This is a genomic window from Actinoplanes sp. NBC_00393 (assembly GCF_036053395.1).
GTDB lineage: Bacteria > Actinomycetota > Actinomycetes > Mycobacteriales > Micromonosporaceae > Actinoplanes.
This window is the reverse complement of the sequence record NZ_CP107942.1, coordinates 8544185-8658171: the sequence shown is the minus strand read 5'-3', so window position 1 is coordinate 8658171 and position 113987 is coordinate 8544185. Positions and strand designations below refer to the sequence as shown.

102 protein-coding genes and 4 tRNA genes (2 of these 106 running past the window's edge) are annotated in these 113987 nt (G+C 69.5%); 46 read left to right on the top strand and 60 right to left on the bottom strand.

Annotated elements, in window-relative coordinates:
- The 3 genes in view from OHA21_RS40070 to OHA21_RS40060 are tightly spaced (at most 36 nt apart) and all read left to right on the top strand, a layout consistent with a single transcriptional unit that may run on beyond the window.
- On the top strand, window positions 1-416 hold the final stretch of the coding sequence (locus OHA21_RS40070) for an LOG family protein (RefSeq protein ID WP_328464204.1). 772 nt of this gene lie to the left of the window's left edge; the window shows 416 of its 1188 coding nt (coding positions 773-1188); its start codon lies beyond the left edge, outside the window; the stop codon is at window positions 414-416.
- A 10-nt stretch (window positions 417-426) separates the two neighbouring features.
- Entirely contained in the window at window positions 427-822 is a 396-nt protein-coding gene (locus OHA21_RS40065; protein WP_328464202.1) for a hypothetical protein, read from the top strand.
- Between the two features lie 36 nt (window positions 823-858).
- Window positions 859-1065, top strand: a complete 207-nt coding sequence (locus OHA21_RS40060) for a hypothetical protein (protein WP_328464200.1) — start codon at window positions 859-861, stop codon at window positions 1063-1065.
- 158 nt (window positions 1066-1223) lie between these two features.
- Here OHA21_RS40060 and OHA21_RS40055 read toward each other — a convergent pair whose 3' ends face one another.
- Window positions 1224-1778, bottom strand: coding sequence for a hypothetical protein (locus OHA21_RS40055; protein ID WP_328464198.1), 555 nt, complete (start codon window positions 1776-1778; stop codon window positions 1224-1226).
- A 70-nt stretch (window positions 1779-1848) separates the two neighbouring features.
- On the bottom strand, window positions 1849-2874 hold the full coding sequence (fbaA, locus tag OHA21_RS40050; protein ID WP_328464196.1) for a class II fructose-bisphosphate aldolase: 1026 nt from the start codon (window positions 2872-2874) through the stop codon (window positions 1849-1851).
- A 317-nt stretch (window positions 2875-3191) separates the two neighbouring features.
- On the opposite strand from fbaA, the gene OHA21_RS40045 reads away from it, so the two are divergent.
- The gene (locus OHA21_RS40045) at window positions 3192-3377 is read left to right on the top strand and encodes a hypothetical protein (protein WP_328464194.1); all 186 of its coding nucleotides are present in this window, start codon (window positions 3192-3194) and stop codon (window positions 3375-3377) included.
- A gap of 8 nt (window positions 3378-3385) precedes the next feature.
- Here OHA21_RS40045 and OHA21_RS40040 read toward each other — a convergent pair whose 3' ends face one another.
- Window positions 3386-4396: an LCP family protein gene (locus OHA21_RS40040; RefSeq protein WP_328464192.1), complete on the bottom strand. Its 1011-nt coding sequence runs from the start codon at window positions 4394-4396 to the stop codon at window positions 3386-3388.
- Window positions 4393-4875, bottom strand: coding sequence for a SigE family RNA polymerase sigma factor (locus OHA21_RS40035; protein ID WP_328464190.1), 483 nt, complete (start codon window positions 4873-4875; stop codon window positions 4393-4395). Before OHA21_RS40035 ends, OHA21_RS40040 begins: the two co-directional genes overlap by 4 nt.
- 98 nt (window positions 4876-4973) lie before the next feature.
- Here OHA21_RS40035 and OHA21_RS40030 point away from each other — a divergent pair, with 98 nt between their 5' ends.
- The 3 genes from OHA21_RS40030 (at window position 4974) to OHA21_RS40020 (ending at window position 9971) form a co-directional block, all read left to right on the top strand.
- Window positions 4974-6329 carry a 3' terminal RNA ribose 2'-O-methyltransferase Hen1 gene (locus OHA21_RS40030; RefSeq protein WP_328478835.1) on the top strand — a complete coding sequence of 452 codons (1356 nt, stop codon included), beginning with the start codon at window positions 4974-4976 and terminating at the stop codon, window positions 6327-6329.
- Window positions 6326-8821 (top strand): polynucleotide kinase-phosphatase, encoded by a 2496-nt coding sequence (locus tag OHA21_RS40025; RefSeq protein WP_328464188.1) that lies wholly within the window; start codon window positions 6326-6328, stop codon window positions 8819-8821. The genes OHA21_RS40030 and OHA21_RS40025 overlap by 4 nt, the downstream gene beginning before the upstream one ends.
- A gap of 76 nt (window positions 8822-8897) precedes the next feature.
- Complete coding sequence (locus OHA21_RS40020; RefSeq protein ID WP_442874976.1) at window positions 8898-9971, top strand: VTT domain-containing protein; 1074 nt, start codon at window positions 8898-8900, stop codon at window positions 9969-9971.
- A gap of 262 nt (window positions 9972-10233) precedes the next feature.
- Here the strand turns inward: OHA21_RS40020 and OHA21_RS40015 are convergent, their stop codons facing one another.
- The 5 genes from OHA21_RS40015 to OHA21_RS39995 all read right to left on the bottom strand — a co-directional run bounded on the left by OHA21_RS40015 (window position 10234) and on the right by OHA21_RS39995 (window position 15323).
- Window positions 10234-10911: a class II aldolase/adducin family protein gene (locus OHA21_RS40015; RefSeq protein ID WP_328464186.1), complete on the bottom strand. Its 678-nt coding sequence runs from the start codon at window positions 10909-10911 to the stop codon at window positions 10234-10236.
- A gap of 85 nt (window positions 10912-10996) precedes the next feature.
- Window positions 10997-11374 (bottom strand): ArsR/SmtB family transcription factor, encoded by a 378-nt coding sequence (locus OHA21_RS40010; RefSeq protein ID WP_014440216.1) that lies wholly within the window; start codon window positions 11372-11374, stop codon window positions 10997-10999.
- 57 nt (window positions 11375-11431) lie between these two features.
- Window positions 11432-11836, bottom strand: a complete 405-nt coding sequence (locus OHA21_RS40005) for a hypothetical protein (protein ID WP_328464184.1) — start codon at window positions 11834-11836, stop codon at window positions 11432-11434.
- A gap of 393 nt (window positions 11837-12229) precedes the next feature.
- On the bottom strand, window positions 12230-13678 hold the full coding sequence (locus tag OHA21_RS40000) for a hypothetical protein (RefSeq protein WP_328464182.1): 1449 nt from the start codon (window positions 13676-13678) through the stop codon (window positions 12230-12232).
- A 259-nt stretch (window positions 13679-13937) separates the two neighbouring features.
- Complete coding sequence (locus OHA21_RS39995) at window positions 13938-15323, bottom strand: hypothetical protein (RefSeq protein WP_328464180.1); 1386 nt, start codon at window positions 15321-15323, stop codon at window positions 13938-13940.
- 345 nt (window positions 15324-15668) lie between these two features.
- Here OHA21_RS39995 and OHA21_RS39990 point away from each other — a divergent pair, with 345 nt between their 5' ends.
- The gene (locus OHA21_RS39990) at window positions 15669-15854 is read left to right on the top strand and encodes a hypothetical protein (RefSeq protein ID WP_328479085.1); all 186 of its coding nucleotides are present in this window, start codon (window positions 15669-15671) and stop codon (window positions 15852-15854) included.
- Window positions 15855-15899: 45 nt separating this feature from the next.
- Here the strand turns inward: OHA21_RS39990 and clpB are convergent, their stop codons facing one another.
- Window positions 15900-18485, bottom strand: coding sequence for an ATP-dependent chaperone ClpB (clpB, locus tag OHA21_RS39985; RefSeq protein WP_328464177.1), 2586 nt, complete (start codon window positions 18483-18485; stop codon window positions 15900-15902).
- Window positions 18486-18608: 123 nt separating this feature from the next.
- Here clpB and OHA21_RS39980 point away from each other — a divergent pair, with 123 nt between their 5' ends.
- From OHA21_RS39980 to OHA21_RS39965, 4 genes are all read left to right on the top strand, one after another.
- On the top strand, window positions 18609-19811 hold the full coding sequence (locus tag OHA21_RS39980; RefSeq protein WP_328464175.1) for a sugar efflux transporter: 1203 nt from the start codon (window positions 18609-18611) through the stop codon (window positions 19809-19811).
- A 49-nt stretch (window positions 19812-19860) separates the two neighbouring features.
- Window positions 19861-20358, top strand: coding sequence for a cation:proton antiporter regulatory subunit (locus OHA21_RS39975; RefSeq protein WP_328464173.1), 498 nt, complete (start codon window positions 19861-19863; stop codon window positions 20356-20358).
- Window positions 20359-20423: 65 nt separating this feature from the next.
- Window positions 20424-21575 (top strand): cation:proton antiporter, encoded by a 1152-nt coding sequence (locus OHA21_RS39970; protein ID WP_442875201.1) that lies wholly within the window; start codon window positions 20424-20426, stop codon window positions 21573-21575.
- A gap of 186 nt (window positions 21576-21761) precedes the next feature.
- Window positions 21762-22208 carry a hypothetical protein gene (locus OHA21_RS39965; protein WP_328464169.1) on the top strand — a complete coding sequence of 149 codons (447 nt, stop codon included), beginning with the start codon at window positions 21762-21764 and terminating at the stop codon, window positions 22206-22208.
- A 77-nt stretch (window positions 22209-22285) separates the two neighbouring features.
- Here the strand turns inward: OHA21_RS39965 and OHA21_RS39960 are convergent, their stop codons facing one another.
- The 4 genes from OHA21_RS39960 to dnaK form a co-directional block, all read right to left on the bottom strand.
- Window positions 22286-22729 carry a heat shock protein transcriptional repressor HspR gene (locus tag OHA21_RS39960; RefSeq protein WP_328464167.1) on the bottom strand — a complete coding sequence of 148 codons (444 nt, stop codon included), beginning with the start codon at window positions 22727-22729 and terminating at the stop codon, window positions 22286-22288.
- Window positions 22730-22750: 21 nt separating this feature from the next.
- Window positions 22751-23947, bottom strand: a complete 1197-nt coding sequence (dnaJ, locus tag OHA21_RS39955) for a molecular chaperone DnaJ (RefSeq protein ID WP_328464165.1) — start codon at window positions 23945-23947, stop codon at window positions 22751-22753.
- Between the two features lie 76 nt (window positions 23948-24023).
- The gene (gene grpE, locus OHA21_RS39950; protein WP_328464163.1) at window positions 24024-24635 is read right to left on the bottom strand and encodes a nucleotide exchange factor GrpE; all 612 of its coding nucleotides are present in this window, start codon (window positions 24633-24635) and stop codon (window positions 24024-24026) included.
- Window positions 24632-26497 carry a molecular chaperone DnaK gene (gene dnaK / locus OHA21_RS39945; protein WP_328464161.1) on the bottom strand — a complete coding sequence of 622 codons (1866 nt, stop codon included), beginning with the start codon at window positions 26495-26497 and terminating at the stop codon, window positions 24632-24634. The genes grpE and dnaK overlap by 4 nt, the downstream gene beginning before the upstream one ends.
- A gap of 360 nt (window positions 26498-26857) precedes the next feature.
- On the opposite strand from dnaK, the gene OHA21_RS39940 reads away from it, so the two are divergent.
- The 3 genes from OHA21_RS39940 to OHA21_RS39930 are packed head-to-tail and all read left to right on the top strand — an operon-like array spanning window position 26858 to window position 31524.
- Window positions 26858-28627: an ABC transporter gene (locus tag OHA21_RS39940; protein WP_328464159.1), complete on the top strand. Its 1770-nt coding sequence runs from the start codon at window positions 26858-26860 to the stop codon at window positions 28625-28627.
- Window positions 28624-30303, top strand: coding sequence for a GTPase family protein (locus OHA21_RS39935; protein WP_328464157.1), 1680 nt, complete (start codon window positions 28624-28626; stop codon window positions 30301-30303). Before OHA21_RS39940 ends, OHA21_RS39935 begins: the two co-directional genes overlap by 4 nt.
- 33 nt (window positions 30304-30336) lie before the next feature.
- Window positions 30337-31524, top strand: a complete 1188-nt coding sequence (locus OHA21_RS39930; RefSeq protein WP_328464155.1) for a hypothetical protein — start codon at window positions 30337-30339, stop codon at window positions 31522-31524.
- A gap of 60 nt (window positions 31525-31584) precedes the next feature.
- Here OHA21_RS39930 and OHA21_RS39925 read toward each other — a convergent pair whose 3' ends face one another.
- A complete protein-coding gene (locus OHA21_RS39925) occupies window positions 31585-32622 on the bottom strand; it encodes a hypothetical protein (protein ID WP_328464153.1) in 1038 nt (345 codons plus the stop codon).
- 395 nt (window positions 32623-33017) lie between these two features.
- On the opposite strand from OHA21_RS39925, the gene pdhA reads away from it, so the two are divergent.
- The 8 genes from pdhA to OHA21_RS39885 all read left to right on the top strand — a co-directional run bounded on the left by pdhA (window position 33018) and on the right by OHA21_RS39885 (window position 44890).
- Window positions 33018-34157 carry a pyruvate dehydrogenase (acetyl-transferring) E1 component subunit alpha gene (pdhA, locus tag OHA21_RS39920; RefSeq protein ID WP_328464151.1) on the top strand — a complete coding sequence of 380 codons (1140 nt, stop codon included), beginning with the start codon at window positions 33018-33020 and terminating at the stop codon, window positions 34155-34157.
- The gene (locus tag OHA21_RS39915) at window positions 34157-35146 is read left to right on the top strand and encodes an alpha-ketoacid dehydrogenase subunit beta (protein ID WP_328464149.1); all 990 of its coding nucleotides are present in this window, start codon (window positions 34157-34159) and stop codon (window positions 35144-35146) included. The genes pdhA and OHA21_RS39915 overlap by 1 nt, the downstream gene beginning before the upstream one ends.
- 5 nt (window positions 35147-35151) lie before the next feature.
- On the top strand, window positions 35152-36558 hold the full coding sequence (locus OHA21_RS39910; RefSeq protein WP_328464147.1) for a dihydrolipoamide acetyltransferase family protein: 1407 nt from the start codon (window positions 35152-35154) through the stop codon (window positions 36556-36558).
- Window positions 36559-36758: 200 nt separating this feature from the next.
- Complete coding sequence (locus OHA21_RS39905) at window positions 36759-36896, top strand: hypothetical protein (protein ID WP_328464145.1); 138 nt, start codon at window positions 36759-36761, stop codon at window positions 36894-36896.
- Between the two features lie 341 nt (window positions 36897-37237).
- The gene (locus tag OHA21_RS39900) at window positions 37238-41500 is read left to right on the top strand and encodes a hypothetical protein (RefSeq protein WP_328464143.1); all 4263 of its coding nucleotides are present in this window, start codon (window positions 37238-37240) and stop codon (window positions 41498-41500) included.
- A 97-nt stretch (window positions 41501-41597) separates the two neighbouring features.
- Window positions 41598-43385, top strand: coding sequence for an NHL domain-containing thioredoxin family protein (locus OHA21_RS39895; protein ID WP_328464141.1), 1788 nt, complete (start codon window positions 41598-41600; stop codon window positions 43383-43385).
- A 61-nt stretch (window positions 43386-43446) separates the two neighbouring features.
- Entirely contained in the window at window positions 43447-43998 is a 552-nt protein-coding gene (locus tag OHA21_RS39890; protein ID WP_328464139.1) for an RNA polymerase sigma factor, read from the top strand.
- The gene (locus OHA21_RS39885; protein ID WP_328464137.1) at window positions 43991-44890 is read left to right on the top strand and encodes a CU044_5270 family protein; all 900 of its coding nucleotides are present in this window, start codon (window positions 43991-43993) and stop codon (window positions 44888-44890) included. Before OHA21_RS39890 ends, OHA21_RS39885 begins: the two co-directional genes overlap by 8 nt.
- Here the strand turns inward: OHA21_RS39885 and OHA21_RS39880 are convergent.
- From OHA21_RS39880 to OHA21_RS39870, 3 genes are read right to left on the bottom strand one after another with little or no spacing between them, the layout of a single operon-like run.
- Window positions 44878-45639 carry a LamB/YcsF family protein gene (locus OHA21_RS39880; RefSeq protein ID WP_328478833.1) on the bottom strand — a complete coding sequence of 254 codons (762 nt, stop codon included), beginning with the start codon at window positions 45637-45639 and terminating at the stop codon, window positions 44878-44880. The genes OHA21_RS39885 and OHA21_RS39880 overlap by 13 nt on opposite strands.
- A complete protein-coding gene (locus tag OHA21_RS39875; RefSeq protein ID WP_328464135.1) occupies window positions 45635-46465 on the bottom strand; it encodes a biotin-dependent carboxyltransferase family protein in 831 nt (276 codons plus the stop codon). Before OHA21_RS39875 ends, OHA21_RS39880 begins: the two co-directional genes overlap by 5 nt.
- On the bottom strand, window positions 46462-47067 hold the full coding sequence (locus tag OHA21_RS39870; RefSeq protein WP_328464133.1) for a 5-oxoprolinase subunit B family protein: 606 nt from the start codon (window positions 47065-47067) through the stop codon (window positions 46462-46464). The genes OHA21_RS39875 and OHA21_RS39870 overlap by 4 nt, the downstream gene beginning before the upstream one ends.
- A gap of 78 nt (window positions 47068-47145) precedes the next feature.
- Here OHA21_RS39870 and trhA point away from each other — a divergent pair, with 78 nt between their 5' ends.
- Complete coding sequence (trhA, locus tag OHA21_RS39865) at window positions 47146-47820, top strand: PAQR family membrane homeostasis protein TrhA (RefSeq protein ID WP_328464131.1); 675 nt, start codon at window positions 47146-47148, stop codon at window positions 47818-47820.
- Window positions 47821-47878: 58 nt separating this feature from the next.
- On the opposite strand, the gene OHA21_RS39860 is transcribed toward trhA, so the two are convergent.
- Complete coding sequence (locus OHA21_RS39860; RefSeq protein ID WP_328464129.1) at window positions 47879-48154, bottom strand: DUF6458 family protein; 276 nt, start codon at window positions 48152-48154, stop codon at window positions 47879-47881.
- 207 nt (window positions 48155-48361) lie between these two features.
- On the opposite strand from OHA21_RS39860, the gene OHA21_RS39855 reads away from it, so the two are divergent.
- Window positions 48362-48880, top strand: coding sequence for a SixA phosphatase family protein (locus OHA21_RS39855; protein ID WP_328464127.1), 519 nt, complete (start codon window positions 48362-48364; stop codon window positions 48878-48880).
- A 6-nt stretch (window positions 48881-48886) separates the two neighbouring features.
- Here OHA21_RS39855 and OHA21_RS39850 read toward each other — a convergent pair whose 3' ends face one another.
- Both OHA21_RS39850 and OHA21_RS39845 read right to left on the bottom strand, forming a co-directional pair.
- On the bottom strand, window positions 48887-51076 hold the full coding sequence (locus tag OHA21_RS39850) for an Ig-like domain-containing protein (protein ID WP_328464126.1): 2190 nt from the start codon (window positions 51074-51076) through the stop codon (window positions 48887-48889).
- Window positions 51077-51238: 162 nt separating this feature from the next.
- Complete coding sequence (locus OHA21_RS39845) at window positions 51239-53095, bottom strand: acyl-CoA dehydrogenase (protein ID WP_328464125.1); 1857 nt, start codon at window positions 53093-53095, stop codon at window positions 51239-51241.
- A 265-nt stretch (window positions 53096-53360) separates the two neighbouring features.
- Between OHA21_RS39845 and OHA21_RS39840 the strand changes: the two genes are divergently transcribed.
- The gene (locus tag OHA21_RS39840; RefSeq protein WP_328464124.1) at window positions 53361-53531 is read left to right on the top strand and encodes a hypothetical protein; all 171 of its coding nucleotides are present in this window, start codon (window positions 53361-53363) and stop codon (window positions 53529-53531) included.
- Here OHA21_RS39840 and OHA21_RS39835 read toward each other — a convergent pair whose 3' ends face one another.
- Window positions 53532-54659: a PP2C family protein-serine/threonine phosphatase gene (locus OHA21_RS39835; protein ID WP_328464123.1), complete on the bottom strand. Its 1128-nt coding sequence runs from the start codon at window positions 54657-54659 to the stop codon at window positions 53532-53534.
- A 124-nt stretch (window positions 54660-54783) separates the two neighbouring features.
- Here OHA21_RS39835 and OHA21_RS39830 point away from each other — a divergent pair, with 124 nt between their 5' ends.
- A complete protein-coding gene (locus OHA21_RS39830; RefSeq protein WP_328464121.1) occupies window positions 54784-55326 on the top strand; it encodes a phosphoribosyltransferase in 543 nt (180 codons plus the stop codon).
- A gap of 9 nt (window positions 55327-55335) precedes the next feature.
- Window positions 55336-56256: a phosphotransferase gene (locus OHA21_RS39825; RefSeq protein ID WP_328464119.1), complete on the top strand. Its 921-nt coding sequence runs from the start codon at window positions 55336-55338 to the stop codon at window positions 56254-56256.
- A 288-nt stretch (window positions 56257-56544) separates the two neighbouring features.
- Here OHA21_RS39825 and OHA21_RS39820 read toward each other — a convergent pair whose 3' ends face one another.
- Window positions 56545-56829: a YciI family protein gene (locus OHA21_RS39820; RefSeq protein ID WP_328478831.1), complete on the bottom strand. Its 285-nt coding sequence runs from the start codon at window positions 56827-56829 to the stop codon at window positions 56545-56547.
- A 344-nt stretch (window positions 56830-57173) separates the two neighbouring features.
- Between OHA21_RS39820 and OHA21_RS39815 the strand changes: the two genes are divergently transcribed.
- On the top strand, window positions 57174-57635 hold the full coding sequence (locus OHA21_RS39815) for a YcxB family protein (RefSeq protein WP_328464117.1): 462 nt from the start codon (window positions 57174-57176) through the stop codon (window positions 57633-57635).
- Between the two features lie 12 nt (window positions 57636-57647).
- On the opposite strand, the gene dcd is transcribed toward OHA21_RS39815, so the two are convergent.
- Window positions 57648-58226 (bottom strand): dCTP deaminase, encoded by a 579-nt coding sequence (dcd, locus tag OHA21_RS39810; protein ID WP_328464115.1) that lies wholly within the window; start codon window positions 58224-58226, stop codon window positions 57648-57650.
- Window positions 58227-58301: 75 nt separating this feature from the next.
- Between dcd and OHA21_RS39805 the strand changes: the two genes are divergently transcribed.
- On the top strand, window positions 58302-58808 hold the full coding sequence (locus tag OHA21_RS39805) for a pyridoxamine 5'-phosphate oxidase family protein (protein WP_328464113.1): 507 nt from the start codon (window positions 58302-58304) through the stop codon (window positions 58806-58808).
- 53 nt (window positions 58809-58861) lie between these two features.
- A tRNA-Gly gene (locus tag OHA21_RS39800) sits at window positions 58862-58932 on the top strand.
- Between the two features lie 682 nt (window positions 58933-59614).
- Here the strand turns inward: OHA21_RS39800 and OHA21_RS39795 are convergent.
- Genes OHA21_RS39795 through OHA21_RS39785 form a run of 3 tightly spaced genes read right to left on the bottom strand, consistent with a single transcriptional unit; the run spans window position 59615 to window position 62968 of the window.
- The gene (locus tag OHA21_RS39795) at window positions 59615-60574 is read right to left on the bottom strand and encodes a LamG-like jellyroll fold domain-containing protein (protein ID WP_328464111.1); all 960 of its coding nucleotides are present in this window, start codon (window positions 60572-60574) and stop codon (window positions 59615-59617) included.
- A gap of 23 nt (window positions 60575-60597) precedes the next feature.
- Window positions 60598-61641, bottom strand: a complete 1044-nt coding sequence (locus OHA21_RS39790) for a hemolysin family protein (RefSeq protein WP_328464109.1) — start codon at window positions 61639-61641, stop codon at window positions 60598-60600.
- Window positions 61634-62968 carry a hemolysin family protein gene (locus OHA21_RS39785; protein WP_328464107.1) on the bottom strand — a complete coding sequence of 445 codons (1335 nt, stop codon included), beginning with the start codon at window positions 62966-62968 and terminating at the stop codon, window positions 61634-61636. Before OHA21_RS39785 ends, OHA21_RS39790 begins: the two co-directional genes overlap by 8 nt.
- A gap of 86 nt (window positions 62969-63054) precedes the next feature.
- Here OHA21_RS39785 and OHA21_RS39780 point away from each other — a divergent pair, with 86 nt between their 5' ends.
- Complete coding sequence (locus OHA21_RS39780; RefSeq protein ID WP_328464105.1) at window positions 63055-63759, top strand: GOLPH3/VPS74 family protein; 705 nt, start codon at window positions 63055-63057, stop codon at window positions 63757-63759.
- 51 nt (window positions 63760-63810) lie between these two features.
- Here OHA21_RS39780 and OHA21_RS39775 read toward each other — a convergent pair whose 3' ends face one another.
- Together OHA21_RS39775 and OHA21_RS39770 are read right to left on the bottom strand one after the other, a co-directional pair.
- Window positions 63811-65952 (bottom strand): (Fe-S)-binding protein, encoded by a 2142-nt coding sequence (locus OHA21_RS39775; protein WP_328464103.1) that lies wholly within the window; start codon window positions 65950-65952, stop codon window positions 63811-63813.
- 177 nt (window positions 65953-66129) lie between these two features.
- The gene (locus tag OHA21_RS39770) at window positions 66130-66396 is read right to left on the bottom strand and encodes a cell division protein CrgA (RefSeq protein ID WP_328464101.1); all 267 of its coding nucleotides are present in this window, start codon (window positions 66394-66396) and stop codon (window positions 66130-66132) included.
- Window positions 66397-66593: 197 nt separating this feature from the next.
- Here OHA21_RS39770 and OHA21_RS39765 point away from each other — a divergent pair, with 197 nt between their 5' ends.
- From OHA21_RS39765 to OHA21_RS39750, 4 genes are all read left to right on the top strand, one after another.
- The gene (locus OHA21_RS39765; RefSeq protein WP_328464099.1) at window positions 66594-67400 is read left to right on the top strand and encodes a DUF881 domain-containing protein; all 807 of its coding nucleotides are present in this window, start codon (window positions 66594-66596) and stop codon (window positions 67398-67400) included.
- 2378 nt (window positions 67401-69778) lie between these two features.
- Window positions 69779-70708 (top strand): class E sortase, encoded by a 930-nt coding sequence (locus OHA21_RS39760; protein WP_328464097.1) that lies wholly within the window; start codon window positions 69779-69781, stop codon window positions 70706-70708.
- Between the two features lie 3 nt (window positions 70709-70711).
- Window positions 70712-70993, top strand: a complete 282-nt coding sequence (locus OHA21_RS39755) for a hypothetical protein (RefSeq protein WP_328464096.1) — start codon at window positions 70712-70714, stop codon at window positions 70991-70993.
- A 4-nt stretch (window positions 70994-70997) separates the two neighbouring features.
- Window positions 70998-71648, top strand: coding sequence for an aminodeoxychorismate/anthranilate synthase component II (locus OHA21_RS39750; protein ID WP_328464094.1), 651 nt, complete (start codon window positions 70998-71000; stop codon window positions 71646-71648).
- 62 nt (window positions 71649-71710) lie between these two features.
- On the opposite strand, the gene pknB is transcribed toward OHA21_RS39750, so the two are convergent.
- The 7 genes from pknB to OHA21_RS39715 form a co-directional block, all read right to left on the bottom strand.
- On the bottom strand, window positions 71711-73483 hold the full coding sequence (gene pknB, locus OHA21_RS39745; protein ID WP_328464092.1) for a Stk1 family PASTA domain-containing Ser/Thr kinase: 1773 nt from the start codon (window positions 73481-73483) through the stop codon (window positions 71711-71713).
- Window positions 73480-74853, bottom strand: a complete 1374-nt coding sequence (locus OHA21_RS39740; RefSeq protein WP_328464089.1) for a serine/threonine-protein kinase — start codon at window positions 74851-74853, stop codon at window positions 73480-73482. The genes pknB and OHA21_RS39740 overlap by 4 nt, the downstream gene beginning before the upstream one ends.
- 1 nt (window position 74854) lies before the next feature.
- Window positions 74855-76357: a peptidoglycan D,D-transpeptidase FtsI family protein gene (locus tag OHA21_RS39735; RefSeq protein ID WP_328464087.1), complete on the bottom strand. Its 1503-nt coding sequence runs from the start codon at window positions 76355-76357 to the stop codon at window positions 74855-74857.
- Window positions 76354-77808 (bottom strand): FtsW/RodA/SpoVE family cell cycle protein, encoded by a 1455-nt coding sequence (locus OHA21_RS39730; RefSeq protein ID WP_328464085.1) that lies wholly within the window; start codon window positions 77806-77808, stop codon window positions 76354-76356. Before OHA21_RS39730 ends, OHA21_RS39735 begins: the two co-directional genes overlap by 4 nt.
- A gap of 76 nt (window positions 77809-77884) precedes the next feature.
- Window positions 77885-79243, bottom strand: coding sequence for a PP2C family protein-serine/threonine phosphatase (locus OHA21_RS39725; RefSeq protein ID WP_328464083.1), 1359 nt, complete (start codon window positions 79241-79243; stop codon window positions 77885-77887).
- Window positions 79240-79722: an FHA domain-containing protein FhaB/FipA gene (locus OHA21_RS39720; RefSeq protein WP_328464081.1), complete on the bottom strand. Its 483-nt coding sequence runs from the start codon at window positions 79720-79722 to the stop codon at window positions 79240-79242. Before OHA21_RS39720 ends, OHA21_RS39725 begins: the two co-directional genes overlap by 4 nt.
- 5 nt (window positions 79723-79727) lie before the next feature.
- Window positions 79728-80519, bottom strand: coding sequence for a DUF3662 and FHA domain-containing protein (locus OHA21_RS39715; protein WP_328464079.1), 792 nt, complete (start codon window positions 80517-80519; stop codon window positions 79728-79730).
- A 244-nt stretch (window positions 80520-80763) separates the two neighbouring features.
- On the opposite strand from OHA21_RS39715, the gene OHA21_RS39710 reads away from it, so the two are divergent.
- The 3 genes from OHA21_RS39710 (at window position 80764) to OHA21_RS39700 (ending at window position 82652) form a co-directional block, all read left to right on the top strand.
- A tRNA-Leu gene (locus OHA21_RS39710) sits at window positions 80764-80846 on the top strand.
- A gap of 244 nt (window positions 80847-81090) precedes the next feature.
- Window positions 81091-81915, top strand: a complete 825-nt coding sequence (locus OHA21_RS39705; RefSeq protein ID WP_328464077.1) for a WecB/TagA/CpsF family glycosyltransferase — start codon at window positions 81091-81093, stop codon at window positions 81913-81915.
- Between the two features lie 131 nt (window positions 81916-82046).
- Entirely contained in the window at window positions 82047-82652 is a 606-nt protein-coding gene (locus OHA21_RS39700; RefSeq protein WP_328464075.1) for a hypothetical protein, read from the top strand.
- 6 nt (window positions 82653-82658) lie between these two features.
- Here the strand turns inward: OHA21_RS39700 and OHA21_RS39695 are convergent, their stop codons facing one another.
- Together OHA21_RS39695 and OHA21_RS39690 are read right to left on the bottom strand one after the other, a co-directional pair.
- Window positions 82659-83111: a hypothetical protein gene (locus tag OHA21_RS39695; protein ID WP_328464073.1), complete on the bottom strand. Its 453-nt coding sequence runs from the start codon at window positions 83109-83111 to the stop codon at window positions 82659-82661.
- Between the two features lie 130 nt (window positions 83112-83241).
- Complete coding sequence (locus OHA21_RS39690) at window positions 83242-83460, bottom strand: DUF397 domain-containing protein (protein ID WP_328478829.1); 219 nt, start codon at window positions 83458-83460, stop codon at window positions 83242-83244.
- Between the two features lie 668 nt (window positions 83461-84128).
- Between OHA21_RS39690 and OHA21_RS39685 the strand changes: the two genes are divergently transcribed.
- Window positions 84129-84431 (top strand): hypothetical protein, encoded by a 303-nt coding sequence (locus OHA21_RS39685; RefSeq protein WP_328464071.1) that lies wholly within the window; start codon window positions 84129-84131, stop codon window positions 84429-84431.
- Window positions 84432-84448: 17 nt separating this feature from the next.
- On the opposite strand, the gene OHA21_RS39680 is transcribed toward OHA21_RS39685, so the two are convergent.
- Window positions 84449-85162: a Stk1 family PASTA domain-containing Ser/Thr kinase gene (locus OHA21_RS39680; protein ID WP_328464069.1), complete on the bottom strand. Its 714-nt coding sequence runs from the start codon at window positions 85160-85162 to the stop codon at window positions 84449-84451.
- Between the two features lie 153 nt (window positions 85163-85315).
- On the opposite strand from OHA21_RS39680, the gene OHA21_RS39675 reads away from it, so the two are divergent.
- Complete coding sequence (locus tag OHA21_RS39675; protein WP_328464067.1) at window positions 85316-86650, top strand: Hansenula MRAKII killer toxin-resistant protein 1; 1335 nt, start codon at window positions 85316-85318, stop codon at window positions 86648-86650.
- On the opposite strand, the gene OHA21_RS39670 is transcribed toward OHA21_RS39675, so the two are convergent.
- A complete protein-coding gene (locus tag OHA21_RS39670; RefSeq protein ID WP_328464065.1) occupies window positions 86651-88129 on the bottom strand; it encodes a glutamate-cysteine ligase family protein in 1479 nt (492 codons plus the stop codon).
- Between the two features lie 167 nt (window positions 88130-88296).
- Window positions 88297-88872: a YceI family protein gene (locus tag OHA21_RS39665; protein WP_328464063.1), complete on the bottom strand. Its 576-nt coding sequence runs from the start codon at window positions 88870-88872 to the stop codon at window positions 88297-88299.
- 105 nt (window positions 88873-88977) lie between these two features.
- On the opposite strand from OHA21_RS39665, the gene OHA21_RS39660 reads away from it, so the two are divergent.
- The gene (locus OHA21_RS39660) at window positions 88978-89466 is read left to right on the top strand and encodes a MarR family winged helix-turn-helix transcriptional regulator (protein ID WP_328464061.1); all 489 of its coding nucleotides are present in this window, start codon (window positions 88978-88980) and stop codon (window positions 89464-89466) included.
- A gap of 1 nt (window position 89467) precedes the next feature.
- Here the strand turns inward: OHA21_RS39660 and OHA21_RS39655 are convergent, their stop codons facing one another.
- The 11 genes from OHA21_RS39655 to OHA21_RS39605 all read right to left on the bottom strand — a co-directional run bounded on the left by OHA21_RS39655 (window position 89468) and on the right by OHA21_RS39605 (window position 104628).
- On the bottom strand, window positions 89468-90625 hold the full coding sequence (locus OHA21_RS39655) for an acyl-CoA dehydrogenase family protein (RefSeq protein WP_328464059.1): 1158 nt from the start codon (window positions 90623-90625) through the stop codon (window positions 89468-89470).
- 34 nt (window positions 90626-90659) lie between these two features.
- Window positions 90660-92183 carry an acyl-CoA carboxylase subunit beta gene (locus tag OHA21_RS39650; RefSeq protein WP_328464057.1) on the bottom strand — a complete coding sequence of 508 codons (1524 nt, stop codon included), beginning with the start codon at window positions 92181-92183 and terminating at the stop codon, window positions 90660-90662.
- A 222-nt stretch (window positions 92184-92405) separates the two neighbouring features.
- A complete protein-coding gene (locus OHA21_RS39645; RefSeq protein WP_328464055.1) occupies window positions 92406-93641 on the bottom strand; it encodes a chaplin family protein in 1236 nt (411 codons plus the stop codon).
- A 309-nt stretch (window positions 93642-93950) separates the two neighbouring features.
- Window positions 93951-95036, bottom strand: coding sequence for a hypothetical protein (locus OHA21_RS39640; RefSeq protein WP_328464053.1), 1086 nt, complete (start codon window positions 95034-95036; stop codon window positions 93951-93953).
- Between the two features lie 165 nt (window positions 95037-95201).
- Entirely contained in the window at window positions 95202-96080 is an 879-nt protein-coding gene (locus tag OHA21_RS39635) for a hydroxymethylglutaryl-CoA lyase (RefSeq protein WP_328464051.1), read from the bottom strand.
- A gap of 4 nt (window positions 96081-96084) precedes the next feature.
- Window positions 96085-97419: an acetyl-CoA carboxylase biotin carboxylase subunit gene (locus OHA21_RS39630; RefSeq protein WP_328464049.1), complete on the bottom strand. Its 1335-nt coding sequence runs from the start codon at window positions 97417-97419 to the stop codon at window positions 96085-96087.
- 314 nt (window positions 97420-97733) lie between these two features.
- Window positions 97734-98339: a TetR/AcrR family transcriptional regulator gene (locus OHA21_RS39625; protein ID WP_328464047.1), complete on the bottom strand. Its 606-nt coding sequence runs from the start codon at window positions 98337-98339 to the stop codon at window positions 97734-97736.
- 32 nt (window positions 98340-98371) lie between these two features.
- Window positions 98372-101152 carry a tetratricopeptide repeat protein gene (locus tag OHA21_RS39620; protein ID WP_328464045.1) on the bottom strand — a complete coding sequence of 927 codons (2781 nt, stop codon included), beginning with the start codon at window positions 101150-101152 and terminating at the stop codon, window positions 98372-98374.
- The gene (locus tag OHA21_RS39615; protein ID WP_328464043.1) at window positions 101152-102888 is read right to left on the bottom strand and encodes an HSP90 family protein; all 1737 of its coding nucleotides are present in this window, start codon (window positions 102886-102888) and stop codon (window positions 101152-101154) included. Before OHA21_RS39615 ends, OHA21_RS39620 begins: the two co-directional genes overlap by 1 nt.
- Before the next feature lie 51 nt (window positions 102889-102939).
- Window positions 102940-103839, bottom strand: a complete 900-nt coding sequence (locus tag OHA21_RS39610; protein WP_328464041.1) for a sulfurtransferase — start codon at window positions 103837-103839, stop codon at window positions 102940-102942.
- 18 nt (window positions 103840-103857) lie between these two features.
- Window positions 103858-104628, bottom strand: coding sequence for an SGNH/GDSL hydrolase family protein (locus tag OHA21_RS39605; protein ID WP_328464039.1), 771 nt, complete (start codon window positions 104626-104628; stop codon window positions 103858-103860).
- Between the two features lie 134 nt (window positions 104629-104762).
- On the opposite strand from OHA21_RS39605, the gene OHA21_RS39600 reads away from it, so the two are divergent.
- From OHA21_RS39600 to OHA21_RS39585, 4 genes are all read left to right on the top strand, one after another.
- Window positions 104763-106496, top strand: a complete 1734-nt coding sequence (locus OHA21_RS39600; RefSeq protein ID WP_328464037.1) for a proline--tRNA ligase — start codon at window positions 104763-104765, stop codon at window positions 106494-106496.
- 32 nt (window positions 106497-106528) lie between these two features.
- On the top strand, window positions 106529-106918 hold the full coding sequence (locus OHA21_RS39595; protein ID WP_328464035.1) for a CBS domain-containing protein: 390 nt from the start codon (window positions 106529-106531) through the stop codon (window positions 106916-106918).
- 733 nt (window positions 106919-107651) lie between these two features.
- On the top strand, window positions 107652-108089 hold the full coding sequence (locus OHA21_RS39590) for a SufE family protein (protein WP_328464033.1): 438 nt from the start codon (window positions 107652-107654) through the stop codon (window positions 108087-108089).
- Window positions 108090-108091: 2 nt separating this feature from the next.
- Window positions 108092-108733, top strand: a complete 642-nt coding sequence (locus OHA21_RS39585) for a DsbA family oxidoreductase (protein ID WP_328464031.1) — start codon at window positions 108092-108094, stop codon at window positions 108731-108733.
- Between the two features lie 35 nt (window positions 108734-108768).
- Here the strand turns inward: OHA21_RS39585 and OHA21_RS39580 are convergent, their stop codons facing one another.
- The 8 genes from OHA21_RS39580 to gyrA all read right to left on the bottom strand — a co-directional run.
- The gene (locus OHA21_RS39580; protein ID WP_328478827.1) at window positions 108769-109320 is read right to left on the bottom strand and encodes a YbaK/EbsC family protein; all 552 of its coding nucleotides are present in this window, start codon (window positions 109318-109320) and stop codon (window positions 108769-108771) included.
- A gap of 447 nt (window positions 109321-109767) precedes the next feature.
- A complete protein-coding gene (locus OHA21_RS39575; RefSeq protein WP_328464029.1) occupies window positions 109768-110277 on the bottom strand; it encodes an NUDIX hydrolase in 510 nt (169 codons plus the stop codon).
- Between the two features lie 93 nt (window positions 110278-110370).
- Window positions 110371-111057, bottom strand: a complete 687-nt coding sequence (locus OHA21_RS39570; RefSeq protein WP_328464027.1) for a DUF6461 domain-containing protein — start codon at window positions 111055-111057, stop codon at window positions 110371-110373.
- Between the two features lie 105 nt (window positions 111058-111162).
- A tRNA-Ala gene (locus tag OHA21_RS39565) sits at window positions 111163-111235 on the bottom strand.
- A gap of 6 nt (window positions 111236-111241) precedes the next feature.
- Entirely contained in the window at window positions 111242-111370 is a 129-nt protein-coding gene (locus tag OHA21_RS39560) for a DLW-39 family protein (protein WP_328478825.1), read from the bottom strand.
- A gap of 114 nt (window positions 111371-111484) precedes the next feature.
- Window positions 111485-111558, bottom strand: a tRNA-Ile gene (locus OHA21_RS39555).
- Between the two features lie 75 nt (window positions 111559-111633).
- On the bottom strand, window positions 111634-112506 hold the full coding sequence (locus OHA21_RS39550; RefSeq protein WP_328464025.1) for a DUF3566 domain-containing protein: 873 nt from the start codon (window positions 112504-112506) through the stop codon (window positions 111634-111636).
- A 3-nt stretch (window positions 112507-112509) separates the two neighbouring features.
- On the bottom strand, window positions 112510-113987 hold the 3' portion of the coding sequence (gyrA, locus tag OHA21_RS39545) for a DNA gyrase subunit A (RefSeq protein WP_442874971.1). It continues 1036 nt past the right edge of the window; the window shows 1478 of its 2514 coding nt (coding positions 1037-2514); its start codon lies off the right edge, out of view — the gene reads right to left on this strand; its stop codon occupies window positions 112510-112512.

The window sequence follows — 113987 nt, the reverse complement described above, 5'->3', positions numbered from 1 at the left end:
CGGCCTATCCGCTCCCGGAGAGCGACGTGGCGGGCCGGCTCAAGCACGGCGGGCTGGCACTGCCCACCTGGCTGTACGGACACGAGCCGGCCAACCTCTTCGCCGGGCAGATCGGCAAGTACTTCTCCAACGCGGTACGCGAGGACTCGATCCTGCGCCTCTCCCGAGGTGGCATCGTCTTCGCCCCCGGCTGGGCCGGCACGGTCCAGGAGATCTTCCAGGCGGCGACGAAGACGTTCTACCGGACCGACGGGCCGTCCGGGGCGTTCGTGTTCCTCGGCGTCGAACACTGGTCGGCGCTGCCGGTGGCGGAGTTGCTGGGTCCGCTGCTGGCCCGTTCGCCGCACGGCGACCAGTCCGATCTGATCGTGGTCACCGATTCGCTGGAGGAGGCGATGTCGGCCCTGCTCAGGTGAGGTGGCGAGGATGCCGCACACTGCGCTCATGGTGACCTTCGTCGTACTCCTGGGAGCGCTGATGGTGCTGGCATTCTTCGCGATCGCCCTGATCGCCGCCTTGATCATCTTCCGCAACGCGAAGCGGGGGCGGAACGACTACGGGGCGCCCCGGCCGCACATCCAGCGCAGCAGCGGCGGACCGTTCTACTACACGTCGCACGACGGCGGCTCGTCGTGGGATGACCACGGCTCGTCCTCGGGCGACAGCGGCTCGTCCTGGGATGACCGAGGCGGTTCCTCCTGGGGTGACAGCGGAGGCTCGTCCTGGGGTGACAGCGGCGGCTCGTCCTGGAGTGACAGCGGCGGCTCCTCCGGAGGCGACAGCGGCGGTGGGGGCGGCGGTGGCGGTGGCGGCGGTGACTGACAGCCGTGGCTGGCGCGCGTGGCTCACACTGCAGCCATGCTGACGATGATGCTGTTTCTGGCGGGTCTGGTGATCGCCGTGGCGGTCGCGATCCGCGTGTCCCGTCGGGCCACCATCGGGGCCGGCCCGCACGACCACCGGGTCGGCGGCTACCAGCCCGGCGTGACGCATTACGGCGGCGGCGACGGCTGGTCCAGCGGGGGTGGCGGCTCCTGCGACTCCGGCGGAGGCGGCAGCTGCTGAGCAGAGGCGGGTGGCCAGCAGGCGATCAGCTGGCGCTTTCCGCGCGGCGTCCGCCTACCAGCTGCCCCGCAAGGCAAGGCAAGGCAGAGCCGGGCCGGGGAAGGCAAGGCCGAGCCGAGCACGGGTCCGGTCAGCGGCGGGCAAGGGCCGGCCGGCGGTCAGGCTACGTGGACGCGTCGCCAGTGGACCCGAGGAAGGTCCGCTTCCGGTACGTCGGTGAGCCCGTTCTCGTCCATCGCGTTGTAGACGGCAAGGCGGGCCCCGTCGAAGAGGAACTCGACGGCATGCAGGACCCGGGGCCGCCAGTCCGCCGAGGTGGTCCGTTCGATGATGTTGACCGCGCGGAGCGGCCGGCCGCGGGCCTTGCGCAGCGCGGCGTGCGGGTCGGCGCGCCAGTCGAAATGTTCGTACCAGTCGATTGGCACCGACATGTCGATCTGGTCCCAGGTGATCGCGCACTCGTCGAACTTACGGTGAGTGACCTCGACGCGACTCAAACCGAAGTCGAGGATGATCGGGCCGTCGGCGAACCAGCCCCGCTGGGCCACGTCCCACATCAGCCAGCTTGATCGCAGCCTACGGCCGATGAGCCGTACAAACATGTGTCGATGAGTGGCGGCGAGGGCCTCGGCATCGTGATGCCACTCGGGTTTCCAGCCCTCGATACCGAGCACGACCACCGTCCCTTGATCAAGACGACCGATCGTACCCATGTCGCTGCGTAACCACGCAAGACAACAGCGGCCGGTCCCCGCGTTCGGGGACCGGCCGCTGCCGTTCGGATTACTTCGACAGAGTGGTCCCGGTCGAGCGGAGGTGCTCGCAGGCCTCGACGACGCGCTTCGCCAGACCGTTCTCGGCGAGCTTGCCCCAGGCGCGCGGGTCGTACGCCTTCTTGTTGCCGACCTCGCCGTCCACCTTGAGCACACCGTCGTAGTTGCGGAAGAAGTGATCCGCGACCGGGCGGGAGAACGCGTACTGCGTGTCGGTGTCGATGTTCATCTTCACCACACCGAAGTCCAGCGCGCCGTGGATCTCGGAGAGCAGCGAGCCCGAGCCGCCGTGGAAGACCAGGTCGAGCGGCTTCTCCTTGCCGTACTTCGCGCCGATCGCGTCCTGGATCTCCTTGAGGATCTCCGGGCGGAGCTTGACGTTGCCCGGCTTGTAGACGCCGTGCACGTTTCCGAAGGTGAGGGCGGTCAGGTAGCGGCCCTTCTCACCCAGGCCCAGGGCGGCGGCGGTGGCCAGGCCGTCCTCGACGGTCGAGTACAGCTTGTCGTCGATCGCAGCGGAGACGCCGTCCTCCTCGCCACCGACGACGCCGACCTCGATCTCCAGGATGATCTTGGCGGCCGCGGTCTTGGCCAGCAGGTCCTCGGCGATCTGCAGGTTCTCGTCCAGCGGCACGGCCGAGCCGTCCCACATGTGCGACTGGAACAGCGGGTTCTCACCGCGGGCCACGCGCTCGGCGGAGATGTCGATGAGCGGCCGGACGAACCCGTCGAGGTGGTTCTTCGGGCAGTGGTCGGTGTGCAGCGCGATGTTGACCGGGTAGTGCTTCGCGACGTGGTGGGCGAACTCGGCCAGCGCCACCGCGCCGGTGACCTTGTTCTTGATGGTCGGACCCGAGACGTACTCCGCGCCACCGGTGGAGATCTGGATGATGCCGTCGCTGCCGGCCTCGGCGAAGCCCTGCAGGGCCGCGTTGAGGGTCTGCGAGGACGTCACGTTGATCGCCGGGTAGGCGAACGCGCCGGCCTTGGCGCGATCGATCATTTCGGCGTAGACCTCGGGAGAGGCGATAGGCATCGGTGCGCTCCTTGCTCTTTGGAACGGGCAGCAGAGGGCAGGACCGCGCTGTCCTCCAGCAGGCAGTATTCCGCAGTCGCGTTGCGTAGCGGAAATCGCCCCGAATTTCGCACTGCGATCCCGGCAGATGCCTCGCCGGGGACAGCCGACCTCGGGGCATGTCCACACTTCTGGGGCGGATTGCAGCCGGTGGTGCCGCTGTTCTGTTCGCTCTCCGTGGTGACACTCCGCCGATTGTTGGCACATGCCGGTTTGTGCGGCATCGGAACCGGGGAACGCGCACCATGGATGGGACCCGGCAACGGAGGGAAGCCGAGATGACGCGCCCGATGGACGAAGTCGACGTGGAGACGCCCGAGGTCGACGCCGCGGAGCAGGCTAGGACCGCTGTCCCGAGCTGGCAGGATGACGAGGCCGAAGTGGTCCCGGCGATCACCGAGGCCAACGAGTGGGACGCCCAGGAACAGGGGCGGATCGTCGAGTTCGACGACGATTACCGCTGAGAGCGGGCTCATCCGTCCACGTATCCGGGGTTGGCTGCGGCCCACTCGGCCAGCCGGTCGTCGCGGATCGCCGCGAACAGGCTCGGACCGACCTCGGGGTAGATCTCCTCGCTCATCTGCCGTTTGTCGATCGTGCTGAACGTCGGTGCCCCGATGCCGATCACCTCGGGTTTGTCGAGCGCGGCGGCCACTCGCAGCAGTGCGAGCGTGTCCCCGTCGATGTCGACGCCATCTTTCGCCGCGCCGAGCAGCGCCTGCAGCCGGCTCAGCTCCGATCCCTGTGAGATCACCTTTTCCGCGAGGGCGCGCAGGAAGGCGCGGTTGTTCCGATCTCGGTCGTAGGGGCCGCTCTTCAGCCGGTAGCGACCCTGCAGCAGGGGACCGACGTCGTCGGCGCCGATGTCCTGACAGCCCGGCTTGATCTCCTTGCGACCGCCCTGCGCGGGGATGCCCTGCCGGACGCAGACCGGCACACCGCCGACCGCCTCGGTGACCGCCCGCAGAGCCCGGAAGTCGACGGTCACGGTCGCGTCCACCTCGACGCCGGACAGATCCTCCACCACCTCGCGGGTCAACTCGGGCCCGCCGAGGTGCAAGGTGTGACTGAGTTTGGCCCCTGGGTGCCCGTCGACCTGCACCGCGCCGTCGCGGGGCAGGCTCACCATGAAGGCCTTTCTTCGGTCGGCTGACAGGTGCAGCAGCATCAAGGTGTCGGCACGCCGGTTGTCCGCCGCGCGGCCGCTCCGGTGATCGCTGCCGAGCAGCAGGACGTCGAGAGACCCGCTCATCGCCGCCGGCGCGACGGCTGCCCGATCGCCGTGCCTACCGGCCTGCACCGCGGGCACGGCGGCGCCGGCGAACAGCACCGCGGCCGCTGCACCGGCAGCCCGGCGCCACGTGCGGCGGCGTTTCGCCCGGCCCCAGGCAAAGTCGATCTCAGCCCGCACCGGGGCGGTGGCCGGGGTCAGGGTCTCGTGTCGCTCGAACGCGGCACGCAGCTCCTCTTCGATCGTGGTCATCGGGCCTCCACCAACTCCGCGCGAAGCGCGTCGAGCCCTCGCGAGATGGACGAACGGACCGTCCCGACGGCGCAGCCGAGGATGTCGGCGATCTCCTGATCGGGCAGGTCCTCGTAGAAACGCAGGACGAGTGCCGCTCGCTGGCGGCGTGGCAGGCGGGCGAGCAGACCCCAGATCCGGTCGCGCTCGGCACTCTGGTCGGCATGGTCGGAGGGGGACGCGACGGCCGGGTCCGGATCGGCTCGCAGCAGCACGCGCCGCCACCAGGAGCCGCGGCGCAGGTCGATGAACTGGTTGGTGAGCATCCTCCGGACGTAGCCGTCTGGGGAGTCGCTGCGCGCCACGCGCCGCCAATTCAGCTGGACCCGGACCATGGTTTCCTGCACCAGATCCTGAGCGGTGGTCGGGTCACCGGTCAGCATCACGGCATAGCGCAGCAGCGCGCTGAGCCGGCTGTCGACGAACTCCTCGTAGGTCACGGGCACCTCCGCTTCTACGACGGGACCGGCCCACGGAATCATTGCGGCCGATGGCAAATCGATCGCCGGATCGGCCCGGCGCTGACACCATCGACCGCGTGCTGCTCACCGTGACGACCACACACCGGCCCGCGACGGATCTTGGATACCTGCTGGTCAAACATCCAGACCGGGTCCATACGTTCGACGTCCCCACCGGTACGGCGTACGTCATGTACCCGGAGGCGACCGACGACCGGTGCACCGCGGCCCTGCTGCTGGACGTCGACCCCCGGCGCCTACGCGCGCAGAAGGACGCGTTCGAGCTGAGTCAGTACGTCAACGACCGCCCGTACGCCGCCTCCAGCCTGCTGGCGAGCGCCCTCGCCAAGGTCTTCCGCAGCGCCCTGCGCGGCGCCTCCAAGGATCGGCCGAAGCTGGCCGCCGCCCCGATCCCCTTGCAGATCCGGGTGCCCGTGCTGCGCGGCACCACCGACCTGGTCACCCGCCTGTTCACCCCGCTCGGCTGGGCCGTCGACACGGCCCCGATCCCGCTCGAGCCCGAGATCGGCGGAAGCAGCCGCTACGTCGAGCTGTCCCTGACCGGTGAGCTGCGGCTCGCCGACGCCCTCAACCACCTTTACGTGCTGCTTCCGGTCCTGGACGACGCCAAGCACTACTGGGTCGCCCCGGATGAGATCGAGAAGCTGCTGCGCTCCGGTGAGGGCTGGCTGGCCGGCCACCCGGAGAAGGTGTTGATCGCCCGTCGCTACCTCGCCCACCGCAGGGCGCTGACGACTACCGCGTTGCAGCTGCTCGAGGCCGATCAGGAGCCGGCCACCGAGGAGGAGGCCGAGTTGCCGGTGGCGCGTAAGGCGCCGCTCGCCGAGCAGCGGCGGGACGCGGTGATCGCCGCGCTGACCGAGGTGAACGCGGCGCGCGTACTCGATCTGGGTTGTGGTGGTGGCGCCCTGCTCACCGCGCTGGTGAAGAACCGGCAGTTCACCGAGATCGTCGGCGCCGACGTGTCCAGCCGCGCGCTGGAGATGGCGGCCCGCCGGCTGCGGCTGGACCGCCTGCCGGAACGGCAGCGGGACCGGATCAGGCTGATCCAGACCGCGCTCACCTACCGTGACGACCGGCTGCGCGATTTCGACGCCGCGGTGCTGATGGAGGTGATCGAGCACGTCGATCTGCCCCGCCTGCCCGCTCTCGAAGCCGCCGTCTTCGGTCACGCCCGGCCCGGCACGGTCGTCGTGACCACGCCGAACGTGGAGTACAACGTGCACTACGAAGGGCTGGCCGGGATGCGGCACTCGGATCATCGCTTCGAGTGGACCCGCGCCGAGTTCGCGGCGTGGGCCGAGAGTATTTCGAAAACCTACGGCTACGCCGTCACGATCCGTGGTGTCGGCGACCCCGACGAGACGACCGGCTCCCCCACCCAACTAGCACTGTTCCAGGTGACCGCATGATCCTCGACGTTCCCGAGCTCTCCCTCGTCGCCCTGGTCGGCATCTCCGGTTCCGGCAAGTCGACCTTCGCCCGCGCCCACTTCAAGCCCACCCAGGTGCTCTCCTCGGACTTCTTCCGGGGCCTCGTCGCCGACGACGAGAACGACCAGTCGGCGTCGGGTGACGCCTTCGAGGTGCTGCACTACGTGGCCGGGAAGCGGCTGGCGGCCGGGCGACTCACCGTGGTCGACGCCACCAACCTGCAGGCGCATGCCCGGGCCGGCCTGGTCAAGGTGGCCCGCGAGCATGACGTGCTGCCGGTGGCGATCGTGCTGGACGTGCCCGAGCCGCTGGCCTGGGAGCGGACGCAGGCGCGCGAGGACCGTACGTTCGGCCGTCCGGTGCTCGCCCGGATGCACCGTGACCTGCGGCGATCCCTCAACCAGCTGGCCCGGGAAGGCTTCCGCAAGATCCATGTGTTGCGCGGGGTGGACGAGATCGCCGCCGCCGAGATCCGCTACGAGAAGCTGTTCAACGATCTGCGCGCCGAGCACGGGCCGTTCGACATCGTCGGCGACGTACACGGCTGCCGAGCCGAGTTGGAGGTGCTGCTCGGCAAGCTGGGCTGGGAGCTGGTCCGGGACGAGCAGGGCCGGCCTGTCGACGCGGTGCATCCGGACGGGCGCAAGGCCGTCTTCGTCGGCGACCTGGTCGACCGCGGTCCGGACTCGCCGGGGGTGTTGCGCCTGGTCATGGGCATGGTCAAGGCGGGGCACGCGCTGTGCGTACCGGGAAACCACGAGCAGAAGCTGGCCCGCAAGCTGAACGGCCGCAACGTCCAGCTCACCCACGGCCTGCCGGAGACCCTGGAGCAGCTCGCCGCCGAGAGCGACGAGTTCGTCGCCGAGGTCCGCGCCTTCATCGACGGGCTGATCAGCCACTATGTGCTCGACGACGGCAAGTTGGTGGTCGCGCACGCCGGGCTCAAGGAGGCGTACCACGGGCGGGCGTCCGGGCGGGTTCGCAGCTTCGCGCTCTACGGGGAGACCACCGGCGAGACCGACGAGTACGGTCTGCCGGTCCGTTATCCCTGGGCGAACGACTACCGCGGTTCGGCGGCGGTCGTCTACGGCCACGTGCCCACTCCGCAGGCGGAGTGGATCAACAACACGATCTGCCTGGACACCGGCTGTGTCTTCGGCGGCGCGCTGACCGCGCTGCGCTGGCCGGAGCGCGAGGTGGTCCCGGTGCCGGCGGCCAAGGAGTACTACGCGCCGGTGCGACCGCTGGTCACGGTCGCGACCAAACCCGAGCAGGGTCTGGACATTGCGGACGTGACCGGTCGCAGGCACATCGATTACGGGTACGGGCGAACGACCGTCCCCGCCGAGAATGCCGCCGCCGCTCTGGAGGTGATGGGCCGGTTCTCGGTCGACCCGGAGACGCTGATCTGGCTTCCGCCCACGATGGCGCCCTGCTCCAGCTCGACAGTGGACGGCTACCTCGAGCACCCGTCGTCCGCCTTCGCCGACCTGCGGGCCGCCGGTGTGGACCGGGTGGTCTGCGAGGAGAAACACATGGGCTCGCGGGCCGTGGTGCGCGTCTCCGCCTCCGGAGCGGGGGACGCGATCTGGACGCGTACCGGCCGCCCGTTCTTCGGACCGGAGCTGGACGAGCCACTGCTCGCCCGGGTCCGGGCAGCGGCCGAGCCGATCTTCACCGAGTTGGGCAGCGACTGGCTCCTGCTCGACGCCGAGCTGCTGCCCTGGTCGGCGAAGGCCGGTTCGCTGATCCGCGATCACTACGCCGGAGTCGGCGCCGCCGGACGGGCCGCTCTGCCGGCCGCGCTGGCGCTGCTCGACCAGGCCTCGGCTCGCGGACTCGACGTCGCTGCGCTGCGGGATCGACTGGAGCTACGGTCGGCGGAGATCGACGGCTACTCGGCGGCGTACCGGTCCTACGTGAAACCGACCGACGGTCTCACCGGCGTCACGCTCGCTCCCTTCGCGGTGCTCGCCGGCGCCGGTAACTCGTACGCGAAAAAGGACCACAACTGGCACCTGGCGCTCGCGGACCGCCTGGTCGCGGCAGACGCGGAGCTGTTCACGCCGACTCGGCGAATGATCGTGGATCTCGCCGATCCGGCCGCCGAAGCGGCCGCCACCGACTGGTGGCTGACGCTGACCGCGGCCGGCGGCGAGGGCATGGTGGTCAAACCGTGGGCCGGGCTCGCCGCGACGGACAGCAACGGCCGGCTGGTGCAGCCGGGAGTGAAGTGCCGCGGCCGGGAGTACCTGCGGATCATCTACGGCCCCGAGTACACCCGGCCGGAACAGCTGGACCGGCTCCGGCAGCGCAACCTGGGCCGTAAGCGCGCGCTCGCGCTGCGTGAGCACGGGCTGGGTCTGGCGGCGCTGGACCGGCTGTCCGAGGGCTCTCCGCCGTGGCGGGTGCACGAGCTGGTTTTCGCCATCCTGGCCGCCGAGTCGGAGCCGGTCGACCCACGGCTCTGAGCCGTCCGGCCAGTTCTCGGCATCTACCGCACTCATCGGGGTACCGGCCTGCGCAGGGCCGGTACCCTGGCTCCCCGTGGACATCCAAGCGCTCACCGAGCCGCTCGCGCTGAACCCCATGGACCCGAAGGAGCTGCTGCAGGCCTTCGGGTTGCCGGGCGTGCTGGCGATCCTCTTCGCGGAAACCGGCCTGCTGGTCGGTTTCTTCTTCCCCGGCGACTCGCTGCTGTTCCTGGCAGGTGTAGCGGCCTCCTCGGTAGCCGACTCGATCTTCGGCGAGGGCGCCAAGCTGTCGATCGCCGGCCTGCTGATCGGCGCGCCGATCTGCGCGATCGCCGGCGCGCAGTTCGGGCACTGGCTGGGCGCCAAGTACGGGCGCCGGATGTTCGACAAGCCGGATTCGAAGCTCTTCAAGAAGGAGTACGTCGAGAAGGCGGAGTACTACTTCGAGAAGTTCGGCCCGGCCAAGGCCGTGGTGCTCGCCCGGTTCATCCCGATCGTCCGGACCTTCCTCAACCCGGTCGCCGGCACGCTGGGCATGCCCGCCAAGCAGTTCTTCATCTGGAACGTGGTCGGCGCCGTCCTCTGGACCGACGGCATCATCCTCATCGGTTACCTGCTGGCCGAGCAGATCTACGCCGCCATCGGTGACCAGATCGACCACTACATCCTGCCGGTGGTCGCCCTGATCATCCTGATCTCGGTGCTGCCCATCCTCATCGAGATCCTGCGCGAACGCCGGGCCAAGAAGCACGGCCTCAAGATCGCTGAGCCGGCCACCGCCATCGGCGTGGTCGCGGCGGCCACGGTGGCGGGCCTCGCGGACGCCGCGCACGACGAGTTCGAGAAGCACCACCACCACCACGACAGCCAGGACCAGCAGCCCGGTTACGGTCAGCCGGCCGGCTACGGCCAGCAGCCGGGGACCTACGGGCAGCCGCAGGCCTACGGCCAGCAGTCCGCTTATGGTCAGCCGGCTTACGGGCAGCCTTACGGCGGCCAGCAGCCCACCTACGGTCAGCCCACCCATTCGGGGTACGAGCAACAGCCGCAGTACGGTCAGGAACAGTACGGTCAGCAGTACCCGCCGCAGCAACAGAGCTATGGGCAGCCGCCGGCTCACGACGATCAGCAGTGGCCGCGTAACTGACGAGCGCACCGTCCACAGCAACGGCCGGCCGGAATCACCGGGCCGGCCGTTCGCGTTGTGTGGTGAACCCGACCCTCGGTTCGGAGTGGTGGGGTGATCGTCAGCTTTCCCCGGACGCATCTGCTTAAGCCCGGCGGCCGCGCTGCGGCCTGGAGCGGGCAGGTGATCGCGTGGTAGTTCGGGGACGGTGTGGATTTCCGGGGACGGGCTAGGCGTACCGAGGAAAATCCGTAACCGGAAAGCCCGCCTGGACCCTGGGAGCTCAGACCGTGACGGGCCCGCTCGTGCCCTGAAGGCGCTCGACGAACTCCTCCGGGCAGTCGCGCAGATTCTCCAGCCGGCCGGCGGTCAGCGCTCGATAGGTGAGCGCGGCGGCCTCTTCCAGGTTGCGGGCCCGCTTGTGAGCGAGCTCGACGGAGTCGCCCATCACGACGCAACCGTGCTGGCTGAGCACCAGGCAGTCGGTGCCGTCCGCGGCCATGGCCGCGGTCAGTGCTGCCAGTTCCGTGCTGCCGGGCAGCCGGAACGGGACGATCGACACGCGCCTCAAGTAGTACGCATGATCGGTGGTGACGATCCGGATGTGCTCGCCCAGTGCGTCCAGCAGCAGGGCCGTCTGCGGGTGCAGATGGACCACTGCGTTGACGTCGGGGCGAGCGCGGTAGAGCGCCAGGTGCAGTGCGAGCTCACTGGTGGGCTCGATCCGCGGGGGCGGCATGGTGCCGACCATCGCGGGTTCGCCGTCCGATATCCGAACCGGCGCAAAAGTGTTCCGGCTGAGCCGGTCGAGCCACGAGCCGCTCGCGGTGACCCAGATGGCGTCCTCATCAGGGATCCGGGCGGACAGGTTGCCGCCCGATCCACACACAAGGCCGGCCTGGACCACGTCGTAACCCACGTGCGCGAGTTGATCACGCAGGTCGCCGGGAACGTAGTTCACCGTTCCTCCTCGATCCGCTTCGACGAAGGTCCTCGGCCTGGCGTCACGACCCCCATGCTCGGTGACGCCAGGCGTAGTCCAACCCTCAGCGCGCCTTCTTTGTGGCCCGCTTACGAGGCGGCGTCAGCAGGTCGGCAATGGTGGCGATTGCGGTCGGCACCAGCCGGTAGTACGCCCACACACCACGCTTCTCCCGCTCGAGCAGACCAGCCTCCGTAAGGATCCGCAGGTGGTGGCTCACAGTCGGCTGCGAGAGGCCCAGGGGAGCCGTCAGGTCGCAGACACACGCCTCACCGTCCGTAGCGGACTGGATAAGGCTCAGCAGCCGCAGCCGGGCCGGGTCGGCGAGCGCCTTCAGCACTCCCGCCAGGCGCTCGGCGTCAGCGCGTTCAATCGGCTCGCCGGCAAGCGGCGAGATCTGAGGCATCGTCATTTCCGCCAACGCAGTTCCCACGATCTCCATCCTTCCACCAACTGCATCGATTCTCCTGCATGTGCGCAGGAACGAACCGGCTAACTTTCAGGCCGTAAGGCCGACTTCGATCGCCGGGTCGGCCGATCGGCGCAGCGAGTCGGCCGTCTGTGCCAACACACTCATCCGATCAACCTTTACCGCGACACCGACTTCGGTCTCTGCCTCCTGCAACGCCTCAGCCGCCATCTGGTCGCTACCCATCCGTGTCGAGCTCTCGATCCCCGTCTCCGGAGTGAGGCGGACCACATTGTCAATTCGTCGATTGTTTCGCGTCACCGACCCCTGACGATGACCCGGCACAGAACGCATCGACACCATCACGCGGCACTGCGCGATCATTTGGCCGCCACTCTCCGGACCCAACAGCTCACGACCCGATGAAAGCACGACGCCACGCTGCGCGACGGCCAATTCAGTGATGAATTTACGCAGGTCGTGCCGTGCTTCCATGACATCGAGCGTACTGGCTGGAAGGAAACCGGAATCTTTCGCCCCGGCGGGGCGGAACGGAACTATTGACCCACGGCTTTGCCAGCTTCTGTAAACAAGGTTTACAGATCGTACAAGGGATCTCGACCTTTCCAGTGACCATAGATGCAGCTCAAAGCAGGTAACGACCGTACGGTACCCGCGCAGCCCCCAGGATCACCTGGTGACTGGGCTGTGAAGGTCCTGTGAGAACCCGAAAACACCTCTGTCCGTCCAGGCGAAAATAACCACCGTCTGGCCGATCTAGATCTATCCGGACAGCCGATCGGGTGACGGCGTCGGAAACGGACCGTACCCGTTCGAGTGACCCACTGTCGTCGATACGGGACCGGTCTACTGAGGTTACTGGAGAGTTCAGTCCCGGAGTTGTGACCGGTTCTCGTCTTCCGGGTTCTCGGCGGGTCCCGAAGACGAAGTCTGATCGGGTTCGGCCGGGGTGTCTCCAGTTTGTTCGGACGATCTGGTCGTTTGTTCGGATTGCGGGTGGGGTTTGGGGGCGTAATGTGCTGCAGCCCACTCTGGCGCGGGGGTCGGCCAGGTGTCGGTTACGGAGGGTTGGTGAGCGGCATCGATTGAGGGCGATGTGTCCGATTGGGGCGTCGGCGTGGGGTGCGATGTGGGGTCGGTGGGCGATTTGGTTTGGGGTTGGGCCGCATTGGAGCGGTGGGCCGTGGGCTCACTGGCGGCGCGTTGGCCGGCTCCTGCATCGGCGGGGGGCTGACTGGCATCGGCAGGCTGGCCGGCTCCCGCGGCGGCAGGCTGGCCGGCTCCCGCGGCGGCGGGCTGGCCGACGGCAGGCTCGTCGGTGGCAGGTGACTGGGCGGTGCCCGGCTGGTGGGTCGTGGGCCGCATGTAAGCCGCGTCGTCGGGTGGGCCTTGGGTGGGGTAGCCCCAGCCGGCGGGAGGACCGTAGGCGGGCTGGGAGGCGGGCGGGTAGGCGCCTGAACCGGGATAGGCCGGAGCCGGTCCACAACCTGGCGCGCCGGCGCCGGAGGACGGGATAGGGCCGTAACCGGGAGCAGCGTTGGGCTGGGGGTAAGCCGAGCCATAGCCGGGCTGGGAGTGGGCCGGGTTGTAGCCGGGCTGGGCGTAGGTCGGGCCGTAGCCGGGCTGCGGGTAAGCCGGGCCGGGCTGAGGGTGAACCGAGCCGTGGCCGGGCTGCGGGTAGGCAGGGCTGTGGCCGGGCTGAGGGTGGACCGAGCTGTGGCCGGGCTGCGGGTAGGCAGGGGTGGGGCCGGGCTGAGAGTTGAAGCCGGGCTGGGGGTAAGCCGGGCCGTGACCCGGCTGGGGGTAGGCGAGGCCGTAGGCGGGCTGACCGTAGCCGGGGAACGCGCCGACGTTGCCCGCCTGGTCGGTCACCGTGCAGTGGCCGAAGTACTGCCGCGGGGCCAGCAGCACAAGCGCGGCCACCGCGACGTACGCAAGCACCTGAGCGCTCGCCACAGCGACGTTCAGGTTGATCCAGCCGTCCGGGTACGCCGCACCCAGCGCCGCGCCCACCGAGCCCGGCAACGCGTCACCGGATCGCTGCAGGGCGATCGTCAGGAGGGAACCACAACCGGCCAGGACGCCGAGGCCGCACACGCCCAGGGTGACACCACGGGCGACTCGGCTGCCGCGCCGCAGGCCCACCCCGAGGACAGCGAAGAGGGCGATCGCCAGGACGGCCACCACGGCGGCGACTGCGGCATCGATCCAGATCACCGCGATGAACGACTCGACCTGGTCGGTGCCGCTGGTCGCGGCCCGGAAACGATCAACGGTGGCGGGGGCGATTGCGACCATGCCGATCGCGTACGCCAAGCCGGCCACCGCCATGGTCCAGAGCAGAACGACGGCTGTCGTCACAGCCGGTGGCCGCGAACCGGAAGCCGGCCCTGGAGCGCTCGCCGGCCCCGACCCGGTCGGCGGCTCGGAGCCGGTGGGCGGCGCGGCGACGGGTGGCTGAGCGGCGTAGGACATCGATGGGCTCCCGCAGGGTCGGCTGGCAAAAACCTACCGCCTGCGGGGCCTTCCCGTGGCCGGACCGGACCTCCCGGTGGGCGGTCCGGTCCGGTTCCGATCAGGCTGGGTCGGTCGGCGGCCGGTGCTGCCGGTCGTCTGACGCCGGCGGCTGGTCGTTGCCGGGTGGCGGCGCAGCCCACGGATCGCTGGCCGGCGCCCCGCTCGACGTCGGCTGGTCGGGTGAGGACGCCCCGGACGCCGGCGGACCCCAGGCCGGGGCACCGGGCGCGGGAGCGCCCCAAGCGGGAGCACCCGAGGCCGGAGCGTCCGGCGCACCCCAGGCAGGTGCACCCGAGGCGGGGGCACCAGGCGCAGGGGGGCTCGAGGCCGGAGCATCAGGTGTGGGAGCGCCCCAGGCAGGAGTGCCAGGAGCACCCCACGCAGGGGAACCGGAAGCGGGAGCGCCAGAAGCAGGAGTGCCAGGCTGGCCCGGGTAGGGCGGCAGGCCCGGCGCCGGCTGTCCCGGCTGTCCGTACTGTTCAGGCGAGCCGAGGTGGCCGGACTGACCAGGCGCTCCATGCCCACCCGGATATGGCGGCTGGCCCGGCGCGCCCGGATACTGCGGCTGGCCGGGCGGCTGACCCGGCGCACCCGGGTACGGCGGCTGCCCAGGAGGCGGGCCGGCGGGCGATCCAGGCTGCCCCGGGTATGCCCCCGGCTGCCCGTAGGGACTGGCCGACGATCCAGGCGGCCCGTACTGCCCAGGCGCCGTGCCGGGTGGACCGTAAGAACCTGGCGGACCATAAGAACCGGGAGGCCCGTACTGCCCAGGCGGCGCCGACCCAGGCTGCCCCGGATACGGCTGCCCGTAAGCCGGATATCCAGGCTGCCCGTAACCCCCCGGATACCCCGGATAAGGCGCCGCCGGATTCCAGGCGACCTTCTTGCGGAAGAAGGCGTTCGACTGCGGCAACGCCAGCAGAATGATCACCGCGATCAGCCCGGCCACAGTCAGCACGGTGAGCAGCACCGTGGCCGGCTGGTACCAACCGGGCAGCGTGGCCGCCAGGTCGGCTTCGAACTGCTGCTCGGAGGGCCCGCCCTCGGTCGTCGAGCTGGTCACCGCGCCGGGCACCGAGTCGAACAGCGACAGGCCGTTGCAGCACAGCCCGAGGCCGGCGAAGACCCAGGTGACGATCCGGGACGGGTTCTTCCCCATCCCGTTGAAGATCGACAGCACGACGAGCCCGGCCGCGATGATTATGTAGATCACCGCGACGACGACCATCGTGCCGGCGACGACGCCGGTCAGCTCCTCGTCGAACTCGGTGTTGCCGAACGAGTTCCGGTACGCCTCCTGCACGTCGCCGAGGGTGGCGAGCGCGAGGACGGCGACCAGCACCTGCGCGGCCGCGATCCCGTAAAGCAGGAGCGACGAGATCGTCACGGTGGCCGGCCGCGCGGGTGGCGCCGGATTTGGTGATGAATATGTGGGAACGCTCACGCTGCCCTCCTCTAGATCCATTTACGGTATCGGTCTGGTGCCATATCCCGCGACCGGGCCTCACTGTCGGCGACGGTGTGGAAACATCGGGCGACGATGGCCCCAAACAACCGCAAAACGTCGCTCGTTCGGGGGGCGACGTGGATGGATGCAGCCCCTTAAACTTCGATTCCGTGGCGTCCTGCCGACCTCAGCAACGACCTGTCGTCGATGCGGCACGCCTTGCCAGCACGAGTCGCCCGCCCCGCACACATGTCGCCGGGGCCGAGGCAGACCGGCTCATGGCACCTTTCCCAATAGGCAGGCCGCGTGACCACACCGCGGCCGCCCCAGACTCGAGGACCGGTGACTTCCATGCCCCACGCCGACACCCTGACGATCGTTCACCATGACGACACCCGGACACGGTTCAAAGACGTGCGGTACCAGTTGCACCGCGACGGGATACGGATCTGGTCCGCCGAGGGCGAGCACGCCATCACGGACGTACTGATGACCCAGGCCTACCGGCAACGGGCAGCAGGACAGTAGGAAAAAGGGCCCCGGGAGATCCCGGGGCCCTTTTCGCGTACCCAATCAGCCTCTTCGGACCGTAAGGCCGTCCTTGGCCTCGCCCAGCTCGACCACCACGGTGTCGCCGTCGCGGATCTCGCCGGCCAGCAGTTCCTTGGCCAGTTTGTCGCCGATCGCCGACTGGATCAGGCGGCGCAGCGGCCGGGCGCCGTAGATCGGGTCATACCCGTGCTCACCCAGCCACTCCACGGCCGACGGAGCGACTTCCAGCGCGAGCCGCCGGTCGGCGAGGCGCCCACGCAGCCGGCCGATCTGGATGTCGACGATGTCGGTCAGGTCGGCCTTGGTGAGGGCGTGGAAGACCACGATGTCGTCGAGCCGGTTCAGGAATTCCGGCTTGAAGTGGGCCCGGACCGCGGCCAGCACCTCGTCGTGCCGCTCCTCGTCGCTCATCGTGAAGTCGGAGTTGGCCGAGCCGAGGTTCGAGGTCAGCACCAGGATGGCGTTGCGGAAGTCGACCGTACGCCCCTGGCCGTCGGTGAGCCGGCCGTCGTCGAGCACCTGGAGCAGCAGGTCGAAGACGTCCGGGTGGGCCTTCTCCACCTCGTCGAGCAGCACCACGCTGTACGGCCGGCGCCGCACCGCCTCGGTTAGCTGGCCACCCTCCTCGTACCCCACGTAGCCGGGCGGGGCGCCGACCAGTCGCGCCACCGAGTGCTTTTCGCCGTACTCGCTCATGTCGATGCGGACCATCGCCCGCTCGTCGTCGAAGAGGAAGCCGGCTAGCGCCTTGACCAGCTCGGTCTTACCGACGCCGGTGGGGCCGAGGAAGAGGAAGCTGCCGGTGGGCCGGTCCGGGTCGGCGATTCCGGCGCGTGCTCGGCGTACCGCTCCGGCGACCGCGGCGACGGCCTCGCGCTGGCCGATCACCTTGGCCGACAGCGACTCCTCCATGCGCAGCAGCTTGGCGGTCTCGCCCTCCATCATCCGGCCGGCCGGGATGCCGGTCCACGAGGAGACGACCTCGGCGATGTCGTCGGCGCCGACCTCCTCCTTGACCATGGGCGGCTCGGTGTCCTCGACCTCCGAGTCGGCGGCGACCCGGATCTCCTTCTCCAGGGCCGGGATCACCTCGTAGAGCAGGCGGGACGCTTCGAGCAGCTCGCCGTCCCGCTGTGCCCGCTCTTGAGCGGCCTTGGCCTCGTCGAGCTGCTTCTTCAGCTCACCGACCCGGTTCAGCCCGCCGCGCTCGCGCTCCCACCGGGCGTTCAGCGCGGTGAGCTCCTCCTCGCGGTCGGCGAGGTCGGCGACCAGGCGTTCCAGCCGGGCCACCGAGGCCGGGTCGGTCTCCTTCTCCAGCGCGAGTTTCTCGACCCGCATCCGGTCCACCTGGCGCTGCAGCTGGTCCAGCTCGACCGGCCGGGAGTCGATCTCCATGCGCAGCCGGGAGGCGGCCTCGTCGATCAGGTCGATCGCCTTGTCCGGCAGGAACCGGTCGCTGATGTAGCGGTCCGACAGGCTGGCGGCAGCCACCAGGGCGGCATCAGTGATCTGTACGCGGTGATGCGCCTCATACCGACCCTTGAGCCCGCGCAGGATGCCGATCGTGTCCTCGACGGTCGGCTCACCGACCACGACCGGCTGGAAGCGGCGCTCCAGGGCCGGGTCCTTCTCGATGTGCTCCCGATACTCGTCCAGCGTGGTGGCACCGACCATCCGCAGCTCACCCCGGGCCAGCATGGGCTTGAGCATGTTGCCGGCGTCCATCGAGCCCTCGCCCTTGCCCGCGCCGACGACCGTGTGCAGCTCGTCGAGGAAGGTGACGACCTGCCCGTTGGAGTTGCGGATCTCCTCGAGGACGCTCTTCAGCCGCTCCTCGAACTGACCGCGGTACTGCGCGCCGGCGACCATCGCGCCGAGGTCGAGCGAGACCAGCTTCTTGTCGCGCAGCGTCTCCGGCACGTCGCCGGCCACGATCCGCTGGGCCAGGCCCTCGACGATGGCGGTCTTGCCGACGCCAGGCTCGCCGATCAGCACGGGGTTGTTCTTGGTCCGCCGCGACAGGACCTGCACCACCCGGCGGATCTCGGTGTCCCGCCCGATCACCGGGTCGATCTTGCCGTCCCGGGCCAGGGCGGTCAGGTCGACGCTGTACTTCTCCAGCGCCTGGTAGGTCTGCTCGGGATCGGCCGTGGTGACCCGTCGCTCCCCGCCCCGGACCTGCGGGAACGCGGCGACCAGGGCGTCCTCGGTGGCGCCGGCGTCCTTGAGCAGCTGGCTCACCGCGCCGCCGACCCGGGCCAGGCCGGCCAGCAGGTGTTCGGTAGACACATACTCATCGCCGAGCGGCTTGGCGATCAGGTCGGCCGAGCCGATGGCGTTGACGAACTCACGGGACAGGCTGGGCTCGACGGTGCTGGCGCCTCGCGCGGAGGGCAGTTGCTCGATCGCGCGGGCGGCGGCACGGCGAATGTCCGCCGGGTTGGCTCCGACCGCCCTCAGCAGCGCCGTCGCGGTGGATCCACCCGTGTCCAGCAGCGACAACAGCATGTGCCACGGCTCCACCGTGGCATGTCCGCGCCGACCCGCGTCGGCGACCGCCGCGGTGATCACTTCGCGGCTCTTGGTGGTCAGACGTTCGGTGTTCATCAGCTCCCCAAGACTTGAGCGCGTTCCGCTCAACTTTACCGCGCCACCGCCAGCTCCGCGCCACGGTGACGGTCACCACCAGAAAGAGCAGGTAACCGGCAAGAACCCGTACCGTCAGGAGTCGTGTCTCTGTCGCGGCGGTTGCTTCCCCTCGCCCTGATGTTCCTCACCACCGGCATCGCGACGGCGGTGGTGGGACCGTTTCTCGGCCTGTTCCTCAGCACCGCGGTCGAGGCCAGTCCGGTCCAGGTGACCTTCTTCCTGGTGACCGCCTCGCTCTCCGGCGTGGCGATGTCCTGGGCGATCGGCCGCATCTCGGACCGCCGGCCGATGCGGCGCACCCTGCTGATCATCGCCGCCCTCGCCGGCTGCGCCGGCACCGGTCTCACCGCATTCATCAGGGATTACTGGGTGCTGCTCGCGCTCACCGCGACGGCCACGGCCATCGCCGGGTCACTCTTCCCCCAATCTTTCGCGTACGCGCGACAGGTGCTCCAACGTGACGATCCCAGCAAAGCCGCGATGGGCATCAGCACGCTCCGCACCGTGTTCTCGATCGCCTGGGTCGGCGGCCCGACCCTGGCCGCGTTCCTCCTGGAGGCCGGCGACTTCCGGTACGTCTACGGCGCCGCATCCGTCATGTACCTGATCGCGGCGCTCGTGGCGGTGCGCTGGCTGCCCGAGATCGAGGCGCCGGCACCGCCCCGGCACGGCGAGAAGGCCCCCGCCCGTGCCCCGTGGGTGGTCTACCCGATCCTGCTGGGTTTCGCCCTGATGCAGACCTCGATGGTGCTCAGCGTCCAGGCCATGCCGCTGTTCGTCACCACCGAGCTGGGCGGCTCGGTCGGCGACACCGGTCTGCTCCTGGGCCTCTGCGCCGCACTGGAGATCCCGCTGATGCTGGGCTTCGGCTGGCTCTCCACCCGGATGCCGCTGCGCCGGATCATCCTGGCCGGCGCCGTCTGCGGCGTCCTGTACCAGGCTCTGGCTTCGTCGGCCACGTCCGTGTGGATGCTGGCGGCGGCCCAGGTGCCCAACGCGATCCTGATCGCCGCGGTCTCCGGCCTGGGCATCTCCTACTTCCAGGACATGATGCCGCACTATCCGGGCCGGGCCACGACAATGTTCACCAACACCTTCCCGATCGGGCAGATCCTGGCGGCTCCGCTGTTCGGGCTGGCGCAGGAGTTCGGCTTCCGTCTGGCGTACGGACTGAATCTGACGCTGAGCGTGCTCGGCCTGCTCCTGCTGGTCGCCTTCCGGCCGCCCGCCGTCACCGTGGAACCGGCTGAATCTGATCACAAGTCCGCAGCGGGCCAGGGGTAATCCGACCTCGTGGCACGAAACGGCTGATCTGCGGGTTAACGTTGGCGTCGTGCGCGTACGGGTGGAACAGACTCCGCTGCCGGGAATCGGCGTCCGCCATGACCTGGTGACCTCTTCCGGGCGGACGGTCGGGGTGGTCTCGCACCGCAACGGCCGCCGCGACCTGGTCCTGTACGACGTGGACGATCCCGACGCGAGTCTGGCCTCGATCCCGCTCACCGACGACGAGGCCGAAGCCTTGGCGGACGTCCTCGGCGCGTCCCTGATGCTCGGTCAGCTCGCCGGCCTCCGGCAGCAGGCGGCCGGTCTGCTCACCGAGCAGATCGCCCTGCCCGCCGGTTCCCCGTTCGTGGGCCGCAAGCTGGGCGACACCCGGACGCGCAGCCGGACGGGCGCCTCCATCGTGGCCGTGCTGCGCGATCGGGAGGTGATCGCGTCACCGGGTCCCGCCTTCAAGTTCGAGGCGAACGACGTGGTGGTGGCGGTCGGCACCCGCAAGGGCCTGGACGGCGTCACCGCCATCCTGGCCGGCGACGACGACGGCTGAGCGCCGTGCAGCACCACACGACGATCCTGCTCATCGAGATCGGCGCGCTCCTGTTCGGCCTCGGCATGCTCGGTCGCCTGGGCCGCCGCGTCGGTCTGTCCCCGATCCCGCTCTATCTGCTGGCCGGCCTGGCATTCGGGCACGGTGGGTTGATCCCGCTCTCGGCGAGCGAGGAGTTCATCGCCATCGGCGCCCAGATCGGTGTGATCCTGCTGCTGGTCATGCTGGGCCTGGAGTACTCCGCCGACGAACTGGTCGGCAACCTGCGCTCGGCCGCACCGGCCGGGCTGATCGACATGCTGCTGAACGCGATACCCGGCGCCGCGTTCGCGTTACTGCTCGGCTGGGACTGGAAGGCCGCCCTGGTCCTGGCCGGCATCACCTGGGTCTCCTCCTCCGGCGTGATCGCCAAGGTGCTGGGCGACCTGGGCCGGGTGGGTAACCGGGAAACCCCGGTCATCCTGTCCGTGCTGGTCATCGAGGACCTGGCGATGGCCTTCTACCTGCCGATCGCCACCGCGGTGCTGGCCGGTTCCGGGCTGATCCCGGGCCTCAGCACGCTGGGGGTCGCGGTGGTCACGGTGATCGCGGTCCTGGTCGTGGCGATCCGGTACGGCGGTGAGATCAGCCGGTTCATGTCGGTGAAGGACCCCGAGGCCCTCCTGCTCAGCGTCCTGGGCCTGACCATCTTCATCGCCGGCGTGGCCGGCGAGCTCAAGGTCTCCGAGGCGGTCGGCGCCTTCCTCGTCGGCATCGCCCTGTCCGGCCCGGTGGCACACCACGCCACACAGATGCTCTCTCCGCTGCGGGACCTGTTCGCCGCGGTGTTCTTCGTCTTCTTCGGTCTGTCCACCGATCCGGCCGCCATGCCCCCGGTGCTGTTGCCCGCCCTCGGCCTGGCCGTACTGACCATGCTCACCAAGGTGGTGACCGGCTATCTGGCCGCTCGCCGGGTGGGCATCGCCCTGCCCGGTCGGCTGCGTGCCGGTCTGGCTCTGATGCCCCGGGGCGAGTTCTCGGTGGTGATCGCCGGCCTGGCGGTCGTCTACGGGGTGGATCCCCGACTGGCCCCGCTCGCCACGGCGTACGTGTTGATCACCGTGGTGACCGGTCCGATGCTGGCACGACTGCCCGACTACCGATGGTTCAAGGAACTCGTGCGACGCCGGATGGCAGCCCAGCAGGCAGCCGCGAAACCGCTGCCTACCACGGAGTGACCTGCGTCTCCATAGAAGAAGCCTAAAGTTACTGTCCAGTATCTGAATGTGAGGCCTTGACGCTTCCCTACGAACACTCAGCGCGCTACCGTTGCGCGGCGACGACTCAGAGTATTGGGATGTTCGACACTGCGACCGGCGTTAGGAGCCGGGCGCAAGCTGTGAACGGTGGAGTGAGGCGGCTGCGTGAGCGTGCGAGAAGCGACATTCCTCGGATTCGGCAATCCCGTGGATCCCCGGCCGGATGAGCTGCAGTCCTGGGCATACAACCCCGAATCGGTCCCCCTGCACACGATGCCGAAGAACTGGGACCTGTTGATCGCCGGCGATGTCCTGGGCCCGACGCTGTTCGAGCTGGCCATGGACCGGCAGTGCCCGGCGCGGCGTTTCGCGCAGCACTGCATGTACATCTACGCCGCCGACGGCGTGCGCCAGAACGCGAGCAGCCAGCGCAAGCGCCGGCTCAAGAAGTTCGTGGAGCGCGCCGAGGAGGTCGGCGACGAGCCGATGCAGATCTGGGCGCACAACTGCCGGGTCCTCCTGACCCGGCCGGAACTTTACGATCACCACGACTGGATGGAGGGCGGCCTGGTCCGCCACCCGCGGCGGCTCGGTCTCTTCAACCGACGCTGACCACGCTGGGTGTCCAGACGGTCACTACGAGTTGTAACGGCGGCCCTTCCCGAGAGAGGGCCGCCGTTACTTTTTGTCTACTTGTCCGGAGAGCGGCGCGGCCGCCAGACGACCAATGCCGTCGAGTGGGTCTCCTGGCGCACCAGGTCGCGTCCGGCGTACGGATTGCGCATCGCTTCCATCTGGGCCATCCGTGAGTACGCCTCGTCGAGCTGATGCTCCAGCTCGGCCACCCGCTGCTGCAGGTCGCCGACCAGCTGCTCCAGGCCGATGATGCGCTTGATGCCGGCCAGGTTGACGCCGTCCTCCTGGCTGAGCCGCTGCACCTCCCGGAGCAGCGCGACGTCGCGCTCGCTGTACCGCCGGCCGCCACCACCGGCCCGGCCCGGCTGCACCAGTCCGAGCCGGTCGTACTGCCGGAGAGTCTGCGGGTGCATCCCGGCCAACCGGGCTGCCACCGAGATGATCAGGACCTTCGCGTCGGAGGCCTGTTCCACCGAGATGCTGATCTCTTCATACATGTGCCACCTCCCCAGATGGTCCTAACCAGCGGCTTTGCGCACCCGCGCCTCGAGCCGGTCCCGCGCCGGCGGCGGGGTGAGCTTCGCGAACTTCTCCAACGCGTCCCGGGCCTCGCCGGTCACGCCGGCCGGGATCTGTACCTCGACGGTGACGATCAGGTCACCCGCCTGCCCCTCCTTGCGGACCACACCCTTGCCCCGGGCCCGCAGTTTGCGGCCGCTCGGCGTACCCGGTGGGACCCGCAGCGTGACCGGGCTGTCCAGGGTGGGCACCCGCAGGTCGGCGCCGAGCACCGCCTCGGCCATGCTGATCGGCACGGTCAGCGTGAGGTCGTCGCCGCTGCGCCCGAAGAGGTCGTCGGGCCGCACCTTGACCTGCACGTACAGGTCGCCGGCCGGTCCGCCGCGGTCGCCCGGCTCGCCCCGGCCGCTGAGCCGGATCCGCTGGCCGTCGGCCACCCCGGCCGGGAAACGCACGTTGATCGTCCGGGTCTTGGTGACCCCGCCGGTGCCCCGGCACTCCGGGCACTTCTCGTCCACGATGCTGCCGGAGCCCTGGCAGTCCCGGCACGGCTCGGAGAAGCTGAACGAGCCCTGGTTGCTGGAGATCAGGCCGGTGCCCTGGCATTTCGCGCAGGCCCGCGGGGTGGTTCCCGGCTTGGCGCCGGAACCCCGGCAGGTGTCACAGGCACCGGGGGTCCGCAGGGTGAGCGGCAGGGTGGTGCCGCGTACCGCCTGGGCGAAGTCCAGCGTCACCTCGGTCTCGACGTCGCGGCCGCGCTGCGGTCCGCGTCGCGTCGCCGGCCCGGCTCCCCCGCCACCACCGGAGAAGATCGAGCTGAAGATGTCGGAGAAGCCGCTGCCGCCGAACCGGCGGTCGGCGCCCGCGGCGCCGCCCGCCCCGGAGAACCCGCCGAACAGGTCCGACGGGTCGAACTGGGCGCCCCCACCGGTACGCGCGCCACGACGGAACGCGCCCGAGCCGAAGAGCGAGCGCATCTCGTCGTACTCTTTGCGCTTCTTGTCGTCGGCGAGCACGTCGTAGGCCTCGGACGCCGCCTTGAACTTCTCCTCCGCCTCCTTGTTGCCAGGGTTGCGGTCGGGATGCAGGTCCCGGGCGAGCTTCCGGTACGCCTTCTTGATCTCGTCGGGTGAGGCGGACTTGGTCACGCCCAGCACGGCGTAGAAGTCCTTCTCGAGCCAGTCCTTCGAGCTCATTCAGTCCACCTCCTCCTCGACTGTGGGTACTGTCCCGCCCGCCGGCGAACCGGCGGGCGGGACATGATCACCAGATTCACTCCGGATCGGCGACCGCGACCATCGCCGGGCGCAGCAGCCGCTCGCCCAGCGTGTAGCCGCGACGCATCACCTCGACGCAGGTCGGCTCGGTGACGTCCGCGGACGTCTGGTGCGCGACCGCCTCATGCCGATTCGGGTCGAAGGGGTCGCCCTTCTCGCCGAACGCGACCAGCCCCAGCTTCCCGGTCACCGCGGTGAGCTGTTCCGCGACCGAGGCGAACGGGCCGACCAGGTCGCCGTGCTCGCGCGCCCGGTCGATGTCGTCGAGCACCGGCAGCAGTGCGGTGAGCACCGCGCCGGTGGTCTGCTCGGCCGCCGCACCCCGGTCGCGATCCACCCGCTTGCGGTAGTTCGCATACTCCGCGGTCACCCGCTGCAGGTCGTGGGTCCGCTCGTCGAGCTCGCTCCGCAGCGCGGTGAGCTCGGCACCGAGGCCGGACTTCCCCTCGCTCACCGGGGCCTCTTCCTCCTCGTCGGGGGCGCGGTGTGCGCCGACCGGCTTCACCGGCTCCTCCTCGGAAGTCTCCTCGGACATCGAATCGATCTCTCCCTGGATGACTTCCCGCTCGGTCACCGGACCGTCGTTCTCGTCGTCCCGGGCACTCACTTCTTGTCGTCCTCCACGATCTCGGCGTCGACGACGTCGTCCCCGCCGGCGGCCGGACCAGCGCCAGGAGCGCCACCGGGCGCGCCGCCCGGCTCACCGGCGCCCGGGCCGGCCTGCGGAGCCTCGCCGCCCTGCGCGTAGAGCAGCGAACCGGCCTCCTGGGAGACCTGGGACAGCCGCTCGTGCGCCGACTTGATCTTCTCGATGTCCGTGCCGCCGAGCGCGCCACGCAGCTCGCCGAGCGCCTCGCCGATCTTGTTCTTGCTGTCCTCGGGGAGCTTGTCGCCGCTCTCCGCCAGGAACTTCTCGGTCTGCCACTGCAGCTGCTCGGCCAGGTTGCGGGTCTCCGCGTCCTCGCGGCGCTTCTTGTCCTCGTCCGCGTGGTCCTGCGCGTCGCGCATCATCCGCTCGATGTCGTCCTTCGGCAGCGCCGAGCCGCCGGTGATCGTCATCTTCTGCTCCTTGCCCGTGCCCAGGTCCTTGGCGGACACGTGCACGATGCCGTTCGCGTCGATGTCGAAGGAGACCTCGATCTGCGGCACGCCGCGCGGGGCCGGCGCGATACCGCTGAGCTCGAAGGTGCCGAGCTTCTTGTTGTACGCCGCCATCTCGCGCTCACCCTGGTAGACCTGGATCAGCACGGAGGGCTGGTTGTCGTCCGCCGTGGTGTAGACCTCGGAGCGGTGCGCCGGGATGGTGGTGTTGCGCTCCACCAGCTTGTGCATGATGCCGCCCTTGGTCTCGATGCCCAGCGACAGCGGGGTGACATCGAGCAGCAGGACGTCCTTGACCTCGCCCTTGAGCACACCGGCCTGCAGCGCGGCGCCGACGGCGACGACCTCGTCCGGGTTGACGCCCTTGTTCGGCTCGCGGCCGATCAGGTTGTTGACCAGCTCGGTGACCGCGGGCATCCGCGTCGAGCCGCCGACCAGGATGACGTGGTCGATGTCGGAGAGCTTGACGTCGGCGTCCTTGATCGCGGACTCGAACGGGCCCTTGCAGCGGTCGAGCAGGTCCTGCGTCATGCGCTGGAACTCGGCCCGGCTCAGCGAGGTGTCCAGGTGCAGCGGACCGTTCGCGCCGGCCGTGATGTACGGCAGGTTGATGCTGGTGGTGGTGGCGGCGGAGAGCTCGATCTTCGCCTTCTCCGCGGCCTCACGCAGACGCTGCAGGGCCATCTTGTCCTGGGACAGGTCGATGCCGTGCTCGCCACGGAAGGTCTTGACCAGGTGGTCGATGATCCGCTGGTCCCAGTCGTCGCCGCCCAGGTGGTTGTCACCGGAGGTCGACTTCACCTCGATGACGCCGTCACCGAGCTCGAGCAGGGAGACGTCGAAGGTGCCGCCGCCGAGGTCGAAGACCAGGACGGTCTGCTCCTTGGAGCCCTTGTCCAGCCCGTACGCCAGGGCGGCGGCGGTGGGCTCGTTCACGATCCGCAGGACGTTCAGACCCGCGATCTCGCCCGCCTCCTTGGTGGCGGTGCGCTGCGCGTCGTTGAAGTACGCCGGGACGGTGATGACCGCGTCGGTGATCTGCTCACCCAGGTAGGCCTCGGCGTCGCGCTTGAGCTTCATCAGCACCCGCGCGGAGATCTCCTGCGGGGTGTACTTCTTACCGTCGATGTCCATCGACCAGTTGGTGCCGATCTCCCGCTTCACCGAGCGAATGGTCCGGTCGGGGTTCGTCACCGCCTGACGCTTGGCGACCTCACCGACGAGCACCTCGCCGTTGCGGGCGAAGGCGACGATCGACGGTGTCGTCCGTGAGCCCTCCGCGTTGGCGATGACGGTGGGCTCGCCTCCTTCCAGAACGCTGACGCAGGAGTTCGTGGTGCCGAGGTCGATGCCGACCGCACGTGCCATGGTGTTCCTCGCTTCACTTACTACAGGGTTGAGTGGAACGGACTCAATGATGCCACGGGCGCGCACATCGTCAAATCGAAGTTGAGTCAGAGGGACGCAAGTCGGCGCCTGAGGCAGCTGGTGCCAAAATCACCTACATACCTGTCCGGTCACGGCATACCGGGACCCGTTGTCCTGGATGCATAGATCGTGCACGCTTTACGCGTGACTGGGCCAACCCCGCCGCGGAAAACCGAAGCAAAATCCGTGATGACGCACGGAGACGCGGTCGGACCGTCGGCCCTATCCGCCGTCCCCGCCGTATCGGATGAGAAAGACCAGGTCAACGTGGCCGAAAGTGGCCCATCAGAGCGTACGGGGATGGGACGGACCCGTCCGGTGAACGAGCAGAACAGTCCCCGGCCAGTGGAGCCCCCACCCGCTGTCAGCCGGCTCGCAACCGCCCTCAGCCGGCTGCGCGCCGCGCTCGGTGCTGTCTCGTATCCGTTGGTGCTGCCCTCCGCGGAGGAGGCCCGAAAGGTCGGCGCGGCCCTGCACGCCCAGGTCGACGACTACCTGCTACCCCGCCTCGCCCGGCTCGACGCCCCCCTGCTCGTAGTGGTCGGCGGCTCCACCGGGGCAGGGAAGTCGACCCTGGTCAACAGCCTGGTTCAGGCGCCGGTGAGCAGCGCCGGCGTGCTCCGCCCGACCACCCGCTCCCCGGTGCTGGTGACCCACCCGGACGACGTGGGCTGGTTCGGGCGCGGCGGCCTGCTGCCCGGCCTCACCCGGACCGGCGAGCCGAGCACCGATCCGAACGCGCTCCAGGTCGTGCCCGCCCCGACCATCGGTCCCGGTCTGGCCCTGCTCGACGCACCGGACGTCGACTCGGTGGTGGACCACAACCGCAAGCTCGCGGCGCAACTGCTGGCCGCTGCGGACCTGTGGCTCTTCGTCACCACCGCGGCGCGGTACGCGGACGCCGTCCCCTGGGAACTGCTCAAGACGGCCCGGCTCCGCGGCACCGTGATCGCGCTCGTGCTGGACCGGGTGCCGGTCGACGCGGCCGCCGAGGTCTCCGCGCATCTCGGCGAGATGCTCACCGCGCACGACCTCGGCGCCGCGCCGCTCTTCGTGCTGCCGGAGACCGAGCTGGACGATCGTGGGCTGCTGCCGGACGCGGCGATCGGGCCGATGCGGCTGTGGTTCGCCAAGCTCGCGGTGGACGCGAACGCCCGCTCGGCGGTGGTCCGGCAGACGCTGGACGGTGCGCTCGGCGCGCTCGCGCCCGCACTGAACGGGCTGGCCGACGCCGCCGACGAGCAGATCCGCACGGCACAGCACCTGGACGAGCGGGTCGAGGCGGCGTACCGGAACGCTCGGCGGACCACCGAGGAGGGCTTGCAGGACGGCCGGCTGCTCCGCGGTGAGGTGCTGGCCCGCTGGCAGGAGTTCATCGGCACCGGCGAGTTCCTGCGCAGCCTGGAGTCGCGGGTGGGGCACCTGCGGGACCGGTTGGTGGCCGCGCTCATCGGCCGGCCGGCTCCGGGTCGCAACCTTCAGATCGCGATGGAGTCCCAGCTGGTCACACTGCTGCGCGGGGTCGCGGCGGACGCGGCCGAGCAGGCGTACTCGGCTTGGCACGCGCACCCGGCCGGCGCCGGTCTGCTGCTCCCCGACCTGCAGCATGCCTCCGCCGACCTGCCGCAACGCGCCGACCGGCTGGTCCGCGACTGGCAGCAGTGGGTGCTCGACCTGGTCCGGCGGGAAGCCGCGGACAAGCGGACCGTCGCACGCGGCGCGGCGTACGCGGTGAACGGCGCCGGGCTCGCGGTCATGATCGCCGTGTTCACCACCACCGCGTTCATCCCGACCGGCCTGGAGGTCGCGGCCGGCGCCGGTAGCGCGGTCGCCGCGCAGAAGGTGCTCGAGGCGGTCTTCGGGGACCAGGCGATCCGGACCCTCGCCGCGCGGGCCCGGACCGAGTTGCTCGCCCGGGTGGACGAGCTGCTCGAGACCGAGGCCGCCCGGTTCACCGAGCGGACCAGCACGGTACGCCTTGAGGTGGAGCCGGGTGGTCTGCTGCGCCAGGCCGCCGGTGAGGTCGAGACAGCTCGGAAGGAACTTGCGTTGACCGGATCGGGGTCATGAGTCTGGTGGAGAAGGCCTTGTCCGCTGTCGGAGACCAGGACCGGGTGGACGCCGGCGACCTGACGCGACGGCTCGAAGCACTGTCCCGTTTCCTGCGTGCGGTCGGGCCGTACCTGCCGGACAGCGAGCTGGTCGCCGCGCACACCCTGGTGGAGCGGGCCGGCAACCGGCTGTCGCTGTCCCTGGAGCACACCGTGGTGGCGCTCGCCGGCAGTACCGGCAGTGGCAAGTCGAGCCTGTTCAACGCGCTCGCGCGGTTCAAGCTCTCCCAGGTGGGGGTGCGGCGGCCCACGACGGGCACCGCGCACGCCTGCGTGTGGGGTCCGCTGGAACCGGCAAACCGGCTGCTGGACTGGGTCGGGGTGCTGCCGCGGCAGCGGTTCGTCCGGGAGAGCGCGCTGGACGGCGACGACGAGGCGGCGCTGCGCGGGCTGGTTCTGCTCGACCTGCCGGACTTCGACTCGGTGGAACGCACGCACCGGCTCGAGGTGGACCGGCTGCTCGGCCTGGTCGACCAGATCGTCTGGGTGGTCGACCCGCAGAAGTACGGCGACCGGATCCTGCACCAGGCGTACCTGTCGCAGTTCAGCGCGCACGCCGGGGTGACCATCGTGGTGCTGAACCAGGCCGACCGGCTCAGCCCCGGCGACACCGAGGTGGTCCTCAACGACCTGACCCGGCTGCTCGACGAGGACGGCCTGTCCGGCACGCCGGTGCTGGCCACCTCGGCGAAACAGCCGGGGATGCTCAGCGACCTGCGGGACTCGCTGGAGAAGACGGTCGCCGACCGGCAGGCCGCGCTGCGCCGGCTCGCCGCCGATCTGGACTCGGTCAGTGAGGAGCTGGCCGCCATGATCGGGCCGCCGGCCGCCGAGGACGAGGTTGACCGTACGACGGTCCGGCAGCTCGCCGACTCGCTCGCAGCCTCGGCCGGGGTGCCCGCGGTCGCCGATGCCACGGCGGGGGCGTACCGGCACCGGGCCGCGGCGGCGACCGGGTGGCCGCTGGTGCGGGGACTGCGCCGGCTGCGGCCCGACCCGTTGCGCCGCCTGCACCTGGGCGAGAAGACGGAGACCGATGCGGTGTCCACGGACATCGTTCCGCGTACGTCGGTGCCGGCTGCCGATGCCGCGCAGAAGTCGGCGGTGGGCCTGTCGGTCCGTGCGGTCGCCACCCGGGCCGCGGCGCCGCTGCCGGAGATCTGGACACCGGCGATCAACACGGCCGCCCGGTCGCGGTCCGACGACCTGCCGGACGCGCTGGACCGGGCGGTCGCCAAGACCGATCTCGGGATGGATCGCCGACCACTCTGGTGGCGGGCGGTCGGTCTGCTGCAATGGCTTTTCGTCGCCGCGGCGGGGGCCGGTCTGGCCGCGTTGATCGTGGGGTACGCGCTGCGCGCCCTCGGCCTGCCCGAGATCGATTACCCCGAGGTCGGCGCGGTTTCGCTGCCCACTCTGCTGCTCCTCGGCGGGCTCCTGGCCGGCCTGTTGCTCTGGCTGCTGCTGAAACCGCTCGTCGAGGCGGGTGCCCGGCGGGCCCGGCGGCGGGCCGAGCAACGGCTGCGGGCGGCGATCACCGAGGTGGGCCGTGGGTATGTGGTCTCGCCGGTCCGTGACGTGCTGAACGCGTACGCCCAGGCGAGGGAAGCCCTCGGCGTGGTGCGTTCGGAGTAGGTCGAGGCGGTGCCGCGGGCGTACGCTCGCGGCATGCCGGCATCCCCGACCGCGTACGAGGCAGTGCTGCACGCGGCCCGCGACGTCACCAAGCTGGGCTGTGCCCTCGACGCCGAGATGCTGGGCGCCGCGCTGCTCGGCAGTGTGTACTCGGTCGCGTCCGAGGACCGCGCCGAGGCCGTCCGTGACTTCGTCGGCCGCTTCCTGACCGCAACCGACCGGCCCGGCACGCCCGAGGCGGCCACCATCCGGGAGGTCTTCGCCGCGCTGGTCCCGGATGCCGACGGCGCGTCCGAGGTGGGCCACGACCCGCAGTCGCCGTCCTGGGTCAGCCAGTTGGGGCGGGTCCGGCCGACCGGCTGCTTCGCCTACGGCGACGTGTACGGCGACCAGACCTCCTACCTCGTCACGTTCGCCTACGACGACACAGTGGACGGCGGCCCGGAGCACGCGGTGGTGGCCCTGGTCGACCACAACATCGGCATCACCAAGGACGTCTTCGTCGCCGCCTCCGCCGGTGTCCTGCTGAAGCAGGTCCGCGCGATCTGTGCCGGCGACGAGCTGATCTGGTTCCGCACCGAGGACCCCGGCCGGCTGCGCGACGAGGTGGGCCGGCACCTGGAGGTCACCGACGAGCTCGGGGATCTGCCCGCGGACGGGTCGCTGGCCACCGATCGGGCGCTCGCCGCCGCCCGCCTGGCGCTGCTGCCGGCGGTCACCACCCCGCCGCTGACCGAGCCGGCCGGACCGGACGCCGCGGATCTGACCCGCGACTTCCTGGCCGCGCCGGAGGCGACCCGGTTCGGGCTGGCCGGGGAGGACGACGCCTCGCTCAGCTTCTGCCTCAGCCTGATCATGGATCACGCGGCCACCCTGCCGGGCGCCGATCTGCTGCGCTGGAGCCCGACGGTCGCCGGGCTGTTCCTGCTGGACTGGGTGCATCGGCGGGCGGTGCTGGACATGGACGACGCCGCCATGCTGCCACGGGTGGTGCGGGCCTGGTCGGCGTACGCGACACGTCGTCGTGGCCTACCGGAGGCCGCCGTCGCCGAGACCGAGGCCGCGGTGGAGGAGCTGATCCCGGAGTTCGCCCGGCTGTACACGACCGGCGAGCGGCGCAGCGCGGCCACGGCCGCCGTCGCCCAGTTGATCGCCGAGGGCGTCGACCCCAACGACAACGCCGCGATCGACGCCTGGCTGGAAGCCAACCGCGACGACTGACCGGGCCGCGGCTCAGACGCCTGGCTGGAAGCCGACCGCGACGACTGACCGGGCCGCGGCTCAGCGGGGGTCGGCGTGGTGCCGGCCGACGCGGGAGCTGCGGTTTCCCTCGTCGTTCTCGGCCCGGTGCTGACCGCGATAGGGCCGGTTGGTGGTGCGGTGCTCCTCGGAGCGCGGCTCGGACATCGAGCGGCGGATGTTGCCGCCACCGGACGCGTAGCTCTGCTCGAGGATGCGGGCGGCTCGGATGTTGTGCGGGCGTTCGGTCACTGCTGACCTCCGGCTGTGTGGTTTGTGGAGGGCGCCGTCGAGCGTGGTGACGGCCGCCCGTCGGCGGGACCAGGGCTCCGAGACCGCGACGTCCTCGCAGGGGCGGCGCCGTCCGGGATGCGGATCGTCGGGTTCGTCGGGTTCATCCGGCTCACCGTGCCGGCCGGACGGATGGTCGTCCTCATCGGACGGCACTTCCGGCAGGTCAGGGATCGTCGGCAGGTCGGCGGGCGGCTTCGGCCGTGACACATCGACGTCCTCCGGCACGACCGGCAGACCCGGTACGACCGGCAGACCCGGCACTTTCTGCCGATCTGGCACGGTCGGCCGATCTGGCACTACCGGCCGACGCGGCGACTTCGCCGGCTCGGAGCGACCACCCGTGGAACGCGTCTTGATCTTTTTACCATTAGTCGAGTTTGCCCGTTTTTTCGGCACTGAAACCGAACGCGGGCGCCACCTTTTCGGCTCGGACAACTTCGGTGCGCCATCCGCGTACCCCTCTGAATGATCTTTATCTGTCGCGTCGGGCCGGCCGGAGGGTGACGGAGAAACCGAGGGTGAGGGCCGGATCGGGCCGATGACCGGCGGCGGAAGAAACGGTGCGTCCATCGCGCCGGGCCCCTCCCGGCCGTTGATCTCGTTGGAGCCGGCGGTGATCACGGCGAGGGTGGGCACCGAGGCCAGACCCACCAGCAGCGCGACCATGAGCACGTAACGGCGGGTCGGCCCGGAGAAGCCCAGATCTTCGCGGTACACCCCGTTCAGGCGCTTGCGAAGCACCTTCAGAGGCGGCACGAGACCGTCGTCATCGGGCGGGTACGGCACGCGGGACTCCCCAAAGAAAGGTCAACTCGGATCCGTCTCGGTCGAAGAGGTGAACGACGCATTGGCGGATCGGCAGCGGCGCAGCCGGACCGTTCGCGCCCTCGTGTGTGCATAAAACAGCTAAATCGGACAAATACCCTTAACGATGCGTCGACAGAAATCTGTTTTCGTGATCCACGCAGTCTGTAATCACGGTCACTCCCTCTGTCAGGATGGGTTCGACGGCACCGCCGCCGTCGCCTTCCGCCAACCAGCGGGGCACGGCGGGCCGTCCCGGCGAGAGCCGGTGTAAACCGCGCGGCAACCCCACCCGGGCCAGGCGCGGCAACCCCGCGGTTCAGCCGCGCGGCCGGGAGACACCCGCCGCGGGCGAAGAGACGAATCAGGAGACACGGATGGCGAAAGGCGAAAGCGGTGCCGGGAGTGACGTTCCGGCCGGCGGCTTCGTCCAACTGCTGACCCCCGACGGAGACCACGTCGACAGCGTCACCACCGCTGACGGCACGACGTACTCGGTCGACTTCACGGACGAGGAATACCGGGGTCTGTACCGGGACATGGTGACCGTCCGGCGTCTGGACGCCGAGGCCACCGCGTTGCAGCGGCAGGGCGAGCTCGGCATCTGGGCCAGCCTGCTGGGCCAGGAGGCGGCGCAGGTCGGCTCCGGCCGCGCGCTGCGGACACAGGACATGGCCTTCCCGACCTACCGGGAGCACGGCGTCCTCTACTGCCGCGGCATCGACCCGATCATGCCGTTCGGCCTGTTCCGCGGCGTCGACCAGGGCGCCTGGGATCCGAACGAATTCAAGGTCAACATGTACACGATCGTGATCGGGGCGCAGACCCTGCACGCGACCGGGTACGCGATGGGCGTCAACATGGACGGCAGGACCGGCTCCGACGACGGCGAGGCAGTGATCGCCTACTTCGGTGACGGCGCGTCCTCGCAGGGCGACGTGAACGAGGCCTTCATCTGGTCCGCCGTCTTCAACGCCCCGCTCGTGTTCTTCTGCCAGAACAACCAGTACGCGATCTCCGAGCCACTGGAGCGGCAGACCCGGATCCCGCTCTACCAGCGGGCGGCCGGCTTCGGCTTCCCCGGCGTCCGGGTGGACGGCAACGACGTCCTCGCGTCGTACGCGGTGACCCGCCACGCGCTGGACCGCGCCCGCAACGGCGAGGGACCGACCCTGGTCGAGGCCTACACCTACCGGATGGGCGCGCACACCACGACCGACGACCCCACGCGGTACCGGATCGCCAGCGAGGTCGAGTCGTGGAAGGCCAAGGACCCGATCGCCCGGCTCCGCGCGTTCCTCGGCAAGCAGACCATCGCCGACGAGTCGTTCTTCGCCGAGGTCGACGCCCAGGCCAACGAGGTGGCCCTCAACCTGCGCGAGCGGGTGCTCGAGATGCCCGACCCGAAACCGCTGAGCCTCTTCGACAACGTCTATCCCAACGGCTCCCCCCATCTGGAGGCGCAACGCGACGGCATGGCGAAGTACCTGGACTCGTTCGAGGGGAGCGCACACTGATGGCCACCGAGACCCTGACCATGGGCAAGGCGCTCAACCGCGGCCTGCGCCGCGCCCTCGAGGACGACGCGAAGGTCGTCATCATGGGCGAGGACGTCGGCAAGCTGGGCGGCGTCTTCCGGATCACCGACGGCCTGCAGAAGGACTTCGGCGAGAACCGGGTGATCGACACGCCGCTCGCCGAGTCGGGCATCATCGGCACCGCGGTCGGCCTGGCCATCCGCGGATACCGGCCGGTCTGCGAGATCCAGTTCGACGGCTTCGTCTACCCCGCCTACGACCAGATCGTGTCGCAGGTCGCCAAGATGCACTACCGCTCGCAGGGCCGGCTGACGATCCCGATGGTCATCCGCATCCCGTTCGGCGGGGGCATCGGCGCGGTCGAGCACCACTCCGAGTCGCCCGAGGCCTACTTCGCGCACACCGCCGGCCTCAAGGTGGTGGCGTGCAGCTCGCCGCAGGACGCGTACACGATGATCCGGCAGGCGATCGCCTCGGACGACCCGGTCGTGTTCTTCGAACCGAAGCGGCGCTACCACGAGAAGGGCGAGGTCGAGCTGGACACGCCGCTGTCCGCGGCCGAGCCGCTGCACGCCAGCCGGGTGGTCCGGCCGGGCACGGACGCGACGATCCTGGCGTACGGGCCGATGGTCCGGACCGCCGTGGAAGCGGCTCAGGCGGCCACCGAGGACGGACGGAATCTGGAGGTCATCGACCTGCGGACGCTGTCGCCGCTGGATTTGGCGCCGGTCTTCGAGTCGGTCCGGCGTACCGGTCGGGCCGTGGTCGTGCACGAGGCGCCGGGCAACCTGGGCCTGGGCGCGGAGATCGCCGCGCGGGTGACCGAGGAGTGTTTCTACTCGCTCGAGGCGCCGGTGCTGCGGGTGACCGGTTACGACACGCCGTACCCGGCTGCCCGCGTCGAGGAGGAATACCTTCCTGATCTCGACCGGGTGCTGGACGCCGTCGACCGCGCCTTCGGCTGGTGACGCCGATGTCCCGGATCAAGGTGTTCAACCTGCCCGACCTCGCCGAGGGACTCACCGAGGGTGAGGTTCTGGCCTGGCTGGTGAAGGTCGGCGACACCGTCGAGCTGAACCAGCCCATCGTCGAGGTGGAGACCGCCAAGTCGGCGGTGGAGCTCCCGGCCAAGTGGGCCGGCGTGGTCACCCAGATCCACGCCGAGGCCGGAACCGTGGTCGAGGTCGGCAAACCGCTGTTCACGATCGACACCGACCCGGGCGCGGGCCCTCTGCCGCCCTCCGAGGACTCCCTCACGGCGGTGACGACGGCCGCCCCCGAGGAGCCGGTCGAGCCCGGCGTCATCGGCGGGCCGGCGCCCGGCGGGCGCACGGCAGTGCTGGTCGGTTACGGTCCGCGCACCACCAGCGCCAAGAGAAGACCCCGCATCGGTACGCCTACGCCTTCCGCCGCCACCGGTGCAACGGCCGAGCCCGTCACCCCGGCGCCCGAGCCCCCGGCCCCGGTCGTCGCGACGCCTTCCGCCACCGCGCCGGTCACCACCCGGTCCGGTCCGGTGCTAGCCAAGCCGCCGGTCCGCAAGCTGGCCCGGGATCTCGGGGTCGACCTGACCACGGTCACCGGCACTGGGCCGCTCGGGTCGGTGACGCGTGACGACGTACAAAATGCCGTTGCCCAGCCCGCCCCGACCCCGGCCGCCGCGACTTTCGATGCCTCGCGCGAGCAGCGCATCCCGGTCAAGGGCGTGCGGAAGCTGACCGCGGAGAACATGGTCGCGTCGGCGTTCACCGCACCGCACGTCACGGAGTTCCTGACCGTGGACGTGACCCGGTCGATGAAGGCCCTCGACAAGCTGAAGGCCCGGGCGGAGTTCGCCGAGCTGCGGGTCTCCCCGCTGCTGCTGGTGGCGAAGGCGGTGCTGCTCGCGGTGCAGCGGCACCCGATGGTCAACTCGACGTGGTCCGGAGCGACGAACGAGATCGTCGTGAAGGAGTACGTGAACCTCGGCATCGCCGCGGCGACCGAGCGCGGCCTGATCGTCCCGAACGTCAAGGACGCCGGCCGGCTCACCCTGCGGGAGCTGGCCGAGGCCCTGAACACGCTGGTCAGGACGGCGAAATCGGGGAAGACCCCGCCCGCCGACATGGCCGGCGGCACCCTGTCGATCACCAACGTGGGCGTCTTCGGGGTGGACACCGGCACGCCGATCCTGCCCCCGGGCGAGTCGGCGATCCTGGCATTCGGCGCGATCCGGCCGACGCCGTGGGTGCACAAGGGCAAGATCAAGGTTCGCCAGGTGACCACGCTGGCCCTCTCCTTCGACCACCGGATCATCGATGGCGAGCTGGGGTCCAAGTTCCTGCGTGACATCGGCGCGTTCCTGACCGACCCGGAGGCGGCAATACTGTCATGGACCTAGGGTCATTCGGCTTGATCGGCGGTTGACCTTCGATCCTTAGGCAGATGACCCAGCTCACCCCCTAATAATTTGTTCAATGCCTTAGCAGAAGCGCATACTTGGGTCATCACCAGGACGTGCGCCGAAGGCGACCGCCACAAGCGGGCCGGCGACGCTCGTCATCAGACAGACCGGTGACGAGCCGGGGGGAGAGCACTGCCATGAGCATGATCGATCGGATCCGTCGGCGTCGGATGATCAGCCGGGAGAACCGGGCCATCAGCAAGGCCTGGGAGTCGGCGCCCACGCAGGCGTTGCGAGACGAGATCGCGGTCTTCGCCCAGCGGCGACCGTACTGAGTCTTCATTCGGCCCGGCGAAAGGCCGCAGTGAGGACACCGAACAACAGACGGCCCGCCCGGATCACCCGGGCGGGCCGTTTCGTGTCGGACGCCACTCGTGAAGATCGGGCACTCGTCCCTCCGGGGCGTACACCGGGATTCCTCCTGCCGCGCGCGCCCGGTACGGTTGGGCACGGTCCCCAAACCGGCACGGCCGGTCGGGGCGGGTGACCAGGGGTTCAGCGGTTACGGCCCCAGCACGGCCTGGCCGGAAAGCTGGCACGGCCTCGACGGCGGAAGGTCGCCGGTGGGGTCGCGTCCGTGCAAAGCTGGCACGGCCGCATCGATGAGGAGGCGCGTATGACGTCCGAGGGGCACCACGCCGGGCAGCCGGCCGAGGCCACGTCGGGCGGACCCGCGTCGGGCAACTTCCCGCCCGACGCCGAGGGTCAGCGACTTTCGGGCCGGGCGTCCGCCCCGCCCCCCGCCGAGGGCTTCCCCACCTCGTACGGTCCGCCTCCGCAACAAGCTCCGAACGGCGGCTCGCCGTTTGTCGTCCCGGCCGTCTCCACCTTCGGCGCCGGGCCGGCTCCCAGCGGCACCCCCTACGGTTCGGCCCGGGCGCCGCAGCCGGAGGACGCCTCGCCGTACGGGTCGGTTGCCCCTGGTAATTCGGGGTCCGCTGCCGGTTCGTCCTACGGTTCCTCGTCCGTTTCCGGCGCCGCCTCGGTGCCCGGCTCGGCCGCCGGCTCCGCCTCTGTCTCCGGCGCGGCTTCGGTCCCCGGTTCGGCCTCGGTCCCTGGTTCAGCGTCGGTCCCTGGTTCAGCATCGGTCCCCGGTTCAGCTTCGCCCTATGGCGGCGGTTCCGCGGCTGCCTCGTTCCGCCCGTCCTCGCCGTTCGACGCCGACCCCGCTGGTGGCCAGCCTGCGCATTCTCCGTGGGCTCCGGGTGCTTCCGGATCGGCTTCTCCGGACAATTCTGGCGGCAGTAACCCGTTCGGGCCCGCGAGCTTCCCGCCGCCGGGCCGGGCCGCTTCCGTACCGGCTTCGCCGGCAGGCCAGCCGGACAATCCGTTCATCCGTTCCGAGCCGGTTCCGGCGAGCAACGGCTCGAGCGGTCTCCCGACCCGCACGCCGGGCGCCACCACGCCGGCGGACGAGTTCGGCACTCGTACGCCAGGCTTCTCCGCCTTCGGTGACCAGCCCGTTCGCGTTCCCGGCGCCAGCCTTTCCGACCTGCCCGACGCGCCGAGCCGTTCCGAGGCCGGCCCCGCGCAGAACAGCTGGCTCGAACAGAATGCCCGCGCCGGCGAAAACGGCCAGGTGCCCGACACCTTCCCGTCCCGCCGCGGCGACAGCGGCGGCTTCCCGCTGCGCGCCCCGGCCGGCCCCGGCGCCGACGCCGGCAACCCGCCGCCCGGCCTGGACCTGCCGATCCGCAGCCAGCAGCCGTTCGGCGACTCGCCGCAGCCGGCTTCCGGCCAGCCCACCTACGGCCAGCCCGCCTCCAGGCAACCTGCCTTCGGCGAACCCGCTTCCGGCCAGCCTGCTTTTGGCCAGCCCGCCTCCGGACAGCCTGCCTTCGGTGAGCCTGCTTCCGGGCAGCCCGCTTTTGGCCAGCCCGCCTCCGGGCAGCCTGCCTTCGGTGAGCCTGCCTCCGGGCAATCTACTTTTGGCCAACCCGCTTCTGCGCAGCCTGCCTTTGGCCGGCCCGCCTCCGAGCAGCCCGGTTTTGGCCAGCCTGCTTCCGGTCAGCCCGCGTTTGGCCAACCCGCCTCCGAGCAGGCTGCTTTCGGCCAGCCCGCTTCCGGGCAGCCGGCGTCTGGCCAGGCCGTCTTCGGCCAGGCCGATCGTCCCGATTCGTCCGCTTCCTTCGGCCAGTCGGTCGATCGGGCTGGTTCTTCAGATCGCTTCGGGCAGCCGGCCTTCGACCGTCCCGGAGCGGCGGGCTCGTTCGGGCAGTCCGAGCGGTTCGGCCAGCAGTCCGAGCCGGACGCACCGGCCGCTGCGCAGGGCGGCGAGTCACCAGCCGGCGGTTCCGGCTTCCCGCAGCGTGTGCCCGGCGCCGCACTAGGTACCGGTGGCAGCCTCCCGGAGCCCACCTCCGGCGGCGGCGTCCCGCAACCGCGCGACCCGGCAGAGCGTCCGGCCGTCGGCTCCGCGCGCCCGGTGACCGCCAGCGCTTCGGTCCCGGGCGTCCGCGTCACTCCTCCGGGTGACGGAGCAGAATTGCCACCGCCGGCCGCGCCCACCCCGCAGGCCCGGGTCTACGGACGGCCGAGCCCCACCGACGGAACCGACGGCGCCGAGGAGACTCTCGCCCGCTCCGGAGACGAGCAGCCCTCCGGCGGCTTCTCCACCACCCCGCAGCGCGACCCTTCAGGCGGATTCCCCGCCTCCGCGCAGCGCGACCCTTCAGGCGGATTCCCCGCCTCCGCGCAGCGCGACGCTTCCGGCGGATTCGCTGCGTCCGCACAACGCGATGCGTCTGGCGGGTTCGCTGCCTCTGCACAACGTGATGCGTCTGGCGGGTTCGCTGCACCGGAACGTGATGCTGCGGCCGGCTTCCCGGGAACCCAACGGGACGCCAGCTTCCCGGGCTCCCAGCAGGACCCCGGCAGCAATTTCCCCGGTTCCCAGCGTGACGCTGGCAGCATTCCGGGGTCGCAGCGGGATGGGTCGGACGGGTACCCGGGGGCGCAACGCGATGCCTCCGGCGGATTCCCCGCCGCGCCGCAGGATGACGAGCAGGCCGGTTTCGCGGCCGGCCGGTCGAACGACGACCGGCCCGGGCACGGTGGCCTGACCGGCATCCCGTTCCCGCCTGCCCGGCGGGAGGACGACCAGCGGCCCGGCTCGGCGTATCCGCAGGGTGAGTCCGCACAGCGCGGCAGCGACCAGCGTGCCGGCACCTACGGCTTCCCTGCTCCGCAGCGCGAGGATGAGGGCAGCCCTTACGCCTCGCGGTCGGAGACGAACAACCCCTTCGGCCCGCGTCCCGGCGGAGAAGCGAACAGCCCCTTCGGCCCGCGACCCGGCGATGAAGCCGGCTCGTTCGGCCCGCGGCCCGGCGAAGACGCGAACAGCCCCTTCGGCCCGCGGCCGGGCGAAGAAGCTAACAGCCCGTTCGGCACTCGATCTGGTGACGGGTCGGGCAATCCCTTCGGGCCCCGGCCCGGCGAGGAGCCGAGCGGCGGTTTCGGCAGCCCCTTCCCGGGTTCCCAGGGCGACCGGCCGAACTTCCCTGGCCAGCAGGGCGACGGGCCCGCGTTCCCGGCTCAGCACGGCGACCGGCCCAACTTCCCTGGCCAGCAGGGAGACGGGCCGGGATTCCCGGCTCAGCACGGCGACCGGCCCAACTTCCCTGGGCAGCAGGGTGACGGGCCGGGATTCCCGAGTCAGCAGGGCGACGGATCCGGCTTCCCAGGTCAGCACGGCGACCGGCCGAACTTCCCCGGCCAGCAGGGCGACCGGCCCAACCTTCCCGGCCAGTTCGGGAATGGGCCGGGATTCCCGGGGCAGCACGGTGACGGGTCCGGCCAGCAGGGGGACGGGCCGAACGGCACTGCGAGTTTCGGCTCCGCGCCGATTCCCGGAGACGCTCCCGGTGTCGCGCCGCAGTCGCCGGCCCGGGCTACTGCCCGCGCAACGGCCAGTGCACGAGTGACCCCGCCGGAAGCCCCGGGTGGACCGGGCAGCAACGGGCCGGGCAGCAACGCACCGGGCAGCAGCGGGCCAGGCGGCAGTGGACCGGGCAGCAGTGGGCCGTACTCGATGCCGGGTTCGCCGCAGTTCCCCGGCGCCGGTGCGACGCCGTATGGTCCGCCCGGCTCACCGGCGCAGCCTGGGCAGCCGTTCGGATCGCCCGCGCAGCCTGGGCAGCCGTTCGGATCGCCCGCGCAGCCGGGACAGCCTTTCGGCTCGCCCGCGCAGCCGGGACAGCCGTTCGGGTCGCCAGCGCAGCCGGGGCAGCCCGGCATGCCGCCCTACGCGGACTTCGCCCCGGGTGGCCTCGGGTCTGGCCCCGGTGCCGGCGCCGTGCCGGATCAGTACAACGAGCACACCACGGACGTCGCGGGGCGCGGTGGGTCGCCGTATGTGCCGGCGCCCGCACTGCCGCCGATGCCCGGTGAGCCGGACCCACGGTCGACCAGCGCCACCTATCCGAGCAGCCCGCCGGCCGGTGGCACGTACCCGAACAGCCCGGCGGCCCGTGCCACCGTCACCCCGCCCGGGCCGGAGGACACGACCAGCTGGCCCGGCCCGGATGATCAGGGCAAGTTCGACCAGTTCAAGACCAGCGAACCGCCGCCGCCGGCGAAGGTGAACGTGCGTACCGTGCCGGTCACGCTTGCCGTCGTGCTCGGTGCCACGTTGCTGCTCGGCCTGGTGTTCGGCCTGGTCTACCTGATCTCCGGGGACGACGAGTTCAAGGTCGCGCAGGGCCAGTGTGTCAAGCGCGACGGCGACACCCCGGTGGTGGCCGAGTGTTCCGAGGCGGGCACGTTCCAGGTGGTGTCGATCGTTCCGGCCAAGGAGCAGTGCGCCGACCTGACCCAGCCGTACATCGTCGTGCCGAAGGGTGACGGGACCGAGGTTCTGTGCCTGAAGCCGAACGCCTGACAGCGAACGCCTGACGGCGAACGCCTGACGGTGAACGCCTGACGGTGAACCCGGTCCCGCACCGAGCGGGACCGGGCCCTTGGAAGACAATGGGATCATGAACTCTCGCGTGCGTGCGCCCGAACTCAAGGGTCGCGGCTGGCTGAACACCGGCGGTAAGGCCCTCACCCTGGCCGACCTCCGGGGCAAGATCCTCATCCTGGACTTCTGGACGTTCTGCTGCATCAACTGCCTGCACGTCCTGGACGAGCTGCGTCCGCTGGAGGAGAAGTACGGCGACGCGCTCGTGGTGATCGGCGTGCATTCGCCGAAGTTCGAGCACGAGCGCGACCCGGTTGCGCTGGCCGCGGCCGTGGAGCGGTACGGCGTACACCACCCGGTCGTCGACGACGGCGACATGCATCTCTGGCAGCAGTACGCCGCGAAGGCCTGGCCCACCCTGGCCGTCGTCGACCCGACCGGCTACCTGGTCGCGTCGATGGCCGGCGAGGGTCACGCCGAGGGCTTGTCCCGCCTGATCGACGAGCTGATCGTCAAGCACGAGGCGGACGGCACCCTGCACCGCGGCGACGGCCCGTACGTCCCACCGCCCGCCCCGGACGGCCTGCTCCGTTTCCCCGGCAAGGCGATCGAGCTGCCGAACGGCAACCTGCTGGTCTCCGACTCGGCCCGCCACCAGATCGTCGAGCTGGCCGCCGACGGCGAGACTCTGATCCGCCGTTTCGGAGAGGATGTCCGAGGTGAGCCGTTCAGCGAGCCTCAGGGCCTGACCCTGTTGCCCGCGAAGACCGCCGAGCTGGTCGGCTACGACGTGGTCGTCGCCGACACGGTGAACCACCAGCTCCGGGCGATCAACACCGGGACCGGCGAGATCACCCTGGTGGCCGGCTCCGGCAAGCCGTGGCGTTCCACGGTGGACGGCCACCCGCACGACGCGCTCGCCGCCGACCTCTCCTCCCCGTGGGATCTGGCCTGGTACGACGACAAGGTCATCATCGCCATGGCCGGCATCCACCAGCTGTGGTGGTTCGACCCGATCAAGCGCACTGTCGGCGTCTACGCCGGCACCACGGTCGAGGCCCTGCGCGACGGCCCGCTGCCGGACGTCTGGATGGCCCAGCCGAGCGGCCTGAGCGTCGGTGGCGACCGGCTCTGGATCGCGGACAGTGAGACTTCCGCCCTGCGCTACGTCGAGGACGGCGTCCTGCACACCGCGGTCGGTCAGGGCCTGTTCGATTTCGGGCACGTGGACGGCCCGGCCGCCGAGGCCCTGTTCCAGCACCCGCTCGGCGTCGCCGCGCTGCCGGACGGTTCGGTGCTGGTCGCGGACACGTACAACGGGGCGGTCCGTCGCTTCGACCCGGCGGCGAACAGCGTCTCCACGGTGGACTCCGGTCTGGCCGAGCCGAGCGACGTCCTGGTCACCGCGAACGGCGAGGTCATCGTGGTGGAGTCGGCCGCGCACCGGCTGACCCGGCTGGCTCCCGGCGTCGTGAAGACCGTGTCCGGGGAGCGGCACAAGACCGAGCGCCCGCCGTCGCATCTGGCACCGGGCGAGGTGACCCTGGACGTCATCTTCACGCCGGCGCCGGGGCAGAAGCTGGACAGCCAGTTCGGGTCGCCGTTGCGGCTGGTCGTGTCGGCGTCGCCGGCCGAGCTGCTGCTGGAAGGCGAAGGCACCACCACCGACTTGTCGCGAAAGATCCGGCTCAACCCCGACGTACCGAAAGGTGTTCTTCAGGTTGTGGCGCAGGCCGCGACCTGCGATGTGGACGCCGAGTTCGGGGCCTGCCACCTGACCCGGCAGGACTGGGGTGTGCCGATCGTGATCGACCCGGCCGGCCCGAGCCGGTTGCCGCTGATCCTGCGAGGTATGGACGCGTGAACCTTCCCCCCGCGAGTGACGGATAACAGTTGTCACCGTCGCCTGCGGGGGAAGGAAATACATGCCGAGCAGTGAGCTGGACGACTTCGCGGCGTTGTTCGACCGACATGCTCCCTACATTCATCGCTATCTGGCCCGCCGTCTCGGCGATCAGCAGGCCGATGACCTGGTCGCCGAGACGTTCCTGACCGCGTTCCGCCGGCGTGCCACGTTCCGGCCGGAGCAACGCGACGCCCGGCCCTGGCTGTACGGCATCGCCACACATCTGGTCGCCCAGCATCGCCGGGACGAGGTACGCCGGCTGCGGCTGCACCAGGCTGTCCCACCCGAACCGGACACGACCTGCCACGCCGATCAGGTGGCGGCGCACGTCACCGCAACCGCGCTGCGGGACACCCTCACCTCGGCACTCGCCGACCTCACCGACGGCGATCGCGACGTGTTCCTGCTGATCGTCCAGGAGGAACTGACCTACGAGCAGGTCGCCGCCGCCCTCGACATCCCGATCGGGACAGTGCGTTCCCGCCTGCACCGGGCCCGGACCACCCTGCGTGCCGCGCTCGGCGGCCGCAACCCACTGACCAGCACCGATGAGGGGGTACGCCATGGATGAGATCACGTTGACCCGGGAACTGGGCGAGGAGACCGCGCTGCCCGGTGCCGACCGTCTCGCCCCGGCCCGCGCTCGTCTGCTGGCCGAGATCGCACCGCCCCGCGAGGGCAAGCGGCGGACCGGCCGGTGGCTGCTCGCCGGGACGACCGCGATCGCCGGGACGGCCGCCGCCGTCGCCGTGCTGGCGTTGCCCGGGGCACCCGCGCCGGAACCGAGCGCACCTCCGGCCACCACGGCGCCCACGCCGAAGCTGGCACCGGTGGCCGCCTTCCTGGATCAGGCTGCGATCGTCGCCGGGCAGGCCGCGGACACGATTCCGCGCGACGACCAGTACCTCTACATCCGAACCACCGACCCGGACGGCCGTCGCAGTGAAAGCTGGTTGTCGATCGACGGCGAACGCGACAGCAAGGGCCGCGACCAGAAGGGCGACTGGCGGGTCTACCCGGGGTGTGTGGACGGGCGGACCGTGGCTGACGACGGTAAGACCGAGGTCGGCTGCGAACCAGTACGGCGCTACCGGCCGGACATGCCCGCTGAACCGAAGGCGATGGCGGCCTGGCTCAAGGCATTCGTCCGTGCTGAGGCCGGCGAGGAGAATCTCGACGGCATCGGCAAGTACATCGGGGCGTTCTCCTGGGAGTTCTGGATGCGGCCCGGGCAACGTGCCGCGCTCTACCGGGCGATCGGGATGTTCGACGGCATCCGGCTCGTCGAGGACGTCCGGGACGGCCGCGGCCGCGACGGCGTCGGGGTGGCCTGGGCCAGCCCGGGCACCGACGACGAGCGGGTGCTCTGGGTCTTCGATCCGAGGACCCATCGCCTGCTCGGCACCACCGAGACGTCGATCGAGAAGATCGCCGTGGTCGACCGGATCGGTCAGACCGGCTGACCATCCGCGAACGGCCGGACCGCCAGCCGTGCCGCGAGGCCGGCGCGTACCGCGCGGGCCAGCTCGACCGCCCCGGGCGTGTCGCCGTGCACGCAGATCGACCGAACCGGGCAGGCGACCACGGTGCCGTCGACGGCGATGACCTCGCCGTCGACGGCCATTCGCACCACCCGGTTCACCACTGCGTCCGGCTCGTGGACCAGCGCGTCCGGACGGGAACGCGGAACCAGCCGCCCGTCCGGCAGATAACCCCGGTCCGCAAAGCCCTCCCCGACCACCGTCAACCCGGCCTCGACCGCGCTCACAGCCAGCACCGATCCGGGCTGGCAGAGCACCGGCAGGCCGGCGTCGTAGGCGAGGATCGCGGCGACGACGGCGGACGCTTGCCGCTCGTCGACCGCCGCGGTGTTGTAGAGGGCACCGTGCGGCTTCACATACCGGACCTTGTCCCCCGCAACGCGACAGAACGCCTCCAGCGCGCCGATCTGGTACAGAATGTCGTCGCGCAGCTCGTCCAGGTCGTAGTCGATCCGGCGCCGCCCGAATCCAGCCAGATCCTGGTAGCCGACCTGCGCCCCGATCGCGACGCCGTTGGCGACGGCCCGCCGGCACACCCGGTGCATCGTGGACGGATCGCCGGCGTGGAATCCGCATGCCACGTTTGCCGAGGTCACGACGTCGAGTAGGGCATCGTCGTCGCCGAGGCGCCAGGCGCCGAAGCCTTCGCCCAGGTCGGCGTTCAGGTCAATCGAGCTCACGGAACCTCACGGTAGTCCCTGGGCGGGCCTGCGCGAGCGGCGTCACGTCCTCGACCACGCCGATCACCGGGTACCCGCCGGTGGTGGGGTGATCGGCCAGGAAGATGATCGGCTCCCCGTTCGCCGGCACCTGCACCGCACCGAGGACCACGCCCTCGGAGGGCAGTTCGCCGGCCTTGGTGCGGGTCAGGGCGGTGCCGGCCAGCCGGGCACCGACGCGGTTGCTCATCGGGCTGATTCGGTACGGCTGAGCGAACAGTCCCGCCACTTCGAACCAGTCGTCCCGCGGCCCGAGTCGCACATCGAGCTCCAGCTCCCCGCCGTCCGGTTCCGGCTCGCCCGGGTCAGCGCGTTCCCCACCCGGCTCCGCTCCGATCGGCAGCACCATCCCGTCGGACAGCCGCTCCGGACCGAGCCCGGAGAGCGTGTCGGTGGACCGGCTCCCGAGCACCGGCTCGACCGCGATCCCGCCGGCCACCGCCAGGTAGGACCGCAGTCCCCGGGTCGCCCTTCCGATCTCCAGAACCGCCCCGGCCGGCACCTCGACCACCGGCCCAGACACTTCCACTTTGTCCACTTTGAGAGTGGCCGAGGCTCCGGTGACCGCGACCGTGGCCGCCTCCTCGAAGCGCAATCGGCAACCCATCAGAGTGGTTTCCAGCCCGGCCGCGTCCGCCGCATTTCCGATAAGTCGGTTCGCGCGGATCAGCGCGGGCTGATCCAGCGCACCGGATCGGGGCACGCCGAGATGCGCGTAGCCCGGCCGGCCCAGGTCCTGCACGGTGGTGAGCGGTCCCGCCCGCAGCACGGTGATCATGAGGCCACCAACCGGACCCGGGTGCCCGGGGAGAGCAGGGCCGGGTGCTCACGGCGTACATCAAAGAGGTTTTTGTCCGTGCGACCGACCAGCTGCCACCCGCCCGGCGAGGCCGAGGGATAGATGCCGGCGTATTCGCCGGCCAGCGCGACCGCGCCGGCCGGCACCCGGGGCCGGGGCGTTGCCAGCCGGGGCACCGCCCAGGCTTCCGGCAGGCCGCGCAGATAGGCGAAACCGGGCGCGAAACCGCAGAAAGCAACGGTCAGCGGGGTGTCGACGAGTCGTTGCACCGCCTGGTCCGGCGCCACCTGCCAGAGCTCGGCGACGGACTCCAGGTCGGCGCCGTCGAACGCGGTGGGGATCTCCACCAGCTCGCCTTCGGCACGGGCTTCGCCCGGCGCCGGCTCCCAACCCGCAAGAAGGGTCTCGGTCCCAGGGGCAATGCCGTCCAGCAGCACGGTACGCGCACCCGGCACGATCTCGACGACGTGCAGCTCGCCCGACTCCCGGCGTCGCCACAGCTCAGCGCGCCACGCCTCGACCTCGTCCCCGCCGGCGCATTCGATAAGTAGCGCCGCCGCGCCCACCCGTCGTATTTTCATGAGGAAATCATCCGGGACCGCCAACCGTATCCGGCATCACTACCTACCGGTAACCTACGGTGCCGTAACCTGGATCGCGTGACAACCTCAGCCCCGTTCCGGATGAAGCCGGCCGACCTCGGTAAGCCGCGACTGCGCGGCCGGTTGCATCAGTACGCGTTCTTCGTCGCTCTGGTGTGCGGCATCGTGCTGTGTTCGATCGCTCTGAGCCGGCCCGGCATCGCACCGTTCATCAGTTGCCTGATCTACAGCATCACGGTCTGTGGACTGTTCGGGACCAGCGCTCTCTATCACCGGCGAGTCTGGAGCGAACGCGGCTACCAGATCATGCGGCGGATGGATCACTCGATGATCTTCATCTTCATCGCCGGGACCTACACGCCGTTCTGCGTGCTCCTGCTCGACCCCGGAAAGGCCACGCTGATGCTCAGCCTGGTCTGGGGCGGCGCCCTCGGGGGCGTCGCGCTCAAGCTGATCTGGCCGCACCTGCCCCGCTGGGCCGGTGCGCCGCTGTATGTGGCCCTCGGCTGGGCGGCCGTCGCCATCCTGCCGGACGTGCTGGCCGGCGGCGTCACCTGCCTGGTGCTGCTGATCGTCGGCGGCGTGACCTACACGATCGGGGCGGTCTTCTACGCGCTGCGCCGGCCGAACCCGTGGCCGGAGATCTTCGGCCATCACGAGTTCTTCCACGCCTGCACGCTGGTGGCCGCGATCTGTCACCACATCGCGGTCTACTTCGCTCTGTACGCCTGATCAATGACCTTTGTACGCCTGATCGGATGGGCCGGGAGATCCCGGCCCATCACCACGATCAGGAGTACGCCGGCGGGGGCGGCGGCGGACCGTCGTCGCGACGGACCTCGCGGTACTCGGTGGTGTAGCCCGGAGTGGCGACCGGCCGCTCGCGCGTGACCACCGTGCGACGGCGGCTGTTCCAGAACCAGAGCGTGATGATCAGGCCGGCCAGGCCGGCGACCATCAGGATCCAGCCGATCACACCGATGTCGAGACCACTGATGTCCGCCTCCACGGCGAACGCCAGGATCGCTCCAAGAGCGAGCAGGAAAATGCTGGCGCCGATGCCCATCGGACCCTCCTTGATTGAACTTTTTTCAACGTGGCCAGGGCCTACGGCCTGGCGCTTGTGAACAATCCCGACGCCTGCGGGCCCGAGGCCAGGTTGAAAATGGTTCACCGGTGTCCGCGCGGCCGGGCGAGCTCGCTCGACCGTGGTGAATGCGTCGATCGACCGTTTACCCGCACGCGTGAAGTTCCAATCAGGCAAGCTGTTCCAATGACTCCGCGGACGCTCATCCTGCTGCGCCACGCCAAGGCGGAAACGCCCGGCGAACTCGACGACTTCGACCGCGCGCTCACCACGCGGGGTGATTCCGACGCCACCGCCGCCGGATCGTGGCTGGCCGACGAGAAGCTCCGCCCCGACCTGGTGATCTGCTCACCGGCCAAGCGCACCCGGCAGACCTGGCAGCACGCCGCCGTCGCGCTGGCGAACGGGGAGAACTCCCGGCCGATGCCCGAGGTGCACTATGAGGACGATCTCTACTGGGGCGGGCGTACCGAGGTGTTCGACCTGCTCCGCGCGGTTTCCGAGACGGTCCGCACGGTCCTCGTCGTCGGTCACAATCCGACTATGTCCGAAGTGTCCGCTCTGCTGATGCCGGACGACCAGTTCTCCGGCGCGGTCGTCGAGATGAAGACCTCCGGCCTGGCCGTGCACACGACTGATCAGCCCTGGTCCGAGACCGAGCCGGGGGCGATGCGCCTGATCCGGCAGCACACCGCCCGCGGCTGAGGCCGATTACTTCCGGTACCAGGTCCGGGTCGTCGTCCAGGTGACGTTGCCCAGCTTGTCGTACGCCCGGACCTGCACCTTCATCGTCTTCTTCTGCTTCGCGGTGTTGACGCTCAGCGCGTACCCCGCGGTGGTGTCCCGAGCGACCACCTTGCCGTTGATGATCAGCTCGACCCGCGCGATGCCGCTGGTGTCGGTCGCTTTGACCGAGACCTTGACCGTGCCCTTGACCTTGGCCTTGTTCCCCGGCGCCTTGGTGATCGACACGGTCGGCGCCTTGTTGTCCGCGATCACGGTCCGCGTGTAGGAACGGGTGTTGCCGACCTTGTCGGTCAGCTTCCAGGTCAGCGTGACCTTGCCATTGGTCCGGCCGGTCGGGACCTGCTTCGAGGTGCCCGTCCCGAGGTATCTCCCGTTCGCCCACAGTTCCGCCTTCGCGACACCGGAGACGTTGTCGGTGACCCCGGTCAGCTTCGTCGTGAATGTGCCGCGCACCTTGGCGCTCGCCGCGGGGCTCATGGAGGTGGCCGTCGGCCCCGAGTCGTCGGCGTGACCGGACCAGCTTGTGTAGTGGTTGTTGCCGGCAGCGTCGAGGGCGTGGACCGTGAAGGAGGCGCCGCGCCCCTCCGGGACCCTGATCTTCCCGCTCCACGTGCTGGTACCCGGCTGACGCGTCAGTGCGACCCCGGCCACCGTCACCTCGGTCACGTCGTCCTCAGCGCTGACGACGACCTCGACGAGGTTCCGTACCGTGGCGGCCGGCTTGGGCGAGACGATCGAGATCGCGGGCGCGGCGGTGTCGAACCGGACCACGGTCGTACCCGTGCCGATGTTGCCCGCGTCGTCGTAGGCACGGATCGTGATGGTCTTGTCCCCGCTCCAGCCGGCGGGCGCCGACAACCGCAGCGGCTCGGCCCACGGCGTGCCACGCTCGGCGATCACCTCACCGTCCACGACGACCTCGACACGTGCTACCGCGTGGTCGTCGGTGACGACCGGACGCACCTCGACCGGAGTGGCGGTGATGACCTGACCGGCGGCCAGGCCGGTCGAATTCACTTTCGGCGCCTGCCGGTCGGCCGCGCCGAACTCGCTCAGCAGCCGACCGGCATTCAGGATCGGCGCGTCCTCGGCCAGCTCGGGGCTCGGGATCGCGGTCCGCAGTATCGCCTCGCGCACCTCGGCCGCCGTGGCGCCCGGCTTCGCGGCGAAGGCCAGAGCAGCAGTGCCCGAGACGACCGCGATCGCACCGACGCCACCATCGAGGTGCTGCTCGCCGAGCACCCGAAGGTTGTCGGCGGCCGCCACGTCGGTCCAGTAACCATGGCTGGGCAGCGTGCCCGGGCCCTTCCGGCCTGCGCCGTCCACGGCGCCGACAGTCAGGCCCTCCCGGGGCCGGTTGGACAGATCCGGGGTGGCGATCGCGGGTAGGTGGGTGGAGCCCACGACAAGCACACCGTGAACCCTGGCGTAGTCGACGGCGTCATGGAGCACGTCGCTGCTGGTCCACCCGGACGCCGTCACGGTGACCACCCGAGCCCCGTTCTTCACCGCCCAGACGATGCCGGCCGCAAGGTCGGATGCCGTGCCACCGTCACGGCCGGACATGGCCCGGACCGGCAGGATCCGGCACTGGGCACAGACGCCGGTTTCCCCCGTGCCGGCGATCAGACTCGCCACCAGCGAGCCGTGTCCGTCCTCGTCGGTGGCGTCGGCATCACCGTCCACGAAGTCCTGTCCCGGAAGGATCCGGCCAGCGGGCAACAATGCCGTCGGGCTGACACCGGTGTCCACCACGCCGACGATCGTGCCCCGCCCATCGGTGGCCCACGTCTTCGCAGCAGGCATCCGCACGGTTTCCAGCGTCCCGGTCTCACCGGGCCCAGGCTCCCCACCGGGCACGAGCTTCACGTCGGACCGTAAATGGCGGACTCCGGTGCCGTAAGCCTTCCGCATGGCCTCCTCGGCGCGATCCGGCGGCACGTCGACCACCATGGCCGACATTCCCGGAACCGGGCGGCTGGCGAGGGCGAGGTCACCGAGACGCTCCAGCACCCGCGCGGGGTCCGCGGACGTGGTCAGACCGACCACGAGACGGCCTGGCAGCACCTCGAAGTCGTGCGCGGAAGCGGCGGCCGGGGCCGCCCACGAGCCGACGAGCAAAGTTGAGATCAGCAATGACGAGACAAGGCGCAACGAAGGCTCCGCACGAAGATCCACTCAGGAGATTGCCGAGGATCATACGACACGTCGATACGGTTTCGTCACGTCGGTTTTGCGCCATACGAAAACGGAGGCCGGCGGACGCCCTTGTCCGCCGGCCTTCGTCTTTTTCAGGAGAGTGGGAAAAGCTTCAGATCAGAACGCGTCCTCGGAGAGGTCCATCGCGTCCAGGTTGGTGTTCTCGATGATCCGGCGGTCGGCGCCGATCCGGGGCAGGACCTCGCGGACGAAGAAGCGGGCCGCCGCCACCTTGCCGGTGTAGAAGTTCTTGTCGGCCTCGGACACGTCACCGTTCAGCGCGTTGAGAGCCACCTCGGCCTGGCGCAGCAGCAGCCACGCGAGGACGACGTCGCCGAGCGCCAGCAGGACCCGGCGCGAGGTCAGGCCGATCTTGTAGAGCTCGCGGGCCTCGCCGCCCTGAACCGCCTGCAGCCAGCCCAGCGTGGTGCCGAGGATCTGCTGCATCTCGGCGAGCGCCTTGCCGAGGCCCAGCCGCTCGTTCTTGAGCTGACCGTTGCCGGCCTCGCTCTCGACGAAGGCCTGGATCTCGGAGGCCACCGCGGCGAGCGAGCGGCCGTTGTCCTTGACGATCTTGCGGAAGATCAGGTCGAGGCTCTGGATCGCGGTCGTGCCCTCGTACAGGGTGTCGATCTTCGCGTCCCGGACGTACTGCTCCAGCGGGTAGTCCTGCAGGAAGCCGGAACCGCCGAAGGTCTGCAGCGACTCGTGACCGAGCAGCTCGTACGCCCGCTCCGAGCCGACGCCCTTGACCAGCGGAAGCAGCAGGTCGTTGACCCGGCTCGCGGCCTTGGCGGCCTTCTCGTCGCCGGCCGCCTCGGCGATCAGAACCTTGTCCTGCCAGCTGGCCGTGTAGATCACCAGGGCGCGCAGGGCCTCGGCGTACGACTTCTGCAGGAGCAGCGAACGGCGTACGTCCGGGTGGTGGGTGATGCTGACCCGAGGCGCGGCCTTGTCGGTGTTCTGCACCAGGTCGGCGCCCTGTACGCGGTTCTTCGCGTACTCCAGCGCGTTGAGGTAACCCGTCGACAGGGTGGCGATCGCCTTGGTGCCGACCATCATCCGGGCGTACTCAATGATCATGAACATCTGGCGGATGCCCTCGTGCTTGTCGCCCAGCAGCCAGCCCTTGGCCGGGGTGCCGTGCTCGCCGAAGGTCATCTCGCAGGTGTTCGAGACCTTGATGCCCATCTTGTGCTCGACGTTCGTCGCGTAGACGCCGTTGCGCTCGCCCAACTCGCCGGTCTCCGCGTCGAAGTGGTACTTCGGCACGATGAACAGCGACAGGCCCTTGGTGCCCGGGCCGCCGACGCCCTCGACGCCCACCGGGCGGGCCAGGACGTAGTGGATGATGTTGTCGGTCAGGTCGTGCTCACCCGAGGTGATGAAGCGCTTGACGCCCTCGATGTGCCACGAGCCGTCCGGCTGCGGAATGGCGCGGGCGCGGCCGGCGCCGACGTCCGAGCCGGCGTCCGGCTCGGTCAGCACCATGGTCGAGCCCCACTGCTTCTCGACGAAGAGCTTCGCCCACTGCTTCTGCTCCTCGGTGCCCTCGGTGTACGCCACGTGGGCGAACGAGGGACCGGACGAATACATCCAGATCGGGGCGTTCGCACCGAGCACCTGCTCGGCGATGGCCCACCACAGGGTCCGCGGGGCCATCGTGCCGCCCAGCGCGGAAGGAAGGTCGAGCCGCCAGAACTCCGAGGCCATGAAGGTCTCGTAGGACTTCTTGAACGACTCGGGCAGCGGCGCGGTGTGCGTCGCCGGGTCGAAGACCGGAGGATTCCGGTCGGCCTCGGTGTAGCTGGCCGCGAGATCCTCGCGCGCCAGCCGGTTGACCTCGGCGAGCACGTCGCGCGCGGTCTCCGCGTCAATCTCGTCGAACGGCGCCTGGCCGAACGCCTTGTCAGCTCCGAAGACCTCGAACAGGTTGAACTGGAGGTCCCGAAGGTTGCTCTTGTAGTGCGTCATGGTGCTTGGCCCCGCTCTCCGGACGCGAGTTACCCGTCAGTAACCCCACTGTATTACTGATCGGTAGGCACCGACAACCCGGGCAGGACTTCCGGGTGAACCCACCAGGAAGGGGCGGTTGTCCGTCGGTTCGTGGCCCAAACGTCTCCGATCAGGTGGCATGCGATACAGCCGTTCGGCCATTTGCGGACTTCGACACTCAGACCACGTATCGCGGGCGATGAAGGTTCGTTTCACCGGATAGACAGCGAAGAACGTTTCGCCGATGACTCAGGGGGACGCCATGTTCGCCACCATCAAGAGCCTGATTCCGGAGCCGCGCCAGGCCAACCAGCCACGCAACTACGTCGGCCGGCACCGTCAGCCCGAGCCGGTACCGCCGGTGCCCGCGCCGGTCTCCCCGGCGCCGGTCGAACCGGAGGAGACCGCAGCTTAGTCAGCTGCCGGCAGCTCCGACTTCCCAGCTGGGCACGGAAACGGCAGCGCCGCCGTCCGGCCCCGAATACTCCAGCAGGACCAGGGCGATGTCGTCCTCGAGGCGGCCGTAGACCCAGTCGTGCAGGGCGGTCTCCAGCGACGCCAGCCCGTCCCCGACGGTGCCGTGGCCGAGCAGCCGCCAGGCCCGGTCGGCGGTCGGGAAGAACTCGCCCTCCCGACGGGCCTCACCGAGCCCGTCGGTGAAGAGCAGCAGCCGGTCACCCGGCTCCAGCCGCTCGACCCGCGCCTTCACCTCGGGCATGAAGCCGAGCGGCGGCGCCGGGGCCGGCGGCTCCAGCGGGATGACCTGCCCTCGCCGCAACAGCAGCGGGGCAGGATGTCCACAGTTGACGATGGTCAGCGTGCCGCCGCGCTCCTCGACCAGGGCCGCGGTCACGAAATCCTCGTCACCGACGCTGCGGGCCACCGCCCGGTCCAGATCCGCCACGATCGCCTTGATGTCCGGCTTCTCGTACGCCACGTGCCGGTAGGAACCCAGCACGATGCTCGCCAGCCGGACCGCGTCCAGGCCCTTTCCGCGGACGTCACCGATGATGATCCGAACCCCGTACGGCGTGTTCAGCGCCTCGTAGAGGTCCCCACCGATGTCCGCCGCGGCCGTCGCCGAGATGTAGCGCCCGGCGATCGCGAGCGAGCCGACCTGCGGCCCGATCGGCCGGAGCACCGCCTGCTGAGCGACCGCGGCCAGGCGCAGCAGCTCGGCGATCCGCTCGGCCTGCCGCTGGCGGATCGTCGCGCCGGCCGCCGCCACCCCGGTGGCCAGCATGATGCCCATCAGGTTCACCAGGCCGGTCATGTCATGGTCGCCGGCGGTGCCGACGAAGGTCGCCCCGACCACCGTGGCCAGCACGCCGACCCCGAGAACCATCTGCCAGCCGGCGAACAGCGCGGCGACGAACGGCACGGTCGCCAGCAGCCCCACGAAGTCGGCCGGCGGACCGTCCGCGAACTCCACGGCGGACACGACAGCGAGCAGCACAAGGGCCGCGCCGAGTCCGGCGCGGTTCTCTGGGCTCAGCGGGCGGCGGCCCGGCGCGAGATTAGGCATGGGTTCGGGGAACAGCATGCCCGATCGGCCCCACGTCGGGCATCAACTTGACCCCTAGGTTGAGACGAGTCTGTCCGCCTGTTAGTCCCGGCGTCATTCGGTCGGTCCACGAAGGGCTGCGACACGGTGACAGGATGTTCCCGTGACCCACGATCTCCGTGATCTTCTGCGCTCCGAGTTCCGCTGGACCAACCCCGCTCCGAACAGCGAATATCTGGTCAGCGACCGGTCCGGCTGGTGGCGGGAACCGAAGATCCTGGACGGTCTGGGCCCGGCGCTGGGTGAATTCTTCCGGGCCGAGCAGCCAACTGTGGTGGTCGCCCCCGAAGTGACCGGATTTCTGCTCGGTCCGCTGGTCGCGCGGGCGCTCGGCATCGGGTTCGTGGAGGCCTACCGGGCCGGCGCTCGCCGCCCCATAGCCGAACCGATGATCTGGGCCGAGGTGCCTGCAGATCATCGGGGTGATGTTCAACACCTCGGCGTACGCCAGCGGCTGATCACCGACCACGACCGGGTGCTCGTCGTCGACGACTGGGCCGCCACCGGCGCTCAGGCCCGCGGACTGCGTGATCTGTTCGGCAGTCGCTACCTGGGCACGGCGGTGATCGTCGACGAGTGCCCGCCCGCGGTCACCGCCGAGCTGCGGATCAAAAGTCTGCTGACCGGAGCCGACCTCGACCCGTAGGGTCACGCGGTGCGCACCAACGTGGACCATGCCGATCTTGCCGAACCGATCCGGTCCGCGTTCGGGGACCGGGAGCTGGTCGCCTCCGAACGGCTCAGCGGCGGGACGGCCAAGGGCGTCTACCGGCTTCGGTTCGCCGACGGGGGCAGCTGTCTGGCCTACCGGTGGCATCGTGACGAGAACTACTGGCCGGCGCAGACTGTGCTCGCGGTCGGTCCGCTCGGGGCGACCTCCAGCCGGGCGGCGTTTCTTGACCGGCGGGAACGGTTGGGCGCTTTGGGCGTACGCGTGCCGGAGCTCTTTGCTCTTGGTGGCACGGACCTGGCCCTCGTTGAGGACGTCCGGGGTGGCTCGCTGGAGGATCTGCTGGCGCGCGATGTGGCCGCAGGCCGCGAGGCGCTCGGCCGGCTGCGTGATCAGCTGCATCGCATGCATGCGGCGGCGGGTGTGCGCCCGGATGATCCGTCGCCGTGCGAGGAGATCATCGCGGAACGCGGCCGCCGCGCTTTGGCCGAGGCCGCAGCGCGCGTTCCGGTCATCGCCGCCCAAAAGGAGCGATTGGGGTACGCGTTGAGCACGCGCCTGGCCGCTGTCGAACCTCGCTCGAGATGGGGCTGGATCCACGGCGAGCTGGGACCGGACCATGTGCTGATGTCATCGGCCGGGGAACCGGTCATGATCGACATCGAGGGCGCGATGGTTTTCGATGCCGAGTGGGAGCATGCGTTCCTTGAGCTGCGCTTCCACGCCGACTATCCGCTCTTGCACACGGTCGAGCTGGACCCGGCGAGGATGGCGCTGTACCGGCTGGTGCAGTACCTGTCGCTCGTCGCCGGGCCCCTGCTGCTGCTCGACGGCGATTTTCCTGACCGGGAGCCGATGCGGCGGATCGCGGAATGGAACACCGCCCGGGTCCTCGCCGAGCTGTAATCCCGCTCCGATCTTGCCCACTCGCTTCGGCCTTGCCCACTAGCTTCGGCCTTGCCCACTCGCTTCGGCCACGGCCCCTCGCGTCAGCTGCGGCCGCTCGCGTCTGCCCGCGCTTGAGTTGCGGTCGCTCGCTCGTTTCAGCCGCGGCCGCTCGCGTCAGGTCGCGCTCGAGCTGCGGCCGTTCGCTCGTTTTAGCCGCGGCCGCTCGCGTCAGCTCGCGCTCAAGCTGCGGCCGCTCGCTCGTTTCGGCGGCGGCCGCTCGCGCTCGAGCTGCGGGCCTCGGTTTGCTCAGCTGCTGCGGGTGCGCTGGTAGCCGGCCAGCGCGCCGCGGCTGATCTGCCAGCCGGTGGCGGTGTAGGCGGCCAGGCCGCGCTGCACATAGGGGTCGTCGGCGATCAAGGCCTGAGCCTCGGCCTCGGTGTCCACGTCCAGCAGGATGATCCCGCCGAGCGGCGGATCCTGACGACCGGCCGTGACCGAAAAGCCCCGCTTCTCCAGATCAGCGACAAAGTTCAGGTGATCCTCGCGGGCGGCGTCAACCTCAGCGAGCGGCTTCAGGTACGTCGAAATCATCAGATACACGCCGCCATCGTAGATCCGCGCGACCCGGACCGACCCCGGTGCAATTTCCCACATCGGGCCTCCCCCGCTTCTGCACCTGCTTCCCGCGTCCGTTGACCGCGCTGCTTCCCTGCCATCTCGGGATCCGACTCCCTGGTTCACGAACCCGGTCAGCCACCACGGCGAGCGGCCCACCGATCAGAAGCCGGCGAGGATTTGGGCGGATTCGCCCGATCGGGTGAGGCCGCGGTCCTCCGCGAGCCGACACAAGCCGGGTTTCGGTCAGCGGCCGCCGAGGACAGGCGGACCATCCGGCTAGTGACGATTTGCCCCGGGCAAAAGCTACCTTTCACCCTGTGCAGATCCAGATCACCGCGGCCCCCGACCCGGCTCTGATCGCGGCCGCCACCCGGCACAGCCTGCGCCGGCCCGTCCTGATTGCCCGGGTCGCCGGCTGGGCCTTCCTGCTCGCCGCCCTGGTCGACGGAATCAACCCGTTCCTGCTGGTCGGCGGCGTGGCCCTCGCCGTGCTCACCCCGATGGCTTTGCTCAACCACACTGCGCGGCGCGCGATGCGCACCGGTCAGGTCACCACGTTCGAGATCAGCGAAGGCGGCGTGGCCAGCGCCGACGCGGAGAGCCGTCACTCGTACGCATGGCGTGCCTTTCGCTCGGTCGAGCAGCTCCGGGGTCAGCTTTTGTTCGGACTGGGCGGCACCCGATTCCTGCCGATCCCGACCAATGGGCTGAGTCCGGCACAGATCAACCAGGTGCTGGGCGCGGCGTCCGCGAACGGCCTGCGCGTCCAGCGCGCCTGACCGCCGGCCTGTTCAGCGGGTGGGCCAGGTCCGGAAATTGAGCGCGGATCGACTCGCCGTCGGGCCCCGCTGACCCTGGTAGCGCGAACCGTAGACAGCTGACCCGTACGGATGCTCGGCCGGGCTGGAAAGCCGGAAGATGCAGAGCTGGCCGATCTTCATGCCCGGCCAGAGCTTGATCGGCAGATTCGCCACGTTGGAGAGCTCCAGCGTCACATGGCCGGAGAAGCCGGGGTCGATGAACCCCGCGGTCGAGTGGGTGAGCAGGCCCAGGCGCCCCAGGCTGCTCTTGCCCTCGAGCCGCGCGGCCAGCCCGTGACCGAGGGTGATCACCTCAAGGGTGGACGCGAGCACGAACTCGCCCGGATGCAACACGAACGGCTGACCGTCCTCGACCTCGACCTCGGCAGTCAGATCGTCCTGCTGCTCGGCCGGGTCGATGTGGGTGTACAGGTGGTTGTTGAACACCCGGAAGAAGCGGTCCAGCCGAACGTCGATGCTGGACGGCTGCATGAGCGACGGTTCGAAGGGCTCCAGCGAGAGGTCGCCCGACTTGATCTCGGAGACCAGGTCACGGTCGGAGAGCAGCATCGCAACACCATACCGAGGTGTCCTGATCGGCGTGTTCGGTGGATGTGTCGAACGTATGTTCGATAGGATGCTCTCATGGCTTCCTGGTCCGATTTCGCCGCCGCCGAGCCCATGCTGGCCGCCGGCATCCGTGCGCTCCTCCAGCAGTACGGGCCCGGCATGGGTTACCTGGCGACCATCCGCCCCGACGGCGGCCCCCGCGTGCACCCCGTCTCGCCGGTCTTCACCGACGACGGCCTCTACTGCTTCATAGTCGACTCGCCGAAACGCCGCGACCTCGACCGCGACGGCCGATACGCCCTGCATTCCTACCCGCCGGAGGACAACGACGACGAAGCCTGCCTGACCGGCCACGCCACCCCGGTCCACGACCCACTCACCGTCACCCGCCTGGCCGGCGCCCTGCACGCCTCCCCCGACGTCGACTGGCGGCTCTACGAGCTGACCATCGAGACCGCCATGCTCCGCCACCACGGCCCAGCCGGTGCCCTCCCGCTGGCGGCGTCCCCATTCGTCCCGGCTTACGCCCAGACATGGCGCGCACCCAGCAAGTTACGCCCCACACTCGCCGTCGCCAGCTGAGTCCGGGGCGGTCCCGCCACCGACCCGGATAATCAGGTACAGTGGGGCCGCTTGCGGGTGTAGTTCAATGGCAGAACATCAGCTTCCCAAGCTGACAGTGCGGGTTCGATTCCCGTCACCCGCTCAGTCCCGGGGTCCCCCTGTCTGCGGAGTGCGCAGACCAGGGGGACTTCGCATTCCGCCTGGGGGCCGAGCCCCCAGACCCCGCGTTACGTGGGTTGCGGAGGGTGGGGAGCTTGCGGGTTGGATTGTGGCTGGGCTTTGGATTCGCTTCGCTCTCCGAAAAGCAAATGCCTTTCGGCTGACGCCCAGTGCTGCTTCCTGGCCATTGAAAAGAACGCCCAACGTCAGCCATGTCCTTCGGTAGGCGCTCAGCGCTGCCTGCCGGCCGCTGAAACAACGCCCACCGTCAGCCAAGCCCCCCAGCTGACGCTCAGCGCTGCCTCCCGGCCGCTGAAACAGCGCCCACCGTCAGCCGAGCCCCCCAGCTGACGCTCAGCGCTGCCTCCCGGCCGCTGAAACAACGCCCACCGTCAGCCGAGCCCCCCAGCTGACGCTCAGCGCTGCCTCCCGGCCGCTGAAACAACGCCCACCGTCAGCCGAGCCCCCCAGCTGACGCTCAGCGCTGCCTCCCGGCCGCTGAAACAACGCCCACCGTCAGCCGAGCCCCCCAGCTGACGCTCAGCGCTGCCTCCCGGCCGCTGAAACAACGCCCACCGTCAGCCGAGGCCCGCGGCTGACGCTCAGCGCTGCCTGCCGGCCGCTGAAAGAACCGCCAGCGTCGGCTGGGTCGGGGGTCGGCCCAGCTAGGCGGTCGGCGCGGGGTGCGTCGGCCCGGCCTTCCTGATGGTCTGCACCGTCAGCGCTGCGGGTCGGGCTGGGGCTGGGCTGGATGAGCGGCGGGTGCCGGGCGCGCAGCGGGGGGCGCAAGGGCCGGCGGCGGCCGGCTTGAGGTCGCCGATGGTGAGGAAAACGTCGTCGATTGCGCCGGCGAACTGGTCGTTGCCTCGGCCGGGGCCCTTGCCGCCGACGCGCAGCGGTTCCGCGTTCGCGATCGACAGCATCGGCGGCACCGGCACCCAGGCGCGCGGCGCGCCGTCGACGATCATGGTGAGGCGGTTCGGGGTGCGGTGGCATTCCAGGTCGTGCCAGGTGCCGTCGGCCACGTCGATCAGCGGCTCGGCCCGGTAGATCCGCGCCCGCTGCCCGGCGATCACGCAGCTCGGATGCCCCTGCCGGTGGTCGACCTGCAGCTTGAACTGGCTCACCCCGCCGACCGAATATCCCTTTTGGACGACATTGGCGCCGTCGGCCAGGTCCGCGTGGGTCATCAGGATCGACGCGCCGTAGCGCAGCGGCCGGCGACCGGGATTGAGGCCGTCGTCGCGTACACCTTCCAGGATCGCCCGCGGGCAATCCCCTTCGCGCGGCAGGGCGCATCGGTTCGGGTAGGCCACGGCCAGGCCACCCCTTTGCGGTACGAGTCGCAGCAGCCCACCGTTCTGCCCGATCGGGTGCAGGTGATGCCGTCCGGTCAGGTCGGCGATCGGACGGCCGGTGCCCTGGTCGAAGGTGTACCGGACGGTCACCGGCCGGTCGGCGACCCGGATCTGCCCGGCCGGAACGGTGGTGGGAATTTCGGTGCGGGTGTCCAGCACCCCACCGGCCGGCGGGGTGCGCCCGGCGTGGGCGTGTTGTGCGTGCAGAACGCCGGCCACAGCGAGTAGGACACCGAGCGGTAGGGCACACCGCCGTAAGCGAAACATGGGGCTATTGTCCAGATTGCCACCTAAAGAGCAAATCGCGTGACCGAATGCGCCGCCCCCGCCGGCTCACCCACTACGGCGTGCAGCACGTCGTCCAGAGTGATCACTCCGAGCGGCCGCCGCCCGTCGCTGACGAGCACGATGTGCAGCCGGTCCCGCCGCATGGTGAGCAGCAGATCGGCAAGGCTGCGGTCGGGCGGCACCACCGCCAGCGGACGGATCACGTCCGCCGGGATCGGCAGGCGCCGCTGCGTCGCCGCGTACTCGAGAACGTCCTTGACGTGCACGAAGCCCAGCACCCGCCGGGTGTCACGCTGGACCACCGGGAAGCGCGAGCGGCCACTGCGGGTCGCCACCGCCTCCAACGTCGCCGGCGACACGTCGGCAGCCACCGTCGTGACCCGCGACCAGGGCAGCAACGTGTCCGCCGCGGTACGGCTGTTGAGGCCGAGCGCAGCGTGGATCCGGGCGTACTGTTCCGATCCGAGCAGACCCTCGGTACGCGCCTGGGTGACCATGCCGGCCAGTTCCTCGGCGGTGAACACCGTCTTCACCGCGTCGGTCGTCTCGATCTTCCAGAGCTTGAGGATCAGCCGGGAGGCCCAGCGCATCGCGTTGAGCAGCGGTTTCGTCGCGGTGCAGAAGGCCAGCATGAACGGGCCGAGGAAGAGCGCGGAGCGTTCCGGTCCGGCCAGCGTGATGTTCTTCGGGACCATCTCGCCGATCACCGTGTGCAGGAACGTCACGATGACCAGCGCGATCACGAAGGCGATCGGGTGCACCAGGTTCGCCGGCAGCTCGGTGGCGGCGAACGGGCCTTCGAGCAGGTGGGCGATGGTCGGCTCGGCGAGCGCACCGAGCACCAGCGTGCAGATCGTGATGCCGAGCTGCGCCCCGGCGATCATCAGCGGGATCTGGCTCATCGCGGAGAGCGCCCAGCGCGCCGCCTGCGACGACTCGGCCAGCGGTTCCAGCACGGTACGCCGGGACGCGATCAACGCGAACTCGCCGCCCACGAAGAGGCCGTTACCGATCAGCAGAACGGCGACGAACAGCAGCTCAGTCATCGGCGGGCTCCGGCGGGGCGACCACGCGGACCTGCTCGATGCGGTGCCGGTCGACCTCCATCACGGTGAACTCCCACCCGTGCTCCTCCAGCGACTCGCCGACCACCGGGATGTGGCCGAGCCGGGCGAGCAGGAAGCCGGCCAGCGTCTCGTACGGTCCCTCGGGCAGCCGGAAGCCGGTCTGCTCGGACACCTCGTCCTCCCGGAGCAGGCCGTCGACCAGGAATGTCTTCTCCCCGCCGGGCGCCGTCAGCTCCTGGGTGCCGGTCTCCCCGAGGTCGATGTCGTACTCGTCGGCGATCTCCCCGACCAGTTCCTCGATCAGGTCCTCGACACTGACCACGCCGTCGGTGCCGCCGTACTCGTCCACCACGATCGCCAGGTCGGCATCCGCCGCCCGCAGCGCGGCCAGCACCTTGTCCAGGCTGAGGCTCTCCGGCACGTAGACCGGTTCCTTCGCGATGGTGGAGACGCGCGTCGCGGCCCGTCGTTCGAGCGGCACGCCCAGCGCCTGGTTCACGCCGACCACTCCGGTCACCACGTCGAGCGTGTTCTCGTACACCGGAAATCTGGTGTGCCCGGTCTCCCGCGCCACCGTGATCAGATCCGCAACGCTCGCGGTGGTTTTCAGGCCGACCACGTCGACGCGTGGCGTCATGGCCTTGGCCGCGCGCTTCTCGCCGAACCGGATGGTGCGGCGCAGCAGCGTCGCGGTCTCGTTGGGCAGCGCGCCGGCCCGGGCACTGATCGCCGCGAGCAGGCCCAGCTCCTCCGGGGAGCGGGCGCTGGCCAGCTCCTCCTGCGGCTCGATGCCGAGCCGGCGGACCAGCCAGTTCGCGGTGCCGTTCAGCGCGGCGATAAGCCATTTGAAGAGCGTGGAGAAGCCACGCAGCGGCGCCGCGGTCAGCAGGGCGACGCGCATCGGGCGGGCCAGGGCGGCATTTTTCGGTACGAGCTCCCCGAACAACATCGACAGAAGGGTCGCCACGACCAGCGCGCAGACGTGCGTGACGGTCTCGGTCGACGACCCGGCCAGCGGCTCGACGATCGGGGTGAAGAGCTCGGACAGCGCCGGCTCGGCCAGATAGCCGGTGAGCAGGGCGGTCAAGGTGATCCCGAGCTGCGCCCCGGAGAGCTGGAAGGAGAGGCCGTGCAGGGCGTTCCGAACGGTTCGGGCTCGGCGGTCGCCGGCGGTGGCGCGTGCGTCGATCTCTGCCCGGTCGACCGTGACCAGCCCGAACTCGGCGGCCACGAAGAACGCGTTGCCCGCCGTGAGCAGCGCGAATGCGGCCAACGGGAGCACCGCGGTCAGGAACAGGCCGTCCATGATCGCTTCACCTCGGACCTCATTGTGCCGGACCGGGACCATCCGGCACTAACCGTGTCGATGACAAGTGGTTCTACCGTCAAGGTATGAACCTCATGGAAGAGTTCACCCTCCTCGCGCACGACGACCGCGGGGCACGGATCATCGACACCACCCGGCTCGATCATGGGCTCGGCGGCGCGGTGCTGATGGAACTCGCCCTCGGCGAGCGGATCGACATCGCCGACAAAAAGGTCGTGGTGCTGGACCGGGCACCGCTCGGCGATCCGATCCTGCACCAGGCGCTGATCCGGATCGGCGACGACAGCCGGCCGCACAAGGCCGCCCACTGGGTGGGCAAATTCAGCAGCAAGGGCACCCGGCAGACGGTTCTGGACCGGCTGGTCGTCGATGAGGTTCTGCGGGCCGAGCGGAGCACCGTGCTGAAGATCTTTCCGCGGACCAGGTACCCGTCGGCGTACGGGACGGAGCCGGTGGCCCGGAGTGAGGCCCGGCAGCGGATCATCGGAGCGATCCAGCGGAACGGGGCGGTCGATCCTCGTACCGGTGCTCTCTGTGCCCTGGTGGCCGCCACCGGGATGGAGCGCAAGCTCTTCGCCGACCTGGACCGGAAGTTGGTCAAGGCCCGGCTCAAGGAGATCAGCGAGGGCGACTGGGCGGCCGACGCGGTACGCCGTGCCGTCCAGAACGTGCAGTCGGCAGTGGTCGTCGCGGTCGTCGCCGCCGGCGACAGCGGAGGAGGCGACGGCGGGGGCGGCGGCGACGGTGGTGGCGGGGGCGGCGGCTCCTGAAACGGCCGATGGCCGGTCGACTGTGCGACCGGCCATCGGGACGTCAGGAACTCAGGCCTCCTGCTTGAGCGAGCGGAGCAGGACGGTGGCCACGTCGACCACCTCGATCTCGTCCTGCTTGCCCTTGCCGGTCACCCCGTCGCCGATCATCGTGTAGCAGAACGGGCAGCCGACCGCGATCGTCTTCGCACCGGTGGCCAGGGCCTCCTCGGTGCGCTCGACGTTGATCCGCTTGCCGATCCGCTCCTCCATCCACATCCGGGCGCCGCCGGCGCCGCAGCAGAAGGACCGCTCGGAGTTACGCGGCATCTCGACGACGTCATTGGCGATCGCTGACCCGAGAACCTCGCGGGGCGCCTCGAAGACCCGGTTGTGCCGGCCCAGGTAACAGGGGTCGTGGTAGGTGACCCCGCCGTCGACCGGCTGCACCGGGGTCAGCTTCCCGGTGGCGACCAGGTGAGCGAGCAGCTGCGTGTGGTGCACCACCTCGACCTTGAGGCCGAGCTGCTCGTACTCGTTGCCCAGCGTGTTGAAGCAGTGCGGGCAGGTCGCCACGATCTTCTTGACGTTGGCTTCCTGCAGCGTCTCCACGTTCTGCTGGGCCAGCATCTGGAAGATGAACTCGTTGCCGATGCGGCGGGCCGGGTCACCGGTGCAGGTCTCGCCCTCGCCGAGGATGGCGTAGTTCACACCGGCCTCGTTGAGCAGCGTGGCCACCGCGCGGGTGGTCTTCTTGGCCCGGTCCTCGAACGCGCCGGCGCAGCCGACCCAGAACAGGTACTCGAAGTCCTCGACCTCGCCGACCCGCGGCACCTCGAAGTCCAGACCCTTGGTCCAGTCCTCCCGGGTGTTCTGCGGTGCGCCCCACGGGTTGCCCTTGTTCTCCAGGTTGCGCAGCATCACGCCGGCCTCGGAGGGGAAGCTCGACTCGATCAGCACCTGGTAGCGGCGCATGTCGACGATGTGGTCGATGTGCTCGATGTCGACCGGGCACTGCTCGACGCAGGCGCCGCAGGTGGTGCAGGACCAGAGCACGTCCGGGTCGATGACCCCGTTGTCGTCCTCGGTGCCGACCAGCGGGCGGTTGCCCTCGGCCAGCGCCAAGACGTCCATGTGGGCGAGCTGGGCCTCGGTGGCCTTCTCCTCACCCATCAGGTCTTTGCCGCCGCCGGCCAAGAGATAAGGCGCTTTTGCGTACGCGTGATCGCGCAACGACAACACGAGAAGCTTGGGTGAAAGCGGCTTCGCCGTGTTCCACGCCGGGCACTGCGACTGGCAGCGACCGCACTCGGTGCAGGTGGAGAAGTCCAGCAGACCCTTCCAGGTGAACTGCTCGACCTGGTTGACGCCGAACAGGTCCTTCTCCGGGTCGGCCTCCTCGAAGTCGAGCGGCTTGCCCTCGCTCATCATCGGCTTCAGCGCGCCGAGGCCGGAACCGGCCGGCTTTTCCGGGCTGCGCTTGAAGTAGATGTTGAAGAACGCCAGGAACCGGTGCCAGGCGACACCCATCGTCGGGTTCAGCGAGATGGTGATCAGCCAGGTCATCGAAATGATGATCTTGATGAGAGCGGCCCAGGTGGCGCCGTCCTCCCAGGCCGGCAGCACGGAACCGATCGCGTGGCTGAGCGGCGCGGCCCACACCGGGTACTCGAAGTGGTCGGTGGCGACCTTGAAGCCGCGGATCAGGAAGCCGAAGATCAGCACGCCGACGATGACGGCCTCGACGAAATACGCCTGCCACATGGTCGAGCCGAGGAACCGGCTGCGCTTCACCGCGCCCGGCTTCTGCCGCTGCCGGACGAAGACCAGGTAGAGGATGCCGATCATGCCGAGGATGCCGATCCACTCGGTGACCAGGCCGAAGACCACCCAGTGCCCGATGATCGGCAGACCCATGTTCGGGTCCACCACCTCGAAATACGCCTCGAGGACCAGGAGCGACAGGATCACGAACGAGACCATCACGAGCCAGTGGGCCGCGCCGATCGCGCTCCACTTCAGCATCCTGGTGTGACCGACGGTCTCGACCAGCATGGTCTTGGTCCGGGTCTTCGGATCGGCGAAGCGGGCCGGGTCGGGCTGACCCTGCCTGATCACCGCGGTGATGGTCAGCACGGCGCGCACCGCAAGGTAGACGGCCACCACCGTGATGGCCGCCGCTATTGCGGTGGCGACGATCTGCGCGATGTCCATCTGCGTTGTGCCTCCTCGGTCGGCGATGCGCCACCCATGTTACCCACGAGTAATAGACGGGCGCGCGCCACAGGTCAAGGAGCGCGGCCCCTCAACCGAAAGCGCACCCCACGCCGGGCGGGGGTGCGCTCGCTTTCGATGATTTTCACGTATCCGCAGTAGTCGCGGACCGCGAAGTCAGCGCCAGCGGGACAGAAGACCCAGGGAGGCGACCATGCAGCCGAAGCCGACCGCCAGGTTCCAGTAGCCCCAGCTCTCCACCGGCCACTGCTGCGAGGACAGGTAGTAGACGACGAGCCAGGCGATACCGATGACGATCAGGCTCACCGCCGTGACTGGCAACCAGAGCGGACTCGGCTTCTTGGACGCAGCCGCCTTCACCGCTGGACTGATGTCCGACGGCGGGGTGTAGACCTTCTTCTTGCGAACCTGTGACTTCGGCACGGAGATCTCCTGAGGGCAACAAGTGGTGAACAACCCACCGCTGAGCGGCTCCGGGATCCCCGAATGCTGCCCGTGGCGAATACTGTTCGACAGCTAGCGTAGTCAAGGCGAGGCAGACACAGGCACCCGCCGGGGCAGGAAAATACCTCGGCGTCGGGTCTTGAGGGGGCTCGGTGGTCTTTCGAGGAGGCGGCGACATGGATGACGGCGCCGTGGGGACCTCCTGGCGGCTCGTGCTGCGCCGTGCCGCGCGCGGCCTCCGGCCACGGCGGGATCAGCGCAGATCCATCTGGTCAGCAGGGGTTCCGCTGATCGCCTTGGCGGCGGGTCTGCTCTTCACCACCTCCGCGACAACGGCTGACGGTACGGCACTGCGCGACGACCGCCGTCCGCAATTGGCACAACTCATCACCGAGAAACGAGACCGCCTCACGGCGAACGAGGAGCGGGCCGCCGAGCTGCTGGCCGACGTGGACCAGGAGACGGCCCGCCTCGCCGAGGTCGACCAGCCGGTGAAGAGCGCCCGGGAGACCGCGGACGAGATGCGGCAGTCCGCCGGCTTCACCGGCCTGCACGGTCCCGGCCTCACGGTGACCCTGAACGATTCACCCCGGCGGGGCACCGACTTCGGCGACAACGCTCCGGACAACGACGATCTCGTCGTCCATCAGGGCGACGTCCAGGCCGTCGTGAACGCACTCTGGGCAGGTGGGGCCGAGGCTATGACGATCATGGATGTCCGGGTGATCTCCACGAGCGCGGTACGCTGTGTCGGCAACACGCTGCTCCTTCACGGCCAGGTCTTCTCACCACCCTTCAAGATCACGGCAATTGGCGAACCCACCTCCATGGGTCGCGCGTTGGACTCCGCAGAGGGAGTCAGGCAGTTCCGGGAGGCCGTCGCCGACTTCGGGCTCGGTTACACGGAAAAGGTGGAGAAGAACGTGACAGTGCGGGCGTACGACGGTTCGACCGACCTCCGATCGGCGCAGGCTGCCCAGTGAGCCTTCCCCCGGAGAACCCGGCGAGCCCGCCCGGCAGGGGCCGCCATCGCGCCCCCGACGCCGACGCCCAGACCGCGTTCATCCCCCGCGTCACCGACACCTCAGCCGACGGCGTCCCCGGCGGCCCACTGGCGCCTCCTGTCGGCCTGGGCGGCCATGCCAGTCCCCGCTCCAGCCGCACACCAGAAGCCGCCGCAGCCGCAAGCAGCACAGCCGAAACCAACGCAGCCGGAACCAACGCAGTCGGAACCAACGCAGTCGGAACCAACGCGGCCGGGACCAACGCGGCCGACGAGGCCGCAACGGCGCGGCAACGCTCCCAGGACGCCGCAAGCCGGCCCGCCGAGGCCTTCCTCTCAAGCACGGACGCTGCCGGCACGCCCAGCCGCCCGCCCGGCCCGTTCACAGCCGGACCCACCAGCGAGGCGCCCCCGAGCAGCGGCCGGGACCCCTTGGGTAGCGAGTCGTCCCACGCCAGCGGGCCGGACGCATTCGGGCCTGCAGGCCGCAGCTCAGCACCCCACCCCAGCGGGCCAGATCCGTTCCGGTCCGCCAGCCGCAGTGCAGCGCCCAACCCCAGCGGGCCAGATCCGTTCGGGCCCGCCAGCCGCAGTGCAGCGCCCAACCCCAGCGGGCCAGATCCGTTCGGGCCCGCCAGCCGCAGTGCAGCGCCCAACCCCAGCGGAGTGGATCCGTTCCGAAGCACAGGCCTCAGCGACACGGCACACGCCGGCGCCGGCGATCCGTTCAGGGACACAGGCCGCAGCGGAGCGGGCCTCGCTGGCGACCGGGATGTGTTCGGCGCGGGTGGCGACGGGCGGTCTGGCCTCCCGAGCCGAGGCGAGGCATCGACAGCGACTCCGATGAACGGAACTGGCCCATGGCCGCCGACCAGCACGACCGGTCAACCGAGTCCGGCGGCGGCCGGCGGGAACGGCTGGGAGGACGGCCCTGCCGTCAGAGACATGGACATGCCGCCTAGCCGCCTGCAGAGCAGCGCGCCTGTGCCTTCCGGTGGCAGCGGCTGGGGTAACGCCCCCGGTGGCGCAGGCGGACATGGCGCCGCCGGCGGACAGGGCGGCTGGGACACCGCGGCCGCAGCGGGCCGGAACTCCACCGCCAACACGGCCGGACCCAACGGGTTCACGCAGCCCGACACGGTCGCCGCACCCAATGGTTTCGCCGGACCCAACGGCTTCGCTGGATCCCACGGCTTTGCTGGACCCAATGGTTTCTCTGGACCCAGCGCGATTGCCGGGCCCAACGGCTTCGCCGGACCCAACTCCTTCGCCGAACCCAACGCTGTAGGCCGACCGAACACGGTTGCCGGGCCAAACGGGCTCGCCCAGCCCGACACGGTGGCCGGACCCCACGGGTTCGTCGAACCCCGCACGGTCGCTGGACCGGACGGATTCGGCCTGCCCAACACGGTGGCCGGACCCAACGGGTTTGTCGGACCCAGCACGGTTACTCGACCGAACGGACTTGGCCAGCCCGACACGGTCGCTGGATCCGGCGGATTCGTAGGTTCCCCGGCCGGTTCCCTCGACGGCGATCCGGGAACGCAGGCATGGCTACCCGCCGCCGGACAGACAAGCGGGCCGTGGTCCCCGGTTGGCGGCGTCACTGCAGGCGCTGACCGGACCGGCACATGGTCCGCAGCCGGCAGCAGCGCCAGCAGCCCCGAACGACCGGAGCTATGGCCGCCGGCCGGCAGCAACCCCGGCCGAACAGGGCCTTGGGCCCCGGCAGACAGCAGTCCCGGCAACGCAGACCGGACCGGGCGGCCGTGGTCCCCGGCAGGCAACAACCCGGACGACACCGGAACCTGGTCCTCTGCAGGCAGCAGCCCGGGTGACCCCGGCCGCACCGGACCATGGGCCCCGGCGGCAGGCAGCCCCAGCAAGACCGACCGGCGCGGGCCCTGGTCTCCGGAGGTGGGCGGCCCCGGCGACACCGACCGGAACGGACCCTGGCCCCCGGCGGTAGGCGGCCCCGGCGACACCGACCGGAACGGACCCTGGCCCCCGGCGGTAGGCGGCCCCGGCGACACCGACCGGAACGGACCTTGGCCTCCAGCGGCCGGCAGCCCGGGCACTGTCGGCCCGAACGGACCCTGGACCGCGGCGAGCAGTCCGGGCGACAGCGGCCGGACCGGGACCTGGTCGCCCGGGAGCAGCAGCAGCCCGAGCGGAATCGGCGGGACCGTGACCGGGGTCGGGGCCGGTAGCAACCCTGGCGGGGCGGACCGGAGCGGGCCGTGGAGTCCGGCCGGCGGTGAGACGACCAGTGCGGCCCGAGCGGGTGGGGCCGCGCCGGATCCGGGTGCGACGGCGCTCATCCGTACGATCGATGCTCCGACCAGCAAGCTTCCTACGGTGCCGGCTGGGGCCGGCAAGCCCGTGTCAGCAGCGCAGGCCGCCCGGGAAGCGGCCGGGCCCGATGCCGTGGTCGGCGCGGCTGCGGTGTCCGCGACCCGGCCCGGGGGTGGCCCGGATGACGCCCAGGCGGCCGAGCCGGCCGAGCCCATCAAGCCGAAACGCGGTGAGCGGGTGGTCAAGCTGAGGCCGGAGCAGACCGACGAGGGCTACAAGAGCGTCTACTCGGAGCTGACCCGCCCGACCGTCGGTTCGCGGATTCGGACCGGCATCCGCGCCACCGGCGAAGTAATGATCACTTTCGGTCTCGTCGTGCTGCTATTCGCCGGGTATCAGGTGTTCGGCAACTCGGCCGCCGTCCAGAGCGAGCAGGACGACCTGGCCGCCGAGCTCGACCAGGCGTGGGCCGATCCGACCGTCGCGCCGACCGCGGACAACAACGTGAAGGCGCCGAAAGCGCCGAAGGACGGTCTCGTCGGCCGCCTCTACATCCCGAAGTTCGACAAGAAGTGGGTGGTCGTCAACGGCGTGCAGCCGGATGACATCCGCTACGCCCCGGGCCACTACCCGGAGACCGCGCTGCCCGGCGAGGTCGGCAACTTCTCGATCGCCGGCCACCGGATCAAGAAGATCTTCTGGCGGCTGGACGAGCTGCGCACCGACGACGTGATCGGCGTCGAGACCAGGGAGAACTGGTACGTCTACCGCGTCTACGACCTGGAGATCGTCAAGCCCCACCAGGTCGAGGTGGTCGCCCCGGTGCCCGGCAAGCCGAAGGCGAAGCCCAAGGAAGCGCTGCTCACCCTGACCACCTGCAACCCGAAGTTCAACAACTACGAGCGGCTGATCGTGCACGCCAAGCTGGTGGACACGGTGCCGCGCAACCAGACGCTGCCGGACGCCGGCATGCCGGCGGAGATCAAGGCCTGACTTATGTACGCGTGGATCTGGCGAAAACTCCCCGGAGCGGTCTGGAGCAAGCTGACGCTGTCGCTGGTGCTGGTCACCGCGATCGGGGCGATGCTCTGGTATGTGGTCTTCCCCTGGGCCACCCCGCTGCTCCCGTTCGACGACGTGCAGGTCGAGGCCGGCACCGAGCAGGTGGATTCAGAAACGGTCACACCCGGTGGCAGCGCCAACCCGGACGCCGACGCCCCCGACGAGATCCCCTACAGCACCACCTCCCACCATCCCGAGCCCAGCCCCAGCAGGTGATGACGTGCGCATTCTCGTGATCGACAACTACGACTCGTTCGTTTTCAACCTGGTTCAGTACCTCGGCCAGCTCGGCGCGGAGTGCGAGGTGCGGCGCAACGACGAGATCACCGTCGCCGAGGTGGGCGGGTTCGGCGCCGCCGGGATCCTGCTGTCGCCCGGCCCGGGTGAGCCGACCCGCGCCGGGATCATGATGGATGTGATCCGGGAGTACGCCGGAAAGCTCCCGATGTTCGGCGTCTGCCTCGGACATCAGGCGATCGGGGCCGCGTTCGGCGCGACCGTGACCCGGGCCCCGGAGCTGCTGCACGGCAAGACCTCGGAGGTCCACCACAAGGGTGACGGTGTGCTGGCCGGCCTGCCGGACCCGTTCACCGCGACCCGGTACCACTCGCTCGCCGTCCTGCCGGAGACTCTGCCGGCCGAGATCGAGGTGACCGGGCAGACCGAGTCGGGGGTGGTGATGGCCATGCGGCACCGGGAGTTGCCGATCGAGGGCGTCCAGTTCCACCCGGAGTCGGTGCTGACCGAGGGCGGGCACACCATGCTGGCGAACTGGCTGGCCTCGTGCGGCCTGCCGTCAGCACTGGAGAAAGCGCCCGCGCTGGCCGCCGAGGTGGAGAACCGGCGCCGCTCGGCGTTCGTGACCGCCTGACGGCACCGAACGACAAAGGCCGGTAACCCGCGAGGGCTACCGGCCTTTTCGGCTTTCCGGGACTACTCTTCCTCGCCGCCACCGGTGCCGGGCGGCTCGCTCTCACCGTCGGAGGGCTCCGGGTTCGGATCCGTGTTCTCCCCGACGATGCCGAGGACGATCGTCGTACCCTTCTCGACCTTCTTGCCTTCCTTGACGCTCTGCGAGACCACCTCACCGGGGTTGCCCTCCGCACCGGGCACCACCTCGGTCGACCCCGTCAGGCCCTTCTCGGCGAGCAGGGCGGACGCGACCTCGGCGGACTTGCCGATGACGTTCGGCATCTCCACGAGGTTGCCGTCGGAGACCTCGACCGTGATCTGGGTGCCCGGGTCGACCTTTTCACCGGCCTTCTCGACGTCGACGACCTGGCCCTTCTGCCGGACCGACGGGACCTCGCGGATCTCCGGCTCGAGCCCGATGGCACGCAGCGCGGCCTCGGCTGCGCCCTGAGTGCCGCCGACCAGTCCCTTGGGGACCACCACCGGCTCCGGAGCGTTGCAGACCGTGTAGCTGATCACCTGGTTCGCCTCGACCTGGGTGCCCGCGTTCGGCGACTGGGCGACGATCGTACCCTCGCAGTCCTTCTCGATCTTGGGATCGGTGGGCTGGATGTTCGCCAGGCTGACCTTGGCCAACTCGGCGTTCGCCTCGTCGGGGGTCATCCCGTCCAGGTTCGGCATCGTCACGGTCGTCGGCTGGGTGGGGGTGTTGTCGTCGTCCCTGTTCTGCAGGGCCAGGGCCACGCCGAGGACGACCACCACCAGGAAGGCGAGACCCGCGAGGGCCGCCATCACCCAGTTCGACTTGTTCTCCGGCTTGCCGGGCGGCGCCACCGAGGCCGGGATCGGACGCTGCACGGCGGTGGCGCCCTGGGGCTGCCACTGGCGCGGGCCGTTGGTCATCGCCACGGTTTCCGCCTGGCTCATCACCGGCGTGGCCATCACCGGACGGCCGGAGACCGCGCGCAGGGCGTCGGCACGCATCTCCTGAGCACTCTGGTACCGGTTCAGCGGGTTCTTGGCGAGCGCCTTCAGCACGATCGCGTCGATTTCCGGCGGCAGGTCCCGGACGATCGTGCTCGGCGGCCGCGGGTCCTCCCGGACATGCTGGTACGCCACGCTGACCGGGCTGTCGCCGACGAACGGCGGGTGGCCGACGACCAGCTCGAAGAGGACACAGCCGGCCGCGTACACATCGGAGCGTGCGTCGACCGACTCGCCGCGAGCCTGCTCGGGGGAGAGGTACTGAGCCGTACCGATCACCGCGCTGGTCTGGGTCATCGTGGTGGCACCACTGGCCAGTGCCCGGGCGATGCCGAAGTCCATCACCTTGACCTGGCCGTTCTGCGTGATCATCACGTTGCCGGGTTTGATGTCCCGGTGGATGATCCCGTGCCGGTGGCTGAACTCCAGCGCGGCGCAGATGTCAGCGATCATCTCCAGCGCACGGCGTGGCTGGATCCGCTGCTCCTGGGCGAGAACCTCCTTGAGGGTCCGCCCGTTGACGAACTCCATCACGATGAACGGAAGCTTCTCGCCGGTCGCGGAGATTTCCTCGCCGGTGTCGTAGACCGCGACGATCGCCGGGTGGTTCAGCGCAGCGGAGTTCTGCGCCTCACGCCGGAACCGCTCCTGGAACGTGGCGTCGCGGGCCAGGTCGGAACGAAGCATCTTGATGGCGACGTCGCGGCCGAGGCGCAGATCGCGACCCTTGTGCACCTCTGCCATGCCGCCGTAGCCGAGCAGCTCGCCGACCTGGTACCTGCCACCGAGCAGGCGGGCCTGCGCCGTCATAACGTCTGTCGTCCTTCGTTCAGTCGGATCTGGCCGAGCTGGGCATCGGCCTTCATAAGACGGTACGACGTCACCAACACTGGGTCAGCAACCACGCCCGAGCGGAGGATAGCCGCAGAGCTGCTGTGATAGCCCAGCGTGTTGCCAGCGGCGGTGGTGCCGTTGCCATGTCGTAACAGGAAAGAGATGACCCCGGCGCAGAGCAGCACCAGCAGCGCCAGCACCACGGCCAGCACAACCAGGACCTGTCGGCCGAAAGTGCCCTCCGGCTTGGCGGTCGGCGAGGCCTGCGGCGGGTACGCATTGACCGGCGCCCCCGACTGTGGCCGGTACGGCGGCGGCATGGGACCCGGTGGTGTCGAAGCCGGAGGCGACGACGACGGCACCGACGCAGCGCCGCGTGCCCCGGAAACCGGACGCGGCACCGACGCGCGGGCCGCGGCGCCGGACTGCGGACGGGCCGGAGCCGGGCTGGTCGGCCGCGCCGCCCGGGCCGGCTGCTGATGCTGGGCCGGCTGCGGCGGATGCGCGACCGGCTGCTGCACGGCCGTGGTCAGCGAGGACGCGGCCTGCCGGGCGACCGTCGCCATCGCCGAGGCACTCGGCCAGCGGGCGGACGGGTCTTTCGACATCGCGCGTTCCACAATGGCGCGCACCGCGGGCGGGATGTCGCCGGGCAGCGGGCGGGGTGTCTCCCGCACGTGCTTCATCGCGATCTCGATCGGGGTGGCTCCGTCGAACGGGCGATGGCCGGAGAGGCACTGGTAGGCGACGACGCCGAGGGCGTACACGTCGGAGGCCGAGGTGGCGACGTCGCCGGAGGCCTGCTCCGGGGAGATGTACGACGCCGTGCCGAGCACCGCGCCCGCGACGGTGAGTTGCCCCACCAGTGCCGAGCGGGCGATACCGAAGTCCGTGAGGACCAGGGTGCCGTTCGGGCGTACCAGAAGGTTTCCGGGTTTGACGTCGCGGTGCACGATGCCGTTCGCATGTGCGGCCTGCAACGCGTCCGCTGCCTGCGCGACCAGCGCCATCGTCCGTGCCGGCGTCAGCCGGCCGACCCGGCTCAGCGTGCGGGACAGAGCGTCACCCTCGACGTACTCCATGACCAGGAAAGCGATCTGCTGATCGCTGCCGTAGTCGTAGACGTCCACCACGCCGGGGTGGTTGATGGTCGCCATGGTCCGCGCCTCGCCGCGGAACCGCTCGGCGAAACCGGGCTCGTCGAGGAGGGCGGGCAGCAGGATCTTGACCGCGACGGTACGGCCCAGCACCTCGTCGGTGCCGCGCCAGACGTCGCCCATGCCGCCGCCGGCGATCCGCTCCTCCAAGCGGTACCGCCCACCGAGCGTGACCCCCGGGCGGATCATGTCAGTCCCCTCCCTGGCCCGCCGCGGCCTTCATGATGAGCCCGGCGATCCGGGCCGCCTCGGCACTGGGGCTGCGGCTACCGGGCACGTTCTCCAGCATGACGCAGACCGCGGACACCGCCTCGCCCTTGGAGTTGAACGCGAAGCCGATGAACCAGCCGTGGTTGTCCGCGCCCTCCGCGTTCTGGGCCGTTCCGGTCTTGCCACCGACGGTCAAGTTGTCGATCTGCGCGTTCTTGCCGGTGCCGTCCTCGACGACGCTGACCATCATGTCCTTGAGGTCGTTGGCGACATTGGACGGGATCGGGTCACGCAGCTTCTTCGGCTCGGCGGTGTAAATCGTCCGCCGGTCCGGGCCGAGCAGCTTCTGCACCAGGTAGGGCCGCATCTGCTCGCCACTGTTGGCCACCGTGGCGGCGATCAGCGCGCCCTGGAGCGGGGTCATCCGTACGTCACGCTGGCCGAGCGACGACTGCGCCAGCGCGGCCGTGTCGGTGCTGCCGTCCGGGTTCGCGATGTCACCGGTGTGGCTTGCGGCGACGGTGAGCCCCGAGTCGCTCTCCAGGTTGCCGACCTTGAGCCCGTCGACCTCGAACCCGAAGGCCTTCGCGGTCTCCTTGACCTTGTCCGCCCCGAGCTGCACGCCGAGCCGCGCGAACGCGGTGTTGCAGCTGGTGGTCAGCGCCTCCTTGAGGGTGACCTGGCTGGTCGGGCAGACCTCGTCCGCCGAGTTGCGGATCGTCGCGCCGCCCTCGCGGTAGACAGCGCCGGCCTGCATCTCGGTGCCGGTGGTGTAGCCGTTCTGCAGGGCAGCCGCCGACATGATCACCTTGAAGACCGAGCCCGGCGGCTGGGTCGCGGCCACCGCGCGGTTGAGCAGCGGCTGGTCGTCGTCCTTGTTGAGCTTGTCGTACGCCGACTGGGCCGCCTTGATGTCGTGGCTGACCAGCGGGTTCGGGTCGAAGCTCGGCATCGAGACCATCGCCTGCACGGCGCCCGTACGCGGATCGATCGCAACCGCCGCGCCCTTCTTCGCCCCGCGCTCGTTGTTGGTCAACTGCTTCCAGGCCGCCTGCTGAGCCTTGGTGTTCAGCGAGAGCAGCACGTTGCCACCGCCCGACTCGTCCCCGGTGAACATGTTGCTCAACCGGTCCGCGAAGAGCTTGTCGCTGGCGCCGGAAAGGAATTCGTTCTCGCTCGCCTCGATGCCGACCGCGCCCAGGTTGACCGGCTTGTACCCGAGAATTGGCGCGTAGAGCTCCTTCTGCGGGTAGACGCGCAGGTATCTGAGCTCGTCGTCGGTCTCCTGGTTCTGCGCCAGAGCCTTGCCATCCGCCTCGATCACACCGCGCGGCGTCTCGTACTCGGCGATCATGACCCGGCCGTTGCGTGAGTCGGTGCGGTACTCGTCCGCCTTGTAGGCCTGGACCCAGTTCAGGTTGGCGAAGATCAGGCCGAACAGCACGAAGATGACCACGCCGGCGCGTCGGAGAGGGGCGTTCACGGCTTGATCACCTCCGTCATGGCGCCGTGCAACTGGGTGGGTGCTTTCTTCGGCCCGGCCCGTTCCGGGCCACTGCTGGTGGCCGGGCGGCGGGCCGCGTCCGAGATCCGTAGGAGCATCGCGATGAGCAACCAGTTCGCCATCAGTGAGGAGCCACCGGCGGACAGGAACGGGGTGGTCTGACCGGTCAGCGGGATCAGTCCGGTGATGCCGCCAAGGATGACGAAGACCTGCAACCCGAGGGTGAAGGCCAGGCCGCCGGCGACCAGCTTGCCGAACGAGTCGCGCACCGCGAGCGCCGCGCGCAGACCGCGTTGCACGATCAGCAGGTAGATCACCAGCAGCGCGGAGAGCCCGAACAGGCCGATCTCCTCACCGAGGCCGGCGAAGATGAAGTCGGTCCGGACCTCCGGCACCTTGCCGGGTGAACCCGCGCCCGGGCCAGTGCCGAACAGACCGCCGGTGCCGAGCCCGAACAGACCCTGGACGAGCTGGTAACTGCCGCCGACCCGGTCGTACTGCTCCGGGTCGAACGGGTTCAGCCAGACCTCGGCACGGTCGTAGAAGTTGGCGAACGGGCCGCCCACCGAAGCACCCAGCAGGTACGCCACGTAGACGCCGCCGAAGAACAGGACCAGACCGATGATCAGCCAACTGGCCCGCTCGGTCGCGACGTAGAGGGTGACGACGAAGAGGCCGAAGTACAGCAGCGCGGTGCCCAGGTCCTTCTCGAAGACGAGGACGAGGAGGCTGAACAGCCACACCGTGAGAACCGGGCCGAGGTCCCGTCCGCGCGGGAAGTCGATGCCCAGGAACCGGTGGCTGGCCAGCGAGAGCACCTCGCGCTTGCGGACCAGGTAGTACGCGAAGAAGGAGACCAGGGCCAGTTTGGCGAACTCGCCCGGCTGGATCGAGAACGATCCGAACTTGATCCACAGCTTGGCGCCGTTGACCTCCGAGATGCTGGCGGGCAGCACCGCCGGGATCATCATCAGGACGATGCCGGCCAGGCCGAGGGTGTACGCGTACCGAGAGACGATCTTGTGATCCCGGAGCAGCAGGAGCAGCACCGCCGCCAGGATCAGCGAGATCAGCGTCCAGGCGAGCTGACGGCCGCCGGTGCCGGCGAAGATGCCGGGCTCCGGCTCCTTGTTGGAGATCGCGCGGGCGATGTCGAGGCGGCGCAGGAACGCCACCCCGATCCCGTTGATCAACGCCACCGCCGGCAGCAGGACCGGGTCCGCGAACGGCGCCGTGAACCGGATCACCATGTGCAGACCGAAGAAGAGCAGGCTCAACAGCGCGGCCGGCACCCAGAAGTTGGGCCGGATCGCGTCGAACTGGTTCGCCTCGACCGTCGCGCCGAACACCGCCACGATGACCATGGCGAACGCCAGCAGTCCCAGCTCGGCGTTACGGCGCGTCTTCCATCCCGTCGGGATACGCGACATCTCACCCGTGGAGGCGGGCGTGGGAGCCGGTACGGAAGGCGCGGTCAAGAAAAATCCCCAGACGTATTGGCCGTGCTCAGTTGACGGTCCGGCACGCGAGCGGGTCCACGGTCGTCGGAGCACTCTCGGACGGTTGGGTATTCGGCACAGCAGGCGCCGTGGATGTGGTGACGGCCGGCGCAGCTGAGCTCGCGGCGGACGGCGTGGTGCCGGCCGGCGGGCAGACCGGCTTCAGGTTCGGGTTCGACGGCTCTTCACTGATCAGGTCGGCGAGCACGTTCTGCGCGTCGGACTGGCTGTCGGCGTGGATGCCCTGCTTCACCTGCTCCTGGGCGACCGTGGTCAGGTCGTCCAGCCGGACCGCGCTCGTCTCGCTCACGGTCGAGAGGTCCAGGCCCGCGATCTGCCCCGGAACGCCGCGGAAGATGGCGAGTTGCCCGGCGTCGGTCGCTCCGACGTAATACTGATCCTGGGTGTACTGCCAGCCGGCCCAGAGGCCGCCGCCGAGCACCGCGAGCAGCAGCAGCACCATCAGGCTGGTGCGCACCGGATGGCCGGCGGGCTCCGGCTCGTACCCGTTCGCCGGCTCGGGCTGGGCCGGGCGCGGCGGCGGTTTCAGGGCCGCGGCCCGGGCAGCCGACGTGGAGCTGTCGGCGACCGTGGTGTTGCCCCGGTCGATGGAGGCCGCACCGCCGACGATCGGCGACTGCTCGACGATGTCGTCGATCGCGTCGGCGATCACCACGGTGATGTTGTCCGGCCCGCCGCCGCGGAGCGCGAGCTGCACGAGCCGCTCGACGCACGCCTTCGGATCGGTCAGCTCCCGCATGGTCTGCGCGATGGTCTCCGCGCTGACCACCCCGGAGAGACCGTCGCTGCAGATCAGGTACCGGTCGCCCTTGAGAACCTGGCGAACCGAGTACTCCGGGTCGATGTCGCGGCCGTCCAGCGCCCGGGTGAGCAGCGAGCGCTGCGGATGGCTGCTCGCCTCCTCCGGACTGACCCGGCCCTCGTCGACCAGCATCTGTACGTACGTGTCGTCCTTGGTGATCTGCGAGAACTCACCCTTGCGCAACAGGTACGCCCGGGAGTCACCGATGTGCACCATGCCGAACTTGCTGCCCGAGAAGAGCACCGCGGTCAGCGTGGTGCCCATTCCCTCGAGCTGTGGGTTGGCGTCGACGGTGTCGCGTAGCTGCTGATTCGCAGTACCGACGGCGTGCCGCAGGGCGTCGACGAGGGCGTCCCCGGGGACGTCGTCGTCGAGTGGCGCCATGGCGGCGATGACAATGTTGGAGGCGACGTCACCGGCGGCCATGCCGCCCATACCGTCCGCGACAGCAAGAAGCCGCGGCCCGGCGTAGACGGAGTCCTGGTTGAGGTCTCGGATCAGACCGCGGTCGCTCTGAGCGGCATAGCGCAGGGTCAGGGTCATGGCCGTAACTCGAGAGAAGTGCGCCCGATCCGGATCGGAACGCCAAGGGGGACTGGAGTGGGTCCGGAGACCTTACCGCGATCAAGGTAGGTGCCGTTGGTCGAGCCGAGGTCCTCCACGAACCACTGCCCGTCCCGCGGCACCAGCCGGGCGTGCCGGGCGGACGCGAAGTCGTCGGTGATGACGAGTGTCGAGTCCTCGGCCCGTCCGATCGTGATCGGGGCTTCGCCGAGCGTGATCCGGGTGCCGGCCAGATTGCCGGCGGTCACGACCAGTTGCCGGGCCGCCTTACCGCGCTTCGCCTTCGCCGGCCGGCCCTGGAGCACCGCGCCACCCACCCCCCGAGGGCTGGCGACGATGCTCTTGGACCGGGCACCCGCGAAGAGATCCCGCCGGATGACCCCGACCACCGTGAACACGAATATCCACAGCAGGATCAGGAATCCGAAACGGGCGACGGTGAGGACGAATTCGGGCAAGGTCGCTAGCCGTCCACTCGGAAGGTGAGCGTGGTGGTGCCGAGCTGGATCATGTCGCCCGGGTTCAGCGCGACGGCGGACACCCGCTGGCCGTTGACCATGGTGCCGTTGGTCGAGCCGAGGTCGGTCAGCACGACCTGGTTGCCGTCGTAGTCGAGCCGGGCGTGCCGGCGCGAGATGCCGACGTCGGGCAGGCGCAGGTTCGCCTGGTCGCCGCGGCCGATCACGGTCGAGCCCATCTGCAACGGGTAGGTCCGCCCGTCACCGGAGACCAGACCGACGCTGCGCGGGCCACCGTGACCGCCACCGCCGTGCGGCTGGTAGCCGCCCTGCTGGTCGTAGGGCGAGTACTGCGGGCCGGCGTCGTACGCAGGCTGCTGCACCGGGGCGACCTCGCCACCGGTGTACACCTCCGCGGTGACCCGGAACATGCCTGTGTCCAGGCCGTCGCCACGCTCGATCTCGACGATCACGTCGCCGTAGACGGTCCAGGCCTGCTCACCGATGAACTCGGCCTGCGACTGCGCCAGTTCCTGTGCCAGAGCCGCCGCGTACGGCGCCAACCGGCTGTGGTCGTAGGGCGACAGATCAATCACATAGCGGTTGGGCACGAGGGTGCGGCCACCGGCGAGGATGGCCTTGTGCGCCTCGGCCTCCCGCTGCATGGCATTCAGAATCTCCACCGGGTGCACGACACCCTTGAACACCTTCGCGAAGGCCCCTTCGACCAGGCCTTCCAATCGCTTTTCGAAGCGTTGCAGCACGCTCACCGGCTCCTCCTCGGGTTCCGAGGACATGATGGTATCCGGCGGCCGCTTGCGCATCCGTAGCCCAAGAGCAGCCGGCACTTCTGACCCTCGTATGACGCCACTCGACGCCGTGCTAATGTTTCCTGCGTCGCGGGGCGATATCAACTCAGCTTGGTACCGCACTCGTAACGTGCGACAGCGTAGTCTGTCGCAGCCAGTAACAAGAAGCAGGCTCGACCAGCCTTCTTCAAGCCGAAGAAGACATGTATATGATCTTCCAGGCTAGTCACATGGGGATGTGGCGGAATGGCAGACGCGCACGGTTCAGGTCCGTGTGTCCGAAAGGACGTGGGGGTTCAACTCCCCCCATCCCCACGAGTCGCTCAGGCGCTTCCCATCCAGGATGGGGAGCGCCTCGCTCTTTCTGGGGCGTCGGTCACCCTGTGTGGCTTTCAACACCTTTCCGGGGTACGCGAGAAGCCCGCTCGGGAGAGTGGAAGATCCACCGTCACCCGGAGGGGTGGCCGTCGCCGGTTCGTGCAAGATCTTTGAAAAGTGGCCGCGCCGCGTTTGACGCTATGCTCGCCGCCTCACTGTTTCCCAAGGGTGGAGTCGTCCGTTGTCCGTCACACCTACCGGTACTGCTCGCGGTAAGCGCAACGTGCTCGGCGTACTCGTCGACGCGACCGACTACGCCACGGCGACCGCGCAGATCATCGAGGCGGCCCGGGAGCACCGGCCGTTCGCCGTCACGGCGCTCGCGGTACACGGCGTGATGACCGGGGTGCAGGATCCGGCGCACAACGCCCGGCTCAACTCCTTCGACCTGGTGACGCCGGACGGGCAGCCGGTGCGCTGGGCGCTGAACCTGCTGCACGGCGCCGGGCTGGACGACCGGGTCTACGGGCCGACCCTCACCCTCAAGGTGGTCGAGCAGGCCGCGGCCGAGGGCCTGCCGGTCTATCTGTACGGATCCACCCAGCCCACGCTCGACCGGCTCGTCCCGGCGCTGATGGAGATGTTCCCGGCTCTGAAGATCGCCGGGGTGGAGGCGTCGAAGTTCCGCAGCTCCCAGCCGGGTGAGGCGGCCGAGATCGCCGAGCGGATCAAGTCGTCCGGCGCGCGGGTCGTGCTGGTCGGCCTCGGCTGTCCGCGGCAGGAGGTCTTCACCTACGCGATGCGGCCGTTCCTCGACATGCCGTTGCTCGCCGTCGGCGCCGCCTTCGACTATCACGCCGGCCTGCTGAAGAACCCGCCCGCGTGGATGCAGAAGTACGCGCTCGAGTGGCTGTGGCGTCTCGGTCTGGAGCCGAAGCGGCTGTGGAAGCGGTACGTGCTGCTGAACCCGGCGTACCTGACCCGGCTCGCCGCGCAGAAGCTGGGCGTCTGGAAGGCGACACCGCCGGCGCCGGCCACCGAGCCGGTGCGGGATTTCGCGGTCTGACGAGTGGCCTGATCAGCGGTCTGACGAGGCGTTTCGCAGACGGTCCGACGACCCCTACGGGGACCGCCACGGGGTTCGGTCCGGGCATAACCCGGTTTCGTATCTTGCGAGATCGGTGAACGCTGTTCGATGTGAACACCGCTGTGGACGTCATCCTGATCGGCACCCTCGCCGCTGTCTGGCTCGCCGCCGGACTGCTGGTCGACGGGCTGCCCACCGCTGGTACGGCCCGTGAGCTCCGACGCCGGGCCGGGCTCCTGTCCGTGCTGGCCGTCGTGGGTTCGGCGGTGTTCGTCGCCATCCCGCTGATCACCACCGCAGTGCCGGGCATCTCCTCGGCTCCGACGGCGGCACTGCTTCCGGCCGTACCGGCTCTGATCGTGCTGACCGCCGGTCTGCGCCGGCTGAGCTGGGTCCGGCGCGGTGCGGGCGCTTTCGCGACCGCACCGCTCGCCCCCGTTCCCCCGGCGCTGCGGGCCGCCGCGGCGCATCCGCTGGTGGCCGCGCCGTTGCAGGTCACCGGCCTTGCCGCGGTGGTCGGACTGCCGATCGCCGCCGGCCTGGTCGAGCCGCCCGGCAGTGGCGCCTCAGGCGTGGCCGCTATCGCCCTCACCGCGATGGCGGTGGCCGTCCTGGTGATCGGGGTCCGTGCCGCGATGCGGCACAGCCGGCTGGCTCCGCTCGTGATGGCGCCGCTGAGCCACGGCCGCGAGCGGGTTCCGGCCGACGCCCGCTGAGCCGTCCTACGGCTTCTTTGCCTCTTGCACGTACAGCAACTCCAGAATGGAACGTGCCGCCTCGAACCAGCGGTCGAGCCAGTCCGACGTCGGCAGCGTTCCCCTGGCCGGCAGTTCCAGCAGCAGGCCACGCAGCAGCGGGTGGTCCGCCATCGACTCGTTCACCGGCGCGTCCGACCAGGAGCCGGTCGAGCCGAAGACCGGTTCGCTCAGGCCCTGCAGGTCGAGCGAGGGCAGCTTGGCCGCCCGGTCGAGCGCGCTGGTCGGCTCGATGCTGTGCGAGCGCCCGGGCGACCGGGTCGGCAGACCCGAGCTGCTGCGGGACACCAGTTCACCGTCGCTGCTCTCGCCGGTCAGTGCCGCATCCCGCCGGTTCTGCCGGTACGCGCTGACGCCACCGCTGAATCGGTCCTGCGCCGTCGACGAACCGTTGCTGAGGTTCTCGGAACCTATCGTCATCTCTCTGCCTTGCCTCGTTCGGTGATCCGTCCCGGCCGTCAGCGCGGTCCGGTCCGCGCTTAGAGCTTTCAACGAGGCGAGTCGCACACAGCGACGGCAAAATCGGGCAAATAGCTACGGCCCGGACTTCTCAGAGGTCGAACTCGCCGTCCTTGGCGCCGCCCACGAACGCGTCCCACTCGGCCGGCGTGAAAATCAGCGCAGGTCCGCCGGGCTGCTTGGAGTCGCGGACCGCGATCGCCTCGCCGACGAACGCGACCTCGACACAGTTGTCACAGTCCACGCCACTGCGGGTGCTCTTGAACCACTGCGCGCCGCTCAGGTCGAGCCGAAAGCCCTTCGTCGCGATTTCCACAACGACTCCTCTGTCCGCATTGCGATCATCTCGGGGCATCGATGGGTTGGCCCCGAAGCTGTAACGAGCGCCGCACAATGTGGACGTGCCGTCGTAGCGCCATTTTTCGATAAGCGTCACCCATCGGGATGGCCGAATGACATTGCGGACGTACGCGCTGCTCAGCGGCGGTGCGCCGGGACGGCCTTATGTGTGTAATGTCCATTATGACTGGGTCTACTGTGTCCGTTTTAAGCAATTTAAAGGAGACTTGAGGTTAATGTCAGACTGACTGCCAACACGGCACCCGATGATCACAGAGGATCACGGAAGGCTGACATGCAACTTGCATCGACAACGCTGGTGGTGCAATCTTTCCGTATAGCTTGCATCACTTAACGTTCTTGAGAGATGCGGGCAAGTCAGACGTAAAACATCGAAACGACGTCCGAACACGGGGCGCCGAAGCACCGAAGGCTTGGTCTGGACCTTCGCCCGGATGTGGGTGGTGTGATCGGCGATGGTGACGTTCCGCAATCATCCTCGATGATTGGAACCGTCTTCGATGGTTGGCACTGTCGAAGACTTGCAAAGGTGCATCAGCCGGGCAGACTGGTGCATCTGTGTCACAGGTTGTTCGCCACACAGAGTCCACCCCACACAGTCTCAGGGCAGGAGATGACGTGGTTCTTCCTCGGTCCGGTGATGTCATCCACGTGACGAGAGCGGCCAGCGTCCAGTTCGCATCACCGATGCTGTTCCGGGTCATCCGGGTTCACGATTGGCCGACCTACGAGGGCTGGGTCTGGCTCGACGGTTACGAGCTCAACGCAGCCGGCGACGCGGTCGAGCGTCGCTCCATCTTCGTGCAGGTCAACGGCCTGCGCCCAGTCGGTAAGGCGCCCGATCCGCGGGCCCGCAACGGCCGCCAGCCGGCCGCGCGCCCGGGTGTGATTCCTGCCCGGACGGCACGCGCCAACCGCTGACACCCACCGCTGAGAGCTCAGCCTCCGCTGGGCGTCGTCGTCGGAGCCGACGGCGGACTCGGCTCGGCTGTGCTCTCAGCCGCGACCACCAGGGTGATCCGGGTATCGGACGGCACCAGCCGTCCCTCCGGCGGATCGCTGTCGATCACCGTTCCCGGTTCGGCGTCACTACTCCGCCGGATCACCCGGGAGGTCAGCCCCGTACGCTCCAGCGCCGCCCGCGCGTCCGCCAGCGGCATGCCCCGCAGGGCCGGCACCAGGACCTCGGTGTCCACCGGCTCGGTCGTCGGGAGCACACTCACTGTCTCGATCACGGTCGGCGGGGGCGCTTTCGGAGCCGTTTCGCCGTCGGTCACGGTGCGCGCTGTCGGAGTGGGCGCGGGCGCTTCCGTCCCGCCGCCGGAGTTCTGCACGATCACGGCTATCCCGAACCCGAGCAGGGCCAGCAACGACAGAGCCGCGACGCCGACGGCGATCGGTGTCCACCATCGACTCTCCTGCTGGGCCGGCCCGAAATCGGCCCAATCCGCCTCGTTGTAGTCCGGATCGCCCCGCCGGGGCGGCCGCACGACAGCGCGACCGGCCCACACCGAGTCGTCGCCGTCATCCGATCGGGGGCCACCGGACGGCTGATTCCGCTGGGCCTCGGTAGCCTCCGCGGGTGGCATCGGGCGCGTCTCATCCGGGCGCGGCGCAGTGTCGTCCCGATCTTCCGGACGCTCCTCAGGCATCGCCGGTTCCTTCCGCTCCTCACATCCGCGCTCGTCGCAGCCGTCAACGTATCGAATCTTGCGGCCACATGGGGTTTTCCGGTGCCGGCAAGCGGTCCGGGCCACGTCTCGAACGTTTCGCGGACATCGGCGAAGACCAGTACAGTGCCCGGCATGGCCGAGAAGGGCTGGACAACACAGGCATCCGCCGCGGCCGGAATCGCAGCCGGCGCGGGCGCCGCGCAACTGGGTCTCGGCTACGGCCTCGGCGTGATCACCTGGCCGACGACCGCAGCCGAGGCGGAGAGTGTCTGGCTGGGCAGCCTCGGCTGGGCAACGTGGATCACCGCGAGCGCGACCGTGCTCGGCGCGGTCATCGCCGGGCGCATGCGACCGGACCGGACCGGACCGTGGCGCGCGCTCTGGCGATTCCTCCTGGCGGCGTCATCCGCGCTGGGTGCGCTGGTGTCGGTCGCGCTGGTCGCGCTTCCGGCCCGCTCAGCGGTACGCGCGGACACGCTCTCCCCCCAGCTGGTGGCCGGCGGATATGCGCTGGCCGGACTCCTCGCCGGTCTGGTCGTCGCGTTCTGGGCAGTCTCATCCGGTCCGGTGGCGGCCAACCTGATCGGCACCGCGCTCTGGCTGTGGGCTTTGGCCATCGCCGGCGTCGCCGCCGAACTCGCCACCGGCCGCGACTTCGCCACCTATCTGACCAGCTGGCAGTTCGCCGAGTCGGTCAGCCCGATCCGGTACGGCGGAATCTACTGGCCGAGCGCACTGCTGACCCTGGTCGCAGCCTTCGTCATCGGACTCGCCGCGGCCTGGCCGGCAGCCCGGAACGGTGAACTCGGCCTGGGCACGGCGATCTCCGGCGCGGTCGGACCGCTGCTGGTGGCGTTCTCGTTCCTGCTGCTCGCGCCGCAGTTGACCGCCGCGATGGGCCCGTTGCAGTCGGCCTATCTGATCGCCCCATATGCCGTGCTCGCCGGTCTGGGCGGCTCGGCGCTGACCGTGACGCTCGAACAGGGCAGGCGGGCGCGGGCCGCGCGGGCCGTGGACACCGCGGCGATTCCGACCACCGACCTCACGGCGGGCGGAAAGCCTGGACCGGGCCCGGCGATTCCGGCCACCCGTCCGGCTCCTGCAGCCGTGCCCGCTCCTACACCCGCACCAGCTTCCGCCCCTTCGAAAGCTCCTGCTGCCGTCCCCGCGAAAGGTCCTGCTGCCGTCCCTGCGAAAGCTCCCGCGAAAGCAACCGGACGGGCGGTGGCGCCGGCTGCCGAGAAGGACAAACCGCCGACCGCGCCGGCCCTCACCGATAAGCCGGGCCCGGCCGAGAAACCCGGTGGCTCGCTTCTCGGCCTGGGCGATCCCGAGGTCGCCGAGGCTGCCCGCCCTTCGCGCCCGCCGGCGAAACGCCCGTCCGCTCCAAAGCAGACGATCACGCCGCCACCGGCCGAGCCGACGATCGCCCGGATCAACCCGGACGATTCGGATAAAGGTAAGTAGTCACCCCACCGGCCAGGTGTGCACCGGCTCGTTGGTGCGCTGCAGGTCGACGTAGCGCTGGGTCATGTCCCGCACCGCCGCGTAGCGGTCCAGGCCGCGAGTCTCCTCGGCCGCGCGAACCGCCTCGGTCTGCCAGGCTGCGCCGTTGCGCCGGGACCGGCAGCGGGCCTCGACGATGCCGAGCAGCCGGTCCCGCTGGGCCGGGTGCACCCCGAACCGGTCGAGCCCGGCGTACGCCTTCGGCAGCAGCGTGTCGAGGATGAGCTCGGCCACCGGCACCTCGCCCCGTCCTGGCCAGCACACTGCCGCTTCCAGACCGTCGCGTGCGCCGGTCCGGAAGTTCTCCGCAGCGACCGGGAACTCGAGATGCTGCCAGATCGGGCAGTCCTCGTCCGCCAACTCGGCGACGGCACCGAAGTAGAAGGCTGCGTTGGCGAGCAGGTCGACGACGGTCGGGCCGGACGGCAGCACGCGGTTCTCGATGCGCAGGTGGGGGCGTCCGCCGGTGACGTCGTACACCGGGCGGTTCCAGCGGTAGACGGTGCCGTTGTGCAGGCGTAGCTCGTACAGATGAGGGATTTTGCCGTTCTCCCAGACCTCGACCGGATCCTCGTCGCTCAGCTCGGGGAGCAGCGGCGGGAAGAACCTGATGTTCTCCTCGTAAAGGTCGAAGACCGAGGTGATCCACTGCTCGCCGAACCAGACCCGCGGTCGCACACCCTGGGCCTTGAACTCGTCCGGCCGGGGATCGGTGGCCTGCTCGAAGAACGCGATCCGGGTCTCCGCCCAGAGTCGCCGGCCGTGCAGGAACGGCGAGTTGGCGCCGAGAGCGACCTGCGCAGCGGCGAGCGCCTGCGAGGCGTTCCAGAATCGGGCGAAGTCCGGCGGCGCGACCTGCAGATGGAACTGGACGCTGGTGCAGGCGGCCTCGGGCGCAATCGAGTCGCTGCTGCCCTCGAACCGTTCCAGACCGGTGATGTCGATCTGGAAGACGTCGCCGCGGGCACCGCTGATCTCGCTGTTCAGAGCTTGGTACCGCTCGCCGGCGGAGAGGTTGCCCAGCACCAGATGACCGGGGGAGAGGGTGGGCAGCATGCCGATCAGCGCCAAGCGGCTCTCGCCCTTGCGGGCGCACTCGGAGGCTCGGCGCAAACCGTCCAAAATGTCGCGTTCGTAGGCACCGAGACCGTCCCCGGCGATCGATCGGGGCGGCACGTTGAACTCGAGATTGAACTTGCCGAGCTCGGCCTGGAAGCACGGATCGGCCAGGTCGGCCAGGATCTCGGCATTCCGCATGGTGGGGCCGGCGTCCGCGTCGACCAGGTTGATCTCGATCTCCAGGCCGGTGGTCCGGTGGCCGGGCTCGAACGCCTCGGCGTCGAGCATCCGGCCCAGTACGTCCAAGCAGTCGCGGACCTTCCGCCGGAACAGAACGCGATCATGCGGCGAGAAAACAGCGTTCACCAGATCTTTGCCCATGAATCCCTCCCGGACAGCCGGGGATGAAACGGACTTTCGATCACCGCTCTGTGAACGAACGCTTGCGCTCGGTCAACCCTGCCATCCCGACGGACGGACCGCCATACGAACCGAGGCGCCGCCCGGATCCCCCGGCGGCGCCTCGATTGTGGACTTCGTGCGAGCGATCAGCCCTCCTGCTGGAGGATGGCCTCGCCCTCGATCTCGATCTTGACCTTCTTGCCGATCATGACGCCGCCGGTCTCCAGAGCCATGTTGTAGGTCAGGCCCCAGTCCTCACGGTCGATCTCGGTGTGCGCGCTGAAACCGAAGAGGTGCTGACCATACGGGCTGGTGGTGGCCCCCTCGAACTCGACGACCAGCTCGACCGGACGGGTCACGTCCTTGATGGTGAGCTCGCCCTCGAGGATGAACTCGGCGCCCGCGTGCGACTTCACACCGGTGCTGCGGTACTCCATCGTCGGGTACTTCTCGGCCTCGAAGAAGTCGCCGGTGCGCAGGTGGTTGTCCCGGTCGACCTGGCCGGTCTCGACGCTGGCGGTCGTGATGGTCGCGGTGACCGAGGACTGCAGCGGGTCCTCCCCGACGACGATCGTGGCGTCAGCCTGGGCGAACTGACCGCGAACCTTGCTGACCATGAGGTGCTTGACCACGAAGCCGACCCGCTTGTGAGCGGCGTCCAGCTTGTAGGTGCCGGCGGCCGGGATCTGCAGGCCTTCGAACTCACGGGTGCTGACAGTCATGACTGAGCCTTCTCTCGAACTTCTGCGGGGCGGGATGCTTGTGTGACACAGCAACTATATGCGCGGCAATATTCCTCTTGTCAAGTGCCTGCTAAAGTTGACCTCGTGAACAAGGACCTGGACGACCCACGCCTCACCGCGATCGGCCTGCTCGCCGAGGCGTACACGGGATTGATGAACCGGCTCACCACGCAGTTCGAGGAGCACCGCCTCTCCCCGGTGGAGTTCGAGGTGCTCATGCGCCTGGCCCGGTCGCCCGGCAACCACCTGCGGATGACCGATCTAGCCGGGCAGACCACGCTCTCCACCAGCGGCGTCACCCGGGTTGTCGACCGGATGGAGCGCAGCGGGCTGGTCCGCCGCGAGGCCTGCGCCAGTGACCGGCGCAGTTCGTACGCGGTCATCACGGATGCCGGGAAGCAGCGGCTCAGCGAGGTGCTTCCGGGTCACCTGGAGCTGGTCCAGAAGTGGTATGTGGGATTGCTCACCACCGAGCAGCTCGACCAGCTGCTGGGGTCCCTGCGCACGATCCGGGACACCGTCAACCCGTGCGCGGTGGCGGGCAGCGAGGAGACCCCGCCGCCCGCCGCGTGACTCAGAGGCCGAGGCCCCGGGCGATCAGCATGCGCTGCACCTCGGAGGTGCCCTCGCCGACCTCGAGGATCTTGGCGTCGCGGTAGAACCGGCCGACCGCGGACTCGTTCATGAAGCCGTATCCGCCGTGCACCTGCGTGGCGTACCGGCTGTTCTCCATCGCGGCGTTGCTGGCGTTCAGCTTGGCGATCGCGGCGTACCGCTTGAAGTCCTCGCCGGCGAGCATCCGGGCGGCGGCGTCGTAATAGCCGAGCCGGGCGGTGTGCGCCCGTAGGTCCATGTCGGCGATCAGGAACTGGACGGCCTGGAAGCCGCCGATCTCCCGGCCGAAGGCGGTGCGCTGCTTCGCGTACGCCAGCGACTCGTCCACACATCCCTGCGCCAGCCCGACCGACAGGGCCGCGATCGCGATCCGCCCCTCGTCGAGGATCCGCAGGAACTGCGCGAGCCCGCGGCCCCGCTCGCCGAGCAGGTTGGCGGCCGGTACGCGTACGTCGTCGAAGGCCAGCTCGTGGGTGTCCGACGCGCACCAGCCGACCTTCGAGTACTGCGGCGCGACGGTGAACCCGGGTGTGCCGGACGGCACGATGATCGTCGAGAGTTCCTTGCTGCCGTCCGGGTTCGTCCCGGTCACGGCCATCACGGTGACCAGGCAGGTGATCTCGGTGCCGGAGTTGGTGATGAACGCCTTGGTCCCGTTGATCACCCACTCGTTCGTCGACTCGTCGAGCACCGCCCGGGTCGTGGTGCCGGCGGCGTCCGAACCGGTGTCCGGCTCGGTCAGGCCGAAGGCGGCGAGCGCGTCTCCGCTGGTCAACCGAGGGAGCCACTGGTTGCGCTGCTCGGGTGTGCCGTACCGGTAGATCGGCATGGCGCCGAGCGAGACCGCGGCCTCCAGCGTGATCGCGACCGAGCTGTCCACTCTGGCCAGTTCCTCGAGGGCCAGGCAGAGCGCGAAGTAGTCGCCGCCCATCCCGCCGGACTCCTCGGGGAACGGCAACCCGAACAGGCCCATCTTGCCCATCTGGCGCACGATTTCGTACGGAAAAGTCTTGTTCTCGTAGTGCTCGGCGATGACCGGGGCGACCTGCTCGCGGGCGAACGCCTGCACGCTGGCGCGCAACTCCTCGTACTCGTCGCCGAGCCGGAAGTCGACCATGACGATCCTTTCTAGAACTGGAATGACGCCGCGTCTAAACCGGAGTGACGCCGTGCCGGCGCCGGGAGAACGCGCGGTCCTTGGTCCGCGCCGCGGCGAACCGCCGGACCAGCTCGGCCCGTAGCTCGCCCGGCTCGATCACGGCGTCCACGACGAGTTCGCTGGCCAGGCGCATGATGTCGATATCGCGCTCGTACTCGGCGCGGCGGGAGGCGACGAACGCGGCCCGTTCGTCCGGGTCCTCGATCGCCGCGATCTTGTTGGCGTAGACGGCGTTGACGGCCGCTTCGGCGCCCATTACCGCGATCTTGGCGGTGGGCAGGGCGATGGTGGCGTCCGGCTCGAACCCGGGACCTGCCATCGCGTACAGACCGGCCCCGTACGCCTTCCGGACCACCACGCAGATCTTCGGCACAGTGGCCTCGGAGATCGCGGTGATCATTTTGGCGCCGTGCCGGATGATGCCCTGCTTCTCGACGGCCGTGCCGACCATGAAGCCGGGGACGTCGGTCAGGAAGAGCAACGGCACATTGAAAGCATCACAGAGTTGGACGAACCGGGTGGCCTTGTCCGCGGAGTCGACGAACAGAACGCCGCCCTTGAACATCGAGTTGTTGCCGACGATGCCGACCACCTCGCCGTTCATCCGGGCGAAGCCGACCGTGAGCTCACGGGCCCAGAGCGCATGGATCTCGAAGAACGAGTCCTTGTCGACCAGGCCCTTCACGTACCTGCGCATGTCGAACGCCTGCCGCTCACTGGCCGGCACCAGCGCGCCGAGATCGATGTCGGCGGGTTCGGCAGCGGTGGCCGCCGGCGGGTTCGCCGTCCAGTTGGCCGGCAGGTACGACAGGTAGGAGCGGACCACTTCCAGCGCGTCCCGCTCGGTCTTGCAGAGGAAGTGGCCGACACCGGACTCGGCGCAGTGCACCCGGGCACCGCCCATCGCCTCGAGCGTCGTCTTCTCCCCGGTGACCATCTCGACCATGCGGTCCGAGCCGAGATACATACTGGCGTTGCCCTCGACCATCGCGACCACGTCGCAGAAGGCCGGAATGTACGCCCCACCGGCGGCCGACGGCCCGAACAGGGCACAGACCTGCGGGATCGACCCGGACGCCTTGACCTGGTTGTGGAAGATCTTGCCGGCGCCACGCGGGCCCGGGAAGAGATCGACCTGATCGGTGATGCGCGCCCCTGCCGAGTCGACGAGGTAGACCATCGGCACACCCTGCCGATACGCCCGCTCGATGGTTCGAATGATCTTCTCGACCGTACGGGCGCCCCACGAGCCGGCCTTGACCGTGGAGTCGTTGGCCATCAGGCAGACCTCGCGGCCGTCGATCCGGGCCGCTCCGGTGATCACGCCATCCGCGGGCAGTCCGTCCGCCAGACTGTTGGCATAGAGCCCGTCCTCGACGAAGGAACCTTCGTCGACCAGCAGAGCGATCCGCTCGCGGGCGAAGAGCTTGCCCTTGGCGGCGTTGGCGGCGTGATACCGCTCGGCACCACCGGCCAGCACACGCTTGCGCACTCCGGCCAGCGCCTCGCCGTCCATCCGGGCCTCCCAGCCTTAACGCTCGTTAACCTTTTAACGAGCGTTAGGTTAGCTCACCGGCGGGCACAGCGGCAACGACGGACGGGAGCCCCCTGAAGCGGGGACTCCCGTCCGTTTCACTGCTTACCGGCGCGGTGGAGAAGCACCGGCGGTCATCGGCACCAGGCGGCGCCGATGCGGGTCACGCCTCGGGACCGGCGCAACCCGGTCTGGTGCCGCGAATCAGCGCAGCGAGTCGAGCAGGTCCAGACCAGCGACATCGGTGCCACCGACGCCACCGAGACGGTTGGTCAGCTCGCTGACCGGGGACTTCTCGGCCGAGCGGCCGGTCATGTCGTCGCCGTACTGGGTCGGGGCCTCGTCGCCGTAGCCGTCGGGCGCGGTGTCAGCAGCGGGCTTGCCGTAGCCGTCGTTCTTGTCACCCTTGTGGCCGCCGTAGCCCTTGTCACCCCGGACGTCGCCCTTGTGGCCGCCGTAGCCGTTGTCGCCCTGGACGTCGCCGTCGTCGTCGCAGCCGTAGCTCTTGACGACGCCGTGGCCCCGGGTGCCGGCGCAGTCACCGTCACCGAGGATGTCGCCCGGCCGGACGACGCGGACGCGCTTGCGGTCGAAGCCGTCACCGACGTGGTTGGTGCAGGCGCCGAACGCCCGGGAGTTGCCGAGCAGCGCGAGCGAGTTGCCGCAGGCGTTGATCGGAACGGTGATCGGCGCCGCGATCTGGGTGCCGTTCAGGATCCCGTTGTTCCGGAAGCTGAGCTGGTCGACGTTGCCGACGCCGTCGTTGTCCCAGAAGCTCTCGGCCCGGTTCTGCTTCTTGCCCTCGAGCTTCCAGACCTTCCGGGCCCGGCTGCCGACGTGGTTGCTGCAGAGGCCGGTGGCCTGGGAGTTGCCGATCAGCGCGAGCGAGTTGCCGCACGCGTTGATCGGAACGGTGATCGGCGCCGCGATCTGGGTCCCGTTCAGGATCCCGTTGTTCCACGCCGAGACCTGGCCGACGTTGCCGACACCGCGGTCACGGTCGTTGTCGCAGCAACCGCTCTCGGTCGCCTTGGCGCTCTCGACCCAGTTGCTGGAGATGCCACCGGCACGGGAGTTCCCGAGCACCGCGAGCGAGTTGCCGGTCACGTTGATCGGGACGGTGATCGGAACGGCGATCTGGGTCCCGTTCAGGATCCCGTTGTTCCGGCCCGAGAGCTGGTCGACCTCGCCGCTCTCCTCGATGTGGTTGGCGCCCACACCGTAGCTCTGGGACTGGCCCAGCAGCACGCCGGCCGAGTTGCCGACCAGGTTCACCGGCACGTTGACCGGCACGGCGAGCTGGGTGCCGTTGACCCAGCCGCTGTTGTAGGTGGTCACCTGGTCGACGTCGGCCTGAGCGGCGGCGGCCGGGGCGAACAGCAGGGCACCGGCGGCCAGAACACCGACGCTCAGAGTCTTACGAACCCACGTCTTCTTCATGAGAAAGAGATGCCTTTCGCAAATGGTCAGCCATTGTTTTTCCGCATATTCAATTGGGTGTTCCGGTTCCTGTTTCGGGCGCAGCGGTGCCCTTGAGGCTTGTTCGCGACCTACCTTGAGTTCTTGCATCCGTCGGCCACGGAGTTACGTCTCCACCGTCGCGAACAAGTCTCACCAGCGCGTTTTCCGTGCCCTGACCCCGCATTTCGACACGCGCCCATTGGCGCTTCGAGCAACGGTGATGTGACGTTCTGGGCTGTTCCACGTTCATGTGGACCCGGACGCTTGAACGAAGCGCCGGTGCCGTCACTAGTCAGGTGAGACGGTCGGGGCCTCGGCGTCGTGCCGCCGGACCTCGACATCGGCCGCGAGTGGGCGCACCTGGTTGTGCACCGCGCCGTTCGCGACCCGGGCCGGAAGGACGGCTGCCGAGCCGACCTCCGGAGACGCTCCCGACCCACCGGCCGGGATGCCGCTGACTGCCCCGAGGTTCATCCGCATCGGCGCCGGTCCGTCATCGACGGGCCGGTCCTCGCGGATCGTCTCCGGCGTGGCCGGCCGAGCGGCCGCGACATGCCGGTGGACGTGGGACCGGGACTGTGCCTCGGTGTACCGGACCGGCGTGATGCCGGCATCGGCGCGTGAGGCCTGGGTGCTGGCGCTCGCTTCGGCGAGCGGTTTCGTCCGCACCACCGTACGGGCGCCGTCGACAACATCGGCGGCGCCGTCTTGCACGGCTGCGGTGACGGTGACCGGCTCCTCCGCTGACGCGGGTTCCGCCGGTTCGGGCTCGGTCACGGGATCCGTTGCGGTGTCCACCGACCCGGTCCACGTCCGGTCGTCCGCTTTCTCACCGCTGGCACGCGGTGGAGCGGTTGCCGTTCGCAGGACCTTGTCGACGGTCTCCACGCCGATCACGGATCCGTCGTGCACGACCTCGTCGAGCGTCTCCACCGGCCCGGACAGCACCCGTTCCGGTGCCGTGAGGATCGACGTCACGGCTGAGCTACCCCGCGGAAAACCGCTGGTAGGACGCCGGTGGGACTTCGGTGCGGACTCCAGCGGCTGAATGGCCGCCTTGAGGAGTTCGCCGACCGGGGGTTCGTTCCCGGACACCGTCGCGACACTGTCCAGCGTGGACCCCAGCACCGAGCCGAGCGGCCCGGAGTCGTGGTCGGCGGCGTGTGCGGCAGCGCCGGTGAGCAGCCAGGCCGCCCCGGCCAGGCCACCGACGACAAGTGCACGCAGAGCCCACCGGGAACCGGTGCGGCTTGCGCGGCGCTCCGGCCGCCGCTCCGCCCCATGGCTGTGGGACGGCATGAGCGTGGTTGCGCCGTGGGCGATCACGGAGCGGCACGCCGTGCGCTCGTCGCGCTCGACCTCCCAGCTCGTCATGATCCACCCCTTGTCGTCGACTTCGGCCGGTGACTGATACACCCTGTTCCGTCCGCATAAGGGAGGAACAGGCGATATTTGCCACTCGGTATTGGTAACGACGGGAGAGAGCCGGAAGTCACGCGGACAAATCGGAAAAATGATCGCAGGAAAAAGAAGCGAGAATCACACCAGACGGGTACGCGGCCCGGCTCGCAGCACTCCGGACGGCAACGATCGGCCGACGATCTCTTCGGCCAGTTCAGCCGCCTGAATAAGGCGATCAAGGTCGATTCCGGTGTCCACACCCATGTCGTGCAGCATGTGCACGACCTCCTCGGTGGCGACGTTCCCGGAGGCGCCGGGCGCGTACGGGCAGCCACCCAGACCGCCGGCGCTCGCGTCGAACTCGGTCACCCCCAACTCCAGGGCGGTGAGGATGTTCGCGAGACCCGTACCCCTGGTGTTGTGGAAATGGAGCAGGTCCGGGCGTACCGCCGAAAGCAGGTCGCGGACCCGGCGCGGAGTGCCCATGCCGGTCGTGTCGCCGAAGGCGATGCGGTCCGCGCCGTCAGCGCGGACCCGGGCCACGATGCCCGCCACCCGGTCCGGATCGATGTCGCCCTCGTAAGGGCAGCCGAAGCTGGTCGCGACGATCACCTCGAGCGTTGCGCCGGCCTCGTGCACCAGCGGGATCAGCTGCGTGATGTCGTCCAGCGACTCGTCGGTGGACCGGTTGAGATTGCGCCGGTTGTGGGTGTCGCTGGCCGACACCACCACCTCGATCTCACGGAAACCGGCAGCGATCGCCCGCTGGGCGCCCCGGGTGTTCGGGATCAGCGCCGAGTAGCGGACGTCCGGATTGCGCCACATGCCCCCCCAGACCTCGTCGGCGTCGGCCATCTGCGGAATCGCCTTGGGATGAACGAAGGAGACCGCCTCGATCCGCCGCACGCCGGTGCGGCTCAGCGCGTCGATCAGCCGGATCTTCGCGTCAGTCGGAACCGGGTCCTCGTTCTGCAGCCCGTCCCGGGGCGCAACCTCTCGAATGCTCACCGAAGTCATGGCGTCACCTCATCCGGGAGACGATGCCGGTGTCGTAGTCCCCGGAGAGGAACTCGTCGTTCTCCAGCAGCTCGGCGAAGAACGGAAGGTTGTTCTTCGGGCCGGCGATCTCGAAGCCGGCGACCGCGGCCCGCGCCCGGGCGATCGCCTCGTCCCGGTCGGCGCCGACGACGATCAGCTTCGCCATCAGGGAGTCGTAGTGCGGGGTGACCGTGGTGCCTTCGGTGTAACCGGCGTCCACGCGTACACCCTCGCCGGCCGGCTCGACCCAGGTCGCGACCTTGCCCGGGCCGGGCAGGAAGCGCTTGGGATCCTCGGCGTTGATGCGCAGCTCGATGGCGTGACCGCGGGTCGGCCCATCAAGATCCACTGTGGGCGGTAGGCCGGAGGCGATCCGCAGCTGCTCCTCGACCAGGTCGATGCCGTGGATGATCTCGGTGATCGGGTGCTCGACCTGCAGCCGGGTGTTCATCTCCAGGAAGAAGAACTCACCGGTGGCCGGGTCCAGCAGACACTCCACTGTGCCCGCATTGCGGTAGTTGACCGCTTCGCCGGCTTTGACGGCAGCCGCCAGGAAACGCGCACGCAGCTCCGGGCTCACGGCGGGAGACGGGGCCTCCTCGACCAGCTTCTGGTTGCGGCGCTGCACCGAACACTCGCGCTCGGAAAGAGCGATCACCCGGCCGTCGGCCAGGCCCAGGATCTGCACCTCGACGTGGCGCACCCGCGGGAAGTAGCGCTCGATCAGCACCGAGCCGTCACCGAACATCCGCTCGGCGAACGCGCGGACCTTCTCGTACTCCGCACGCAGGCCGGCCTCGTCGTTCGCGACCGCCATGCCCATACCGCCGCCGCCCGCCGCGGCCTTCACCATCACCGGGAAGCCGATCATCGCGGCTGCTTCCAGCGCGGCCTCGGCGGTCGCCGCCGGGTCCTGCGACCCCGGCGCGACCGGCACGCCGGCCGCAGCCATCAGATTCCGAGCATTGATCTTGTCGCCCATCGCGCTGATCGCGTCGGCGCCGGGCCCCACCCACACCAGACCGTTCGCTTCGACGGTACGCGCGAAGTCCGCATTCTCACTCAGGAAGCCGTAGCCCGGGTGAATCGCCTGGGCACCCGTCGACTTGGCGGCGGCCAGGATCGCCTCGGTGTTCCGGTAGCTAAGCGCCGGATTGGCCGGGCCGATGCAGACAGCCTGATCAGCCTCGGCGACGAAGGGCAGATCCGCGTCGGCCTCGGAATGGACCGCGACCGTCCGGATCCCCAGCCGTTTCGCGGTGCGGATGATCCGGCGGGCGATCTCCCCGCGGTTGGCGATGAGCAACGACTCGATCATTGATGCTCTTTCTGTCGGTCCGTCCGCCTTGTGGGCGCTCCCCTGCCTGCTCGGGCCGCTTGTGGCCACCCGGGCCGGCGATCTACGTGGCTGCCCGGCAGCCACGCCCTGCCTTGCTGTTCCTGCCTTGCTGTTCCTGCCTTGCTGTTTCTACCTTGCGCCGCTCACTGACCCCGCGGCCGCACTTCCGCCACTTCGCGGCCGCACTCCGGCCCGGCCGCTCACCGTGCCGCCCGGTCCTTCTTCACGGGCCCGCGGCTACTCCCGGCCCGCACCGAGCATTTGACCGGCCCAAGCCTTGGCGGGCCTCCGGCTCAGTGCCCGGTCAGCGCGTGCATCGTCGCGTCGCGCAGCAGGTCAGCCCGCCGGCGCCGCTCCACCTCGCCGCCCAGGAACGGCGTCGAGTTCATGAGGCCGAACGCGGCATGCGCCAGCACCCGGGCCTCCGGCGCATCCAGCTCGGGCCGCACCCGGGACAGCACCGCCACCCACTCCTCGACGTAGAGGCGCTGCAGGCGGCGGATCTGGCGGCGCGGCTCTTCCGGCAGCCGGTCCAGCTCGTGCAGGTGCAGAGCGATCACCGCCGGGTTGGCCAGCGCGAAGTCCACATGGAAATCGATCAGGTCGGCGAGCGCTGCCTCGGCGTCGTCGGGATGCCGGGCCACCCGCTCCTGCCCGCCCTCCAGCAGGCTCTCGCTGACCGGGATCAGCGCGGCGACCAGCATCGCCTCCTTACCGGCGAAGTGGTGATAGAGGGCTGGGCCGGTGACGCCGGCAGCGGAGCCGATGTCGTCCATCGACACACCGTGGTAGCCGCGGGACGCGAACAGTCCCACCGCGATTTCCAGGATTTCGTCGCGGCGTGACCGCCGCCGGGGCGCCGGCGGGGTGGTCCGGTGCCGCTGATCTACCGTCGTCACCCGGCAACTGTAACCCGATGTCAAGCCGATGCTTAACGGTCGTTCAGCCGATTTGCGGCTTCCTTCGCCTCGGCGTACAGATCGGCAGCCATCTCCCGGGTCGGAGCATCCGGTCGCATGTTCTCCAGCAGATCGCCGAGCAACTCGACCGCATCGTCCGGCGCACCGGACCGCAGCAACGCCTCGGCCAGCATCCCCGCCACCCGGTCGGCGTCGTCCCCAGCGCCGATCTCGCGCAACCGCTCCGGGGCCCCGCGCAGATGCGGCACCGCGTCCGCGAACCGGCCCCGGCGCATCAGCAGGTTACCGACCTCGAACGCGAAGATCGACTGCCCCCAGCGCACGCCCGGCTCGGCCGCCAACTCGGCTGGGAGCTCGGCATACCGCTGTGCGGCGAGCCGGATCACCTCCTCGGCTTCCGGCATCTCGTCGGCATAGTTGAGCGCCATCACCCGGCGGCGCAGCAACCGCAACTCGCTGACGAGATCACCGGCCTCGCGCAGCGCCTCGCCGGCCGCCCGGAAGGTCAGGGCCGCCTCGCTGTCCCGGTCCAGGTCGTAGAGGACCTGCCCGGCCTGCTCACCGATCTGTCCGCGACCGGCCGGATTGTCGGCGAGCAACTCGATCAGGTCGCGGTAGAGCCTCAGCGCACGGTCGGTGTCACCGAGATCACGGTAGAGCCCGGCCAGCAGGAACCTGGTGTCGTTCGCCGGGTCGGTGAACCCGAGGCGCTCGAAGCCGAGCAGCGCCTCCTCGGCCACCTCGACCGCTTCCGCCGGCCGCCCGGCCAACCGGTACGCCTGAGCCAGATCCTGCCGAGCAAAGACGCCACCCTCGTCCAGCCCTTGCTCGGCACAGAGCGCAATCGCCTCGACCAGATCCGGAACCGCCTCAGCCGCCCGGTCGAGCTGCATCAGCGCACGCCCCCGATGCACCCGCGCGGTCAGCTCCGGCCCGGGCAGCCCCGCAGCCAGCGTCTCGTCGAGAGCCTCGACCGTCTCCGCCGGATCATCGGCGAGTTGCCCGAGAACCGCCGCTGCATACGCACTCATCCGCGCCGGCCCATGTGTACGGAAGAACTTCCACCCGGCCCGTGCCGCCTCGAGCGCCTCGTCGTGCCGGTGTGCCGCGGCCCGGGTCTGTGCCCGCACCATCGCGTGGTGGGCCTGCCGGCGTGGCTCGCCCACCTGGTCGATCCACCGGTCCGCCCGGTCGGCCGCGTCGTTGGCCTCGTCGATCCGGTCCAGCATCAGGTAGACCCGGGAAAGCCGCAGCCAGGCCGCGGCCCGGTCCTGCGGTTCGCCGTGCTCGTCCTGGTACGCGGTGTCCGCCTCGACCGCGACGAGCCCGTCCTCGGGTGCACCGGCGAAGGCCCGCTCCAGACCGATCCGGGCCCGCAGCTTGCTCACCGCCGCGGTGTCGCCCACCTCGGCATACCGGCCGCTCGCCCGCTCCCAGGCCGCGACAGCGCCGTCGATGTCCTCGGACAGCCGCAGTCGGTGACCGCGTGCCCGCCACAGCCGGGCGGCCTGCTCGGGGTCATCCGGCTCCGGATACCGGGTGTCGAAGGCGTCCAGGACGGCCGCCAACTCCTCGTCCCGATCCTGTTCCCAGTGCTGATCCGCCAGCTCCAGCAGCTCGGCGGCGGAACCCTCGGGCACCACGACCGGCGCGGGTGGCTCCGCGGCCGGTACGGGCGCCGGGGCTCGTCGTGCCGTTGCGGACAGCGGCAGCTCCACCCCGTACGGCTCGGCGGTCAGCTTCTCCGCAACGAGCTTGCTCTGGTGGGTGGTGCCGTTGCGTGCGTCGAACTTCGCCGCCAAGTCGGTCGCAACCGTCGCGAGCTCCTCGGCCAGCTCGGCGGCGGTGACGTCGTCCCGGCCGTTGCGGCGGATCGGCGCGTCCCCGTGGCCCCGCTCGGTGACCCGGCGCAGCAGGGCCGCACCGGAGGCCGCGAAATGCATGGCCGCGGCCGGCGACGGCGCGCGATCCAGCCAGTCGATGTGCCGCTGCAGGATCTCCAGCGCACGATGCTCGTTCCCGGTACGCGTACAGAACTGGATGTGCCCCGCGATGCCCCACAGATCGGCGAGATTGTTCCGCTCGATCAGATAGGCCCGGCGATGCGCGTCGGCCGCCTCCTCCAGCCGACCGACCTGCAGATAGGCCTCCATCAGCTGGCTGAGCACACCCTGCGGCTGCTCGGTGCAGTCCAGATCCTCGGCAAGCGTCGCCACGCCCCGCTCGACCGCCTCGGCAAACCGCCCGCGGGCGTTGAGGTGCCGGATCAGCGTGGTGGGATCGCACCCCGCGCAGTCGGAGAGCGAGTCGCGGGGAGCGGCCTGCCACTTCTCGAACCAGCCGTCGGCCTCGTCGAGGTGACCGACGTGCTTGGCGACCAGATAGCGGTGCTTGTAGACCGCCTGCATGCCCGCGCCGTGCTCCCTATACCGCCGCTCCATGTCGTCGAGGACGGCACGGGTCCGCGCGAGCGGCACCTCGGGGAAGTCGGTCAGTGAGTTGACCATCGTCTTGAACAGCCACAACAGGCTGTGCATGCGCCTCTCGTGGTACTGCGAGGGGTTGCGGTCGAAGTCACCCACACACCAGGAGAAGGTCGGGAACGCCTTGACCGGCTCGCCACCGTAGACATAAGCCGTCGTGGCGAACAGCCGGGTCTGGAACGCCAGCTCCGGGTCACCGGCCGTGTCGGCGTGCCGGAGCACCTGCTCGACCAGGGCGATCTGCGCCGACCCGTACGGCAACTGGTGTGCCTGCTTCAGCACGTCCCACAACTCGTCCGCGGTCTTCATCAGGAGTCCTCCCCCGGAACGGCCCGGTCCAGCAGACCGAGGAACGACGTGGTGAGCAGCGCGGCATCGGACGGCCGGATCGGGTGGTGCCCGAGCATCAGGGCCTGGCCGTAGAGCGACTCCACCGCGAGGCCGGCCAGCTCGGCGTCGGTGAGCGAGGTGACCCGGCGGACCAGCGGATTGCGGTGGTTGAGCACGAGTTGGGGCCGGTCAGTCGGCACCGTACGCGACAGCGCGTCCAGAACCCCACCCCACAGGTCATCGGCCTGGTCGCGGCTCGCGGTGAACTCGTCCCGGAAGGCAGCGGCCCGGCTCACCAGGTAGAGCGACGGAACGGTGACCGGGTCGAAGGCTCGCACCACGACCTCGCAACCCAGCTTGTCCAGCCGCCGCTGAGCCACCGACAAAAACGGGCGCAGGCGCAGCTCGGCCTCCGCGTCCAGCGGGAGGAAACGGGTGGCCAGATCGCCCGGGTCCAGCCGCTCGGCCCGGATCTCCGGGTCGGTGGCGGCGAGCCGCTCGATCAGGTCGGCGTCGTAGACGAAGCCGCCGTTGATGACGCCCACGTCCTGGGCCGCGGCGACGGCTGCGAGCTGCCGGAACTCGTCATCGGTGGCGGCGTAACGCAACACCCCGTACCGCTCGCGGAACTCGGCGAGGGTGACCTCGCCCATGTTGGTCTGCATCGGATACCACTGCTCGACCAGGCGCAGCATCTCGTCGTCGTGCAGGGCCAGCGCTTTCACACCGAGGTAGTGCACCCGCAGGAAGTCGGCGAGGCGGCGCGGATCGGTCGCCGACAGCCGCACCAGCCAGCCGCGGATCTGGTCGGCGATGGCCTCCCGGGTCTCGGCGAGCTGGCCGTCGTCGTAGAGCGACTCCCGGCTCGCGGTCGGGCGCAACTCGGAGCTGTCCACCACGCACCGGGCGAAGAACGCCCACTCCGGAAGCAGACCCTCGACGCTCTCGGCGAGCAGCATCCGCTTCAGGTAGACGCGGTGTCCGCCGCGGCTCGCCGGGTTGACCGGGGTGGGCAGCACGAACGCGGCGCCGCTGAGGCCGGCCGCCGGAACGTTCAGCTCGATCATGTCGAACGGGCGGAAGCCGAGGATCTCCTCCGCATATGTCGCGCGGGACTGCGGCGGCAGGTCCCAGGGCAACCCGCCACCGGTGATCAGACGGCCGTCAACCGTCACCTCGACGGGGAGCAGCGAGCCGTACAGCGTGGCGAGCTCGGTCACCGTCGTACCGATCAAGAAATGCTCGGAGCCGCGGCGCGGCAGCAGGGTGACCGTCGTGCCGGGCTCGCGCTCAGGGCCGGGGCCCACGTCGTAGCGCCCGTCGGAGTAACCGGTCCAGAGCACTGCCGGAGCGCCCTCGCGGCGGGTGTGCACCCGGATCTCGTCGGCCACCATGAAGCAGGAGAGCAGCCCGATGCCGAACTGGCCGAGGAACTCGTGGCGGGCGAAACCCAGCTCGTCCCGTTTCGAACTGCGGCCGATCGTGGCCAGCAGCTCGTGCACCTGCGCCTCGGTGAGCCCGATGCCGTTGTCACTGATCCGCAGGGTGTCGCCGGTGACGATCTCCACCTGGCCGGCGTGCTCCGGGCCGACCGCCGTGATCGCATCGACGGCGTTCTGCAGGAGCTCGCGGATGTAGACGCGTGGGCTCGCGTAGAGGTGGTGACTGAGCAGATCGACGATGCCCCGGAGATCGACCTGGAACGTGTTGCTCACGGGCGAGAAAGTACCGGGAACCCCCGACAGTTTCTCGCCCGTTTCGCTAGATCAACTCAATCCGCCGGGTTCGGTGCCGCGAACGATCGGCGCCCGGACCAGGTTTCCCCACTCGGTCCAGGAGCCGTCGTAGTTGCGCACCTGCGGATATCCGAGCAGGTGGTGCAGCACGAACCAGGTGTGCGACGACCGCTCGCCGATCCGGCAGTAGGCGATGATGTCGTCCGCCGACTCCAGGCCGAGCTCGTCCCGGTAGATCTTGGTCAGCTCGTCCTGCGACTTGAAGCTGCCGTCCTCGTTCGCCGCCGACTTCCACGGCTTGCTGACCGCGCCCGGGATGTGGCCGCCACGCAGCGCGCCCTCCTGCGGGTACGCCGCCATGTGCGTCAGCTCACCGGTGTACTCCTGCGGCGACCGCACGTCGACCAGCGGCCGCCCGCTGGCGATGTGCCCCATGACCTGATCCCGGAACGCCCGGATCTCGGCGTCGTTGCGGACCGGCACCGGGTACTCCGCGGTCGGCCGGACCGTCTTCTCCCGGGTCAGCTCCCGTCCCTCGGCCGCCCACTTCTGCCGGCCGCCATCCAGCAGCCGCACGTCACGGTGACCGAAGAGACTGAAGACCCAGAGCGCGTACGCCGCCCACCAGTTGAAGTTGTCGCCGTAGAACACGATCGTGTCGTCGCGGCCGATGCCCTTCGCCTCGCACATCGCGGCGAACGCGGCCGGGTCCAGGTAGTCGCGGGTGAGCTGGTCGTTGAGCTCGAGGTGCCAGTCCACCTTGACCGCGCCCGGGATGTGACCGGTGTCGTAGAGCAGCACGTCCTCGTCCGATTCGACGATGACCAGGCCTGGTGTGTCCAGATTCGCGGCGAGCCACTCGGTGGTGACCAGTTTGTCGGGATGCGCGTACGCCTGCAGCGCCTGCGCCGGATCATTCGGAACGGACATGCCTGTCACGCTAGCCTCCTACTCACTGATCGGGGCCAGCACGGGACGCTTGGCCGTGATGAAGTCGCCCGAGGACTGACCGCGAAGGTGCCGGCCGACCCACGGCGCGAGATGCTCGCGCGCCCACTTCAGGTCGGCGCTGCGGGCCAGCCGCCACGGCGTCGGCTGCGGTGCCGGTGGGACCAGCATCCAGTCCTCGTCGACACCGACTCCCAGCGAGTTCAGCACGTGACCGGCCACCCGGCGGTGCCCCAGCTCGGACAGGTGCAGCCGATCCGCACTCCACATGCTGCGGTGCAGGAACGCGGCGTCGGCGAAGAGGTCGATCAGGTGGGCGCCGTGCCGCTCGGCGATGTCCCGGATGCCGTCGTTGAGCAGCGCCGCCCGTGGAGCGATCATCCGTTGCCCGCCCGGGATGTGTGCCGCCACATCGGCGAACCGGAAGACCACCACGTCGGCGCCGGCCGCCCGGATCTGCTCGATGGCCCGCTCGGCGCGGCGGAGCAGCCCGGCGACGTCCGCCCGGGGCCGCAGGATGTCGTTGCCGCCGGCCGCGAAACTCACGAGGTCGGGCCGCATGGCCAGGGTCGGCTCGAGCTGCTCGGTGAGCACCTGGTCCAGAAGCCGGCCGCGGATCGCGAGATTCGCATAGCCGAAGTCGGGTCCGGAGTCGACGGCGAGCCGGGTGGCGACCAGATCGGCCCAGCCCCGGAAGGTGCCGTCCGGATACTCGTCGCACATGCCCTCGGTGAAGCTGTCACCCATCGCCACGAAGCTGCGCCAGGCCATGCCGCCCCCTAACGTCTGTTCAGCTTGGTTGCCTGGTCAGTTTTCCACCGGACGCGGAGCGAACGTAACGTGATGCTGGCGACACGGGTTTATGCGGATGCTTTCGTCGTACCCGGTGCCTAGGCTCGGGGACCATGCTGCTACGGATGTCCAGCCTGCTGCTCAAGACTCTGCGCGAGGAGCCGGCGGACGCGGAGGTGCCGAGCCACCGGCTCCTGCTGCGCGCCGGTTTCGTCCGCCGCTCGGCGCCGGGCAGCTACACCTGGCTCCCACTCGGCAAGCTGGTGCTGGACCGGATCACCCACGTGGTCCGGGAGGAGATGGCGGCCGCCGGCGGGCAGGAGGTCCTGTTTCCCGCGCTGCTGCCACGTGAGCCCTACGAGACCACCGGCCGCTGGACGGAGTACGGCGACGACATCTTCACCCTGACGGACCGGCGCGGCGCCGACTATCTGCTCGCGCCCACCCACGAGGAGATGTTCACCCTGCTCGTGCAGGACATCACCGGGTCCTATCGGGACTTTCCGCTGCTGCTCTTCCAGATTCAGACCAAGTTCCGGGACGAGGCCCGGCCCCGCGGCGGCCTGCTGCGCGGCCGCGAGTTCCTGATGAAGGACGCCTATTCGTTCGACCTCTCCGAGGCCGGGCTGACTGAGGCGTACGGGCGGATGCGCGCCGCCTACCAGCGCATCTTCGAACGGCTGGGGCTGGCGCACACGATCGTCTCCGCTGTGTCGGGGGCGATGGGCGGCTCGGCCTCCGAGGAGTTCCTGGCGACGGCCGAGGTCGGCGAGGACACGTTCGTCGGGTGCACAGCCTGCGACTACGCGGCCAACACCGAGGCGGTCGTCACACCGGTGCCGGCTGCGCAGCCCGTGGCCGCGCCTCCCCTGGAGGTGCATGACACCCCGGGCACGCCCACGATCGCGTCGCTGGTGGAGTTCGCCAATACCCAGGCGCTGGCTGGGCGTACTGACTGGACCGCGGCGGACACCCTGAAGAACGTCGTGGTGACCGTGCATCGCCCCGGCACCGAGGACGAGCTGCTCGCCATCGGTGTGCCCGGCGACCGCGAGGTGGACCTCAAGCGGCTCAACGCCGTTCTGGCGCCGGCCACCGCCACCCTCTTCGACGACTTCGCGTCGCGGCCTGACCTGGTGAAGGGCTACATCGGCCCGCAGAACATCAAGATCCGGTACCGGGCCGACCCCCGCGTCGCTCCTGGCACGGCCTGGCTGACCGGCGCCAACGAGCCCGGCCGGCACGCCACCAACGTGGTCGCCGGCCGCGACTTCACACCGGACGGTCCGATCGAGGCCGCCGACGTACGCGCCGGCGAGCCCTGCCCGGCCTGCGGCACCGGTGCGCTCACCATCCGCCGGGGTATCGAAATCGGACACATCTTCCAGCTCGGCCGCCGCTACACGGACGCCTTCGCTGTCGACGTGCTGGGTGCGGACGGTAAACCGGTGCGGCCCACCATGGGCTGCTACGGCATCGGCGTCTCCCGGGCGGTGGCCGCGATCGCCGAACAACATCACGACGACCGTGGACTGATCTGGCCGGCCACGATCGCCCCGGCCGATGTGCACATCGTGGCCGCCGGCCGCGACGGCCAGGTCGAAGCCGCCCTCCAACTCGGCGCCACCCTGTCCCGGGCCGGCGTCCGCGTCCTGGTCGACGACCGGCCCAACGTGTCGGCCGGCGTGAAGTTCACCGACGCCGAACTCATCGGCATCCCCCGCTCGGTCGTTGTCGGCCGCCGACTCGCTGACGGCTACGCCGAGTTACGCGATCGACGTACCGGAACACGACAAGAAGTGCCCCTTGTGGACATCGCGGGTGTAATCACTACGGAGGTCGGGTAACCGTGTCACAACGCCGATGGAGGGTCAGGGGCATGGTCAGACTGGTCGCGGACGCGATGACCCGACAGGTGGTCTACCTGCCGGAAGACACTTCGCTCGACGAGGCCGCGCAGGCCATGCGCGACCAGGGCATCGGCGACGTGGTGGTCACCCGCGGCCCCACGATGGCCGGCATCGTGACCGACCGCGACATCGTCGTCCGAGCCGTGGCCGAAGGCCTGCCCACCCGCACCACCACACTGGGCGCCATCGCCAGCCGCGAGCTGATCATGATCGAGCAGAGCGCCACCGTGGAGGAATCGGTCCAGGCGATGCGTGACCGCGGCGTCCGCCGCCTGCTGGTCTGCGACGCAGACCGCAAGGTCGTAGGCATCATCAGCCTCAGCGACGTCGCGCTCCTGCCCACCTCGGCCGCCGCATAACCCCTTTCCGGTACGACCTACGCGTCCCCAACCACAGCTACACCGCCCCGAACTACACCGCGACGCACCAGCCGGGTCGCGGCCGCCAACGCGCCCGCCGGGCTCACCCACGGGTCAAGCCACACCCCATGCCCGCCCTCGATAGCCCACGCAGCCGCCACCCAAGCAGCCACAGCACACCCATTACCTGCCTGGTTGACGGCCCGCCTCACCCAGCCGTCGCTCACGCAGGTAACAGCACCCTCATTCCCGGCCTGACCAACGGCCCGCCCCACCCAGCCGCCGCCCACGCAGGCAACAGCACACCCATTACCTGCCTGACCGACGGCCCGCCTCACCAGCCGTCGCTCACGCAGGGAACAGCACGCTCATTCGGGGCCTGACTGACGGCGACGAGTGGAACTGGCCGGGGGCGGAAGGAAGCGATCACTCGGCATAGCCTGCGCTAGGCCACGGCTGCGATCCGGGAAACTGGCGACGGGCGCGGGCCCGGGAAGTCAGCGACAGCTGGAGTCCCAGAAGCCAGCGACGGCTGGAGTTCGGGAGCCAGCGACGGCTGGGTCCGGGAAGTTGCGGCTCGGCGGAACGGGCGTCGCGGGACCACCTGCATGGGCCCGGCGGCCGCGCTGGGGCCGCGAGTAGGCTGCCGGCCGCGTGGTAGCCGAAGCGCCCCGTAGCTGTGGTTGAAGACACGTAGCCCGTACCCATCAAGGTTCGCGCGTAGGGTCGAACCGTGAGTGACATGCCGCCGAAGCTGGCTGAGATCGTCGATGAGTTCGCCTCCGCGCCCCGGGACGTGGTGCTGGAGATGCTGCTGGAGTTTTCCGACGCCGTGCCGCCGCTGCCTGCCGAGCTGGCCGGGCACGACGGCATGGAGCAGGTTCCGGAGTGTCAGACGGCGTTCTTCCTCAAGGCGCTCGTGCAGCCGGACGGCACGGTGGTGACCCATTTCGATTGTCCGCCGGAAGCACCGACCACGCGGGCGTTCGCCGGCATCCTCGCCGAGGGTCTGGCAGGGGCGTCCGCGGCGGAGGTGGCGGCCGTGCCGGATGATCTCTATGCCCGGATGGGGCTGGCCCAGGCGATCAGTCCGCTGCGGGTCCGTGGTGGTACGGCGATCCTGGCCCGGTTGAAGCGCCAGGTGGCCGAGCAGTCGAGCGAGACGGAGTGAAGTTGGATATTCAGGTCTGGTCCGACGTGGTGTGCCCGTGGTGCTACATCGGCAAGCGGCGGCTGGAGAAGGCGCTGGCCGAGTTCGACGGGACGGCCACCATCACCTACCGGGCGTATCAGTTGAATCCCGCACCGGTGCCCGAGCCTCTGCCGATCAAGCAGGTGATGGCCGACAAGTTCGGTGGCCCGGCCCGCGCCGAGCAGATGTTCGCCCAGGTGACCGAGGTCGCCAAGGCCGACGATCTGACGTTGGACTTCGATCGCGCCATCGCGGCGAACACGTTCGCGGCGCACCGGCTGATCGCCTGGGCGGCGACGCTGGAGCGGCAGGCGGACATGCTGGACGCGCTGCAGCGGGCGCACTTCACCGACGGGGTCGACATCGGTTCGCTTCCGGCCCTCGCCGGCGTCGCCGCGTCGATCGGGCTCGACGAGGCCGAAGCTCTGGCCTACCTCGAGTCCGAGGCCGGCACGAGCGCCGTCCAGACCGATCTGAACGAGGCCCGGGAACTCGGCATCACCAGCGTCCCGACCTTCATCATCGACGGGAAGTACGCGGTGCAGGGCGCCCAGGAACCGGCCACCCTCCTCGCCGCCTTCGAAGAGATCGCCCGCCGGACTGCCGTCGACATCGGTCGATGACGTTTCACGTGGAACGACATCGACGAGCGTCGCCGTCAGGCAATCTCGCGGGCAAGACCGTCGATCACCTCGGCACCGGGTAGCGCACCCAGCGCGGGTCCGGCAATGGCAATCTTGCTGTTCCGGACCCCCGAGCCGATGATCACGTGCGGGGTCGCCACCACCCGGGCGTCGACCAGCACCGGCCAGGACGCCGGGAGGCCGATCGGGGTGATCCCGCCGTACTCCATCCCGGTCAGCGCCACCGCCTCCTCCATCGGAGCGAAGCTGGCCTTGCGGACGTCGAGGTGCCGGCGGACCACCCCGTTCACATCGGCACGGGTGGTGGCCAGGATGATGCAGGCGGCGTACTTGGTGATCTCGCCACGGCGGCCGGCGACGATCACGCAGTTCGCGGACTCGGCCAGGCTCACCCCGTACGCCTCGCAGAACGCAGCCGTGTCAGCCAGCCCCGGATCGATCGGCGCCACCATCACCTGATCCGCGTCGATCGGCGCCTCGACCGGCCAGACCGCAAGGGCCTTGGCCACCGGCGGGGCGAGCAGGTCGAGGCGGGACTGGGCGGATTCGGTCTGCAGGCTTCCCATCATGTCCGCCATAATCGCCCAGCGGATGGATCTCGACACATCCGGGCACCGATACCACGTGCCGGCCGCCGACTCCTCAGTTTTCGCCGGATCTTGCCGACCGTCAGGGTTTGTGGAGGACCGCCGGAAAGCACGAGTCGGGACCGTCAGTGGCCTCGCCCTTCTGACGGGGGCCACCGCATTGGTGGCGGTGGCGGGCGGACACCGTTCGTTCTTCTCCACCCTCCTGCTCGGGCTGCTCGCGGCCGGCATGTCGCACGCTCTCATCGTCGAGATCCAGCGTCAGGCCCGCCGCCGGTCGACGGGCGGCTGGGGACGGCACGACACCGTGAACACCGCGCTGCTGGGGTGCTGGTCGGTGTGCGCCACCGCCCTGCTGCCGGCCACGTCACTACCGGTGCGAGCCCTCGGGCTCTTCCTGACCGTCGGTTACGCCGCCTGCTGCGCCTACTTCGTCGTGGAACGCCGCCGCTCGGTCGCTGTGCCCGTCCTGCCGGCTCCCGCAGCCGAGCCCTCGACCACGTCCGCCGCGACCGATTCAGCGCCCTCAGCGTGACCCGCCAGGGTCGGCAGCACCACCATCAGTGGTGGCACCGGCACCCCGTGGGTCTCTATCGGCAGCTCGGGCACCGGTAGCCAGTCAACGCCGAGCGGTTCGGGCCCGAATCCGTCGTCCTGGCCGGCTCGTGGCTCGCCGTCCGCGACGGTCACCGCGAAGACCGATGTCATGCCCGACGGGTACGGCATCTCGAGCACGTACTGCGCGTCGCTGACCACCAGCCCGGTCTCCTCGAAGACCTCGCGGCGCAGTGCTTCCTCGGCTGTCTCGCCGGGGCGTAGCCCACCGCCCGGCAGAGTCCACCACTCGCCGCCACCGGATCGCCGGCTGCGCTCGTGCACCATCAGCACACGGCCGTCCCGCACGATCACGGCGGCGGCCCGTCTTCGTTCGCTCACGCAACGCAGGCTAACTGCCGAAACTGTGCCGCGCAGTTCTCCGTCATTCCTCTGTGGATAACTTCGGCACATGAAGAACGGGCAAATGCGGATCTACGTCTTCGGAACGGTGACCAGCAGATACGTCCGTTCGGTGAGCTGAGCCCGGGTCAGCGGGACTCCGGTCTGCTCAGCAAGGAATTCCAGGGCCGGCACCGTGGGCTCGGTCACTGCTGAAGTCACTGTCGCATCCCCGACGAGACCGACCGCCCTCAGCGCGGGCTGGAACTCTGCCAACCCGGTGCCGGTGGTCGTTCCCGGAGCGCCGGAGTCGTAGTCCAGAGCGAGTTCCTCGTCCCGCAGCGCCAGCAGCCGTCCACGGCCCGCGGCGTCGCTGCGGTACACCAGGACCGTCCGGCCGGCAGAAAGCGGGCTGATGACCTTCTGAGCGACCCCTAACGCCCCGTTGTCCTCGACGATCAACGACCAGTCGCCGATCCGGGCCACCCCGATGAAGTACCGATCGGTGCCGGCCTGTTCCCCGTCACCACCACTGACCAGCCGGACCCACTCGACCCGCTCCAGCTCGGTCCCGCCCAGCCGCTCGGCCACCTCGACCGGGGTCAGCCCCTGCACCAGCGTGAAGCAGAACCCGCTGGCGAGCGCCGGGTCGCGCTCCACCCAGCCGAAATCCGGAGCAACACTGCTGGACGGGCTGGCCGCGGACACGGCCACGCCGGGCGCGGAACACCCGGCCAGCCCGGCCAGGGCTACGAGAAGGAGGGTGGAGCGGCGATTCACCGAGCCAGTAGATCAAAGAAACGAGGCCGGGCGCCGCCCGCAAACCATGATCACCAACACAAAAGGCGCCCTACCCGCAAAGCGGGCGGAGCGCCGGAAAGTTTGTGGAGCCCAGGGGACTTGAACCCCTAACCCCCGCCTTGCAAAGGCGGTGCTCTGCCAGTTGAGCTAGGGCCCCGAAATCTCAGCGAAGATCGGGAGCCGTGGTCGCCTCGTGCCACAGGGCACGCTCGTCACTGGAGGCCTTGACCTTCTTCACGATCAGAAAGGCCGCGCCAGCAACACCAGCAATGATCAGGAGCTTCTTCAGCATTAAAGATTCCTCCCTCACTGCGCCGGCGATCGGCACGCCGAGCGCCACCACCGCAACGTGGGGTTACGAGCGATCCCGGTCCGCGTGACCCGCGGACACAGGACCCATCGCTCGTGGGGCTAGATGGAATCGAACCATCGACCTCAGAGTTATCAGCTCTGCGCTCTAACCGACTGAGCTATAGCCCCTCAGCTGCGAAGGGAACGTTACCGCATCGGGTTGCGAGCCTCCAAAGCGGGGTGGCTCGCAACCCGATCGCGTCATCAGTCCCGTTCGGCGAGCGTGAGCTCGACACCGCCGACCAGGTCGGCGCAGACGTTGTAGATGAACGCCCCGAGGGTGGCCAGCGCGGTGAAGAGCACCACGTTGACCGCCCCGATCAGCATCGACGTGCCGATCACGCCCCACGCGGTGATCCGGAAGGTGCCGCCCGAACCGCCGCCGTCACCGCCACTGGCGGTCACCAGATCCTTGAGGCTGGTGTTGACCGAGGTCCACACGCCCATCGTGTCGAGTGCGAGGTACAGCACCGAGGTCGCCACGACGACCACGATGAAGAGCACGATCGACACCGCGAACGAGAACTTCATCACGGACCACGGGTCGATCCGCTTGAGGTTGAGCCGGGCCCGCCGAGGACCGCGAGCGGCAGCCGACGTCACCGTCGTCCGGGCCGACCGAACCGCCTCCGAGACACGGGCTGCCCCGACCGCTGCCGCACCCGCGGGCGCCCCCGAACCGGTCCGCTGTTTCGCGGCGCCGGTAGCGGCCGGTGCCGCTGCCGCCGGCTGCGAAGGCCGCGCCGTCCCCTGATTCGCCGGTGGCGCCGCGGTCCCGGGACGCGTGTTCGCCGAGCCCGGTGCGGCGCCCTTGCCCTTGGTGACGACCGGCACGGAGGCCGAGCCCTTCACCACCGGGTTGCCCGGGCGCTTCGCTTCGCCGGCGCCGTCCGGCTCACCGGGCGGCGGCGCCATCCCTGGCGCACGTGTGAACTTCGGCGGGGACGGGGCATCGGCGGGGACAGCGGCGCGCCCTGGGGTCTCACGACCGTTCGCTGCGGCGCCGTCTTTCTTGGCCGCATCGTCCGGAGTCGCTGAGCTCCCCGGGCCCCCCGACTTCGCCTGTGTCTCCGGCATCAACTAGTCCTGTTCGTCAGGCTCGTCGGCATTGCGAGCAAGCGCCACGATGGTTACACCTTCAGGGAGGTCCATCAGCTTGACCCCCATTGTGTTCCGATCCCGTGTGCGCCGTACAGGCTTCACGGGAGTCCGGATGACACCACCATTGCTGGTGATGGCAAATAGTTCATCCTCCGGGTCGATCACCAAGGCACCGACAAGTCCACCACGACGCTCGGTGATCTTGGCAGTCAGCACGCCCTTGCCGCCACGGCCCTGTACGGGATACTCCTCGATCGGCGTGCGCTTCGCATACCCACCGTCGGTGGCGACCAACACATCGAGACCCTCGCGCACCACTTCCATCGCGAGGAGCTCGTCGTTGTCGCCGAACCGCATGCCGATCACACCGGACGTGGCCCGTCCCATCGGACGAAGCGCATCGTCGGTCGCGTTGAACCGGATGGCCTGGGCTTTCTTGGACACCAGCAAGAGGTCGTCCTCCGGTGCCACCAGGGCCGCGCCCACCAATTCGTCATCCTCCCGCAGGTTGATGGCGATGATGCCACCGCTGCGGTTGGAGTCAAATTCCTCCAGGCGCGTCTTCTTCACGAGGCCATTCTTAGTGGCGAGCACAAGGTACGGCGCGACCCCGTAGTTCGAGATCTGGATGACCTGGGCGATGTGCTCGTCCGGCTGGAAGGCGAGCAGGTTGGCGACGTGCTGGCCCTTCGCCACCCGGTTCGCCTCGGGCAGCTCGTACGCCTTGGCCCGGTAGACCCGGCCCTTGTTGGTGAAGAACAGCATCCAGTCGTGGGTCGAGATCACGAAGAAGTGCGACACGATGTCGTCCTGCCGCAGCGTGGCGCCGCTGACGCCCTTGCCACCGCGCTTCTGCGACCGGTACATGTCGACCTTGGTGCGCTTCGCATAACCGGTTCGTGTGATCGTCACCACAACGTCTTCCCGGGTGATGAGGTCCTCCATGGACACTTCACCATCAAACGGGATGATCTGCGTACGGCGCTCGTCACCGAACTTCTGCACGATCTCGCCGAGCTCGTCGGAGACGATCGCCCGCTGCCGCTCCGGCTTCGCGAGGATGTCCTTGAGGTCCGCGATCTCGAGCTCGATCTTGCCGAGCTCGTCGAGGATCCGCTGCCGCTCGAGGGCAGCCAGACGGCGCAGCTGCATGTCGAGGATCGCGGTCGCCTGGACCTCGTCGACGTCGAGCAGCTGCATCAGGCCCTGCCGGGAGTCCTCCACCGTGGGCGAACGCCGGATCAGGGCGATGACCTCGTCGAGCATGTCCAGCGCCTTGGCCAGACCGCGCAGGATGTGCGCGCGTTCCTCGGCCTTGCGCAGGCGGTACGCCGTCCGCCGGCGGATGACCTCGATCTGGTGGTCGACGTAGTAGCGGATGAACTGCGCCAGGTTCAGCGTGCGCGGCACGCCGTCGACCAGCGCCAGCATGTTCGCGCCGAACGTCTCCTGCAGCT

Coding starts and splice junctions, on each gene's coding strand:
- OHA21_RS40065 (WP_328464202.1), top strand. CDS start 427: ATGCCGCACACTGCGCTCATGGTGACCTTCGTCGTACTCCTGGGAGCG.
- OHA21_RS40060 (WP_328464200.1), top strand. CDS start 859: ATGCTGACGATGATGCTGTTTCTGGCGGGTCTGGTGATCGCCGTGGCG.
- OHA21_RS40055 (WP_328464198.1), bottom strand. CDS start 1,778: ATGGGTACGATCGGTCGTCTTGATCAAGGGACGGTGGTCGTGCTCGGT.
- fbaA (WP_328464196.1), bottom strand. CDS start 2,874: ATGCCTATCGCCTCTCCCGAGGTCTACGCCGAAATGATCGATCGCGCC.
- OHA21_RS40045 (WP_328464194.1), top strand. CDS start 3,192: ATGACGCGCCCGATGGACGAAGTCGACGTGGAGACGCCCGAGGTCGAC.
- OHA21_RS40040 (WP_328464192.1), bottom strand. CDS start 4,396: ATGACCACGATCGAAGAGGAGCTGCGTGCCGCGTTCGAGCGACACGAG.
- OHA21_RS40025 (WP_328464188.1), top strand. CDS start 6,326: ATGATCCTCGACGTTCCCGAGCTCTCCCTCGTCGCCCTGGTCGGCATC.
- OHA21_RS40010 (WP_014440216.1), bottom strand. CDS start 11,374: ATGGAGATCGTGGGAACTGCGTTGGCGGAAATGACGATGCCTCAGATC.
- OHA21_RS40005 (WP_328464184.1), bottom strand. CDS start 11,836: ATGGAAGCACGGCACGACCTGCGTAAATTCATCACTGAATTGGCCGTC.
- clpB (WP_328464177.1), bottom strand. CDS start 18,485: ATGAACACCGAACGTCTGACCACCAAGAGCCGCGAAGTGATCACCGCG.
- OHA21_RS39970 (WP_442875201.1), top strand. CDS start 20,424: ATGCTCGGTCGCCTGGGCCGCCGCGTCGGTCTGTCCCCGATCCCGCTC.
- OHA21_RS39960 (WP_328464167.1), bottom strand. CDS start 22,729: ATGTATGAAGAGATCAGCATCTCGGTGGAACAGGCCTCCGACGCGAAG.
- dnaJ (WP_328464165.1), bottom strand. CDS start 23,947: ATGAGCTCGAAGGACTGGCTCGAGAAGGACTTCTACGCCGTGCTGGGC.
- dnaK (WP_328464161.1), bottom strand. CDS start 26,497: ATGGCACGTGCGGTCGGCATCGACCTCGGCACCACGAACTCCTGCGTC.
- OHA21_RS39940 (WP_328464159.1), top strand. CDS start 26,858: ATGGGACGGACCCGTCCGGTGAACGAGCAGAACAGTCCCCGGCCAGTG.
- OHA21_RS39935 (WP_328464157.1), top strand. CDS start 28,624: ATGAGTCTGGTGGAGAAGGCCTTGTCCGCTGTCGGAGACCAGGACCGG.
- OHA21_RS39930 (WP_328464155.1), top strand. CDS start 30,337: ATGCCGGCATCCCCGACCGCGTACGAGGCAGTGCTGCACGCGGCCCGC.
- pdhA (WP_328464151.1), top strand. CDS start 33,018: ATGGCGAAAGGCGAAAGCGGTGCCGGGAGTGACGTTCCGGCCGGCGGC.
- OHA21_RS39915 (WP_328464149.1), top strand. CDS start 34,157: ATGGCCACCGAGACCCTGACCATGGGCAAGGCGCTCAACCGCGGCCTG.
- OHA21_RS39910 (WP_328464147.1), top strand. CDS start 35,152: ATGTCCCGGATCAAGGTGTTCAACCTGCCCGACCTCGCCGAGGGACTC.
- OHA21_RS39905 (WP_328464145.1), top strand. CDS start 36,759: ATGAGCATGATCGATCGGATCCGTCGGCGTCGGATGATCAGCCGGGAG.
- OHA21_RS39900 (WP_328464143.1), top strand. CDS start 37,238: ATGACGTCCGAGGGGCACCACGCCGGGCAGCCGGCCGAGGCCACGTCG.
- OHA21_RS39895 (WP_328464141.1), top strand. CDS start 41,598: ATGAACTCTCGCGTGCGTGCGCCCGAACTCAAGGGTCGCGGCTGGCTG.
- OHA21_RS39890 (WP_328464139.1), top strand. CDS start 43,447: ATGCCGAGCAGTGAGCTGGACGACTTCGCGGCGTTGTTCGACCGACAT.
- OHA21_RS39885 (WP_328464137.1), top strand. CDS start 43,991: ATGGATGAGATCACGTTGACCCGGGAACTGGGCGAGGAGACCGCGCTG.
- OHA21_RS39875 (WP_328464135.1), bottom strand. CDS start 46,465: ATGATCACCGTGCTGCGGGCGGGACCGCTCACCACCGTGCAGGACCTG.
- OHA21_RS39870 (WP_328464133.1), bottom strand. CDS start 47,067: ATGAAAATACGACGGGTGGGCGCGGCGGCGCTACTTATCGAATGCGCC.
- OHA21_RS39860 (WP_328464129.1), bottom strand. CDS start 48,154: ATGGGCATCGGCGCCAGCATTTTCCTGCTCGCTCTTGGAGCGATCCTG.
- OHA21_RS39855 (WP_328464127.1), top strand. CDS start 48,362: ATGACTCCGCGGACGCTCATCCTGCTGCGCCACGCCAAGGCGGAAACG.
- OHA21_RS39845 (WP_328464125.1), bottom strand. CDS start 53,095: ATGACGCACTACAAGAGCAACCTTCGGGACCTCCAGTTCAACCTGTTC.
- OHA21_RS39840 (WP_328464124.1), top strand. CDS start 53,361: ATGACTCAGGGGGACGCCATGTTCGCCACCATCAAGAGCCTGATTCCG.
- OHA21_RS39835 (WP_328464123.1), bottom strand. CDS start 54,659: ATGCTGTTCCCCGAACCCATGCCTAATCTCGCGCCGGGCCGCCGCCCG.
- OHA21_RS39820 (WP_328478831.1), bottom strand. CDS start 56,829: ATGATTTCGACGTACCTGAAGCCGCTCGCTGAGGTTGACGCCGCCCGC.
- dcd (WP_328464115.1), bottom strand. CDS start 58,226: ATGCTGCTCTCCGACCGTGACCTGGTCTCCGAGATCAAGTCGGGCGAC.
- OHA21_RS39805 (WP_328464113.1), top strand. CDS start 58,302: ATGGCTTCCTGGTCCGATTTCGCCGCCGCCGAGCCCATGCTGGCCGCC.
- OHA21_RS39795 (WP_328464111.1), bottom strand. CDS start 60,574: ATGTTTCGCTTACGGCGGTGTGCCCTACCGCTCGGTGTCCTACTCGCT.
- OHA21_RS39790 (WP_328464109.1), bottom strand. CDS start 61,641: ATGACTGAGCTGCTGTTCGTCGCCGTTCTGCTGATCGGTAACGGCCTC.
- OHA21_RS39785 (WP_328464107.1), bottom strand. CDS start 62,968: ATGGACGGCCTGTTCCTGACCGCGGTGCTCCCGTTGGCCGCATTCGCG.
- OHA21_RS39780 (WP_328464105.1), top strand. CDS start 63,055: ATGAACCTCATGGAAGAGTTCACCCTCCTCGCGCACGACGACCGCGGG.
- OHA21_RS39775 (WP_328464103.1), bottom strand. CDS start 65,952: ATGGACATCGCGCAGATCGTCGCCACCGCAATAGCGGCGGCCATCACG.
- OHA21_RS39765 (WP_328464099.1), top strand. CDS start 66,594: ATGGATGACGGCGCCGTGGGGACCTCCTGGCGGCTCGTGCTGCGCCGT.
- OHA21_RS39755 (WP_328464096.1), top strand. CDS start 70,712: ATGTACGCGTGGATCTGGCGAAAACTCCCCGGAGCGGTCTGGAGCAAG.
- pknB (WP_328464092.1), bottom strand. CDS start 73,483: ATGACGGCGCAGGCCCGCCTGCTCGGTGGCAGGTACCAGGTCGGCGAG.
- OHA21_RS39740 (WP_328464089.1), bottom strand. CDS start 74,853: ATGATCCGCCCGGGGGTCACGCTCGGTGGGCGGTACCGCTTGGAGGAG.
- OHA21_RS39730 (WP_328464085.1), bottom strand. CDS start 77,808: ATGTCGCGTATCCCGACGGGATGGAAGACGCGCCGTAACGCCGAGCTG.
- OHA21_RS39725 (WP_328464083.1), bottom strand. CDS start 79,243: ATGACCCTGACCCTGCGCTATGCCGCTCAGAGCGACCGCGGTCTGATC.
- OHA21_RS39715 (WP_328464079.1), bottom strand. CDS start 80,519: ATGTCCTCGGAACCCGAGGAGGAGCCGGTGAGCGTGCTGCAACGCTTC.
- OHA21_RS39695 (WP_328464073.1), bottom strand. CDS start 83,111: ATGACGATAGGTTCCGAGAACCTCAGCAACGGTTCGTCGACGGCGCAG.
- OHA21_RS39680 (WP_328464069.1), bottom strand. CDS start 85,162: ATGCCTGAGGAGCGTCCGGAAGATCGGGACGACACTGCGCCGCGCCCG.
- OHA21_RS39675 (WP_328464067.1), top strand. CDS start 85,316: ATGGCCGAGAAGGGCTGGACAACACAGGCATCCGCCGCGGCCGGAATC.
- OHA21_RS39670 (WP_328464065.1), bottom strand. CDS start 88,129: ATGGGCAAAGATCTGGTGAACGCTGTTTTCTCGCCGCATGATCGCGTT.
- OHA21_RS39665 (WP_328464063.1), bottom strand. CDS start 88,872: ATGACTGTCAGCACCCGTGAGTTCGAAGGCCTGCAGATCCCGGCCGCC.
- OHA21_RS39655 (WP_328464059.1), bottom strand. CDS start 90,625: ATGGTCGACTTCCGGCTCGGCGACGAGTACGAGGAGTTGCGCGCCAGC.
- OHA21_RS39650 (WP_328464057.1), bottom strand. CDS start 92,183: ATGGACGGCGAGGCGCTGGCCGGAGTGCGCAAGCGTGTGCTGGCCGGT.
- OHA21_RS39645 (WP_328464055.1), bottom strand. CDS start 93,641: ATGAAGAAGACGTGGGTTCGTAAGACTCTGAGCGTCGGTGTTCTGGCC.
- OHA21_RS39640 (WP_328464053.1), bottom strand. CDS start 95,036: ATGACGAGCTGGGAGGTCGAGCGCGACGAGCGCACGGCGTGCCGCTCC.
- OHA21_RS39635 (WP_328464051.1), bottom strand. CDS start 96,080: ATGACTTCGGTGAGCATTCGAGAGGTTGCGCCCCGGGACGGGCTGCAG.
- OHA21_RS39630 (WP_328464049.1), bottom strand. CDS start 97,419: ATGATCGAGTCGTTGCTCATCGCCAACCGCGGGGAGATCGCCCGCCGG.
- OHA21_RS39620 (WP_328464045.1), bottom strand. CDS start 101,152: ATGAAGACCGCGGACGAGTTGTGGGACGTGCTGAAGCAGGCACACCAG.
- OHA21_RS39610 (WP_328464041.1), bottom strand. CDS start 103,839: ATGTCCGTTCCGAATGATCCGGCGCAGGCGCTGCAGGCGTACGCGCAT.
- OHA21_RS39605 (WP_328464039.1), bottom strand. CDS start 104,628: ATGGCCTGGCGCAGCTTCGTGGCGATGGGTGACAGCTTCACCGAGGGC.
- OHA21_RS39600 (WP_328464037.1), top strand. CDS start 104,763: ATGCTGCTACGGATGTCCAGCCTGCTGCTCAAGACTCTGCGCGAGGAG.
- OHA21_RS39595 (WP_328464035.1), top strand. CDS start 106,529: ATGGTCAGACTGGTCGCGGACGCGATGACCCGACAGGTGGTCTACCTG.
- OHA21_RS39580 (WP_328478827.1), bottom strand. CDS start 109,320: ATGGGAAGCCTGCAGACCGAATCCGCCCAGTCCCGCCTCGACCTGCTC.
- OHA21_RS39560 (WP_328478825.1), bottom strand. CDS start 111,370: ATGCTGAAGAAGCTCCTGATCATTGCTGGTGTTGCTGGCGCGGCCTTT.
- OHA21_RS39550 (WP_328464025.1), bottom strand. CDS start 112,506: ATGCCGGAGACACAGGCGAAGTCGGGGGGCCCGGGGAGCTCAGCGACT.